The organism is Mesorhizobium sp. M9A.F.Ca.ET.002.03.1.2 (genome assembly GCF_003952365.1).
In the GTDB taxonomy this organism is placed as follows: Bacteria; Pseudomonadota; Alphaproteobacteria; order Rhizobiales; family Rhizobiaceae; genus Mesorhizobium.
The window spans coordinates 3796160-3907689 of sequence record NZ_CP034443.1 but is presented as its reverse complement, the minus strand read 5'-3'; the positions used below and the strand labels follow the sequence as shown (position 1 = coordinate 3907689).

At 62.5% G+C, this 111530-nt stretch carries 107 protein-coding genes, 2 tRNA genes and 1 pseudogene (2 of these 110 running past the window's edge); 57 read left to right on the top strand and 53 right to left on the bottom strand.

Translation table 11 applies throughout. The features are described from left to right. On the top strand, window positions 1-618 hold the 3' portion of the coding sequence (locus tag EJ066_RS18695) for a porin (RefSeq protein WP_126040467.1). It extends 567 nt beyond the left edge of the window; the window shows 618 of its 1185 coding nt (coding positions 568-1185); the start codon falls outside the window, past its left edge; the stop codon is at window positions 616-618. Window positions 619-810: 192 nt separating this feature from the next. On the opposite strand, the gene EJ066_RS18690 is transcribed toward EJ066_RS18695, so the two are convergent. Together EJ066_RS18690 and EJ066_RS18685 are read right to left on the bottom strand one after the other, a co-directional pair. Further along, on the bottom strand, window positions 811-1740 hold the full coding sequence (locus EJ066_RS18690) for a transposase (RefSeq protein WP_126040466.1): 930 nt from the start codon (window positions 1738-1740) through the stop codon (window positions 811-813). A 281-nt stretch (window positions 1741-2021) separates the two neighbouring features. Beyond that, window positions 2022-3695, bottom strand: coding sequence for a tetratricopeptide repeat-containing sulfotransferase family protein (locus EJ066_RS18685; RefSeq protein ID WP_126040464.1), 1674 nt, complete (start codon window positions 3693-3695; stop codon window positions 2022-2024). 120 nt (window positions 3696-3815) lie between these two features. On the opposite strand from EJ066_RS18685, the gene EJ066_RS18680 reads away from it, so the two are divergent. Further along, the gene (locus tag EJ066_RS18680; protein ID WP_126040461.1) at window positions 3816-4928 is read left to right on the top strand and encodes a pyridoxal phosphate-dependent aminotransferase; all 1113 of its coding nucleotides are present in this window, start codon (window positions 3816-3818) and stop codon (window positions 4926-4928) included. Window positions 4929-4978: 50 nt separating this feature from the next. Here the strand turns inward: EJ066_RS18680 and EJ066_RS18675 are convergent, their stop codons facing one another. Further along, complete coding sequence (locus EJ066_RS18675) at window positions 4979-5461, bottom strand: MarR family winged helix-turn-helix transcriptional regulator (protein WP_245454939.1); 483 nt, start codon at window positions 5459-5461, stop codon at window positions 4979-4981. 176 nt (window positions 5462-5637) lie between these two features. On the opposite strand from EJ066_RS18675, the gene EJ066_RS18670 reads away from it, so the two are divergent. The 7 genes from EJ066_RS18670 (at window position 5638) to EJ066_RS18640 (ending at window position 13262) form a co-directional block, all read left to right on the top strand. After that, window positions 5638-6297, top strand: a complete 660-nt coding sequence (locus EJ066_RS18670) for a TetR/AcrR family transcriptional regulator (protein ID WP_126040457.1) — start codon at window positions 5638-5640, stop codon at window positions 6295-6297. 105 nt (window positions 6298-6402) lie between these two features. Continuing rightward, window positions 6403-7566 carry an isovaleryl-CoA dehydrogenase gene (locus EJ066_RS18665; protein WP_126040455.1) on the top strand — a complete coding sequence of 388 codons (1164 nt, stop codon included), beginning with the start codon at window positions 6403-6405 and terminating at the stop codon, window positions 7564-7566. A 175-nt stretch (window positions 7567-7741) separates the two neighbouring features. Beyond that, window positions 7742-8569: a DUF1444 family protein gene (locus EJ066_RS18660; protein WP_189644306.1), complete on the top strand. Its 828-nt coding sequence runs from the start codon at window positions 7742-7744 to the stop codon at window positions 8567-8569. An 8-nt stretch (window positions 8570-8577) separates the two neighbouring features. Further along, the gene (locus EJ066_RS18655) at window positions 8578-10185 is read left to right on the top strand and encodes a carboxyl transferase domain-containing protein (protein ID WP_126040451.1); all 1608 of its coding nucleotides are present in this window, start codon (window positions 8578-8580) and stop codon (window positions 10183-10185) included. A gap of 1 nt (window position 10186) precedes the next feature. Next, window positions 10187-10729, top strand: coding sequence for an O-acetyl-ADP-ribose deacetylase (locus tag EJ066_RS18650; RefSeq protein WP_126040449.1), 543 nt, complete (start codon window positions 10187-10189; stop codon window positions 10727-10729). A 105-nt stretch (window positions 10730-10834) separates the two neighbouring features. After that, on the top strand, window positions 10835-11212 hold the full coding sequence (locus EJ066_RS18645) for a hypothetical protein (RefSeq protein ID WP_126040447.1): 378 nt from the start codon (window positions 10835-10837) through the stop codon (window positions 11210-11212). Between the two features lie 85 nt (window positions 11213-11297). Next, the gene (locus EJ066_RS18640; RefSeq protein WP_126040445.1) at window positions 11298-13262 is read left to right on the top strand and encodes an acetyl/propionyl/methylcrotonyl-CoA carboxylase subunit alpha; all 1965 of its coding nucleotides are present in this window, start codon (window positions 11298-11300) and stop codon (window positions 13260-13262) included. Between the two features lie 112 nt (window positions 13263-13374). On the opposite strand, the gene EJ066_RS18635 is transcribed toward EJ066_RS18640, so the two are convergent. Beyond that, entirely contained in the window at window positions 13375-14496 is a 1122-nt protein-coding gene (locus EJ066_RS18635; protein ID WP_126040443.1) for a branched-chain amino acid ABC transporter substrate-binding protein, read from the bottom strand. A gap of 446 nt (window positions 14497-14942) precedes the next feature. Continuing rightward, entirely contained in the window at window positions 14943-15209 is a 267-nt protein-coding gene (locus EJ066_RS18630) for a sel1 repeat family protein (RefSeq protein ID WP_126040441.1), read from the bottom strand. 483 nt (window positions 15210-15692) lie between these two features. On the opposite strand from EJ066_RS18630, the gene EJ066_RS18625 reads away from it, so the two are divergent. From EJ066_RS18625 to EJ066_RS18610, 5 genes are all read left to right on the top strand, one after another. Beyond that, entirely contained in the window at window positions 15693-16037 is a 345-nt protein-coding gene (locus tag EJ066_RS18625; protein ID WP_126040439.1) for a DUF2147 domain-containing protein, read from the top strand. Between the two features lie 295 nt (window positions 16038-16332). Further along, entirely contained in the window at window positions 16333-16485 is a 153-nt protein-coding gene (locus EJ066_RS31455) for a hypothetical protein (protein ID WP_189644305.1), read from the top strand. Between the two features lie 32 nt (window positions 16486-16517). Beyond that, window positions 16518-16712 (top strand): hypothetical protein, encoded by a 195-nt coding sequence (locus EJ066_RS18620; protein ID WP_126040437.1) that lies wholly within the window; start codon window positions 16518-16520, stop codon window positions 16710-16712. A gap of 150 nt (window positions 16713-16862) precedes the next feature. Beyond that, on the top strand, window positions 16863-18323 hold the full coding sequence (locus EJ066_RS18615; RefSeq protein ID WP_245455219.1) for an AMP nucleosidase: 1461 nt from the start codon (window positions 16863-16865) through the stop codon (window positions 18321-18323). A 94-nt stretch (window positions 18324-18417) separates the two neighbouring features. Beyond that, the gene (locus EJ066_RS18610) at window positions 18418-19446 is read left to right on the top strand and encodes an endonuclease/exonuclease/phosphatase family protein (protein ID WP_126040433.1); all 1029 of its coding nucleotides are present in this window, start codon (window positions 18418-18420) and stop codon (window positions 19444-19446) included. Between the two features lie 5 nt (window positions 19447-19451). On the opposite strand, the gene EJ066_RS18605 is transcribed toward EJ066_RS18610, so the two are convergent. Next, window positions 19452-20057 carry a DUF922 domain-containing protein gene (locus EJ066_RS18605; protein WP_126040431.1) on the bottom strand — a complete coding sequence of 202 codons (606 nt, stop codon included), beginning with the start codon at window positions 20055-20057 and terminating at the stop codon, window positions 19452-19454. Between the two features lie 162 nt (window positions 20058-20219). Continuing rightward, window positions 20220-21899, bottom strand: a complete 1680-nt coding sequence (locus EJ066_RS18600; protein WP_126040428.1) for an electron transfer flavoprotein-ubiquinone oxidoreductase — start codon at window positions 21897-21899, stop codon at window positions 20220-20222. 248 nt (window positions 21900-22147) lie between these two features. On the opposite strand from EJ066_RS18600, the gene EJ066_RS18595 reads away from it, so the two are divergent. The 3 genes from EJ066_RS18595 (at window position 22148) to EJ066_RS18585 (ending at window position 24634) form a co-directional block, all read left to right on the top strand. Beyond that, the gene (locus EJ066_RS18595; RefSeq protein ID WP_126040426.1) at window positions 22148-22792 is read left to right on the top strand and encodes a hypothetical protein; all 645 of its coding nucleotides are present in this window, start codon (window positions 22148-22150) and stop codon (window positions 22790-22792) included. A 37-nt stretch (window positions 22793-22829) separates the two neighbouring features. After that, the gene (locus EJ066_RS18590) at window positions 22830-23714 is read left to right on the top strand and encodes a uracil-DNA glycosylase (protein ID WP_126040424.1); all 885 of its coding nucleotides are present in this window, start codon (window positions 22830-22832) and stop codon (window positions 23712-23714) included. A gap of 104 nt (window positions 23715-23818) precedes the next feature. After that, window positions 23819-24634, top strand: a complete 816-nt coding sequence (locus EJ066_RS18585) for a helix-turn-helix transcriptional regulator (RefSeq protein WP_126040422.1) — start codon at window positions 23819-23821, stop codon at window positions 24632-24634. Window positions 24635-24745: 111 nt separating this feature from the next. On the opposite strand, the gene EJ066_RS18580 is transcribed toward EJ066_RS18585, so the two are convergent. Together EJ066_RS18580 and EJ066_RS18575 are read right to left on the bottom strand one after the other, a co-directional pair. Next, a complete protein-coding gene (locus EJ066_RS18580; protein WP_126043957.1) occupies window positions 24746-25648 on the bottom strand; it encodes a DMT family transporter in 903 nt (300 codons plus the stop codon). Between the two features lie 163 nt (window positions 25649-25811). Further along, window positions 25812-28118, bottom strand: a complete 2307-nt coding sequence (locus EJ066_RS18575; protein ID WP_126040420.1) for a xanthine dehydrogenase family protein molybdopterin-binding subunit — start codon at window positions 28116-28118, stop codon at window positions 25812-25814. Window positions 28119-28273: 155 nt separating this feature from the next. On the opposite strand from EJ066_RS18575, the gene pepN reads away from it, so the two are divergent. Next, on the top strand, window positions 28274-30919 hold the full coding sequence (gene pepN / locus EJ066_RS18570; protein ID WP_126040418.1) for an aminopeptidase N: 2646 nt from the start codon (window positions 28274-28276) through the stop codon (window positions 30917-30919). Window positions 30920-30995: 76 nt separating this feature from the next. Here pepN and EJ066_RS18565 read toward each other — a convergent pair whose 3' ends face one another. Continuing rightward, window positions 30996-32117 (bottom strand): acyltransferase family protein, encoded by a 1122-nt coding sequence (locus EJ066_RS18565; RefSeq protein ID WP_126040416.1) that lies wholly within the window; start codon window positions 32115-32117, stop codon window positions 30996-30998. A gap of 598 nt (window positions 32118-32715) precedes the next feature. Between EJ066_RS18565 and EJ066_RS18560 the strand changes: the two genes are divergently transcribed. After that, window positions 32716-35043, top strand: a complete 2328-nt coding sequence (locus EJ066_RS18560; RefSeq protein ID WP_126040414.1) for a PAS domain-containing sensor histidine kinase — start codon at window positions 32716-32718, stop codon at window positions 35041-35043. A gap of 44 nt (window positions 35044-35087) precedes the next feature. Here EJ066_RS18560 and EJ066_RS18555 read toward each other — a convergent pair whose 3' ends face one another. The 5 genes from EJ066_RS18555 to EJ066_RS18535 form a co-directional block, all read right to left on the bottom strand. Further along, window positions 35088-35318 carry a hypothetical protein gene (locus EJ066_RS18555; protein WP_126040412.1) on the bottom strand — a complete coding sequence of 77 codons (231 nt, stop codon included), beginning with the start codon at window positions 35316-35318 and terminating at the stop codon, window positions 35088-35090. After that, entirely contained in the window at window positions 35315-38281 is a 2967-nt protein-coding gene (locus EJ066_RS18550) for a bifunctional [glutamine synthetase] adenylyltransferase/[glutamine synthetase]-adenylyl-L-tyrosine phosphorylase (protein ID WP_126040410.1), read from the bottom strand. The genes EJ066_RS18555 and EJ066_RS18550 overlap by 4 nt, the downstream gene beginning before the upstream one ends. Further along, window positions 38281-39756 (bottom strand): ATP-binding protein, encoded by a 1476-nt coding sequence (locus EJ066_RS18545; RefSeq protein ID WP_126040408.1) that lies wholly within the window; start codon window positions 39754-39756, stop codon window positions 38281-38283. The genes EJ066_RS18550 and EJ066_RS18545 overlap by 1 nt, the downstream gene beginning before the upstream one ends. A 1-nt stretch (window position 39757) precedes the next feature. After that, window positions 39758-40432 (bottom strand): response regulator transcription factor, encoded by a 675-nt coding sequence (locus tag EJ066_RS18540; RefSeq protein ID WP_126040407.1) that lies wholly within the window; start codon window positions 40430-40432, stop codon window positions 39758-39760. 384 nt (window positions 40433-40816) lie between these two features. After that, window positions 40817-42355 carry a Do family serine endopeptidase gene (locus EJ066_RS18535; RefSeq protein ID WP_126040404.1) on the bottom strand — a complete coding sequence of 513 codons (1539 nt, stop codon included), beginning with the start codon at window positions 42353-42355 and terminating at the stop codon, window positions 40817-40819. Window positions 42356-42551: 196 nt separating this feature from the next. Here EJ066_RS18535 and EJ066_RS18530 point away from each other — a divergent pair, with 196 nt between their 5' ends. Both EJ066_RS18530 and EJ066_RS18525 read left to right on the top strand, forming a co-directional pair. After that, window positions 42552-42821 carry a CopG family ribbon-helix-helix protein gene (locus tag EJ066_RS18530; RefSeq protein ID WP_126043956.1) on the top strand — a complete coding sequence of 90 codons (270 nt, stop codon included), beginning with the start codon at window positions 42552-42554 and terminating at the stop codon, window positions 42819-42821. Then, a complete protein-coding gene (locus EJ066_RS18525; protein WP_126040402.1) occupies window positions 42818-43126 on the top strand; it encodes a type II toxin-antitoxin system RelE/ParE family toxin in 309 nt (102 codons plus the stop codon). Before EJ066_RS18530 ends, EJ066_RS18525 begins: the two co-directional genes overlap by 4 nt. Before the next feature lie 99 nt (window positions 43127-43225). Here EJ066_RS18525 and EJ066_RS18520 read toward each other — a convergent pair whose 3' ends face one another. From EJ066_RS18520 to EJ066_RS18470, 11 genes are all read right to left on the bottom strand, one after another. After that, window positions 43226-43690, bottom strand: coding sequence for a cytochrome c-type biogenesis protein (locus EJ066_RS18520; protein WP_126040400.1), 465 nt, complete (start codon window positions 43688-43690; stop codon window positions 43226-43228). Next, complete coding sequence (locus EJ066_RS18515) at window positions 43687-45678, bottom strand: heme lyase CcmF/NrfE family subunit (RefSeq protein WP_126040398.1); 1992 nt, start codon at window positions 45676-45678, stop codon at window positions 43687-43689. The genes EJ066_RS18520 and EJ066_RS18515 overlap by 4 nt, the downstream gene beginning before the upstream one ends. A 98-nt stretch (window positions 45679-45776) precedes the next feature. Then, entirely contained in the window at window positions 45777-46220 is a 444-nt protein-coding gene (ccmE, locus tag EJ066_RS18510; RefSeq protein ID WP_126040396.1) for a cytochrome c maturation protein CcmE, read from the bottom strand. A gap of 3 nt (window positions 46221-46223) precedes the next feature. After that, on the bottom strand, window positions 46224-47375 hold the full coding sequence (ccmI, locus tag EJ066_RS18505; RefSeq protein ID WP_126040394.1) for a c-type cytochrome biogenesis protein CcmI: 1152 nt from the start codon (window positions 47373-47375) through the stop codon (window positions 46224-46226). A 123-nt stretch (window positions 47376-47498) separates the two neighbouring features. After that, window positions 47499-47939 (bottom strand): hypothetical protein, encoded by a 441-nt coding sequence (locus EJ066_RS18500; RefSeq protein WP_126040392.1) that lies wholly within the window; start codon window positions 47937-47939, stop codon window positions 47499-47501. 171 nt (window positions 47940-48110) lie between these two features. After that, a complete protein-coding gene (locus EJ066_RS18495) occupies window positions 48111-49541 on the bottom strand; it encodes an ATP-binding protein (protein WP_126040390.1) in 1431 nt (476 codons plus the stop codon). Beyond that, window positions 49525-50190, bottom strand: a complete 666-nt coding sequence (locus tag EJ066_RS18490) for a response regulator transcription factor (protein WP_126040388.1) — start codon at window positions 50188-50190, stop codon at window positions 49525-49527. The genes EJ066_RS18495 and EJ066_RS18490 overlap by 17 nt, the downstream gene beginning before the upstream one ends. 107 nt (window positions 50191-50297) lie before the next feature. After that, complete coding sequence (locus EJ066_RS18485) at window positions 50298-50549, bottom strand: hypothetical protein (protein ID WP_126040386.1); 252 nt, start codon at window positions 50547-50549, stop codon at window positions 50298-50300. A 175-nt stretch (window positions 50550-50724) separates the two neighbouring features. Then, the gene (locus EJ066_RS18480; RefSeq protein ID WP_126040384.1) at window positions 50725-51135 is read right to left on the bottom strand and encodes a DUF3168 domain-containing protein; all 411 of its coding nucleotides are present in this window, start codon (window positions 51133-51135) and stop codon (window positions 50725-50727) included. A 136-nt stretch (window positions 51136-51271) separates the two neighbouring features. After that, window positions 51272-51538: a DUF1488 domain-containing protein gene (locus tag EJ066_RS18475; protein WP_126040382.1), complete on the bottom strand. Its 267-nt coding sequence runs from the start codon at window positions 51536-51538 to the stop codon at window positions 51272-51274. Beyond that, entirely contained in the window at window positions 51535-51801 is a 267-nt protein-coding gene (locus tag EJ066_RS18470) for a hypothetical protein (protein WP_126043955.1), read from the bottom strand. The genes EJ066_RS18475 and EJ066_RS18470 overlap by 4 nt, the downstream gene beginning before the upstream one ends. Before the next feature lie 195 nt (window positions 51802-51996). Between EJ066_RS18470 and EJ066_RS18465 the strand changes: the two are divergent. After that, window positions 51997-52088, top strand: a pseudogene (locus EJ066_RS18465) (co-chaperone GroES); the annotation flags it as partial. A gap of 16 nt (window positions 52089-52104) precedes the next feature. Here EJ066_RS18465 and EJ066_RS18460 read toward each other — a convergent pair. Further along, window positions 52105-53658: a trimethylamine methyltransferase family protein gene (locus EJ066_RS18460; protein WP_126040380.1), complete on the bottom strand. Its 1554-nt coding sequence runs from the start codon at window positions 53656-53658 to the stop codon at window positions 52105-52107. A gap of 163 nt (window positions 53659-53821) precedes the next feature. Between EJ066_RS18460 and EJ066_RS18455 the strand changes: the two genes are divergently transcribed. The 5 genes from EJ066_RS18455 (at window position 53822) to EJ066_RS18430 (ending at window position 59589) form a co-directional block, all read left to right on the top strand. Continuing rightward, complete coding sequence (locus EJ066_RS18455; RefSeq protein ID WP_126040378.1) at window positions 53822-54460, top strand: TetR/AcrR family transcriptional regulator; 639 nt, start codon at window positions 53822-53824, stop codon at window positions 54458-54460. Window positions 54461-54644: 184 nt separating this feature from the next. Next, window positions 54645-56801, top strand: a complete 2157-nt coding sequence (locus EJ066_RS18450; protein ID WP_126040376.1) for a penicillin-binding protein 1A — start codon at window positions 54645-54647, stop codon at window positions 56799-56801. Window positions 56802-56914: 113 nt separating this feature from the next. Beyond that, a complete protein-coding gene (locus EJ066_RS18445) occupies window positions 56915-57499 on the top strand; it encodes a DUF1214 domain-containing protein (RefSeq protein ID WP_126040374.1) in 585 nt (194 codons plus the stop codon). Then, window positions 57492-58040 (top strand): DUF1254 domain-containing protein, encoded by a 549-nt coding sequence (locus EJ066_RS18440; protein ID WP_126040372.1) that lies wholly within the window; start codon window positions 57492-57494, stop codon window positions 58038-58040. The genes EJ066_RS18445 and EJ066_RS18440 overlap by 8 nt, the downstream gene beginning before the upstream one ends. 529 nt (window positions 58041-58569) lie before the next feature. After that, complete coding sequence (locus tag EJ066_RS18430; protein ID WP_189644304.1) at window positions 58570-59589, top strand: hypothetical protein; 1020 nt, start codon at window positions 58570-58572, stop codon at window positions 59587-59589. Between the two features lie 45 nt (window positions 59590-59634). Here the strand turns inward: EJ066_RS18430 and EJ066_RS18425 are convergent, their stop codons facing one another. The 3 genes from EJ066_RS18425 to EJ066_RS18415 form a co-directional block, all read right to left on the bottom strand. Beyond that, the gene (locus tag EJ066_RS18425) at window positions 59635-59982 is read right to left on the bottom strand and encodes a DUF1491 family protein (RefSeq protein WP_126040368.1); all 348 of its coding nucleotides are present in this window, start codon (window positions 59980-59982) and stop codon (window positions 59635-59637) included. A 103-nt stretch (window positions 59983-60085) separates the two neighbouring features. Further along, window positions 60086-60853, bottom strand: a complete 768-nt coding sequence (locus EJ066_RS18420) for a peptidoglycan-binding domain-containing protein (RefSeq protein WP_126040366.1) — start codon at window positions 60851-60853, stop codon at window positions 60086-60088. Continuing rightward, window positions 60828-62567 carry a HAMP domain-containing sensor histidine kinase gene (locus tag EJ066_RS18415; protein ID WP_126040364.1) on the bottom strand — a complete coding sequence of 580 codons (1740 nt, stop codon included), beginning with the start codon at window positions 62565-62567 and terminating at the stop codon, window positions 60828-60830. Before EJ066_RS18415 ends, EJ066_RS18420 begins: the two co-directional genes overlap by 26 nt. A gap of 538 nt (window positions 62568-63105) precedes the next feature. On the opposite strand from EJ066_RS18415, the gene EJ066_RS18410 reads away from it, so the two are divergent. Both EJ066_RS18410 and EJ066_RS18405 read left to right on the top strand, forming a co-directional pair. Further along, on the top strand, window positions 63106-63474 hold the full coding sequence (locus EJ066_RS18410) for a DUF5330 domain-containing protein (protein WP_126040362.1): 369 nt from the start codon (window positions 63106-63108) through the stop codon (window positions 63472-63474). Window positions 63475-63587: 113 nt separating this feature from the next. Continuing rightward, on the top strand, window positions 63588-64016 hold the full coding sequence (locus EJ066_RS18405; protein WP_126043953.1) for a SufE family protein: 429 nt from the start codon (window positions 63588-63590) through the stop codon (window positions 64014-64016). A 150-nt stretch (window positions 64017-64166) separates the two neighbouring features. On the opposite strand, the gene EJ066_RS18400 is transcribed toward EJ066_RS18405, so the two are convergent. Both EJ066_RS18400 and EJ066_RS18395 read right to left on the bottom strand, forming a co-directional pair. Further along, window positions 64167-64592 carry a MucR family transcriptional regulator gene (locus tag EJ066_RS18400; protein ID WP_126040360.1) on the bottom strand — a complete coding sequence of 142 codons (426 nt, stop codon included), beginning with the start codon at window positions 64590-64592 and terminating at the stop codon, window positions 64167-64169. A 423-nt stretch (window positions 64593-65015) separates the two neighbouring features. Next, complete coding sequence (locus tag EJ066_RS18395; protein WP_126040357.1) at window positions 65016-65384, bottom strand: SH3 domain-containing protein; 369 nt, start codon at window positions 65382-65384, stop codon at window positions 65016-65018. 117 nt (window positions 65385-65501) lie between these two features. On the opposite strand from EJ066_RS18395, the gene EJ066_RS18390 reads away from it, so the two are divergent. After that, on the top strand, window positions 65502-67640 hold the full coding sequence (locus EJ066_RS18390; protein ID WP_126040355.1) for a S9 family peptidase: 2139 nt from the start codon (window positions 65502-65504) through the stop codon (window positions 67638-67640). A 50-nt stretch (window positions 67641-67690) separates the two neighbouring features. Here the strand turns inward: EJ066_RS18390 and EJ066_RS18385 are convergent, their stop codons facing one another. From EJ066_RS18385 to EJ066_RS31205, 5 genes are all read right to left on the bottom strand, one after another. Further along, entirely contained in the window at window positions 67691-68641 is a 951-nt protein-coding gene (locus EJ066_RS18385; RefSeq protein ID WP_126040353.1) for a cytochrome c, read from the bottom strand. Window positions 68642-68650: 9 nt separating this feature from the next. Next, window positions 68651-69091, bottom strand: a complete 441-nt coding sequence (locus EJ066_RS18380) for a cytochrome c (protein WP_126040351.1) — start codon at window positions 69089-69091, stop codon at window positions 68651-68653. 206 nt (window positions 69092-69297) lie between these two features. Then, window positions 69298-69894 carry a superoxide dismutase gene (locus EJ066_RS18375; protein WP_126040349.1) on the bottom strand — a complete coding sequence of 199 codons (597 nt, stop codon included), beginning with the start codon at window positions 69892-69894 and terminating at the stop codon, window positions 69298-69300. A 196-nt stretch (window positions 69895-70090) separates the two neighbouring features. After that, a complete protein-coding gene (locus tag EJ066_RS18370) occupies window positions 70091-70969 on the bottom strand; it encodes a branched-chain amino acid aminotransferase (RefSeq protein ID WP_126040347.1) in 879 nt (292 codons plus the stop codon). 64 nt (window positions 70970-71033) lie between these two features. Then, complete coding sequence (locus EJ066_RS31205) at window positions 71034-71255, bottom strand: hypothetical protein (protein WP_148669223.1); 222 nt, start codon at window positions 71253-71255, stop codon at window positions 71034-71036. A gap of 193 nt (window positions 71256-71448) precedes the next feature. Here EJ066_RS31205 and EJ066_RS31200 point away from each other — a divergent pair. From EJ066_RS31200 to EJ066_RS18360, 3 genes are all read left to right on the top strand, one after another. After that, window positions 71449-71527: transfer RNA gene (locus EJ066_RS31200), tRNA-OTHER, on the top strand. Next, window positions 71490-71789 carry an HAD-IA family hydrolase gene (locus EJ066_RS31195; RefSeq protein WP_148669222.1) on the top strand — a complete coding sequence of 100 codons (300 nt, stop codon included), beginning with the start codon at window positions 71490-71492 and terminating at the stop codon, window positions 71787-71789. The genes EJ066_RS31200 and EJ066_RS31195 overlap by 38 nt, the downstream gene beginning before the upstream one ends. A 361-nt stretch (window positions 71790-72150) precedes the next feature. Next, complete coding sequence (locus tag EJ066_RS18360) at window positions 72151-72972, top strand: L,D-transpeptidase (RefSeq protein WP_126040343.1); 822 nt, start codon at window positions 72151-72153, stop codon at window positions 72970-72972. A gap of 212 nt (window positions 72973-73184) precedes the next feature. Here EJ066_RS18360 and EJ066_RS18355 read toward each other — a convergent pair whose 3' ends face one another. After that, a complete protein-coding gene (locus EJ066_RS18355; protein ID WP_126040341.1) occupies window positions 73185-73418 on the bottom strand; it encodes a DUF1127 domain-containing protein in 234 nt (77 codons plus the stop codon). Window positions 73419-73726: 308 nt separating this feature from the next. Between EJ066_RS18355 and EJ066_RS32430 the strand changes: the two genes are divergently transcribed. Beyond that, the gene (locus EJ066_RS32430) at window positions 73727-73855 is read left to right on the top strand and encodes a hypothetical protein (protein ID WP_281035433.1); all 129 of its coding nucleotides are present in this window, start codon (window positions 73727-73729) and stop codon (window positions 73853-73855) included. A gap of 5 nt (window positions 73856-73860) precedes the next feature. Further along, entirely contained in the window at window positions 73861-74358 is a 498-nt protein-coding gene (locus EJ066_RS18350; RefSeq protein WP_126040339.1) for a class I SAM-dependent methyltransferase, read from the top strand. On the opposite strand, the gene EJ066_RS18345 is transcribed toward EJ066_RS18350, so the two are convergent. Then, entirely contained in the window at window positions 74273-75817 is a 1545-nt protein-coding gene (locus tag EJ066_RS18345; protein ID WP_126040337.1) for a helicase HerA-like C-terminal domain-containing protein, read from the bottom strand. The two genes, EJ066_RS18350 and EJ066_RS18345, sit on opposite strands and share 86 nt — an antisense overlap. A 365-nt stretch (window positions 75818-76182) precedes the next feature. Here EJ066_RS18345 and EJ066_RS18340 point away from each other — a divergent pair, with 365 nt between their 5' ends. The 4 genes from EJ066_RS18340 to EJ066_RS18325 all read left to right on the top strand — a co-directional run bounded on the left by EJ066_RS18340 (window position 76183) and on the right by EJ066_RS18325 (window position 80760). Further along, the gene (locus EJ066_RS18340; protein WP_126040335.1) at window positions 76183-77625 is read left to right on the top strand and encodes a methylmalonyl-CoA mutase subunit beta; all 1443 of its coding nucleotides are present in this window, start codon (window positions 76183-76185) and stop codon (window positions 77623-77625) included. After that, the gene (gene scpA, locus EJ066_RS18335; RefSeq protein ID WP_126040333.1) at window positions 77622-79742 is read left to right on the top strand and encodes a methylmalonyl-CoA mutase; all 2121 of its coding nucleotides are present in this window, start codon (window positions 77622-77624) and stop codon (window positions 79740-79742) included. The genes EJ066_RS18340 and scpA overlap by 4 nt, the downstream gene beginning before the upstream one ends. A gap of 413 nt (window positions 79743-80155) precedes the next feature. Further along, window positions 80156-80386, top strand: coding sequence for an AbrB/MazE/SpoVT family DNA-binding domain-containing protein (locus EJ066_RS18330; RefSeq protein WP_126040331.1), 231 nt, complete (start codon window positions 80156-80158; stop codon window positions 80384-80386). Further along, window positions 80383-80760, top strand: coding sequence for a type II toxin-antitoxin system death-on-curing family toxin (locus EJ066_RS18325; RefSeq protein WP_126040329.1), 378 nt, complete (start codon window positions 80383-80385; stop codon window positions 80758-80760). Before EJ066_RS18330 ends, EJ066_RS18325 begins: the two co-directional genes overlap by 4 nt. A gap of 71 nt (window positions 80761-80831) precedes the next feature. Here the strand turns inward: EJ066_RS18325 and EJ066_RS18320 are convergent, their stop codons facing one another. Further along, entirely contained in the window at window positions 80832-81305 is a 474-nt protein-coding gene (locus tag EJ066_RS18320) for a GreA/GreB family elongation factor (RefSeq protein WP_126040327.1), read from the bottom strand. A 121-nt stretch (window positions 81306-81426) separates the two neighbouring features. Between EJ066_RS18320 and EJ066_RS18315 the strand changes: the two genes are divergently transcribed. Then, the gene (locus EJ066_RS18315; protein ID WP_126040325.1) at window positions 81427-82803 is read left to right on the top strand and encodes a TIGR03808 family TAT-translocated repetitive protein; all 1377 of its coding nucleotides are present in this window, start codon (window positions 81427-81429) and stop codon (window positions 82801-82803) included. A gap of 10 nt (window positions 82804-82813) precedes the next feature. Here the strand turns inward: EJ066_RS18315 and EJ066_RS18310 are convergent, their stop codons facing one another. The 3 genes from EJ066_RS18310 to EJ066_RS18300 form a co-directional block, all read right to left on the bottom strand. Next, window positions 82814-83818 carry an asparaginase gene (locus EJ066_RS18310; RefSeq protein WP_126040323.1) on the bottom strand — a complete coding sequence of 335 codons (1005 nt, stop codon included), beginning with the start codon at window positions 83816-83818 and terminating at the stop codon, window positions 82814-82816. A 127-nt stretch (window positions 83819-83945) separates the two neighbouring features. Further along, entirely contained in the window at window positions 83946-85112 is a 1167-nt protein-coding gene (locus tag EJ066_RS18305) for an acetyl-CoA acetyltransferase (protein ID WP_126043952.1), read from the bottom strand. Window positions 85113-85243: 131 nt separating this feature from the next. Next, window positions 85244-86344 carry an AraC family transcriptional regulator gene (locus tag EJ066_RS18300; protein ID WP_126040321.1) on the bottom strand — a complete coding sequence of 367 codons (1101 nt, stop codon included), beginning with the start codon at window positions 86342-86344 and terminating at the stop codon, window positions 85244-85246. A gap of 250 nt (window positions 86345-86594) precedes the next feature. On the opposite strand from EJ066_RS18300, the gene EJ066_RS18295 reads away from it, so the two are divergent. The 6 genes from EJ066_RS18295 (at window position 86595) to betB (ending at window position 94227) form a co-directional block, all read left to right on the top strand. Then, window positions 86595-87392: an MBL fold metallo-hydrolase gene (locus EJ066_RS18295; protein WP_189644303.1), complete on the top strand. Its 798-nt coding sequence runs from the start codon at window positions 86595-86597 to the stop codon at window positions 87390-87392. A gap of 556 nt (window positions 87393-87948) precedes the next feature. Beyond that, the gene (gene betI, locus EJ066_RS18290) at window positions 87949-88539 is read left to right on the top strand and encodes a transcriptional regulator BetI (protein ID WP_126040316.1); all 591 of its coding nucleotides are present in this window, start codon (window positions 87949-87951) and stop codon (window positions 88537-88539) included. Continuing rightward, on the top strand, window positions 88536-90065 hold the full coding sequence (betC, locus tag EJ066_RS18285) for a choline-sulfatase (protein ID WP_126040314.1): 1530 nt from the start codon (window positions 88536-88538) through the stop codon (window positions 90063-90065). The genes betI and betC overlap by 4 nt, the downstream gene beginning before the upstream one ends. Next, window positions 90062-91063 carry a threonine/serine dehydratase gene (locus tag EJ066_RS18280; RefSeq protein ID WP_126040312.1) on the top strand — a complete coding sequence of 334 codons (1002 nt, stop codon included), beginning with the start codon at window positions 90062-90064 and terminating at the stop codon, window positions 91061-91063. The genes betC and EJ066_RS18280 overlap by 4 nt, the downstream gene beginning before the upstream one ends. After that, on the top strand, window positions 91056-92708 hold the full coding sequence (betA, locus tag EJ066_RS18275; protein WP_126040310.1) for a choline dehydrogenase: 1653 nt from the start codon (window positions 91056-91058) through the stop codon (window positions 92706-92708). Before EJ066_RS18280 ends, betA begins: the two co-directional genes overlap by 8 nt. A 55-nt stretch (window positions 92709-92763) precedes the next feature. After that, on the top strand, window positions 92764-94227 hold the full coding sequence (gene betB / locus EJ066_RS18270; protein WP_126040308.1) for a betaine-aldehyde dehydrogenase: 1464 nt from the start codon (window positions 92764-92766) through the stop codon (window positions 94225-94227). A 37-nt stretch (window positions 94228-94264) separates the two neighbouring features. Here the strand turns inward: betB and EJ066_RS18265 are convergent, their stop codons facing one another. Then, complete coding sequence (locus EJ066_RS18265; RefSeq protein WP_126040306.1) at window positions 94265-95164, bottom strand: LysR family transcriptional regulator; 900 nt, start codon at window positions 95162-95164, stop codon at window positions 94265-94267. Between the two features lie 99 nt (window positions 95165-95263). On the opposite strand from EJ066_RS18265, the gene EJ066_RS18260 reads away from it, so the two are divergent. Then, a complete protein-coding gene (locus EJ066_RS18260) occupies window positions 95264-96145 on the top strand; it encodes an NmrA/HSCARG family protein (RefSeq protein ID WP_126040304.1) in 882 nt (293 codons plus the stop codon). 103 nt (window positions 96146-96248) lie between these two features. Here EJ066_RS18260 and EJ066_RS18255 read toward each other — a convergent pair whose 3' ends face one another. Then, window positions 96249-97769: a phosphomannomutase/phosphoglucomutase gene (locus EJ066_RS18255; RefSeq protein ID WP_126040302.1), complete on the bottom strand. Its 1521-nt coding sequence runs from the start codon at window positions 97767-97769 to the stop codon at window positions 96249-96251. Window positions 97770-97972: 203 nt separating this feature from the next. Here EJ066_RS18255 and EJ066_RS18250 point away from each other — a divergent pair. From EJ066_RS18250 to EJ066_RS18240, 3 genes are all read left to right on the top strand, one after another. Continuing rightward, window positions 97973-98049: transfer RNA gene (locus EJ066_RS18250), tRNA-Pro, on the top strand. A 191-nt stretch (window positions 98050-98240) separates the two neighbouring features. Continuing rightward, entirely contained in the window at window positions 98241-99347 is a 1107-nt protein-coding gene (nirK, locus tag EJ066_RS18245; protein WP_126040300.1) for a copper-containing nitrite reductase, read from the top strand. 87 nt (window positions 99348-99434) lie between these two features. Continuing rightward, window positions 99435-100277 (top strand): SUMF1/EgtB/PvdO family nonheme iron enzyme, encoded by an 843-nt coding sequence (locus tag EJ066_RS18240; RefSeq protein ID WP_245454937.1) that lies wholly within the window; start codon window positions 99435-99437, stop codon window positions 100275-100277. Between the two features lie 62 nt (window positions 100278-100339). Here EJ066_RS18240 and EJ066_RS18235 read toward each other — a convergent pair whose 3' ends face one another. From EJ066_RS18235 to EJ066_RS18215, 6 genes are all read right to left on the bottom strand, one after another. Further along, window positions 100340-101515 carry an NnrS family protein gene (locus EJ066_RS18235; protein WP_126040296.1) on the bottom strand — a complete coding sequence of 392 codons (1176 nt, stop codon included), beginning with the start codon at window positions 101513-101515 and terminating at the stop codon, window positions 100340-100342. Between the two features lie 106 nt (window positions 101516-101621). Further along, a complete protein-coding gene (locus EJ066_RS18230) occupies window positions 101622-102059 on the bottom strand; it encodes a pseudoazurin (protein ID WP_126040294.1) in 438 nt (145 codons plus the stop codon). Between the two features lie 306 nt (window positions 102060-102365). Next, window positions 102366-102581 (bottom strand): DUF1858 domain-containing protein, encoded by a 216-nt coding sequence (locus EJ066_RS18225; protein WP_126040292.1) that lies wholly within the window; start codon window positions 102579-102581, stop codon window positions 102366-102368. Between the two features lie 86 nt (window positions 102582-102667). Next, entirely contained in the window at window positions 102668-102811 is a 144-nt protein-coding gene (locus EJ066_RS31450) for a hypothetical protein (RefSeq protein WP_189644302.1), read from the bottom strand. Between the two features lie 75 nt (window positions 102812-102886). Further along, the gene (locus EJ066_RS18220; RefSeq protein ID WP_126040290.1) at window positions 102887-103348 is read right to left on the bottom strand and encodes an Rrf2 family transcriptional regulator; all 462 of its coding nucleotides are present in this window, start codon (window positions 103346-103348) and stop codon (window positions 102887-102889) included. Between the two features lie 55 nt (window positions 103349-103403). Then, a complete protein-coding gene (locus tag EJ066_RS18215) occupies window positions 103404-103868 on the bottom strand; it encodes a group III truncated hemoglobin (RefSeq protein WP_126040288.1) in 465 nt (154 codons plus the stop codon). A 234-nt stretch (window positions 103869-104102) separates the two neighbouring features. Between EJ066_RS18215 and EJ066_RS18210 the strand changes: the two genes are divergently transcribed. After that, complete coding sequence (locus EJ066_RS18210) at window positions 104103-104534, top strand: potassium channel family protein (protein WP_126040285.1); 432 nt, start codon at window positions 104103-104105, stop codon at window positions 104532-104534. 13 nt (window positions 104535-104547) lie between these two features. On the opposite strand, the gene hemN is transcribed toward EJ066_RS18210, so the two are convergent. Beyond that, complete coding sequence (hemN, locus tag EJ066_RS18205; RefSeq protein ID WP_126040282.1) at window positions 104548-105897, bottom strand: oxygen-independent coproporphyrinogen III oxidase; 1350 nt, start codon at window positions 105895-105897, stop codon at window positions 104548-104550. Between the two features lie 160 nt (window positions 105898-106057). Between hemN and EJ066_RS18200 the strand changes: the two genes are divergently transcribed. Then, entirely contained in the window at window positions 106058-106786 is a 729-nt protein-coding gene (locus tag EJ066_RS18200; RefSeq protein ID WP_126040280.1) for a Crp/Fnr family transcriptional regulator, read from the top strand. An 85-nt stretch (window positions 106787-106871) separates the two neighbouring features. On the opposite strand, the gene EJ066_RS18195 is transcribed toward EJ066_RS18200, so the two are convergent. Beyond that, complete coding sequence (locus EJ066_RS18195; RefSeq protein WP_126043951.1) at window positions 106872-107288, bottom strand: hemerythrin domain-containing protein; 417 nt, start codon at window positions 107286-107288, stop codon at window positions 106872-106874. A gap of 251 nt (window positions 107289-107539) precedes the next feature. Between EJ066_RS18195 and ccoN the strand changes: the two genes are divergently transcribed. From ccoN to ccoG, 5 genes are all read left to right on the top strand, one after another. Beyond that, complete coding sequence (gene ccoN / locus EJ066_RS18190) at window positions 107540-109150, top strand: cytochrome-c oxidase, cbb3-type subunit I (RefSeq protein WP_126040278.1); 1611 nt, start codon at window positions 107540-107542, stop codon at window positions 109148-109150. An 11-nt stretch (window positions 109151-109161) separates the two neighbouring features. Then, window positions 109162-109893 (top strand): cytochrome-c oxidase, cbb3-type subunit II, encoded by a 732-nt coding sequence (ccoO, locus tag EJ066_RS18185; protein WP_126040276.1) that lies wholly within the window; start codon window positions 109162-109164, stop codon window positions 109891-109893. An 11-nt stretch (window positions 109894-109904) separates the two neighbouring features. Further along, the gene (locus tag EJ066_RS18180) at window positions 109905-110054 is read left to right on the top strand and encodes a cbb3-type cytochrome c oxidase subunit 3 (protein ID WP_126040274.1); all 150 of its coding nucleotides are present in this window, start codon (window positions 109905-109907) and stop codon (window positions 110052-110054) included. 2 nt (window positions 110055-110056) lie between these two features. Continuing rightward, entirely contained in the window at window positions 110057-110920 is an 864-nt protein-coding gene (gene ccoP, locus EJ066_RS18175) for a cytochrome-c oxidase, cbb3-type subunit III (RefSeq protein WP_126040272.1), read from the top strand. A gap of 213 nt (window positions 110921-111133) precedes the next feature. Continuing rightward, a protein-coding gene (gene ccoG / locus EJ066_RS18170) for a cytochrome c oxidase accessory protein CcoG (RefSeq protein WP_189644301.1) crosses the window boundary here: on the top strand, window positions 111134-111530 show its beginning. 1163 nt of this gene lie beyond the right edge of the window; 397 of the gene's 1560 nt are visible here — the first part of the coding sequence; the start codon lies at window positions 111134-111136; its stop codon lies off the right edge, out of view.

Below are 111530 nucleotides of genomic sequence, written 5' to 3'. Positions count from 1 at the left end.
GATACGCTGGTCCCCTACGGTGGCTTCGACACCAACGTCGTCCAGTACTACTTCGACGCCGGCAACGGCTTCTCCGCCGTCGTCTCGCTCGAACAAGGTTATGGCGACTTCACGATCGACAGCTATGTTCCGCATGTCGTCGGCGGCGTGAAGTGGACGCAGGGCTGGGGCGCCATCACCGGCGTCATCGCCTATGACAGCAACTACGAAGAAGTGGCCGGCAAGGTTCGCCTTGACGTCACCCCGATGGAGAACCTGTCGCTGTTCATCATGGCCGGCTACGGCACGGACGACAACTACACGGACGACACCTGGGCATTCCCCGCAGGCGGTCGTGGCATGTACAAGCTGTGGGACGGCAACTGGGCAGTCTGGGGTGGTGGCACCTACACCTTCAACGAGAAGACCTCGTTCAACGTTCAGGCATCGTATGACGAAGGCGAGAACTTTGGCCTTGCGGCGAACGTCGCTTACGATATCGTTCCAGGCCTGACGATCACGGCCGAAGTCGACTACCTCCATGCAGGCAAGTTCGGCGAAGCCGACTTCTCCAACTGGACCGGCGCGGACGACGAAGACAGCATCGGCGGTCTGCTCCGCTTCCAGCGCTCGTTCTAATCAGCAGCTTCTGACGGAACTAAAACCCGGCGGGCAACCGCCGGGTTTTTTCGTATAAAAGGCGACACGATTTATCAAGGTTGAGCGATGCATCGGGCGCCGCCGATACCGACCATGGTCATTCTCTGCCAGCCTGCAGCCGCAATCTCCAATCTGGCCATTGGTCACAGGCCACCACGCCCTTCTTCGTCATCAACTCTGAGGAATGGTAGCGTCTCGGAGCCTTGCGTTTAGGGTGATGACGATCTTTCGCATGACGGCGGCGATAGCGACCATGGGCTTTTTGCCGTTGGCGACGAGGTGTTTGTAGAAGACGGCGAACTCGCCGTGCCCGGCGGCGGCGCGCAGGGCCGGCATGAACAGTGTGCTTCTGACGTCGGGTCGTCCGCCGCGGATTTTGCGATAGCCTCTTTTGAGGCCGCTGTCGTTGGGATGCGGCGCGACGCCGGCAAGGGCCGCCGCCTTTCGGCGTGTCATGGAGCCGAGTTCGGGCAAGATGGCCAGCAGCTTGGCGGCTACGATCGTGCCAAGGCTGTCCATGGCGGTGCAGATGGCTGCCCGCTGTCTGAGGGTGCTGCTGTTGGCGATCAGTTCGCGCATGGCTGCCTCGATGGCCTGGATCTGATGTTCGACGGCCTCGAAGGAGGCGGCGAGATCGCGGCCGGAAGGGGCCTTGGCGCGGTTCTTCTCGGCGCCCCTGATGGCGATGAGCTCCTGGCGCCGTCTGACCAAGGCGCGCAAGCGCACCTCGTCGGGGTCCGGCGCCTGCCAAAGGGACAGTTTTTCCCAACGTTCGCGGCCGTAGGCTCTCAGCATCGTGGCATCGATGGCGTCGCTCTTGCCGTGCGTGCCGTAGGAACGGATGAAGCTCTTGACCTTGAGCGTATCGGCACGGTGGCAGGCGATGCCCGTGCGCAGGCACTCTTCGAGCAGCAGGCGTTCATGGCCTCCTGTCGGTTCGCAAACCACAAGGTCTACTTGTTTATGGCTCTTCAGGAGGGTGCGGATAGCGCGCCGCTGATTGGCGATGGTGCAGGTGGTGATGCCGTCGGAGGCGGTGATAGTGTCCTTGGCGATATCGAGGCCGAGGCACAGCTGCGGTTGTTGGTGCAAGAAGGCCATGCTGATGGTATCCTTGTAAGGCTTCGGATTGTTTGCGGGCGTGGCGCGAGCCAGCGGCCAATCAACTCTCCAAGCGATGGCGGAAAAGACGGCAGGGACCTTGATGACGTCGGGTGCTGCCCGATCCTAGGGACGGTCGCCTGCCGCCGGAACTGCAGGCTGTGTTGGGCCTGCAGTCCCGGCCGCCAGACTACCCGATCCTTCTCAAACAATCCCAGGGCGGAGCGACACGAAGCGGAGCGCAGACCCTGGGATGACGAAGAGAGGACTGTCGACTCGAGTCAAATCTCTGCCAGGTCGCCCAACGATTGTATCAGCGGCTGAATTTCGTTTTCATAATTCTTCCAGCGCTTGACGGACGATTTGTAGATCGGTTGACGGACCTGCCAGCGACTGGGCGTGTTGACCGAACCATCCCTGTCGAAAAAGCGCAGGCAGGCGTCATCCCAAGGCAGCCCAAGATACTCTATGAGGCGGCGTGACTGCGCTTCCTGGTCATCAACCAGCGTTTCGTAGCGGTTTTCGAAGATAAGGCCCGGAAAAACCTCGTTCCAATGCCGCATCAGGCGGTCATATTCGCGATAGTACAGGCCTAGTGTTTTCAGGTCGGTGTTGTAGCTGTGTCCCTCGCTGAAGTTCTGGACAAAGCAAGAGACGCAATTGTCGATGGCGTCGCGACGGCAATGAATGATGCGCGCGTTGGGAAAGAGAAGGCCGATAAGGCCGATCAGCTCGAAATTGTGCGGTGTCTTGTCGACGATGCGGAGTGCGGAGGGCGCTCTTTCACGCAGGTATGACAGGTGCTCTTCGGCCAGCGTTCTCGACAGGTCTGCTGTGATCGACTTGATCGATTGGGCCACGTCTCCCAGCGAGCGGTTCGTCAAGCCAATCGCATTGGCGACTCGCATCAGTTTACTGAGCTCGCCCGCCCCGTGAACGTCCGGATGACTGGCGCAGATCTGCTCGGTCAGGGTCGTCCCTGAGCGGGGCATGCCAACCACGAACACAGGTACTTCGGAAGGATTTCCATGACCGGCCCTAGCAGCTAGAAAGTCCGGCGTGAAGGTTTCAATCATCGAGTCGATCCAGCGACGATACAAGTCGATATCGAACTTGTAGCCGGAGGCCTGTTTCGCCCTGTTGAAATGGTCGAATGCCTCATCATAGCGCTTGAGGTCGTTCAGCACCTTGCCGGCGGCGTGATGGAGCTGCTGCGCGCCTGCCGGATCGAGCTTCGGGCTGGCGAGTTCGCGCTGGATGGATTGGAGTTCCACCGGTTCTTCGGTGAACTTTCGCGTCTGTACGAGGTCGTTGTAGGCGCGCGGCACCTCGATGCGACGTTCGATCGCTTCCTTCAGATAGACGGCGGCTTCATCCATGCGCCCCAGGCCGCTGAGCGCGCTGGCCAGACCCGCTCGAACCTTGGGATGGTCGCGGTTGATTTTCAGCGCCTTCTCGTAAAGCGGCAATGCCATGTCAGGTTTGTCGAACGCAATATAAGCGCGCCCCAATGCACAGAGCGCCTCAACAAGATCGGGCCGCAGCTCCAAGGCGTGCTGCATATGCTTGATTGCCGGCGTATATTCGCTGAGCTTTAGATAGAGCTCACCCAGACTAAGGTGATAGTAAGGATTTGCAGGCTCCTCGCCGACCGCCCGCGCGAAATATCGCAAGGCCTTTTCATCGTCGTAGCCCAAGCCCAAGGTCCCCAAGATGTACAGGGCGAGCGGATGGTTCGGCGTGCGCGCCAGAACTCGAAGGCATAGGTCCTGAGCCTCGTCAAGCCGCTTTGCCTGCTGAAGCATATATGCCTGTTTCAGCAGCGCGTCGTCGGCCTGCGCTCGCGATTGAGCGTCTCCTTGCTTCACGATCGGCTTCACGATCGGCACCTTCGCTTTCGGCGCGGGGCCGGGCTTGAGGTGCTTGGACCAGGCAGGCGGGAGTCGATTGTTCATGATATCTCGCTAGCAAAAAGAGCCGAAGGAATCCAGCATGCTGGTTGCAGCCAAGGCGGGAGCTTGCGCGGCCAATTGTGCCGCGCTAGCAAGAAGGCCCTTTTCGAACGAGCCTTTGCCATGCGCCAGCGCCCTCCCCTCACGCCGATCATCGGTGCGCTTCCCTCGACGGTGCCGTTTGTCGGCCCGGAGGCGCAGGAGCGTGATCGCGGCCGCGCGTTCCGCGCCCGCATCGGCGCCAATGAGAGCAGTTTCGGTCCCTCGCCGCGCGTCATCGCCCGCATGGCCGGCATCGCCCGCGACATGTGGATGTATTGCGACCCCGACAATCACGATCTGAAGGTGGCCGTTGCCGCACATCTCGGCGTCAGCGCCGAAAACGTGGTGGTCGGCGAAGGCATAGACGGGCTGCTCAGCCTGGTGGCGCGCATGTATGTGGCGCCTGGCGACGCGGTGGTCACCTCGCTGGGCGCCTATCCGACCTTCAATTTCCATATTGCCGGCGTCGGCGGCCGGCTGGTCGCGGTCGCTTATGAGAACGACCGGGAAAGCCTGGACGGCCTATTGGCTGCGGTCGCCAAGGAAAATGCGCCGCTGGTCTATCTGTCCAACCCGGACAATCCGATGGGAAGCTGGTGGGAGGCGGCCGAGCTCATCCGCTTCATCGAAGCCTTGCCGGAAACCACCATGCTGGTGCTCGATGAGGCGTATGGTGAGCTAGGCCCAGCCTCGGCGCTGCCGCCGATCGATGTCTCCAGGCCGAACGTCATCCGCATGCGCACCTTCTCGAAGGCCTACGGGCTGGCCGGCATACGCTGCGGCTATGCGGTGGCTGAGGCCCAAGTGATCCGCGATTTCGAGAAGATCCGCAACCATTACGGCGTCAGCCGCATGGCGCAGGTCGCCGGCGTCGAGGCGCTTGCCGATCAGGACTATCTCCAAAGCGTGGTGACGCGGGTCGCCGCCGGCCGCCGGCGCATCGCTGAAATAGCCGAAGCCAACGGGCTGAAGCCGCTGCCCTCGGCAACCAATTTCGTCACTATCGACTGCGGCCGCGACGGCGCCTTCGCGCTGAAGGTGCTGCAGGCGCTTTTGGCGCGCGATGTGTTCATCCGCAAGCCGATGGCGCCACGGCTCGACCGCTGCATCAGGGTCAGCGTCGGCCTCGACCACGAGTTGGATATCTTCGCCGAGGAACTGCCAGGCGCGCTGGCGGCGGCGCGGGGGAACTGAGGATCGCAAAGCCATCATTTCGGCAATGCGACTTATTTCCCCCTTCCACATCATCCCCCACCGAGCAGGCGCACGACTCGTTTCAAGGTGTCCGAAAGCTCGGCGGCTTCGTTGTCGGCCAGGCTGGCCGTCAGCCGGGTGAGATCGCGATCCACCGCCGCCTGAAGCGTGGCCAACTCCGAGTTTCCCCGAGCGGTCAGCGACAGGATGCGTCTTCGCCGGTCGTACGGGTCTGCGCGCAGTTCGGTCAGGCCCATGGCGGCAAATTTTCTGAGGATCCGCGTGAGATAGACGGGATCCAGCCGGAGTTCGCCGGCAATCGAGGACGCCGGTTGTGCGAGGTCGAGATGGAACGCCCGCGCAAGAAATCCTGCCTCCCCGCTCTGGTTGGCCGCGACGGCGCCCGCCCGGTGACCCACCTCGAACAGCACCCGCGCCTCGGTCAGCGTATAGGCGCTCTGCATCAAGGTCTCGTCGAGCAGCCCGATCAAACTGGTGTAAAACCTGTTGAAGTGGCGGATCTCGGTGACCATGGCACTCCGCTCATCCGGCATGTCAGGCTCCGTCCCAAGAGATTTCTACGCCGCAGGATCATCGCTACATTATTTGACTTAGTCAACCATTCGAAAGGGTCATTTATCGGAAGTGCATCTCGCTCTTGAATTAATTGAACGTTCGTTTTATTATCACGTTTCTCGATGAGGTGAGCATGGCGCGCACAACCGGTTCCGACGGGGAAAAGACCGAGGCAGCGGTCCGCGAGGCCGCGGTCGCCCTGATCGCGCGTCTCGGCTACGAGGCGATGTCGATGCGCCAGCTGGCCGCCGAGGTCGGGGTCCAGGCCGCCGCGCTCTACCGCTATTTTCCAACCAAGGAAGACCTCCTGTTCACGCTGATGCGCGAACACATGGAAGGGCTGATCGAGGCGTGGGACGCGGCGCGCCCCACTGGGGCCGATCCGGCGACGCGGCTTGCCGCCTATGTCGAAAACCACATTGCCTTCCACATCGAGCGCCGCCATTCCACCCATGTCTCGAACATGGAGCTGCGCAGCCTGTCGCATGACCGCCTGACGCAGATCCTCAAGCAGCGCACGGCCTATGAGAAGGAACTGCGCGCCATCCTGCGAGACGGTTCGGAAGCCGGCGCTTTCAGTGTCGACGATACCGGCCTCACTGCCATGGCGCTGATCCAGATGATGACCGGCGTCATCGTCTGGTTCCGGCCGGGTGAGCGACTATCGATCTCCGAGGTAACCGCCACATATCTTTCAATGACAATGCGCCTCGTTGGGGCAACCCATGGCGCGACAACGAGCTACAGCGCCGCGCGCCCCTTTGGACGCTCAAAGGACGCTGTAGCACTTTGATTTTGCGCATGATCCTCAGCCGACCGAGGGTCAGCGCAGTAAAGAGCGAGTTGGATATCGCTGACGCGAACCTTCGGTTCGGATCGTGCGGCGGGAGGAAACGGCATGTACACGCACACGCTCAATTTCGGGCTTGATGAAGACATCGAGGCGCTGCGCGACCTTGTGCAGCGCTTCGCCCAGGAAAAGATCGCGCCGATCGCCGCCGAGATCGACCGCTCGAACGAATTTCCGGCGCATCTGTGGGCCGAGCTCGGCGCGCTCGGCCTGCTCGGCATCACCGCCGATCCGGATTTCGGCGGCACCGGCATGGGCTATCTCGCCCATGTCGTCGCGATGGAGGAGATTTCGCGTGCCTCGGCCTCGGTCGGCCTCTCCTACGGCGCTCATTCCAATCTCTGCGTCAACCAGATCAATCGCTGGGCGACCCCGGCGCAGAAGGAAAAATATCTGCCGGCGCTCTGCACCGGCGAAAAGGTCGGCGCGCTGGCGATGTCGGAATCCGGGGCCGGCTCCGACGTCGTGTCGCTTAAACTGCGCGCTGAAAAGCGCAATGACCGCTATGTGCTCAACGGCACCAAGATGTGGATCACCAACGGCCCGGACGCCGAGACGCTGGTCGTCTATGCCAAGACCGATCCGGAGCTCCACTCGCGCGGCATCACCGCCTTCATCGTCGAAAAGGCTTTTGCCGGATTTTCCGTCGCGCAAAAACTCGACAAGCTCGGCATGCGCGGCTCGAACACCGGCGAACTGGTATTCGAGAACGTCGAGGTGCCGTTCGACAATGTGCTGCACGAGGAAGGGCGCGGCGTCGAAGTGCTGATGTCGGGCCTCGACTACGAGCGCGCCGTGCTCGCCGGCGGCCCGATCGGCCTGATGGCGGCATGCCTCGACGTGGCAATCCCCTATGTGCACGAGCGCAAGCAGTTCGGCCAGCCGATCGGCGAGTTCCAGCTGGTGCAGGGCAAGCTCGCCGACATGTATACGGTGATGAGCGCCGCGCGCGCCTATGTCTACGCCGTCGCCGCGGCCTGCGACCGCGGCCAGACGACGCGTAAGGACGCCGCCGGCTGTGTGCTGTTTGCCGCCGAGAAGGCGACGCTGATGGCGCTCGACGCCATCCAGCTGCTGGGCGGCAATGGCTATATCAACGACTATCCGACCGGCCGGCTTTTGCGCGACGCCAAGCTCTACGAGATCGGCGCCGGCACCAGCGAAATCCGCCGCTGGCTGATCGGGCGCGAGATCATGGCGGAGGGGACATGAAGCCTGGCAAGAAGATGCAGGCGCGTGCCAGACGTACCCGAGGACTGCGGATTGCTTGACACGTCAAATACCTATCTCATGGGAGGCTGTAGTTTTGCGAGTATTGAGAGACAAGCAGGGGCGATAGATGGTTCCGTCATCGGCGCATCCAGTCACAAGGCGGGGGATATTTGCGATGGCTTTGTTTTCCTCAATTGCGGGCTTTCTCGGGCACGCCGAGGCACAGAAGCAGCGCTTTCCAGACATTGCAGAATTCAGAGAGCTTGTAATTGCCGCCCTAAAACGGCAACCGGGCGTCGAGCGCGCCATAGCGGATCCATCGGACCCCGCAAAGATCAATACGAGAATTGGCGATACGGACGTAGCCTCGGACATTACAAACGTGTTCGGCTACTTGAACTCATATCCCGACGAAGACGCCGAAGCTGCCATTGACCGGTTTGTTCGAGCCTTGGCAGAAGCGCATCTCGCCAAGGCCGGCGAAAACAATCTTATCGCCGTGGTCCGGACCCATCAGTATGTCGATCAACTCAAATCGACGGGTATGGATTTGTTGTCGGAGCCATTGGTTGGCGAACTTGCAATCGTATATATGGCCGACCTTCCCAATTCACTGTCACCTGTTGCGCCAAAGGACTTCCCAGGCCGGACGCTTTCGGATTTGCGCGGCGTCGCGCTAGACAATGTGAAGAAATGGCTGCCAAAAATTGTCTCTGATGATGAACTCGGTATAGTTCATCTGTATTATGTCGACGGCAACACGATGCTGTCCTCAAGCCTTATTCTTCTCGACGAGTTCTGGCTTTCGATCCGACCTCAATTTCCCGGCGATGTTTTGTTTGCGCTGCCACGCCGGGATCAACTGTTCGTCTTCGATGCGGGCAATTCGCAGGCCCAAAGCGCGGCCAGACGAATGATAGACGTTACATTCGAGGACGGCTTCAATCTGCTGTCCGACAAAATTTTCGAACGTCGCAACGGCAAACTCTTGGCGCAGGTGTAGAGCTGGACATGACCACCCTCACCTCGCAGATCTCGCCCGCCTCCGACACCTTCCGCGCCAATGCCGAGCGCATGCGGGCGCTGGTCGCAGACATTGCGGAAAAGGCGGCAACCGTCGAGCGCGGCGGCTCGGAGGAAGCGCGTGAACGCCACCGGAGCCGCGGCAAGCTTTTGCCGCGCGAGCGCCTCGCCCAATTGCTCGACACCGGCTCGCCGTTCCTCGAAATCGGCCAGTTCGCCGCGTGGTCGATGTATGGCGAGGAGATTTCGGCGGCCGGCATCATCGCCGGGATCGGCCGCGTCGAAGGCACCGAAGTGATGGTCGTCGTCAACGACGCCACGGTGAAGGGCGGCACCTATTATCCGCTGACGGTGAAAAAGCATCTGCGCGCCCAGGAGATCGCGCTGCAGAACAAGCTGCCTTGCGTCTATCTGGTCGACAGCGGCGGCGCCAATTTGCCCAACCAGGACGAGGTGTTTCCCGACCGCGACCATTTCGGCCGCATCTTCTACAACCAGGCCAATATGTCGGCTGCAGGCATTCCGCAGATCGCCTGCGTCATGGGTTCGTGCACGGCGGGCGGCGCTTACGTGCCGGCGATGTCGGATGAGACGATCATGGTGCGCAACCAGGCGACCATCTTCCTTGGCGGCCCGCCGCTGGTGAAGGCCGCCACCGGCGAGGATGTCAGCGCGGAGGAACTGGGCGGCGCCGATGTGCATACGCGGCTTTCCGGCGTTGCCGACCACTATGCGCTGGACGACGAGCATGCGCTGGCGATCGCGCGCCGCATCGTCAAGAACCTGAATCGAAAGAAGCAGATCGGGCTGGCACTTCGCGACCCGATTCCGCCGCTTCATGCGGCGGATGAGCTCTACGGCATCGTGCCGACCGATTTGCGCCAGCCCTATGACGTGCGCGAAGTGATCGCCCGCATCGTCGACGGTTCCGAGTTCGACGAGTTCAAGCAGAATTACGGCACCACGCTGGTCGCCGGCTTTGCCCATCTTCAGGGCATGCCGGTCGGCATCATCGCCAACAACGGCGTGCTGTTCTCCGAAAGCGCACTGAAGGGCGCGCATTTCATCGAGCTGTGCTGCCAGCGCAAGATCCCGCTGGTCTTCCTGCAGAACATCACCGGTTTCATGGTGGGACGAAAATACGAGGCAGGCGGCATCGCCAAGGACGGCGCCAAGCTGGTGATGGCGGTCGCCACGGCTCGTGTGCCGAAGGTAACCATGATCATCGGCGGCTCGTTCGGCGCCGGCAATTACGGCATGTGCGGACGCGCCTATTCGCCCCGCTTCCTGTGGATGTGGCCGAATGCCCGCATTTCGGTGATGGGCGGCGAGCAGGCGGCCACCGTGCTGGCCGTCGTCAAGCGCGAGGGGATCGAGCGCAAAGGCGGAGAATGGAGCGCCGAGGAGGAGGCGAAATTCAAGAAGCCGATCCTGATGAAATACGAGCATGAGGGCCACCCGCTCTATTCCTCAGCGCGACTCTGGGACGACGGCATCATCGACCCGGCCAAAACGCGTGAGGTGCTGGCGCTCAGCTTGTCAGCCGCGCTCAATGCTGAGGTCGAAGAGACGCGATTCGGCGTGTTCAGGATGTGAGATGAGCGAAATCGATCAGAGGATTCGCCTTCACATCGGCGACATCACGAAGCTGGTGGTCGATGCCATCGTCAACGCCGCCAACACCTCGCTGCTCGGCGGCGGTGGTGTCGATGGCGCCATTCACCGGGCGGCCGGCCCCGAACTTGAGTTCGAATGCCGGATGCTGAATGGCTGCAAGGTCGGCGACGCAAAACTCACCAAGGGCTACAGACTGCCGGCACGCCACATCATCCACACAGTCGGCCCCGTCTGGCAAGGCGGTGATAAAGACGAAGCGGAGCTGCTCGCTTCCTGTTATCGCCGGTCGCTCGAACTCGCCGCCGCCAAGGATTGCCGGACAGTGGCATTTCCGGCGATCTCGACCGGTGTATACCGATATCCAAAGGACCAGGCGACGCAGATCGCCGTCGGCACCGTGAGCGCCTTTATCGGCCAGAACGCGGTTCCGGAAACCGTCGTTTTCTGCTGCTTCGACCAGCAGATGGCGGAACTATATCAACAGGCGTTACTGCGCCTGGCGGAGCGTGGTCCGCACCGATGAGAGAGCCCATCCACACCTTTCAGACTCATTTTCAATCATTGAACTGGCCACACGGAAAAATTGCGTCTATTGCTCCTTGTAAATACCAATGGGGATTGGGCGAAGATGAGACTGCAACTTTTTCAGAAAACAACTGTGTCTGTACTTGCGGGACTGCTTATATTAGCTGTCCCAGGCATCGGCGCGGCGGAATCACTGGCGGGGAACAAGGGCGACAGCCGTTTCGCAGTCCATTTTCCGCCGGGTTCGACGGGAGACTGCCCGAAGGCCTACAAAGCCTATGTGGCGGCCAGCGGGCATTCCGCCTATGCAACGACCTTCTATTCGCGCGTGGTCGATTTGTACGTCATTTGCAGCGCGCGGCTGAACGCGCCCTCCAAGAAGGCCGCGGAAGATCTGGCCCTGCAGTCCTGTCAGGCCGGCGTCAAAAAGTACAAGGTCAAGACCGCAAGCGGGGGCTGCGGTATAGCCGCCTCGAAATAGACGGGCGCCTGCCAGTTAGGCGGGACAGCGGGAGCGCGAAGAAACAACCACGTCGTCCGTCGCAAACCCTGGCTGCGGAGGCTGTATGTTCGCCAAGATCCTGATCGCCAATCGCGGTGAGATTGCTTGCCGGGTGATCCGCACGGCACGCAAATTGGGTGTGCGCACGGTCGCCGTCTATTCCGACGCCGACGCCGGGGCCTTGCATGTCGAGATGGCTGACGAGGCGGTGTATATTGGCGCCTCGCCTGTCGGCGAAAGCTATCTGCGCGGCGACAAGATCGTCGCCGCGGCTTTGGCAACAGGCGCGGAAGCCATCCATCCCGGCTACGGTTTTCTGTCGGAAAACCCTGATTTCGTCGACCAGGTGACAGCGGCGGGGCTCGTCTTCATCGGCCCGTCGGCCGCCTCGATCCGCGCCATGGGCCTGAAGGACGCGGCCAAGCGGCTGATGGAGAAGGCCGGCGTGCCGGTCGTGCCGGGCTATCACGGCGAGGCGCAGGAGATCGTGCTGCTCGCCTCCAAGGCACGCGAGATTGGCTATCCCGTACTGATCAAGGCGCGCGCCGGCGGCGGTGGCAAGGGCATGCGGCGCGTCGACCATCCCGACGACTTTTCCGAGGCGCTGTCGGGGGCGCGGCGCGAGGCGAAGGCCGCTTTTGGCGACGACCGCGTGCTGGTCGAGAAATATATCGACAAGCCGCGCCACATCGAGGTTCAGGTGTTCGGCGACAATGTCGGCAATGTCGTGCATCTCTACGAACGCGACTGCTCGGCGCAGCGCCGCCACCAGAAGGTGATCGAGGAAGCCCCCGCCCCCGGCATGACGCCGGCATTACGCAAGGCGATGACGGAGGCGGCGGTGAAGGCCGCCAAGGCGATCCACTATTGCGGCGCCGGCACGATCGAGTTCATCGTCGATGCCTCGCAAGGGCTGAAGGCCGACCGCTTCTGGTTTATGGAAATGAACACCCGCCTGCAGGTCGAGCACCCCGTCACCGAAATGGTCACCGGCATCGACCTGGTCGAATGGCAATTGCGGGTGGCCTCCGGCGAAAAGCTGCCGAAGACGCAGAGCGAAATTGCGCTCTCCGGCCACGCCTTCGAGGCGCGCATCTATGCCGAGGACGCGGCAAAGGGTTTTTTGCCGGCGACGGGCACGCTGCATCACCTGCAGTTTCCGGATAGCGGGCCCGAGGGCGCCAGCATGCGGATCGAGACCGGCGTGCGGGCTGGTGATGCCATCTCGCCCTTCTACGACCCGATGATCGCCAAGCTGGTCGTGCATGGCAAGGACAGGCAGGCGGCGCTCGAGGCGCTGCGCGCAGCCCTTTCGCAGACCGAGATCGCCGGCTCGACCGTTAACACCGCCTTTCTCGCTGCGCTTGCCGCTGACGCGGATTTTTCGGCAGGCGATGTCGATACCGGTCTGATCGGCAGGCATCAGCAAGCGTTGACCGCGGTCCCGCCACCGAGCAACGAGACCGTCGCCGCAGCCGCGCTTGCGGCATCCGGCGCCGGGGTTCGGGCGCCGTCCGACGACCCATGGTCGTCGCTTGCCGGCTATGCGCATTTCCACGCGACCGCGCGGCGCACGCGGCTGCGTTACGGCGAGGAGGACATTCTCGCGCTTGTGTCGGTACGGCCGGATGGCCGCTTCCAAGTGGCGCTGGACGCACCTTATGACGGCGCCAATCCGCATGATCTTCGCGTCGCCCCTCGCCTCGCCCGCTGGCCAGGCCACGTCACCGTGTTCGAAGGCGCCGTCGGTTACAATTTCGCCGTGCCCGATCCGCTGGCGAGAGCCGACGAAATCGCCGCCGGCTCAGATAGCCTGCGCGCGCCAATGCCGGGTCTGGTCAAGCAGGTGCGCGTGGCGAGAGGCGAGGCCGTCATCAAGGGGCAGCCGCTGCTGATCCTGGAAGCGATGAAGATGGAACACACGATTTCCGCCACCCATGACGGGACGATCGCCGAGATCGCGGCCGAAGGCGCGCAGGTCACCGACGGGACGGTGCTGGTGCGTTTTGCCGAGGAAGCCCGCGGCTGAACGCCGTTCCTTCATCGGCAAGGCGATGTCGAAAACACCACAAACGCATGCCAAAACGAAAATGGCCGGGTCCGCCCCGGCCATCTCCTGATGTCGCCTGGCGACCCAGCTATTACGGCTGGATCGGCGCGTATTTGCCGTCGTGCCACTGGTTGATGTCGTAGCTGGCGTTCTTGAGATCACCTTTCTCGTCGAAGGTGACCGAGCCGACGACGGTGCTGATCGGCTCGCCGTTCTTCAAAGCCTCGGCAACCTTGGCCGGATCGTCGGTGCCGGCGCGCTTGATGCCCTCGGCAAAGGTCTGGATCACGGCATAGGAGAACAGCGTGAAGCCCTCGGGCACGAACCCCCCCGCCTTGATCTTTTCGATCGCTTCCTTGGCTTCCGGCTTCGCCTGCGGGTCCGACGGGAAGACGAACATGGTGCCTTCGCCGGCCGGGCCGGCGACCTGCCAGAATTCCGGCGTGGCAATCGAGTCCGGCATGATCAGCTGATACTTCAGGTTCTGTTCCGCCGACTGGCGCAGGATGAGGCCGGCTTCGGGGTGGTAGCCGCCGAAATAGACGACGTCAGCCTTCAGGTCCTTGAGCTTGGTGACAAGTGCTGCGTAGTCCTTTTCACCGGCGTTGATGCCCTCGTAAAGGATCTCGTTGAGACCGTTCTGGTTCATCGTTGCCTTGACGGCGTCGGCGACGCCCTGCCCATAGGCGCTCTTGTCGTGCATGATGACGACGTTCTTGCCGGCATATTTCTTGGCGATCCATGGACCGATGAAAGCGCCCTGCGCATCGTCGCGCGTATAGAGGCGCATGATCGTCGGCCAGCCGGCCTTCGCCGCCGCGTCGGTCAACACCGGGTTGGACGAGGCCGGGCTCATCATCATCGCGCCGGCTTCGGCGTAGACTGCTGAGGCCGGGATGCTCGAACCGGAACAGGCATGGCCATCGATGAACTTGACGCCGTTGGCAATAATGCGGTTGGCGACCGAAACCGCCTGTTTCGGATCGCACTGATCATCCTGGACGTCGAGCTTGATCTGGCGGCCTTCGACACCGCCGGCCGCGTTGATCGCGTCGGCGGCGGCTTGCGCGCCTTGCTTGAACTGGTCGCCGATGGTGGCAAGCTGACCGGTCATCGGTCCGACCACCGAAAAGGTGATGTCGTCGGCGAAGGCGACCGGCGCGCTCATCACAAGGCCAACTATGGCCGCGCTCAAAATACCCAATCTTTTCATGGCGATACAACTCCTCCACTCTCGCGCGGCCGCCCCGGCCGCGCCTCTTCCTGAGTGGGGGAGAATCTCACCCTTCGCCAAGCCTGTCTAGGCGCATCGGCGGCGCTCGATTGGGCCTGCAATGTTTCTGTTTGACCATGATCTCTTCCAAAACCACTTTTTGGGATCATGGTCTGAAAACGCAAAAAAACCGCGCCAGCCTTGTTCCGGCCGGTCGCGGCTTTTGTCGGTCGAACCAGCCCCGAACACTCCCGCGCCCGAAAACCGCTCGCCTTCCCTGTCCGTCGCACAGCTTGGCCGTATCCGGCCAGCCGCGTTCTTGTCATTGTTGTTACGACCGTCTTGCGCGGCCTTGTTCTTGCCGGTCCGGCCGTCTTGCGCGGCCTTGACCTGAAGCGTCCCTGTCGGTGATCTCGGTGCCTGATGAACTCAAAGGCCCCATGAACTCAGTGCATCGTCATCCATTCGCGGGCTTCGCGCAACGCCCTGGCGATCTCGACCTTCGACATGGCGGCCGACAATTCCGAGCGCAGTTCCGCGGCGCGGACAGAGCCCTTGATCGCAGCGATGTTGAACCATTTGTGGGCGGCGACGACATCGGTCTCGCAATCGCGGCCGGTCGCATACATCATGCCCAGTTCGAAAAGAATGTCGGCCTGGGCAATTGCCCCCATGGCGCCGAAGCCGGCTTCAGGCATTTCAAAACGTGCCATTTCAATCCCCTGTTCTAGCCCCTGTCAGGCTCCCGAGAGCCGCCTCCTTCTGTCCCCCGGTATCCGTTGATATCCCTTGGGGTGGCCGCTCTTTCGATGCTTTCGAGAATGACGCGGAGGCTTGAATCTGTCGTTAAATGGCGTGCTTAATTTGAGGAAAACAAAGCTAAAACAAGAGGTAAACGCGGAAATTCGTTAAGGATACAAAGCCAGCAATTTCGCCGGTTCGCGCTCAATTTGACGAAAATTGGCGAAGCGCGGATCAAGACTCCGCTAACCAAGGGAGACAGAGACGGAGTTGCGATCGTTTCATTTCCGGTAGACGGGACCGCTTCAGGCGGTCAAAATCCTGACGTCCAAAAACCTGAAGTCTTCCGCAGCGGCACCGCTTTTGTTTTGCCGGGACGTGGATTAGCTACGTTTGCGTAAAGGGCAGACCGGTGGGGCGGAACATCCGACCGGAAGCCCGCAGGGAGGAAAAACATGGTTCGCAAATTCAGCATGGCCCTTGCGGCCACATTGATCATGGCCGGCGCGGCTTGGGCCGACCCGATCGAAGGCAACTGGAAAACGCAAGCCGGCTCGACAGCCGCTATCGCGGGCGGCGGCGGTGGATTTTCCATCACGCTCAAATCCGGCAAATTTGCCGGCAAGCGCATCGGCTCGTTCAAGGTGTCCGGCGACAACAAATATACGGGCACCATAACCGATCCGGAAACTGACAAGACCTATTCGGGCAAGGCCTCTGTCTCGGGCGCTTCGCTCAAGATGAGCGGCTGCGTGCTTGGCGGGCTGATCTGCAAGAGCCAGACCTGGCATAAGCTCTGATCGTTTTTCCTGCCACAGATTGGAATGAAAACGGGGCCGCGAAGGCCCCTTTTTTCGCCGCCTATCTGGGACAAGATAGGTGTGCGAGCCGGGCGCCTTCTGCGCCCAACAGCAATTTTCTTGCGCGTCTACGTTGCAGCAAGGTTGCAGGTCGTCGGCCAGATCAGGGCGACGCCGGTGGCCGGCGGGCACTCTGCACTCCGTCAATCAATTTGAACCGCAGATGAACGCCGGCATCAGAGCCGGTTCAGTTGTATCAGGGCATTCTCATGCGTGTTGAAGGAGACACCACGCAATGCTTGCCCGCCGCTTCACCATCGTCTGCCTGCTGCTGAGCCTGTTCGGCATGTTGTTCGCCATCCTCGTCGCCGAGGCCGGGCGCCCGGCCCGCGCCCGGGACGTGGCCAGTTCCTGCCAGTTCGATTGCCTGAACCATTTTCGCCCCTGAACCGACAAACACCTAGAAAGAAGAAACACACCATGAACCGCATCGTCGCCAGCGCCCTCAAGACCCTTCGGCTTGTGCCGCGGGCGACGCTCATCCTGATGGTTCTTGCCGCGCCGGTTCTGGCCGTACCCACGATGCGCGCCGATGCGGGTTCGACGATCGAAGCGCCGGCGTTGAGGAAGAACGGCGTCGGCTTTGTGCTGCTGGTCAGCCTGCGGCGCGGTTAGCGTCAATCGATCCGTCATCGAAACCATTCAATAAGAAAAACGACGTTTTGACCGCCTTTGGGCCGGCATGCCCCTCCCAACCGCATGGCCAAGCCTCTATATTGGGTCATGGAAAAGCGAATCTATCCCCAAGCCATCGAATCGGTCGTGATGCCGGGGCCGTTTGGCCGGCAGAGTTTCAATGACGCCGAAAAGGCCGTCGCGGCCTTGCAGGTCCTTTACGATCGCAACACCAAATTCCTGCGCGATTCGTTCACGGCGCTCGCCGCAGGCAGCGACAACAACAAGCGCTACCGGGCCTTCTATCCCGAGATCGGCGTCACCACGAGTTCGTTCACCCAGATCGACTCGCGGCAGGCCTACGGCCATATGCCGACGCCTGGGCATTTCTCCACCACCATCACCCAGCCTGCCCTTTTCGAACGCTATCTCATCGAACAGCTTCGGCTGATCATGCGCAATCACGGCGTTCCGGTCACCGTTTCGGAATCGACGACGCCTATCCCGCTGCATTTCGCGTTCCTGGAAGGCTCCCATGTCGACGGCGCGGCCGCCGAACGCATCAGGCGGCCGATCCGCGACCTGTTCGACGTGCCGGACCTCGACGGCACCGACGACCAGATCGCCAACGGCACGTTCGAAGTGGCGTTAGGCGAAGCCAGGCCGCTGGCGGCGTTCACGGCGCAGCGCATCGACTACTCGCTGCACCGGATGTCGCACTACACGGCCACCAGTCCCCAGCATTTCCAGAACTTCGTGCTGTTCACCAACTATCAGTTCTACATCGATGAATTCGTCGCCCGTGCGCACGAGCTGATGGCGAATGGCGGCGGCGGATACGTCGAATTCGTCGAGCCGGGAAACGTCGTCACCAAGGCTGGACAAAGCGCGCCTGACGATGGCGCGGCGGCGCGGCGCCTGCCGCAGATGCCGGCCTATCATCTGAAGAAGCCGAACCATGGCGGCATCACCATGGTCAATATCGGCGTCGGCCCTTCCAATGCCAAGACGATCACCGACCATATTGCCGTGCTAAGGCCGCATGCGTGGGTGATGCTCGGCCATTGCGCCGGGCTGCGCAACACCCAAGCGCTCGGCGACTATGTGCTGGCGCACGCCTATGTGCGGGAAGACCATGTTCTGGACGACGATCTTCCGGTCTGGGTGCCGATCCCGCCGCTGGCCGAAATCCAGGTGGCGCTGCAGGAGGCTGTCGCCGAAATCACCGGCCTTTCCGGCTACGACCTCAAGCGTATCATGCGCACCGGCACCGTCGCCACGATCGACAACCGCAACTGGGAACTGCGCGACCAGCGCGGGCCGGTGCAGCGGCTGTCGCAGTCACGGGCGATCGCGCTCGATATGGAATCGGCGACGATCGCAGCCAACGGCTTCCGTTTCCGCGTGCCCTATGGCACGCTGCTTTGCGTCTCCGACAAGCCCCTGCATGGCGAATTGAAGTTGCCCGGCATGGCGACCGAGTTCTACAAGCGGCAAGTGGCGCAGCACTTGAAGATCGGCATCAGGGCGATGGAGAAGCTGGCCGAGATGCCGATGGAGCGGCTGCATTCGCGCAAGCTCAGGAGCTTTTCGGAGACGGCGTTCCAGTAGCACCGATCGGCCTTCGTCGATCCGAGTGCGGCAAGAGCGCGGCAGGGCATTTCGTCATCTTGATGGGCCGCATTTCTGCCGATAGGCAAAGCAGATGGCACGCATTCGAAACATGATGGCTTCGGTGGCATTCGTCGCAATGCTTGTCTTCTCGGTCCCGCTGGTGGCCGGGTTTTTCGGAACGCTGCATCCGGCCTTCGATTCCTTCGCCCATTTCCGCGTTCACCTTGCCGTGCTGATGGCGCTTTGCGCGCTGCCGCTGCTCGCGACCTCGTTTCGCTTGCAGGCGGCCACAGCGCTGCTCTTTGCCGTAGCTGCCTTCGCCACCACGTCGAACGCCCTGCCGGTAAACCGCCTGTGGCCGGTCCAGGCAGCCTACCCCGGTGACCAGAAGATCTACCGCCTGCTGCAAATGAACCTGCGGTTTGACAATCCGACGCCTGAAAAGGTGCTGTCGCTGATCGGCCGGACCCAGCCTGACGTGATCACCCTCGACGAGGTGTCCGACATGTGGGAGGCGAAGCTTGGCCTTCTCGCCGGCGCCTATCCCTACCGGATCCTCTGCCCCTACCCCAATGGCGTGTTCGGTGTTGCGCTGCTGTCCAGACGGCCGTTCGCCGCCAGCACGCAACCGCGCTGCGATGGCCGCGGTGCGATGGCCATCGCGACCGTCGATTTCGGCCGATCCAGTGCCGACGTCGCCGCCATCCATCTCACTTGGCCATGGCCGCGCAACCAGTCACGGCAGATCGGCGGATTGTCGCGGGAACTCGCCTCGCTCGGCGAGACAGCGATCATGGCAGGCGACTGCAATGCAGTACCCTGGAGCGCCGCTGTCCGGCGCGTCGCGTATCTTGGCAAGCTAACCGTGGAGCCTTCGCCGGGGCCGACCTGGCTCTACGACAAGCTGCCGGATTTCCTGCGCTTCACCGGACTGCCGATCGACCAGGTTTTCAGCAAGGGGGCGGTTCTCGTCCATTCCGTGTCGAGGCTGGAAGACACAGGCTCCGACCATCTTCCGGTGATGGTGGAATTCTCGCTCATGCCGGAAGAGAAAAAGCCGGTCGACGAACGTGAAACCGCGACCGCATCCGTGACACGGAACGGCAACACTCGAAGCTGAGCGGCCTATTGCTTACGCGACAGGGCATCGACCAGATGCTCGACATGGCCGCCGTCGCGATGCTCGCGCGCGTCGAAGGCGTTCTGTTTCGCCTCGTATTCGGCATAGACGGCCTTGATCCGGCGCCTCGCCTCGCGGTGCGTCTTGCTGCAAAACCAGTTGTCGGCGAACTCCAGCCCCGTGACCGATTTCTCGGTGGCCCGCATCATTGTCCTGGCGATGCGGCCGTGGGTGTGCTCGTGGGTGCGAACGCCCGCGAAAAACCGCTTCCAGCGCTTCTGAAGCGCCGGCGTCGCGGCTGAGGCCATACGGGGTAAGGTGTAGGTGAGATCGAGTGTCCCATTGGCTTGCCACAGGCGGCAGACACCGCGGTCCAGGCTGATATCAAGGTCCCAATTTGCGGTATAGGCGGTCAGCGCGATGGCGTGCGTCATGAAGCCGTGCCTCTTCGGGCCGTTGCGGTCCATGGCCTCGATCAGGGCGGCGCCCGTGGTTCCTGATATGTTGTAGGTCCGCGTCTTGATCAGCACTTTCGTGTCAGCCGATGCCGAGGATGCGAAGCCGCACAAGGCGCCAATCGCCGCAAGGCACGTCAGAACCGCCAGGCGCATGGTCATCTCTCCGGATCAGAGGGAAAGGGAACCACAACCGCCGCGCCGCTTCAACTTTTTTTAGACGCCGCGAATGTAGCGGGCCTTCGCCGGCTTCTCATTTTGGTCGACGGTCGAGATGGCCGGCGCGGCGGTTCTGGCAGACTACCATGTCTTGGCAGACTACATGTTCTGATAAACTGGGCCTTCGCCACCTTGCGGCGGCACCCAGGTGATGTTTCGGTTCGGGTCCTTGATGTCGCAAGTCTTGCAGTGGACGCAGTTCTGCGCGTTGATGACGAAGCGCACATTCTTCGCCGCGGGATCGGCGGCGGCGTTGCCATCCTTGTCGACCCATTCGTAGACGCCGGCCGGGCAGTAGCGTGTCGAGGGCCCGGCATAGACATCGTGTTCGGAACGCTGCTGCAGGTCCATGTCCGCGACCAGCAGGTGGACAGGCTCGTTTTCCTCGTGGTTGGTGTTCGACAGAAACACCGAGGACAGGCGGTCGAAGGTGAGCACGCCATCCGGTTTCGGATAGGCGATCTTCTTGTGCTTGGCGGCAGGGTCCAGCGTCGCATAATCGGCCTTGCCGTGCTTCAGCGTGCCGAATGGCGAGAAGCCGAACAACGTGTTCAGCCACATGTCGAGGCCGCCAATGCCGACGCCGACAACGGTGCCGAAGCGCGACCACAGCGGCTTGACGTTGCGCACCTTCTTCAAATCCTTGCCGATGTCGGTCGCACGCCATGCGGCCTCGTAAGAAGCCAGTTCGTCATTGGCGCGGCCGGCGCCGATCGCCTCGGCGACATGCTCGGCTGCCAGCATTCCGGAAAGCACGGCATTGTGCGAGCCCTTGATGCGCGGCACGTTGACGAAGCCGGCAGCACAGCCCATCAGCGCGCCACCGGGGAAGGACAGTTTCGGCACCGACTGCCAGCCACCCTCTGTGATGGCACGGGCGCCATAACCCAGCCGCTTGGCGCCTTCGAACGTGCCTTTGATCGCCGGGTGGGTCTTGAAGCGCTGGAACTCGTCGAACGGCGACAGATAGGGGTTCTTGTAGTTGAGGTGGACGACGAAGCCGACCGCCACCTGGTTGTCCTCCAGATGGTAAAGGAAGGAGCCGCCGCCGGTCTTCATGTCGAGCGGCCAGCCGAAGGAATGCTGGACCAGGCCTGGCTTGTGGTTTTTCGGCTTGACCTGCCAGAGCTCCTTGAGGCCGATGCCGTATTTGCCGGGCTCGCGGCCGTCGGAAAGATTGTATTTGGCGATCAGTTGCTTGGCCAGCGAGCCGCGCGCGCCCTCGCCGATCAGCACATATTTGCCCATCAGCGCCATGCCCGGCGCGAAGCCCGGGCCGTGCGTGCCGTCCTTCTCGACGCCCATATCGCCGGTGACAACGCCGGTAACCGCGCCAGCCTCGTTGTAGAGCAGGTCGGCCGCGGCAAAGCCCGGATAGATCTCGACGCCCAGCGCCTCGGCCTTGGTCGCCAGCCAGCGGCAGACATTGCCGAGCGAGACGATGTAGTTGCCGTGATTGTTCATCAGCGGCGGCATCAGGATGTTGGGCAGACGGAAGGAACCTGCGGGGCCGAGGACCAGAAAATGGTCCGCCGTGACCGGCGTCTTGAAGGGATGACCCTCTTCGTCACGCCAGCCCGGCAACAGCCGGTCGATGCCGATCGGATCGACGACGGCGCCGGACAGGATGTGGGCGCCGACTTCGCCGCCCTTTTCCAGGACGACGACGGAAAGCTCGGGATTGACCTGCTTGAGACGGATCGCGGCGGCGAGGCCGGCTGGACCGGCGCCGACGATGACCACGTCAAATTCCATGCTTTCGCGTTCGATATCGCTCATCAACCCCTCACTGGCTGCCGCATTTACGCATCTTGCTGGCTTATCCGCTGCATAGCGCATCAATTCGCGACGCGAAACCGGCGCTGACGTGACAATGCCGATTTCGTCAAAAAGTCGCGCATCGTACTACAAGATTGCGTTTTGGAGTCCGCCGGAACATCGATCCAGGCCGGGTCCATTCCAAGGAGAGCCGCCGGCCTCACGTTTTTAATTGTTCGACGGCTTGCTTATCGGCCATACTTCGAGCCATGCGCATATACGGGCCAACCGGCTTTTCATCGACGCGCTTTTTTTCCTCGCCCGGACGGATTTGCCGGGCGCTCCTTTTGGCCTTTTCGCCGCTGGCGCCGGTTGACGCCAGTGCCGATCCACAAAAAGTCTGGGCGGCCGGGGCGTATTCCTTTTCCGATGAGCTCGGCGGCTTCCGCATCACGGGCGCTTCGGGCATCGGAACCAAGGAAAACCCGCTTGTCATCACCGAAGAACTAAATTCGGCGACGCCGGTGACGCTGACCATCCGCACGACAAAGCCGATCCAGCCCTTCGGCAAGGCAGGGGAATTCGCCAACGGCCTCATGTATATGCGCATCGACGTGCTCAACAACAGCGGCCAGGCCTGGGTCGAATTCCAGTTCGAGCTCCAGGAGGTGCTCGACCAGCCGAGCGTGTTCGGCGACGGCCTGTCGTTCGATCAGCGCAACAAGAAGCCTGATAATATCTGGTCGAGCAGCTTTGCCGATTTTGACCGCGATTTCGAACCGTATGACCAGCTGCTGTTCAGGAACGGCAAGATCGACCCGCTGAAGACGGCGAACTTCGTTTTCCTGATCACCGACTACACGCCGCGCTGGACGTTTTATCTGGTTCAGGATCCGCGGATTCCTACGGGGTGAACTTGCAAATTCCTGACGCGCGGCCGAGTGTGAATGCATGACTGCCGTTTCCCGAGACAACCGACCTGATATCGCCGAGCTGCTGGCCTTCTATGCCAGCGCGGGCGTCGACGAGGGGCTCGAAGACGAGCCGGTGAACAGGTTTGCCGAGGTTGCGTCAAAACCGCCTGAGCAGGCGCCAGCGACAGCTACGCCGCCGACGGGTGGAAGCGCCGCACTGCCACGCTCGACAAGCGTGTCACGCGCCGAGATGAGCGAGAGGCCGGTTGCGGTACCGGCGCGCGCGCAGCCTGCCACCGCGACGGTGCCCGACGAGGCCCAAGCGGCATTGGCGCGCCAACTGGCGACGACGGCGACGACCCTGGACGAGCTTCGCCAGCACATGGCGGCATTCGACGGCTGCAACCTCAAATTCACCGCCAAGAACCTGGTGTTCGCCGACGGCAATCCGAATGCCGCTGTCATGCTGGTCGGCGAGGCGCCCGGCCGCGACGAGGACCTCGAGGGATTGCCGTTCGTCGGCCGCTCCGGCCGGCTGCTCGACCGGATACTGGCCGCGATCGGCCTCGACCGGACATCGGCCTACATCGCCAATGTCATCCCCTGGCGACCGCCGGGCAACCGCACACCGACACCGCACGAGACCGAGATCTGCCGGCCGTTCATCGAACGACAGATCGAGCTGGTCAATCCGAAGGTGCTGGTCAACCTGGGTGGCCCCTCGGCAAAGACCCTGCTCAACACCACCGAAGGGATCCTGCGGCTACGCGGCAATTGGCGCGTCCACACGACCGCCTCCGGCGTTGCCATTCCCGCCATGCCGACCCTGCACCCGGCCTATCTCTTGAGAACCCCCGCGCACAAGAAGCTGGCGTGGCGGGATTTCCTCGAAGTGAAGACGAAGTTGCGGGCGCTGGGTTGAGGGCGCGGACGCGGTCGCCCTTCTCCCCCTTGTCGGAGAAGGAAAGTGCCGCATGACTTCGCAGGTAATTGAAATGCTCCCCTGGCCGGCCTAGTCATGCGCCCATGACGACAGCCCAAACCTCCGCCGGCAGCCTTATTCGCGAATGGCGTACACGCCGACGAATGTCCCAGCTCGATCTCGCCATGGAAGCCGAAATCTCACAGCGGCATCTGAGCTTCGTGGAGAGCGGGCGCGCTGCACCGTCGCGCGAGATGGTGCTGCATCTGGCCGAGCAGCTCTCGATCCCGCTGAGGCAGCGCAACCAGCTCCTGCTGGCCGCGGGCTTTGCGCCTAACTTCAGCGAGCGTCCGCTCACCGATGCCTCGCTGGCTCCGGCGATGGCCGCCGTCGAGATCGTGCTCAAGGGGCACGAGCCCTTCCCGGCGCTCGCCGTCGACCGGCACTGGAATCTGGTTGCGCCGAACGCCGCCATCGGCCCGTTCCTGGCCAACGTCGCCGAGCCCTCCTTGCTGAAGCCCCCGGTCAACGTGCTGCGACTCAGCCTGCACCCAGGTGGCGTCGCGCCGCGCATCGTCAACCTCGCCGAATGGCGCGCGCATCTTCTTGACCGGCTGAAACACCAGAACGACGCCTCGGGCGACCCGGTTCTGGTCGAACTGGAACGCGAGCTTCGGGCCTACCCGTCCGGCCTGAAAGGCGGACGGCCAGTGCTGGTCGAGCCGAACGCGATCGTGCACCCGCTGCGGCTTGCTCATGGCGATGCCGTGCTGTCGTTCATCAGCACCATCACCGTGTTCGGCACCCCGCTCGACGTGACGCTGTCGGAACTGGCGATCGAATCCTTTTTCCCCGCCGATGAGCAGACAAGGACTGTGCTGGTCCGATTGGCGAAGGAGCGGGCGGCAAAGGCCCCGTGATCGGAAAGCTCTTATTGCGAACGCTCTGACCCGGCCCTTCGCTATCGCACCGGGCGTTCGTCGTCGGGAAGGCCAAGCAATTGGCTTTCCGTCCGCTGCGCGGACTTCTCCTCACCCTTGCGGCGGGGCCGCCTGGCGGGTGCGGGCACGTTCCAGCCCGAGCTGGCGCTCGCGCCAGATGATGAAGATGCCGGCGGCGACGACGATCAAGCCGCCGATGAGCATATGAACCGTCGGGACGTCGCCGAAGGCGAGGTAGCCGACGACGATGCCGAGCAGCATCGACGTGTATTCGAACGGCGCCACGACCGAGGCCTCGGCATGGCGATAGGCTGCCGTCATCAGAATCTGGGCGAGCCCGCCGCAAAACCCGGCCGCGACCAGAAGACCCGCCTGCACCGGCGTCAGCGCCTGCCAGCCAAACGGCAGCGAAAACAGCGCCAAGACGCTCGCCGTCACCGAAAACCACAGCACGATGGTCGCCGTCGGCTCGCTCTGGACGAGATTGCGCACCAGCAGCATGGCGACGGCCGAGATCGCTGCCGCGACCAGCGCGGCGATGACGCCGAGCACCTCCTGATCGCCGAGCGCCGCGTCCGAGCTCAGCAGCGTCAGTTCCGGCCATGAGATGATCAGCACGCCGACCAGTCCGACCGCAACCGCGCTCCAGCGATAGACGCGGATGACTTCGCCGAGGAAGATCGAACTGAACACCACCACCAGCAGCGGCTGTGCGTAATTCAGCGTGATCGCTTCGGGCAGCGGCAGCCGTGTCAGCGCGAAGAAGCCGAGGCCCATGGCGCAGACGCCGACGACGCCGCGCGCAATGTGGCTGAGCGGCCGCTTGGTCGAAAACGCGGTGCCAAGCTTTCCCTGGAAGGCGAGGAACACGATGACCGGAAAGATGGCGAAGAAGGAACGGAAGAAGACGATCTGGCCCGCCGGCACCGTTCCCGCCGCCTTGATGCAGGACGACATGCCGACAAAGACCGCCACCGACACGATCTTGAGCATGATGCCGGTGAGCGTATTGTGCCCGCCGCGATGGTCTGCTGTTGTCACTTCGAGCCTGATCCATCCCGACAGAATCGAGACAGGGTTCTAACCGCTTGTTTGACCAATATCTTTTTTGAAAACCGGATTCCACTTTTCGCTGACGCGGACCGTCGGTTCGGGATCATGGTCTCGCGGCTTCCTGGATCGCTGCCCAGATGCGTGCCGGCGTCGCCGGCATGTCGATGTGTTTGATGCCGTAGGCGCGATAGAGCGCATCGGTCACCGCATTGAGCGCGGCCGGCGTCGCCCCGATCGTGCCGGCCTCACCGGCGCCCTTGATGCCCAGAGCATTGGTGGTCGATGGCACGTTGCGGGTCTCGAAATGGAAGAACGGGAAATCGTCGGCGCGCGGCATGGCATAGTCCATGAAGCTCGCTGTCAGGAGCTGCCCGTCCTCGCCATAGACCGTGTTTTCGGTCAGCGCCTGGCCGATGCCCTGGACGACGCCGCCATGCACCTGGCCGGCCAGCAGGATCGGATTCACCGTGACGCCGAAATCGTCGACAATCGTGTAGCGGACGATCTCCGTCGTGCCGGTGTCGGGATCGATCTCGACCTCGCAGATGTGGGTGCCGTTCGGATAGGTGCATTCGTCCTGCACGAACTCGCCAAAGCCTTTGAGATCGTCCGGGTCCTTGGCGGCCTTGGCGATGCTGGAAAAATCGATGGTGCGGTCGGTGCCGACGATGCGGGCAACGCCGTTGGACAATTCGATGTCGCCGGCCGAGGCTTCCAGTTCATCCGCGGCGATGCGCTTGATCTTGTTGGCCAGATCCTCGCCCGCGCGAGAAGCTGATACACCGCCAAGGGGAATGGAGCGCGAGCCGCCGGTGCCGCCGCCGGCCTTCAGGTCGTCGGTGTCGCCCTGGCGGACATGGATCTTGTCGATGTCGAGATGAAGCTTTTCCGAAAGGAACTGCGCATAGGCGGTCGCGTGTCCCTGCCCGTTGGTCTGAGTGCCGATCTTCAGCGTCACCGTGCCGTCGCCGTTCAATTCGACAAAGGCCGGTTCAGAGCCCGGAAAGGCACAGGCCTCGATATAGGTCGCCATGCCGATGCCGCGGATCTTTCCTTCAGCCTTCGACCGCGCCAGCCGCTCCGGGAACGCGGTCCATTCCGCCTGTTCGATGGCGCGGTCCATATGGCCTGCGAATTCGCCGGTGTCGTACAGGCGGCCGGTCTGCGTGCGATAGGGAAACTGGTTTGGTCGAATGAAATTGCGCCGGCGGATCTCTTCGACGGGAAGGCCCAGATCGTGGGCGCAGGCATCGACGAGCTTTTCCAGCAGGAATGCCGCTTCCGGCCGGCCGGCGCCGCGATAGGCGTCGACCGGGCAGGTGTTGGTGTAGAGGCCGGTCACCGAAACGTCGAGCGCCTGGATGTCGTAGACGCCGGTCGACATGGTGACGCCGATATAGGGGATGAACGGGCCATATTGCGAGACATAGGCGCCGATATTGGCGAGAAGATCGACCTTCATGCCGAGGAAGCGGCCGTCCTTATCCATCGCCATTTCTGCCGTTACGACATTGTCGCGGCCTTGCGCATCGGTGAGGAAATGCTCGGTGCGGTCGCCGGCCCATTTGACTGGACGGCCTAGGCGCCTGGCGGCCTCGAGCACCAGCGGATGCTCGCGATAGACGAAGCTTTTCGGCCCGAAGCCGCCGCCGACATCCGGCGTGATGATGCGCAACTGGTCCTTCTTGATCTTGAAGACGTCAGCGAGGATCGACTGCATGGAATGCACGCCCTGCGATCCCGTCGTCAGCACGAAGCGGTTCTCTTGCGTGTTCCACTCGCCGATCGCCGAGCGCGGCTCCATGTAGTTGCAGATCAGTCGGTTGTTGATGAATTCGATGCGGGTGACATGCGCAGAGCTGGCGAATGCCGCCGTCGTCTTCGCCTTGTCGCCGATGTGGTAGCTGAAGGCGCGGTTAGAGCCGAGTTCCGGCCAGACCAGCGGCGTGCCTTCGTCAAGCGCCGTGGCGGTGCCGGACGCGGCATCCTCGCCATCGTAATCGACCTCGATCAGCTCGGCCGCGTCCTGTGCCAGGGCGCGGCTGTCGGCGACGACGAATGCGACGGCATCGCCGACATAATTGACCCGGTCGCGGCAAAGGACCGGAATGTCACGGGTCGGCGCCTTGGTGCCGTCGGGCTGCCTCTGCATGACGCCGGATTTCAGATCGCCGAGATGAGCAAGGTCCGCACCGGTCAGTACCAGATGGACGCCGGGTGCTGCCTTGGCCGCCTCGGTCGAACCGACGGTGAAGCTTGCCTTGGCCACCGGCGAGCGCAGGACATAGCCGTGCAGGATGCCGGCCGGCTGGATGTCGTCCGTATAGCGACCGAGACCCTTGATGAAGGCCTGATCCTCGCGACGCAACACAGAGGCACCCATGCCGAATTTCGGTGTGACGATGGTCATGGATACCTCGCGATGATGATGGGGAACGAGTGCCTGAAATAGGCATTGCGCCAGTTTTGTCGAGTGACGGTTTCGTGTAAAGAGCGCGGGCTTCGAATTTTTTTGGACCAGCGGACCCATCTGCCGCTGCGGGAATCGACAGGAAACCCCACGGAATGCGCACTGACACCGGCCAGGTCTTCAAGCTCGAAGACTATCGCCCCAACGACTATCTCATTCCGGAAACCAGCCTGACTTTCCGCCTGTCGCCAGAAGCCACACGCGTCACCGCCGTGCTGACGGTCGAACGCCGCGACGGCATGGCGGCGTCTGTGCCGCTGGTGCTGGACGGCGATGGCCTGACGCTCAACCGCATCGCAATCGACGGCCAGACACTCGCGCCGGCGGATTTTTTTGCCACGCCCGATCAGCTGACGATCACCGCGCCACCCGCGGCAACCCGCTTCCAGCTCCTGATCGAAACCGAGCTGGCGCCGGCACGAAACGAAGCCCTGATGGGCCTCTATCGCTCCAGCAACGTCTATTGCACGCAATGCGAGGCCGAGGGCTTTCGGCGGATCACCTATTTTCTCGACCGCCCCGATATCCTGTCGGTCTATACGGTGCGCATCGAGGCGCGGCACAACGAGGCGCCACTGCTTCTTTCCAACGGCAACCCGGCGGGCAGCGGCGAACTTGCCGACGGCTGGCACTATGCAGTCTGGCACGACCCCTTCCCCAAGCCGTCCTATCTGTTCGCCCTGGTGGCGGGCACTCTCGGCAAAGTCGACGACAGCTTCGTCACGCTATCCGGCCGCAAGGTCGAGCTCGGCATCTATGTCGAGCCGGGCAAGGAAATGCTCGCCGGTTACGCCATGGATGCCCTGAAACGGTCGATGAAATGGGACGAGGAGGCGTTCGGCCGCGAATACGACCTCGACGTCTTCAACATCGTCGCCGTGTCCGATTTCAACATGGGCGCGATGGAGAACAAGGGTCTCAACATCTTCAACGACAAATATGTCCTGGCCGACCAGGAGACTGCGACGGACGCCGATTTCGCCAATATCGAGGCGATCATCGCACATGAGTATTTCCACAATTGGACTGGCAACAGAATCACTTGCCGCGACTGGTTCCAGCTTTGCCTGAAGGAAGGGCTGACGGTTTTCCGCGATCACGAATTCTCCGCCGACCAGCGGTCGCGAGCGGTGAAACGCATTGCCGAAGTGCGCACATTGCGGGCGCATCAGTTTCCCGAGGACCAGGGACCGCTGGCGCATCCGGTGCGGCCGCGCCGCTACCGCGAGATCAATAACTTCTACACGGCGACGGTTTACGAAAAGGGCTCGGAAGTGGTGCGCATGATTCGCACCATTCTCGGCGCCAAGGCGTTCCGCGCCGGCATGGACCTCTATTTCGAGCGCCATGACGGCGAGGCTGCGACGATCGAGGATTTCATCAAGGTGTTCGAGGATGTGTCCGGCCGCGACCTGTCACAATTTTCGCTCTGGTACCATCAGGCGGGCACGCCCAATCTGACGATCAGTTCGACGCACAATGCGGCAGCGCAGGAATTCACGCTTGAGATCGAGCAGTCGGTGCCGCCGACGCCGTCCGAAAGCCGCAAGCGGCTGATGCACATTCCGCTCGCCTTCGGCCTGGTCGGCACCGACGGCAAAGCGATAGCCTATAGCGGCGTCGAGGGCGCCAGCGTCGAGGACGGCGTCATCCATATTCGCAAGCGCCGGCACATGGTGCGCTTTTCGGGCGTCACTGAGCGCCCGGCGATATCGCTCAACCGCGGTTTCTCGGCGCCGGTGACGCTTTCGGTCGAGCAGAAGGCCGATGATCAGTTCTTCCTTGCCGGCCATGACAGCGACGCCTTCGCGCGCTGGCAGGCGTTCAACACGCTTTTGACCGACGCGCTGATATCAGCCTTCCGTCAGGTCCTTGGCGGCAAGCAGCCTGGTTTCGCATCACGGCTGACAGACCTTGCCGGCAAGATAGCCGGCGACGAGACACTCGAACCGGCCTATCGGGCGCTGGCCCTGGCGCTTCCGAGCGAAGCCGATATCGCCCGTGACATCGGCAAGAACATCGACCCCGATGCGATTTTTTCGGGCCGTGAGGCGCTGGCGGCCGCGATCGCCGAGGCCAACCGGGAGATATTCCTCCGCCTCTACGATCGCCTCGGCGATAATGGTCCGTTCAGTCCGGACGCGGCGAGCGCAGGGCGCAGGGCGCTGCGCAACACCTTGCTCGACTATCTCTCGCTGCTGCCGGGAGGTGCCGCGCTTGCGGCCCGGCATTTCCAGTCGGCGACCAACATGACGGACCGCGCCGCCGCGCTAACCGTGCTTGCGCTCCGCCACAGCGGTTCGCCCGAGACGGTCAAGGCGCTGGCCGACTTCGAAGCGAAATATGCCGCAGACCCGCTGGTGATGGACAAATGGTTCCAAATCCAGGCCAGCGTGCCCGGCCTGCAAACTGTCGATGCGGTGCGCGCCCTGACCGGCCACCCGGCCTTCTCAATGGCCAACCCGAACCGGGTGCGCTCGCTTGTCGGCACGTTTTCCAGCGCCAACCAGACCGGCTTCCATCGCGCCGACGGCGTAGGCTACCGGTTTTTCGTCGAGACGGTCCTGCAGGTCGAAAAGCGTAACCCGCAGGTGGCTGCCAGGCTGGCGACGGCTCTCAGATCATGGCGCTCGCTCGAACCCATCCGTCAGGCCAAGGCAAGGGAAGCGCTGCTGTCGATTGCCAATGCCGAGAACCTGTCGGCCGATTTGCGCGATATCGTCGAGCGCACTCTGGCGTGAGTTTTGTTCCAGGCGCTGTTGTATCGACGGGCAAGGTGGGCCGGAACGTCACAGGCTCGAAATTCGGGCGCCGCTTTCAATTCGGTGCGGCAGGCAATTTTGCTTCCAACGGCGCTGCATCTGGCGCCATCCGCAAGGCGCCCTCATCTGCGCGCGGTGAAGATTCCCTGTGTTCAATGCGCGCCCAACGCGGCCGCTCGAAAAGGAACGTTCCGAAGCCCATGCGCTTGACGATGGCGTAGAGAATCGCCGGACTGACCGTCGAGACGATCAGAACCGCAAGGCTCAGTGCGCCAGTGTCAGTCAGAATGCCGCTTGCCAAAGCCGCGGCGCGGAAGATGGACATAGGAATTGTGAAAGCGACGTAGACAGCCAGCGAATGTTCTCCGAGCCAACGCAGCCAGTCCATGAACGCAAACTTCGAAAGAAACCCGCCAAGCACGCACAGTGCCAGTGCGCCCGTGATGCCCAAGGCAAGATGCAGCGGAGGCCATGCGGCGAGACCCATATGGGTGATGGTCGGCTCGACAGAGAAACCTGGAGAAAAAACGAGGAGACCATTCGCGATCGCCCATGCGAGCAGACCAGCGATGGACAGGGCGGTATGGCCTTGTGTCCATTCGACAAGCCGGAACACCAACGGTGCCGCCACAAAGCCCGTATGAAAGAACACGAAATAGGCGGCGAACTGGGTAATTGCATAGCTGTTCGACTGCGGAGCCCACATCTGCAGCAGGGCCGCGAGCGGGATGGTAATCCCGTAGGGCACTCGAAATTGCCACAGCAGTTTCGCGACAAGGCCGAACACCGCCAGCATGTAGATGAACCACAGCACGCCATATGGCTCGATCACCGACCACGCCAAATCGTGCAGCATTGCCTGCGCATCCCGGCCATAGATGCCTATCTTCAAGCCGATCATGATGAGAGCCCACAACGCGTAGAAATAGAGATAGTGGACGACGCGCCGGTCGAGATAGCGCCGCCATGGCCGGCCGATTACCTGCGACAGGAAAAGCCCGGAAATCAGGAAGAATTCCGGCATGCGAAAGGGAGTCGCGAAGCCGATGACATAATGAAGGAACCCGACGCCACCAGTGTATTCGCCGGTGTTGTAGGCCGAATACATCATGACCACGAGGATTATCGAGAGACCTTTCGCCGTGTCGACCCACGGCATGCGCTTCAGGTTGTTCATGCGTGACTCGATTGACGCCAGGGAATCTGCACTCGACGACCTCAGCAGATCCGACCTGTTTGTCGTTCTACCAGGAGAGCGTCATCGTTGGCGGACTTAATGGTATTATGCTTCCAATATCGTAAACGTGTATTCCTTGCGGCCGACTGGAGCCGGATGAATTGGGCATCCTGCCCTATCTATTTGTTTTAGCCGTATTTCTGCGACGCTCGAACCAGGCCGCCAGGCCAAGCGCTGCTTTCGATCGCCGGCATTGAACCTTTCGGACGATCCGCGGAAACATTTGTCGATCCCACACTGGCCCGGGCGCCCTTTTCCCTTGTGGAGGTGTGGGAGGAGCTGGATTGGCGTGGCGCCAAGACGGTTGAGGGGTACCGGACGGAGCGCCGTCGCTGCCAAGGTGGAACGCTCCAAAGGAAGGAAAGAGAGAAGGGAGAACATGCGTGACGGATCGGAAAATCCCGTTATTTCAATCAATTTTTAATCTTTTTTCGCCGCGCCTCTAGACAAGGCGAATCACCTTTGATTCTTTACTGACGATTCGGAAGTGCGGTGTCGCCGGATCATCAAGCAGATTTGAAATCGGGGAGAGCCATTTATGGCGAAGGCGGACGCGTGGGGCGCGCCCGGAGGGACGGCTTTTGAGCGGCGTGAGGCGAGAAGCGACGGTCTCGCCGGCAACACGCGGCTGATCGCCGAACCCGCCTACCGACGGCTCCTGGCAGCCGAGCCGCTGTTGCGCCGATCGATACCGGCCCTCATCATCATTTTCCTGCTCGTCATCGCGGCGCTGCGGTTCCTGGCGCTGATGAACGAGCGCGACGACGTGGAACGCGACGCCAAGGCTATCCTCTCGCTCGCGGCGGGCCAGCTGGCCAGCTCGATTGCCGCCGACGCGAACATGGCCTCAACGCCTGGCGCGACGCAGGACCTTTTGGAGGGTATCAGCCGTCAGGGCGGCATGGGCCGAAGCCACGTGCTTGCGGTCACCGACAGCGCGTTCAAGATCGTTGCCGTGACACCGCAATCGACACGTTGGGAGGGACGATCGCTCGACGCCATCGCCCAGGGCGGTCAACCGCTGTTCATGTTCGGCGACCGCGCCGGCGTCATGGAGGTCAGCATCGGCGGACAGGACTGGTATGCGGCGGTGAGCCTGACAAATGGCAGGACCGGTGCTGCCGCAGCACTCGTCCCGCGGGAAGCTGTCTTCGACACGTGGCGCAAGACCGTTTCGCTCAACGTCACGCTGTTCGTGCTGACAGCCGGCGTGCTGATCATCATCCTTTATGCCTATTTCGGCCAGGCGGCGCGCGCCCAGGCCGCCGACCGCATTTATCTCGAAGCGCACCAGCGCATCGACATGGCGCTGGTGCGCGGCCGCTGCGGCCTGTGGGACTGGGACATGGTGCGCGGCAAGATGTACTGGTCACGCTCGATGTACGACATGCTGGGCTATGAGCCCTGCGACACGATGCTGTCGTTCGGCGAGGTCGACGAGATCATCCATCCCGAGGACGGCGACCTGTTCCAGCTCGCCAACAGGATCGTCGCACGCGAGATCGATCACATCGACCAGGTGTTCCGGATGCGCCATGCCGACGGGCAATGGGTGTGGATGCGCGCAAGGGCGCAGGTGATCGACCCGGAAGCACCGGAGATCCAGCTGATCGGCATCGCTGTCGACGTCACCGAGCAGCGGCATCTGGCGCTGCGTTCCGAGGCCGCGGACCTGCGCCTCAGGACCGCCATTGAGAACATCAACGAATCCTTCGTGCTCTGGGATTCCGCCCAGCGTCTGATCATGTGCAATTCCAAGTACCAGCAGGACAACGGCCTGCTGGATCGCGACGTGATGCCTGGTGCCTCGCGCGCCGTTCTGGAAGAACGCATGCTTGCCTTCGCCTCGGAGCGCCGGCTTGCCAACACCAACGGGCAGCATGGCGGCGTGACCTTCGAGCGGCAGCTTGCCGATGGCCGCTGGCTGCAGGTGAACGAGTTGCGGACCAGGGACGGCGGCACCGTCTCGGTGGGCTCCGATATCACCCAGATCAAGCTGCACCAGGAGAAGCTGGTCGACAGCGAGCGCCGGCTGATGGCGACGATCCACGACCTCAGCCTTGCCCGCCGGGCGGAGGAAGAACGATCGCGCGAACTGGTCGAGCTCAACCGCAAATACATGAAGGAAACCGAGCGCGCCGAGGCCGCGAACCGGGCCAAATCCGAGTTCCTGGCCAACATGTCGCATGAATTGCGCACTCCGCTCAACGCGATCATCGGCTTCTCGGAGCTGATGGAACAGGCTCTGTTCGGGCCTTTGGGTTCGCCGCGCTACGAGGAATATGCCACCGACATCAATGGCAGCGGCAAGTATCTTCTGGGCGTCATCAACGACATCCTCGATATGTCGAAGATCGAGGCCGGCCAGTTCTCGATGGACCAGGAAGAAATCGATCTCTGCCCGCTGATCAGGGAGACAGTGCGCGTGATCTCGCTGCAGGCAGCGGAAAAGTCGATCGCCGTCGAAACCCGCATCCCCGATTCGCTGACGCTTTTCGCCGACCGCCGGGCGATCAAGCAGATCGTCATCAACCTTCTGTCGAATGCGGTGAAATTCACCGGCCAGGGCGGCCGCATTGCGGTAAGGGCCCGCAATACATCCAGCGCTCTCATCCTGACGATCGAAGACAATGGCTGCGGCATCCCGAAGGAGGCGCTGAGCAAGCTCGGGCGGCCGTTCGAACAGGTGCAGAACCAGTTTTCCAAGAGCCATACCGGTTCCGGCCTTGGCCTTGCCATCTCACGCTCGTTGGCCGAGCTTCAGGGCGGCGCCTTGAAAATCCGCTCCACCGAGGGTGTCGGCACGATCGTGTCGGTGCGCATTCCTATCAAGAAGCCGACGCAGCCGGTCAGGGCCGCCGCCTGAAGAATGATCAGCATTTGCTCCAGCGACTCACGCCGACGCGAGCTTTATTGCATGCTGTCGTCGCCACCCCACCGATGGCCAAAACCACGACCCTTCTTCGGCAGTTCACTCTTCTCGATCCTGCCGTCATTGTTGCGATCAAGCATGGCAAAGACCTTCCTCTGACGGCTGGTGATATCGTCGCTCGTCAGCGTGCCGTCTTTCTCATGGTCTTCTCTTGTTGCGTCGTCACCCCCGATGCGGTCTGAAACACCCGTTTGGCATTGCGCCCTCATGGCCGTTCCGCACGAAGCAAAAGGTCGAAATCCTTCCTGACCCTTTGTGACGTCTCCTTGAGGTGCGCTTCCAGCACACCGAAATCCGGCAGGTCGGTGACCGCCAGAAGCAGATCCGAAAGCCCGGGCGGCACGTCGCTCCGCTCGAATACGCCGGTGAGGCAGAGCCTGATCATCTGGGTCAGCGCCAGATAGAGTGCATAGGCGTCGCAAAGCTCCCGCCTGACCTGTGTGTCGGCGAAATCCGGCGACAGCCGCAACAGGATCTCCGCTGTCCCGGTGACCCGGCGGCCGGCTTCGACCTTTCCCGTGATCACCGCCACCTGCGCGATGAATTCGAGATCGATGAGACCGCCCGGGATCAGCTTGATGTCCCAGAGATCGCGCGGTGGCTTCTCCTTCTCGATCATCGTGCGCATCTCGGACGCCTCCGCCATCACCTTGGCGCTGCCGCGCGGCAGGGCAAGCACCGCCGCCACCTCAGTTTCGACCTTGGTGCACAACGCTTGATCGCCGCCGATCGCGCGAGCCCTGGACAGCGCCATGTGCTCCCATGTCCAGGCGTCCTGGCGCTGATACTTCTTGAAGGCGTCGATATGGGTGGCCACCGGCCCCTTGTTGCCGGACGGCCGCAGGCGAAGGTCGAGCTCGTAGAGAACGCCTTCGGCCGTCGGCGCGGACACGGCTGATATCAGCCGCTGCGTCATCCGGCTGTAGTAGTGGGATGGAGCGAGCGGCTTGCCACCGTGGGATTCTTCGGCATCGGTGTCGTGATCATAGAGCAGGATGAGGTCGACGTCGGAGCCGGCCGTCAATTCGCGGCTGCCGAGCTTGCCCATGCCAAGCAGCGCAACCTTGCCGCCGGCGATGCGGCCATGGCGCGCCGAGAACTCGGCGATGACCGCCTGCAGCGCCGCATCGATGGTCAGATCGGCCAGATCGGAAAAGGCACGGCCGGCGCGGGCCGGATCGATCGAGCCGGCAAGCAGCCTGACGCCGATCAGGAATTTTTGCTCGGATGCAAAGATGCGCAAGCGGTCGAGCACGTCCTCATAGGCCCTGTCGCCTTCAAGGAAGGCGGCAAGACGCGCCGACAGATAGGCGCGGTCGGGAAGTTCGGTCAAAAGGGCCGGATCGAGCAGACCATCGAACACGTGCGGCCGGCGCGTGATGATGGCGGCCAGCCGGGGGGCCGCGCCCATGATCGTCGCCAGCAGCTTCAGCAGAGCTGGATTGGACTGGAGCAGCGAGAACAGCTGGATGCCGGCGGGCAGGCCGGCGAGGAACTCGTCGAAGCGTATCAGTGCCTCGTCCGCCCGGCGCGTCTGGCCGAAGGATTGCAGCAATGCCGGCGTCAGTTCGGTCAACCGCTCGCGCGCTTCTGCCGACCGGGTGACGCGATAACGGCCGAAATGCCAGCCGCGGATGACGCGGCAGATGTCGCTCGCTCGCTGGAAGCCGAGTCCCCGCAAGGTCTGCAACGTATCGGGATCATCGACATCGCCGGTAAAGACCAGATTGCCGATGCCCGCCGAAAGCTCGGGCGCGGTTTCGAAAAGCGCCGCGTAATGGCGTTCGACCTGATGGAGCGCGGCGCGGAACGCCTCGGCAAAGCTCGCCGCATCGGCAAAACCCAGCATACGGGCAATGCGTTCGAGCCCTTCATCATCTTCCGGCAGTACATGGATCTGCTCGTCGGCGACCATCTGGACGGCATGCTCGACGCGGCGCAGGAACCAGTATTGCCGGGCGAGCGCATCGCGCGCTTCGGTCGTGATCCAGCCGCGCGCCGCAAGCTGGTCAAGCACCGGCACGGTCTCGCGGCCGCGCAACTCGGGGAAGCGGCCGCCGGCGATGAGCTGCTGCGTCTGGACGAAAAATTCGATCTCGCGAATGCCGCCGCGGCCGAGCTTGACGTTGTGGCCCTTCACCGCGACCTCGCCATGGCCCTTGTGGGCGTGGATCTGGCGCTTGATCGAATGAACGTCGGCAATCGCTGCGTAGTCCATGTATTTGCGCCAGATATAGGGCTGGAGGTCCTTCAGGAACGCAGCACCGGCCACGAGATCGCCGGCCACCGGACGCGCCTTGATCATGGCGGCGCGCTCCCAGTTCTGGCCGCGCGCCTCGTAGTAGGTGAGTGCGGCCTCGACCGGGATCGCCAGCGGCGTCGAACCGGGATCGGGACGAAGCCTGAGGTCGGTGCGGAAGACATAGCCGTGTTCGGTGCGGTCCTGGAGAATGCGGGCCAGCCGGCGCGTCAGGCGCGAAAACAGCTCCGTCGCATCGAGCGGATCGACGACGGCGGGCGCTTGCGGATCGAAGAAAACGACAAGGTCGATGTCAGAGGAAAAGTTCAGCTCATGCGCGCCAAGCTTGCCCATGCCGAGCAGGATCCAGCCCGACTGGCGCGCCGGATCCTCGGGGTGCGGCAGTTTGAGTTTGCCTTGCCCGTGCGCGTCGCGAAGCAGGAAGTCGACGGCAGCACGGGTGCAGGCGTCGGCAAGATCGCTCAGCCGCCGTACCGTGACGGCGGTCTCAGCCTCGCCTGCAAGATCGGCCAGCGCGATCAGGACATGCGCTTCCGCTTTCCATTGCCGCAGTTCCATCATCAGGATGCTTTCAGAGATGGCTTCCGCCCGCGCGGCCTTGTCGATCGCCGCGCCGATCGCAATCAGCCGGGCCTCGACGGTCTCATCGAAAAGCGCATCGAGGATCCACGGGCGGCGGCGCACCGTGTCGCGCAGGAATGGCGACAGGTCGAATATTGCAGCGAGGAAGTCCTGGACAACGCCCTTGCCGGCCAGAAATTTCGCCAACCGGGTAAGCCCCTCTTCCTGCGCGGCGGAAGCAATCTCCGACAATTCCCGCCGGGCTCGGCTCTGATCCAAAGGAAGGAGCTTTGCCTTCGGCTTCAAGAGCCAGTTGGTTTCGGCCCGTTCCGCAGCCGCCTTGACCGCCATCAGTGATCCCCCGGTTCGGGAAAACTCATGACCACGGACAATCCGGGATCGCCGGGCAGAAGATCAAGCCGCCCGTTATGGAACTTCATGATCGCCTTGGCGAGGCTGAGACCCAGGCCGGAACCCGGCTGCGAGCGGCTTTTTTCCAGCCGCACGAAACGTTCGGTCGCCCTGGCGCGGTCGGCATCGTCGGGAATGCCCTGGCCGTTGTCCGAGACGGAAAGCCTCACTTCCCTGCCAACGCGATCGAGCGCCACGCGCACCGTCGGTTTGGCCGTCGAGTCGGTTGAATATTTGATGGCGTTGTCGACGATGTTCGACAGTGCCTGGCCGATCAACTCGCGATTGCCTTCGACGACGAAGGCATCCTGCACCGAGTTCTCGAGTGTCACGTCAGCCTCCTCCGCTACCGGCTCGTAGAGCTCGACGACATCGCGCACCGACGCAGCCAGATCGACGCGGTTGGTGCTTTCGGAAGAATAGCCCGCCTCCAGCCTGGAAATCATCAGGATGGCGTTGAAGGTCTTTATCAACTGGTCGGATTCGGCGATGGTCCCCTCCAACGCCTGCCGGTAGTCGATGGTCTTGTGCTTGCCGGAAAGCGTCGCCTCGGCACGGTTGCGCAGCCTGGTCAGCGGTGTCTTCAAATCGTGGGCGATGTTGTCGGAGACCTGCTTCAGCCCTTCGTTGAGCGTCGCGATCCTGGCCAGCATGGAGTTGAGGTTTTCGGAGAGCCGGTCGAACTCGTCGCCTGCCCCGGTGACCGGCAGCCGGCCGGAAAGGTCACCGCCCATGATGCGGCGGCTGGCCTCCGACACCGAATCGATGCGCTTCAGCGCCGCGCGTCCGACAAAGAACCAGATCAGAAGCCCGCCAAGGCCCATCATGCCCAGCGCCAGCATCAGGGCGCGGCGGATGACGGCGCGGAACCGTTCCGGCTCGCCGAGGTCGCGACCGACCAGCATGATCATCTGGTTCGGCAGGCGCAGCACCAGTGCAATGGCGTTATGGCCCTTCTCGCCTTCCGCCTGCACTTCGCTCTCGCTGGATTGCATTTCGTTCTGATCGGACGCCGGGTTACGTTGCCGCTCGAGCTCGCCCTCGCCGAAACGCCGGTAGGAGAACGGACGAGTGGTCCAGCCCTCCGCCTCGAGAACGCCCGGCTCCAGGCTTTGCACGTTTCCGGTCAGGATCTGGCCGTTGACGTCGGCGATCAGGTAGAGATTGGCTCCCGGCTGGCGGGAGCGCTGTTCGACCACACGTACCAGCACCGGCAGGCCGCCGCGCTGATAGGCCCGGGCGAGACCGAGCACTTCGTCGTTGATGGTCTCCTGCGTCTGCGCGGTCAGCATGCGCGCCGACAGCGAGGTCATGTACAAGACTAGCAGCACCGCGCAGATGGCGAACAGCAGGAGATAGAGCGCCGAAAGCCGCGCTGCCGTCGTCCTCATGATGGCCGGCACGGAAAGAGCCATGCTACCCGCTCTTGAGCATATAGCCGGCGCCGCGAACCGTGTGCAGGATCGGCTTGTCGAAACCCTTCTCGATCTTGCCGCGCAGCCGCGAGACGTGAACGTCGATGACGTTGGTCTGCGGATCGAAATGGTAGTCCCAGACATTTTCCAGCAGCATGGTGCGCGTCACCACCTGGCCGGCATGGCGCATCAGATATTCGAGCAGGCGGAACTCGCGCGGCTGCAGTGTGATCTCGCGCCCCGCGCGCCGCACCGAATGGGAGAGCCTGTCGAGTTCGAGATCGCCGACCCGGTAGACGGTTTCGGCTTCCCTGGCGCTGGCGCGGCGGTTCAGCACCTCGACTCGGGCCAAGAGCTCGGAGAAGGCATAGGGCTTGGTCAGATAATCGTCGCCACCGGCGCGCAAGCCGGTGACCCGATCGTCGACTTCGCCGAGCGCCGAAAGGATCAGCACCGGCGTCGTGTTGCCCCTGGAGCGCAGACCGGCGATGACCGACAGGCCATCGCGGCGCGGCATCATGCGGTCGACGACCATCACGTCATAATCGCCAGCATCGGCGAGTGCGAAGCCGGTTTCGCCGTCGCCGGCGACATGCGCCGTGTGGCCAGCCTCGGTGAAGGCTTTCTGGAGATAGTCGGCCGCTTCGCGATCGTCTTCTATGACGAGAATCTTCATGGAGCCGTTATACGCGATTTCGCTGGAAGATTGAGTGGCCGGCATATGCTTCGTGGCCTTCACCAGGGCGTATCGCGAACAAAGTGATTCAAGGATACGCAGTAAGTCTTTGTTTTGGAATGTCGTTGCCCCAAAGCCACCGGCACCCTCGGATCAAGCCCGGGGGCAAGCTTTTGGGCGACATGCCTCTTTATTTGAGCATGTCGTTCTCCCAAAACCGCTGCACACTTTTGGGCGACATGCTCTGTCGAGCGGCAGCGGGCGATGGGAGCCCGCTGCCGCAGGAGCGGAACAGGATGACTGACTAACCTGTTCCGGCCCGTGCTTTCCCATGCGGCGGCCCCGGGGGTGTTTGAAACCACCGCACCGGAAAAGTCTGGGACGTCAGCCCTTGGCGACAGGCAGCGCGACGAAGCGGTTGCTGTCGTCGCGGCTGATCTGCATCAGCACCGCCTTGCGGCCGGACTTCACGGCGTCGGCCATGGCCCTGGCGACGTCGTCGGTGCCATTGACCTCAGTCGAATTGACCGAGGTGATGATGTCGCCGGGCTGGATGCCGCGATCGGCGGCATCGCTGTCGGGGTCGACATCGGTTACCACCAGCCCCTTGCCATCGTCGGACCTGGTGACGGTGAGGCCGAGATCAGCCAGCGTATCGGCCGCTGGCGGAACGGAAGGCTGTTGCTCGGCCGAGGCCTGCTTGTCGCTCGAGGGCAGCGTGCCGAGATCGACCTTGACGGTTTCACTCTTGCCATCACGCCAGAGCGTGACGTCGACCGGCTTGCCGGGCTGGTAGGCGCCGATCAGACGGGCGAGTTCCTTCGGCGAAGCGACATCCTTGCCGTCCACCTGGGTGATCACGTCACCAGATGATATGCCGGCCTTCTTGCCGGGGCCATCGTCCTGGGCGCTGGAAACGAGCGCACCCTTGTCGGACTTCAGCCCGAGCGATTCGGCGATTTCAGAGGTGACGGGCTGGATCTCGACGCCAAGCCAGCCGCGCTGGACAGTGCCATTCTTCATCAGATCCTGCACAACCTGCTTTGCCGTCGAGGCAGGAATGTCGAAGGCAATGCCGACGTTGCCGCCGGACGGCGAGAAGATCGCGGTGTTGATGCCGACGACCTGGCCGTTGAGATTGAAGGTCGGGCCGCCCGAACTGCCGCGGTTCACCGACGCATCGATCTGGATGAAATCGTCATAGGGGCCGGCGCCGATATCGCGGCCACGGGCCGAGACGATGCCGGCGGTGACCGTGCCGCCGAGGCCGAACGGATTGCCGACGGCCACGACCCAGTCGCCAACGCGAACCTTGGAATCATCGGCGAAGTCGACATAGGTGAACTTGCCGTCGCCTTCGACCTTGAGCACGGCGAGATCGGTGCGCGGATCGGTGCCGACCAGCTTGGCGTCAAGTTCCTTCCCGTCATGCATCACCACGGTGAATGACGAGCCTTCTCCGACGACGTGGTTGTTGGTGACGATGTAGCCATCCTCGGAAATGAAGAAACCGGATCCTTGCGCCACCGGCCGCGGCTGGCGGTTTTGGTGGTCACGGCGTCCGAAACGCCGCATCCCATCCTGGCGATCCTGATCGCCAAAGCCACGGAACTCCCTGAAGAAGCGCCGCAATTGCGGATCGTCGGGAAGATTACCGAAACCGTCGGGCTGGTCGGAGCCGTCGTCGGCGGTCGATTCGATCTTGGCTTTGACACGGACACTGACGACAGCCGGCGAAACGCGCTCGACCACATCGGCGAAGCTCGGGACCTGCGGCGCCTCGACACGCACGGCCTCCGCCAGGACCGGGACTGTCCCGGTGGCAACCGCGCCGAAGCCGATCGCGCCGGCAACGGCCATTGAAGCGGCGGCAGCCATCAGGCGTTTGCGGGTGCGGGGATATGAATTGGGGGCAATGTTCATGGGTCTCGTATCCTCTTTCAAGAGGGATGCGCTTCGGTCGGCATCCTCGGCCATGAGAAATAGAGGGGCGCACATTACGGCGCCATTTCCGGTGCATGAAACTTTGGTAATGTTTGCGGCGGCAAGGGCACACAATCCCTTGGTTGCGCCCGCCTGCTGTCCTATGTTGTACACAGTTCAGCACAAGGCTTTCACCATGACAGCAAGCACGACCATGACAATTCGGGTTTCGTCCGAGACCAAGCTGAAGCTTGAGCGGATCGCCGCCGCCACCCGGCGCAGCAAATCCTTCCTCGCGGCTGAGGCGGTTTCGGCCTATGTCGATCGCGAGCTTGAGATCTTCGAAGGTATCAAACGCGGCGTGGCCGACGCGGCGGCAGGCCGTGTCGTGCCCCACGACGAAGCCATGGCGGAAATCGACGCCATAATCGAAGCGGCAGAAGCCAAGCGCGCAGGCAAGGCGTGAAGCGGTTTGTCACCTGGTCGCGAGAAGCACTGGACGACATCAAACAGCAGGTCACCTTTATCGCGCGGGACAATCCTGCCGCCGCCAGACGTCTCGCCGATCGCATTCGCGAAGCGGGCCAGCGTCTTGGCGACATGGCGACTGGCCGGCCTGGCCGGATAACAGGCACCTATGAGCAGCCCATCAGCCGCCTGCCCTACATCATTGCCTATCAGTTGGGGCCGATCGCCGGCCGTGAGAGCGTCGTTATCTTGCACGTCATTCACACGTCGCGGGACTGGCCGCCGGAGGAATGGCCGAATTAGAGCGACGTGCGTCCATTTGGACGCACAAAGTACGCTCTAACACCTTGAATCTGCGCATCGTGCTTTCCGAAAATCGATTCCGATTTTCGGGCCGATGCGTTAGTCACCCAGCATCTTGTCCAGCGCCGCCTGCTCCTCGGCGGTCAACGCGTTGGTTGCCGTCGCACGGCGCGACCGGGCGGCCAGCACGATGAAAATCCCGCCGGCAACGAGCAGAAGGACCGGCGTGCCCCACAGCAACGCATTGCGCAGGCTGAAGCGCGGCTTCAACAGCACGAACTCGCCATAGCGGGAAACGATGTAGTCGATCACCTGCCGGTCGGTGTCGCCGGCGACGAGGCGCTGCCGCACCAGCACCCGCAGGTCGCGGGCAAGGTCGGCATCGGATTCGTCGATCGACTGGTTCTGGCAAACCATGCAGCGCAGCTCCTCCGAAAGCGTCCGCGCCCGCGCCTCGAGCGCCGGGTCGGCCAGAACCTCATCGGGCTTCACCGCGAGTGCGGCGCCGGCAAACAACAGCGTCAGCAGCAGGATCAGCGAGGCCAGCGAAAATCTTGCGGTCATGGCAGGCTCGCGGAAGGCACAGCGCCCGACGGCTTGCGGCGGCGGGACGGTGCTCCGACGCGCAGGCGCCGGTCCATGAGCGACATCGCGGCACCTGCCATCATAACAAGACCGCCACCCCAGATCAGCGTCACCAGCGGCTTCCACCACAGCCGCACCACGACGGAGCCGTCGGTCCCCTCGTCGCCGAGCGAGAGGTAGAGCTGGCTGAACCCAATCGTCTTGATACCGGACTCGGTCGTCGTCATCTGTCGGGCCGGATAGGAGCGCTTGGCCGAGGTGATTACAGCTGATGTGCTTCCATCGGCGCCGAGCAGGGCGAAGCGGCCGCGATCCTCGCTGTAATTAGGCCCCTGGGCCGGATAGAGCCCTTCGAAACGCAGCGTGTGGCCGGACAGTTGTACGTCCTCGCCCGCATGCATCGACAGTATCTTCTCGGTGCCGAAGCAAAGCGTGCCGACGATGCCCAGCGTCGTCAGCCCGAGGCCGAGATGGGCGAGCGCGGTGCCGAAAACCGAACGCGGCAGGCCGGCGAAGCGCCTGAGCATGGTGCCGGGCGCGACAGTGCCAAAGCCGGACTTGACGGCAATATCGGTGAGCGCGCCGCAGATCAGCCAGACGGCCAGGCCGACGCCAAGTGCGGCGAACACCGACGCGCCGTCGATGAACAAGGCTGTCACCAGCACGGCCAGAAGCGCTACGGCGAAGGCCGTCATCAGGCGCTGGGCGACGGCGAGAATATCGCCGCGCTTCCAGGCCAGCAGCGGCCCGAACGGAACCATGGCCAGAAGCGGCACCATCAGCGGGCCGAATGTCAGGTTGAAGAACGGCGCGCCGACCGAAATCTTGTCGGCTGAAACGGCCTCGACCACCAGCGGATACAGCGTGCCGATCAGCACGGTGGCAGTGGCCGTGGTCAGGAACAGGTTGTTGAGAACCAGCGCCCCTTCGCGCGAAATCGGATGAAACAAGCCGCCGGCCGTCAACCTCGAGGCGCGAACGGCGAACAACGCCAACGATCCGCCGATGAACAGCGTCAGGATGCAGAGAATGAACACACCGCGCGTCGGATCGGTGGCGAAGGCGTGGACGGAGGTCAGCACGCCGGAGCGCACCAGGAAGGTGCCGAGCAGCGACAGCGAGAAGGTCAGGATCGCCAGCAACAGCGTCCAGATCTTCAGGGCCGAGCGCTTTTCCATCACGATCGCCGAATGGAGCAGCGCCGTGCCCGCCAGCCATGGCATGAAGGAGGCGTTCTCGACCGGGTCCCAGAACCAGAAACCACCCCAGCCGAGCTCGTAATAGGCCCAGTAGGAGCCCATGGCGATGCCGCCGGTCAGGAACATCCAGGCGACCAGCGTCCATGGCCGCACCCAGCGCGCCCAGGACGCATCGATGCGGCCTTCGATGAGGGCCGCGACCGAGAAGGAAAAGCAGATCGAAAAGCCGACATAGCCGAGATAGAGCAGCGGCGGATGGATGGCGAGGCCGAGATCCTGCAGGATCGGATTGAGATCGCGGCCTTCGATCGGCGCCGGATTGAGCCTGGCAAACGGGTTGGACGTCGCCAGGATGAACAGGAAGAAGGTGGCGCCGATCGCCCCTTGCACGGCCAGCACATTGGCTCGAAGCGTCGCGGGAAGATTGCTGCCGAAAGCAGCGACGAGCGCGCCGAAGAAGGTCAGGATCAGCACCCAGAGCAGCATCGAGCCCTCGTGATTGCCCCAGGTGCCGGTGATCTTGTAAATCAGCGGCTGCGCCGAATGCGAATTCTCCCAGACGTTGGCCACCGAAAAATCGGACGTCGCATAGGCTATCGTCAGCGCCGCAAAGGACAGAGCGGTCAAGGCAAAGCCGGTCACCGCGACCGGACCGCCGACGGCCATCATCTTGCGGTTGTTCATCCGTGCGCCGAAGAACGGCACCAGCGTCTGCACCAACGCCAGCGCGAACGCCAGGACCAGGGCGAAATGTCCGGTTTCAACCATTGTGGCCATACCCAGGTTTTTGTTTTGCCACAGGTCCTCGCCGCAAAACCGTGGACACCCTCGGGTCAAGCCCGAGGGCAGGCTTTTGTGGAACCTGCTTAGTCACTCTTGCTCTCCTGCCACACGCCCTTGGACTTGAGGCCTTCAGCCACCTCCTTTGGCATGTAGTTCTCGTCGTGCTTGGCCAGCACGCTGTCGGCGACGAAGACGCCGTCCGGGCCAAACGCGCCTTCAGTGATGACGCCCTGCTCCTCACGGAAAAGGTCGGGAAGAATGCCGGTGTAGGTGACCTTGACCTGCTTCTGGTTGTCGGTGACCGAAAAGGCGACAGTGGCCCCCTGGCCGCGCTCGATCGTGCCCTTTTCGACGAGGCCGCCGAGTCTGATGCGCTGCCCGGGCTGCAGGCTGGCGGTGGTCAGATCGGCGGGCATGTAGAAATAGGACGCCTTCTGGCCGAGCGCGTAGAAGGTCAGACCGGTTGCGGCACCGAGAAAGGCCAACCCTCCGGCGATCACCGACAGTCTTTTCTGCTTGCGCGTCATTTCCTACTCCGTCGCCGTCAGGCCAAGCGAGACGGCGAAGGCGGTGAATTTCTTCGCTTCGTCACTATCGGAGCCAAAAACGGCGATACCGCGATTGAGCGCGTCGCGTGCCTGATCGGCCTTGCCCAGCACCACATAGGAACGAATAAGCTGCATCCATCCTTCCGCATCGCGCGGGTTTTGCCGAAGTTTTTCATCAAGTCCCGCAACCATGGTGTTGATCATCGCTTCCCTGTCCTGCGGCGACATCGACGCGGCGGCATCGACATCCCCGGCGGCCGGGCCTTTCGCAGGCTCTCGCGAAGCGACGCTGCGCCTGGCGGCTTCGGCCAGTGCCTGCTCGACGGCGCCGCGCCAGGCTGAGTCCTGCGGCAAGGCGCCAAGCATTTTCTGCCAGGCCGCTGTCGCCTTCTCGATGCGGCCTTCCTGCGCCATGCCCATCGCGAGATAAAAGCTGGCCTTCGGATTTGCCGGATCGAGCTTCAAGGCCGCCTCGAAAGCGGCCTGAGCGTCGGCCGAAACAATGCCGCCCGCGGCGGAGGCGATCGCCTCGCCGAGGCCGGCCTGACGGGCGGCGCTGTCGCCGTCGAGGCGAATGGCGTTGCGATAGGCCGTCACCGCGTCGGAGAACCGCTGCATGCGCAGATAGACCGGGGCCAGAACGTCCCATCCCCTGCCATCGGCCGGATTGGCGGCTAGGTGGGCCTCGGCGCGCGCCACCAGCTCGTCCACCGAACTGTCGGCGGGATTCTTCGCCAGTCGCTCGCTGAGCGGCTGCGACGGCAGGTCAGGCGAGCCGAGCTGGCTGTACAACCCCCAACTGACCAGGGGGACCGCCAGGACCGCAGCCGTCGCAACCAGCCTGGTCGCCATCGACGGCTGCCGCGCCGCTGCCTTGTCGGCCGGATCGACCCCGGCCCTGGCATTGTCCAGGCGAAGGATGCGGCGGGCGATTTCGGCACGCGCCTCTTCGGCCTCCGCCGGCTGGATCAAGCCGCGCGCGACGTCGCGGTCAAGCTCGGACAGCTGGTCGCGATAGACTTCAAGGTCATGGTCGCTGCTCGCCGAGCCACCCTTCGGGCCGCCGGCCAGCGGCAGCAGAACCGCCAGGCTTGCACCCAGCGTGAGAACGGCAGCTATGACCCAGAACAGCATGCTTCTTCCAATAACGGCAGAGCCCTGCCCTGCCAACACAGGCATCCTGCGACGCTTTGACGGCAGGCGCGTCGAATGTCCTTGATCAATATCAAGGGACCGAGGTCGATATCCCGCCGGTTATCAGGTCAGCGGCGTCCAGCTGCCATCGGCGTTGCGGCAAGCGGTACCGCGCGCGGTGGCGCCGGCGGCGCCGGTAAAGACCGTATGGGTGTATTGCCGGCAGTCCTGCGAGCCGACACGATAGGGCTGGGCAGGCACGACTTCACCGTAATGCGCCGACCGATCGCCCTTCCACGTCACCTTCTGGCCGCTCGTCGTGTATTCGAGCGCCTTGTATTCCGCCTCCAGCGCCTTGCGCTTCTCGGGATCGCTCAAGCCGGTACCAATCGATCCGCTGACGAGGCCGCCGCCCATGGCGGAAATGACTGTCGTCGCGATCTTGCCGCCGCTTGGCGGCGTGGCGGCCGGCTGCGGCGCGACTGTGACGCCCGGGCTCTTGCCCAGCGTCGTGCAGCCGGAAACAGCCAGCAGTGCGGAAACGAGCGCGACGCGAATCTTCATGCAAACAACCGATTTTCTTGAGTTAGAGTTGGGAGCCGCGCAATCGGGGAGGTCGACGTGGCCATAGTGTCGATGTTTGTCGGAAATTTGGCCGCGGCCGACGGCTCCGGGACCAATCGACATGCCGCCATATCACGCACCGTCGATCAATTGTCGATTGGGCAAAAAGTGTCACTGGAGGCTCCGCAATCGAACCACCGCCTTCAATCCGCCCATGCCGGACCGTTCCAGAGCCAGAACGCCTCCATACTCGTTGACGAGGTCGGCGACAATGGCAAGTCCAAGTCCGGTCCCCGGTTTAGTCTCGTCGAGGCGCCGTCCACGCTTCAGCGCCTCGCGTGCCTTGTCTTCGGGAATGCCCGGGCCGTCATCCTCGATGCTGATCTCGAACAGATTGACGGCGCCTTCGTTGACGGGGACGGATGCCACCGACACGGCGACCGCGCTCTTTGCCCATTTCACGGCGTTGTCGAGCAAATTCCCAAGCAATTCTTCCAGATCCTCGCGTTCGCCGGCAAAGACGATATCGACTGTCGGCAGCGAAAGCGACAGATTGGTCCGCGGGTTGAGTTTTTGCAGAACCCGCACCATGCGCTGGACCAGCGGCGCCACCGGGGTACGATAGACGACGCTGTCACGTTGCGCCGCGACGCGCGCGCGCTGCAGATAGTGGTCGACCTGCTTCTGCATCGAGGCGGCCTGCTCGGCTATAAGCTTGCCCTTGGCGCCACCAAGCGCCCGCCCCTCGTTGATCAGCACCGCCAGCGGCGTCTTCAGCGAATGGGCGAGGTTGCCGACCTGCGTGCGCGAGCGCTCGACGATACGCCTGTTGTTTTCGATCAGCGCGTTGGTCTCGTTGGCGAGCGGTTCGATCTCGGCCGGGAAACGGCCGTCGAGCCTTTGGGCGGTTCCTTCACGCACCATGGCGAGGGCGTTCCTGACCCGGCGCAATGGCTGCAGGCCCAGCAGGATGGCAATGGCGTTGATGGCGATCATGCCGACGCCGAACAGGGACAGGTAGGTCAGCAGGCGACGCTGGAAGGCGCCGATCTCCTGTTCGAGCTCGGTCTGGTTGCCCATGACACGGAAGCGCGCCGCACGATTTTTCGCGTCGAGAACGAATTCGCTCTCGAACACTTCCAGCTCCTCGCCATTGATACCTTCCGTCGCATAGCTGCGCTGGAAACTGGCATTGAACGGGACCTCGGCGACGCTTGGCGAGGGGATCGCCCTCGTCATCGAGGAAGAGTGCAGATCACCGCGCACGCCCTCCGACGCAGGTTCAACCGACCAGTACCAGCCGGAGTTCGGCTCCGAGAACCGGAGATCGCCAAGGTCGGGAGCGCCGGTCAGCGAACCGCCTTCGGACACGCCGACCGAGCCGATCAGGTTGAACAGATGCGCCGACAACAGGCTGTCGAAACCGCGCTCGTTCGCCTGGCGATACAGCGTGGTGATGAGGGTGAAGATGACGACGAGGGTAAGGATCGCCCAGACCGTGGAAAAGGCGATCACCCGAAACGCCAGCGAACGCGGCCAGAACCGCGAAAGCGGCGTCCCTGCAGTCTGTTTGAGCGGTTCCGCCTTACGCCTCCGGCTCACGCATCCGATAGCCCATGCCGCGAACGGTTTCTATCATGTCGATGCCCATCTTCTTGCGAAGCCGTCCGACAAAGACCTCGATTGTGTTGGAATCGCGGTCGAAATCCTGATCGTAGAGATGCTCGACCAGTTCGGTCCGGGACACCACCTCACCCATATGGTGCATCAGATAGGCAAGCAGGCGGAATTCGTGCGACGTCAGCTTCAGCGGCACGCCGTCGACATCGGCCTTGGAGGCCTTGGTGTCGAGCCGCAGCGGCCCGCAGGTCAGCTCGGACGACGCATGGCCGGCCGCGCGCCGGATGAGCGCCCGGACCCTGGCCAGCACCTCTTCGATGTGAAACGGCTTGGTGACATAATCGTCGGCGCCGGCGTCGATGCCCGATACCTTGTCGCTCCAGCGATCACGCGCCGTCAGGATCAGAACCGGCATCTTGCGGCCGCCGCGCCGCCAGCGCTCGACCACGCTGATGCCGTCCATCTGCGGCAGGCCGATGTCGAGCACCACGGCGTCGTAGGGTTCGGTGTCGCCGAGGAAATGGCCCTCTTCGCCGTCGAAGGCCCGGTCGACGACATAGCCGGCATCGACCAGCGCTTCCGATATCTGCCGGTTGAGATCCTTGTCATCTTCGACAACGAGTACGCGCATGCGGGATCACTACCTGTTGAAGAGCTCGGCCTATTGACGCGTCAAGCCTGTTGTCGGGTCCGGTGTCAGATATAGGCCGATTCCAGCGGCCTGGGAAACGGCCGGGATCAGTTCAGCGGAACGACGATCTCGGAACGGCGCGGACGCTGCCCTTCCTTGCCCGGGACCAGCACGACGATGACGCAGACCGGCTGGCCACCGCGCGTCGACTGCGACGCCTTGGCCAGCGTGCCGCCATTCTGCTGGGCAACCTGCTGACCGATCGCGTAGCAGTCGGCCGCCGTCGCCTGCGACGCGAACAGACCGGCAACGCAGAGCGCCAGTGTCGCGGTTCGGAAATGGGAGCGAAGCGTTTTCATGATCAGCGTTCTAACGCATCGGTGCTGAACGTGAAATGAACAGTGAACGCCTGCAATCCATGCCTATCTCACCCCCTGAAACGCGAGACAACCGACCTTATGATTTCGCCGCCCTAACCCGGCAAAATCATCCCAAACCCAGTCTAGACTGTCTTGCAGCCATATTGAAAGCGCGTCAGTCGTTTTCTTCCGTCACGGCGCGAAAGCGCAGCAGCCCGTGATAGGCTGAAAGGTCTTCGTCGTAACGGGCTTCGGTGAATTCGAGCTTGAGATTGACGTGGTGATGCTCGTCGAGCGAGAGCACCGCATCCCGGAGGCGGGCGCTGACCAGATCCATCACATCGAGCATTTCTTTCCTGGTCACGGACTTCGACCAGAAATGCAGCGTGAAAAGCTGCTCGGCGGCGTTCTCCATGCCTGTTGCCCAGTCGTAGACGCTGGTCCGGCCGAAAGTCACATAGGGAAACGCGACGTTTTCCGGGGCGTGGTCGAACAGTTTTGCGCCGCCCAACGCCGCTGACAGGGAACCGTCGCCGTTCAGCGCTTCGAACAAGGCCTTCTGCAACACGGCAGCCGGCGCGGTCATCGTCCTCTCCCCCGCCCGTCACGGCTGAACAGGCCTTTTGCGCCGTCAGCGATTCCTGCCTGCAGCGTAGCCGCGTTGAAGTTCTTGCGCCAGATCACGGGATCTCCAGTGCCCCAACCGCGCGGACGGTCGGGACTTATCGAAAATCGGCTGCGGTCAGCACATACATGTTCTTGCCGGTTCGGGCATAAGCTTTCCTGGCGACGTCATGTATGGGACCGACGGCCGAATCGAAGGCGGCGAGATATGTGGCATCGGCTGTCACCGCCTCCGGCGGAGCCGTCGAGATGGCGTCTGCATCGACAAAGAAAGAAATCTGGCACATGCCGTCATAGCCGACGAAGCGGATCCGTCTGCTCGCCTCCTCATAGCTTCGGCTTACATTTGGAAATGTCAGGCTCATGACTTGACCGCCGGCAAGCGGCCCCCCGCCTTTTTGATTGCCGCCCGCTTTTTCTTGGGAGCGACGGGATTGAGCACCTCCGCGGCGCGGTCGGCCTCTTCCTTGGCCAGCCGCAACGCCCGCAGTCTTGCCGTCTTGATGTCCCTGGCCCTCGCCTCGGAAACATATTCGGCCATTGCCTGGCTTCGCTCCGCGGTTTTCTTCTTCTTTTCCATGAAGCGCGCTTCAGCTTTTTCCATGATATTCCGACTGATTTCCGCCATCGATAAAATCTCCGCTTTTGCCAGGATGAAGGACCTGAATTTCCTGCCTAAAATAGGAGTTCGGAACGCAAATTTCAATTTTTGACCTATTTTTGATTGATCAAACTCAATAAAATGGATCGGCGAAATAATACTGCCCAATAGTCTCAAATGGCCGATGAATATTTTTTCCCTCTTACCAGTCGAGTGTCACGCGCCAAGGAAAAGCCGCAGGAAGGTGAGTGATCGCCGTCGGGCCGAGCACGCGTGACGACAGCGGCGCGCTGGTCGCGCTCTACCTCAAGGTCGAGCGTGCTGAACTCATCACGAAACCGGTGCCGCGCCGCCCTGCTCGGTGCGCCGGGCTATGAACTCGTCGAGGACATCCGATGTGGCAGCGGCGGAAGCCGGCGGCCGGAAGTCGGCAAGCAGCCGTTTCCAGATGCCGGTGGCGCGCTCAGTCGCGGTTTTCGACCCGGCCTGCGTCCAGTTGCCGAAATTCGACCAGTCGGCCACCAGCGGCTCGTAGAACGCGGTGCGGTAGCGCGCCATGGTATGTCCGGCCGAAAAGAAGTGCCCGCCCGGCTGCACTTCGGCGATGGCCTCGAAGCCGATCGCGCTCTCGTCGCCGGGCGTCGCAGCGCAGAGTTCGGCGATGGTCTGCAGCGCCTCGATATCGGTGATCAGTTTCTCGAAGGAGACGCTCAAGCCGCCTTCGAGCCAGCCCGCGGCATGGATGCAGACCGTGGCGCCAGCAAGCACCGAGCCCCACAGCGCGAACTGCGTTTCGTGGGCTGCCTGCGCGTCCGAAATGTTGGCGGCGCTGCCGCCACCAGACCGCCAGGGCAGACCGGTGAAGCGCGCAAGCTGACCAGCGCCGAGCGTCGCCTTGACGTGCTCCGGCGTGCCGAAGGCCGGCGCCCCGGATTTCATGTCGACATTGGACGAGAAAGAGCCATAGACGACCGGCGCGCCCGGTCGCACGATCTGGGCCAGCGTCAGCCCGGCCAGCGCCTCGGCGTGCTGCAGGGTCAGCGCGCCGGCAACGGTGATCGGCGCCATGGCGCCGGCCAGGCAGAAGGGCGTGATGACCAACACCTGCCCCGCCTTGGCAAAGTCGATGATGCCTTGCGCCATCGGAATGTCGAGCTGGCGTGGCGAGTTCGTGTTAATGACGGTGTAGCAATGAGCGCCCGAATGGAATTCGTCCTCGGACAGGCCGCGCGCCAGCCGCAGCATCTCGAACCCATCCTCGACTTGCGGCGTGCCGCGCGCGAAGACGAACGGCAATTTGTCCGACAGCGTCAGCTGAGCGCGGTTGACGGCATAGTGGCGCAAGCGGTTATCGACGTCCTGCGGTTCGATGCAGGGGCCGAGGATATGCAGCACGTCGAAATGCTGCACCAGCCGGATGAGATCCTCGAAAGCGGCAAGCGTTCCCGGCCGCCGGCCGCGCTCTAGATCGGTGACGTTCGGCGCTCCTGATCCCGCCAGGAACGTCATCGAGCCGAGCTCGAGCGTCAGGTCGCGGGCACGGTCGCCGGCATGCGCCCGGATCGATTTCGGCGCCGAAGCCAGCGCCGCCGCAACGATGTCGCGACCGATGCGCACCATCTGGCTGTCCTCGTCGACCGATGCACCGGCGCGGGCGAAGCGAGCGCGCGCCTCAGGCAGCAGCACCTTGACGCCAAGTTCCTCGAGCACGCGCAGCGCCGTGTCGTGGATCGCGGCGACCTGATCGGCCGAAAAGATCGGCTGCGGCAGAAACGGATTCTTCAGCGAACGATAGTCCGGCCGGCGGCTGGTCTCGCTGCCGGCCTCGCCGCTTCGTCCGCGCCGGCGTTCGCGCCTGAGGTTGTGTGCCGCGTCATCGACCATGGCGGATACTCCTCATTGCCGTATTGCCTTGCCTTGGGGATCGTAAGCGAGGCCGCGATGACGCGCGCCGGCCGCTCGGCCCAGTTCGTTGGCAGGATACTTGCACTGTACATATGTGTCTAGTACGGTTGTATGCACCCCCCGTCATGCCTATTGTGCGGCCATGATCATGATTGCTCCGCAGGACGAGCCGGCGCCCGGCAACATCAAGGTGACGCGCTGGGACTGGATCGATCTTGCACTCAAGACAATGATTTCAGACGGCATCGAAAGCGTGCGCGTGCTGCCGCTCGGCCAGAAGCTCGGCGTTTCGCGCTCAAGCTTCTACTGGTATTTCGAGAGCCGCCAGGATCTGCTCGACCAGTTGCTTGCCCATTGGCGCAACACTAACACCAAAGCGATTGTCGAACGCGCTCAGCGGCCGGCCGAGAGCATCATCATGGGCGTCATGAACGTGTTCGAATGCTGGGCGGACGAGCGCCTGTTCGATCCGCGGCTCGACTTCGCCATCCGGGAATGGGCGCGTCGCTCAGACGACGTGCGCCGGGCCATTGACCAGGCCGACAATGACCGCCTGGGCGCAATACGCGACATGTATCGCCGTCACGGCTATGGTGAAGAGGACGCCTTCATCCGCGCCCGCGTGCTCTACTACATGCAGATCGGCTATTATGTGCTCGACCTCAAGGAGCCAGTCGAGGCAAGAGTCAGTCATCTCGCTGCCTATCTGCGCAGTTTCACCGGCCAGGAACCCAGCGAAGCCGACGTGGCGCATTTTCTGCGCTTTATGGCCGCGCGGTGACATCGGACGCCAAACCGAGCCGCAAGGCGGTGGCGTGGCCTTGGATCGCCCCTCGGATCGACAAACCGCACCCCTCGCCCTTGTGGGCCACGCAAAAATGGACGAATAGTCTTGGCTGGGGCGCTGCCCTGAAATTGCCGCACGCAGTTTCAGTTCACGGCGGCGCCGCAGCCGGATTCCTGGAATGGGCACTCCTTTGGAACCACGCAAGAGAAGAGGTCCGATCGCCGCAAGGTTGCTCGCGGCCGATGCGTGGTTCGATTCCTCGCTCTACGACATCGGCTTCAAGGCGCGCCGGTTCTGGGAAGCGGCCACGATTTTTTTCCGGCGTTTCCGCGTCACCGGCTGGCGCCGCGGCATCATCGAACTTTTGAGCGAGGGCTTCACGCTCGGTGCCGGCGGCATCGTCGTCATGCTGGCGCTCGCCTTGCCGGCCTTCCAGGAAACCGCAGGTGACTGGCGCGCCCAGGGCGACTTCGCCGTCACCTTCCTCGACCGCTACGGCAACGAGATCGGCCAGCGCGGCATCATCCAGCGTGACTCGGTGCCAGTCGACGAGATGCCCGACCAGGTCATCAAAGCGGTACTGGCCACGGAGGATCGCCGTTTCTTCGATCACCACGGCATCGATGCGCTCGGCCTTTCGCGCGCGATCTTCGAGAATGTGCGGGCGAATTCCGTGGTGCAGGGCGGCTCGAGCATCACCCAGCAGTTGGCCAAGAACCTGTTCCTGACCAATGAACGCACATTGGAGCGCAAGATCAAGGAAGCCTTCCTGTCGCTGTGGCTCGAGGCCAATCTGTCGAAGAAGGAGATCCTGCAGCTCTATCTCGATCGCGTCTATATGGGCGGCGGCACCTTCGGCATCGAAGCGGCCGCCGATTTCTATTTCGGCAAAAGCGTCAAGGATCTAAACCTCGCCGAAGCGGCGATGCTGGCCGGCCTGTTCAAGGCGCCGACCAAATACGCGCCGCACATCAACCTGCCTGCTGCCAGGGCGCGGGCCAATGTGGTGCTGTCCAATCTCGTCGACGCCGGCTTCATGAGCGAGGGCCAAGTGCTGCAGGCGCGGCTGCATCCGGCCGAAATCGTCGATCGCGGCGAGCAGAAGAGCCCGGATTACTACCTCGACTGGGCATTCGACGAGGTCAAGAAGATCGCGGCGAAGTCCGGCCAGCATTCGCTGGTCGCTCACACCACTTTCGACGCCAACATCCAGAAGGCGGCGGAAGAATCGATGGAGTTTCATCTCCGTCAGTTCGGCAAGGAATACAACGTCACCGAAGGTGCCATGGTCGTCATCGAAACCAATGGCGCGGTCAGGGCGATCGTCGGCGGCCGCGACTACGGTGCCAGCCAGTTCAACCGCGCCACCAAGGCGCTGCGCCAGAGCGGCTCATCGTTTAAACCCTACGTCTATGCAACGGCGATGGAGCATGGCTTCACACCGGACTCCGTCGTTTCCGGCGGGCCGATCTCCTGGGGCAACTGGTCGCCTCACAATTACAATGGCGGATCGGCCGGCAATGTCACGCTGATCACGGCGGTCGCCAAATCGATCAACACCGTACCCGTCCGGCTGGCCAAGAATTATCTCGGCATCAAGCCGATCAAGGCGATGGCGGAGGCCATGGGCGTCGAATCGCCGCTCGAATCGCACAAGACGATGGTGCTCGGCACATCGGGCATGACCGTAATGGACCAGGCGACAGGTTATAGCGTGTTCGCCCAGAACGGCTTTGTCGGCTCCCGGCATGGCATCACCCAGCTCGTCACCCGTACCGGCGAGGTGGTTTACGATTTCGCCAAGGATGCGCCGCCGCCGCACCGTGTGCTGTCGGAACAGGCGCTGAAATCCATGAACACCGTGCTGGCGGCGGTGCCGGTGATGGGCACGGCACGGCGCGCCGCCCTTCCCAACATCGTTTCGGCCGGCAAGACCGGCACCACGCAGTCTTACCGCGACGCCTGGTATGTCGGCTTCACCGGAAACTACACGGCTGCCGTGTGGCTCGGCAATGACGACTTCACCCCGACCAACAACATGACCGGCGGCTCGCTGCCGGCGATGGTGTGGCAGCGGCTGATGGTCTATGCGCACCAGAATATCGACCTCAAGCCGATCCCCGGTCTCGATCATCCGTTCGTCGACGAGAAGATCGCGGCCAAGGCCGAGGAAGCGGAAAAGAAGAATGCCGAGCAGGCTGCGACCAGCGCCGCCGAGCGCCCGCCGGTGCTGTCCAGCCAAACCACGCGGGCGCTCAGGGACATCACCAAGCAGTTCCAGTCGGCGCCCGTCCTCCAGACACCTGCGACGCCGGAGACCCTGTCGGCGCTTTGATGCCGGCACGACGGGCCAGGCCATCCTCGCACCGGCAATTCCACAGGGTCCGCTTGCCATCGCCCCCTGCCCCGCGATATCCCCGAGCGGCACTCCTCTTTCCGCGGCTCTTCATGCTCAAGAACGCATTCCTGACGCTCCTCGCGCTTGCCATAGCCATCGGCGGCGGCAGCGGCAGCGTCTGGTACGCTCTCAAGACGCAGGATGGCATAGGTGCGATCAGGATCGGCCAATGGACGGCGTTCCCCGATATCGGCACGCAGGCGGCGGACCCTTATTCGAAAGCCCGCGTGGCGCGCGAGGGTGTCCTCGCACTCGGGCAGGCAGAAGGCCTGTCCTTTGTCGCCGAACGCGATTCCGGCGGCGAACTGTTGAAACGCCAATGCGCCTATGAAATCGAAGGCGGATTCCCCACGGCGCGGTTCTGGACCCTCTATGCCGCCGATCAGTCGCTCGGGGTGGTCGAGACCGGCAAGCCAAGGCCTGCGGCACTTCAATCCTACCAGGTGCTGCGCCAGCCGGACAATTCGGTGGTGATTTCCGTCGGCAACCGTCCCGCGCCCGGCAACTGGCTGTTTTCCGACGGCGTCGGCCGGATGTATTTCGTGCTGACATTCTACGACACGCCTATCGCCAGCAGCACGGGTCTTTCGGATGTCACGCTGCCGCAGATCGTGAAGGTCGGCTGCAATGCGTAAGCTGCTGCACGCGATCCTGCTTGGCCTGCTTGGCGCCGGCATCGTGCACGTCATCGTGCTGCTGCTCGTCCCGGAATTTTCCGAACGCGATGCCTGGTCGCGCCTGGCCATGGCCTCGGACCTCTATACGATGACCAGGCTGGACGCGGAGGCCGGCGGGGCGCCGGTGGTGAAGTCCGTCGATCCACTGTTTTATGCGGCGGCTTGCCGGTTCGATCTGTCCGAAGGGATGGTGCGGGTCAAGGCATCGGGAAACGTCCCGTTCTGGTCCGTATCGGTCTATGACCGCAGCGGCCACAACATCTATTCCTTCAACGACCACAGTGCGACCGGAAGGGGTCTCGACACTATCGTACTGACGCCGGCGCAGATGATCGAGATCCGCAAGGATCTTCCCGAGGAATTGCAAGGGGCGATCTTCGTCGAGGCGCCCATCGACGAAGGCATGTTCGTCATCCGCTCTTTCGTGCCCGACGACAGCTGGAAGCCGGTCGTGTCACGGTTTCTCGAGCAAGGCTCCTGCGAGCCGCAGGATTTCTGACGTCAACCGGAATATGCGGCGGCCGTCCTATACCGAATTCAAAGTCATCGCGTCGTTTGCGCACCCAACAGGACGCGCGGCGCTCTAATGATGCGGAACAGGCAGCGTCCCCGACGAGCCCGGCATCGTCGGTGACGAGCCTGGCATCGTCCCGGACGAGCCTGGCTTGTCCGGACCGGCGCTTGGCCGCGCCTCGCCCGTCAGCTGCCGTTGTTCGTAGCGGACGCCGGGGAAAATGATCACCGCCGCCGGCGTTCCGGTGTTTCGTTCTGCTCGATTGGTTGCCGCCGCTCGCGGCACGAAAGACAGTACCATGCCCATGGTTCGCGTATTCCTCTCGGTTGCCCCGGAGCACAACGCAACGCCTCCAATCTGATTAAGGAGGCAGTAGGTTAACGGAACGCTAACGGATCGCCGCTAATTTGATCTTTGTCTGGAGGTCAGGGCGTCCTGACCCGAGGCAAATGCGAAACCGACATAGTCCCGGTCGCGCGTGGTCCAGATTGTGTCGAGTGCAGGCGTATCCTTCGTGTCATCTTCGGATTTCAGGCAAATCGCTATACGGGCTGAACCGGGGAAGGCCGAAAGGCTCTTCCGCGCCGCGGTGTCTGCGTTCTGCTCGCTCACCCGTCCTTCGCGCCGGGAGATCGCGCAACTTGAGGATCTGACGCTTCCGCTTTTCGACAATGTGTCGGTCGAATCGCGCCGCTATGTCGCCGCCGCCCTTTCCGAATGCGAATATGCGCCCGCCGCACTGGTCCGGCGGCTTTGCGAGGAGCCGGTCGACATCGCCGCCCCGCTGCTCATCCGCTCGCGAGCGCTCAGCGATATCGACCTCATCGCGCTGATCGGACGTCACGGCCTACCCCACGCGCGCGCCATCGCGCGCCGCAAGGATCTCAACCCGACCATAGCCCACCTGATCAGGGCGCTTGAAAAGCCGACGCTGGTGAGTGTGCGGCAGCCGAAGGCGATCGCCCAGACGGCGCCCGAAACCGCTGAAGTCGTTGTGTCCGGTCCCGACAGGCAGCAGGCGCCTGGTGCCGCCGTCGAAAATGCGCGGCGCCGGCTACGGTCGATGATGCGTGCCGACGCGGAGAGCGGCGGCGCAACCATCAGTCCGCTCGCCTGTACCGAAACCTATGTCAAACTGCGCGAGACGGCGCTGACCGGCAACGCCGCATTCTTTCAGACAGCACTCGCCGACGCGCTCGAAATCGATTTTTCAACGGCGCGGTCGCTCACCGCGAACCAGAACTACACGTCGCTGCTGGCTGCCCTGCGCGCGCTCGATCTCGGTGAAGACAGGGCATTCCTGATCACCGTCGCCGTCTATCCCACGGAGTTTCCGCATCCGCAGGCCATCCGCATCTTCCTCGACCGGTACCGATTGCTGCATCGCGACGCTGCACTGGACAGGTTACGCGGCTGGAAAGCCGAGACACTGTCGAAGGCCATTCACAATACCTGGCCCGCTGCGGCGAACGCCGACATCCGCAAAGCGGACAGCGACAATGCTGCCGCCAGCGTTAAGGCGCGCCGCTTCTGAAGAGATTCAAGCTGACGTCCTAAGCCTTTGTTTTCCTGCATATCGTCAGAGCGACTTGACGGAAATAAGGTCCTCGACGGGAACAGAGCCGGCCTCGATCTCGACCACCCAGATGTCGGGATCGAATTTCTTCTCCTTTTCCAATCGCGCGTCAAAGACGGCGGCATCGTCGCCGGCGCCAAGCAGGCTGAAGAAACGGTCGCCGGGCTTGGCTGAATCGTAGCTCGTCTGCGGCGCCGGCCCGAACAAGGCAACCTCGCCCAGGCGACCACGCGCCAGCACGAAGACGGCACCAGCTTCGGTCGCGCCGCGCTTGACCACGGCGGCAAAGCCGCCTGCGCCGAAAACCCGGCGCAACAGGGCCGATACCCACAGATCGGTGGTTACGCGCATGGCAGGATTCTGGACGACATCGGACGGTACTTAGAGCAAAGGCCCGAAAACCGAAATCGGTTTTTGCCCGGCCGGTTGGCGCGTGGGCGCCTCAATCATCACATCAGTTGGTCAGGCCGATCTCGCGCATCTTGGCGTAGACGACCTCGTCGGGTTCGCCGGTCTCCGGCAGCCCGAACAGCGACTGGAACTCCTTGATCGCCGCCTTGGTGCGTGCCCCCACCACGCCATCAAGCTGCATGTCGTCATTGCCGAATGCCTTCAACCCGGCCTGGATCTTGACGATGCGGGCGTCTGGTGCCGGCGCTGACGCATTTGCCGGCGCCGAAGCGGAAGCGGGAACGGCGGCCGTGTCGCCGGGGCGAGGTGCCGGATGCGGCACGGCCGTTGAGGCGGTTGGCGTAGCGCCCAGTTGATCGAGCAGAGCGCTGTCGATCTCGCCGGAAGCATCGAGCCCGACCTTCTGCTGATAGGCTTGTATGGCCTTGCGCGTGGCGGGGCCGGGAATCCCGTCGACCGTGCCGGTATAGAGATCGAGGCCCTTCAATATGTTCTGGACCTGCTCGACCACCGGATCGCTCTTGATCGGCGCCGGGCCCGGCCGCACGATGTTGATGGTGGTTTCAGGTTCGATGGCGGCCGCTCGAGGAAAGCCCTCCATGCTCCTGGTCGCGAAAAACGCGCCGGCATGGGGAAAAGGCTGGTACCAGAGAGCGTTCGCCGAAACGTAAAACAACGTCACCAGGAAGGCGGTCGAACCGCCGACCAGAACCGGATTGCGAGAAATCAGGCTGCCGACCGCGACCGCGCCACCCTGGAAGGCGTTGCCGCGGCGCTTCACCGCCTTAGGCCGTTTTGCGGAGCGAGCCATCCCTGTCCCCTTTCGTCTCCCCTTCCGTTCTGGTCGCTGGCATCGGCAGCACGCCAGGCTTGTCCGTCGAACGCCCCCTCGGTCCGTTCACCGGCAAGCTGATCGTTACCGTGGTTCCCTCGCCCGGCATGCTTTCGATCGACATCGTGCCCTCGTGCAGCGCCACCAGGCCCTTCACCAGCGACAGACCGAGCCCGGTTCCCTCGAAGCGGCGTGTATAGTCGTTCTGGATCTGCATGAACGGCTTGCCGAGATTGGCAAAATCTTCCTCGGCGATGCCGATGCCGGTGTCCCTGACCCAGAAATGCAGTCGCGAACCGATCCGCTTGGCGCCGATGACGACATCGCCGCCATCGGGCGTGAACTTGATCGCGTTGGAAACGAGGTTGATCAGTATCTGCTGCACGGCACGACGATCGGCGTTTATCTCGCCTGCATCCGGTGCGATCTGAGCCTGCAGGTCGATGTTCTTTGCCTCAGCCTGCAAGCGCATCATCGACTGGCACATTTCGACCGCTTCCACGAAGCGGAACGGTTCCGGCTCGGTCGCATAGGCGCCGGCTTCGATCCTCGACACGTCGAGTATCGAAGTGACGACGGCAAGCAGATGCTGGCCGGACTCCTTGACCAGGCCGACATATTCCTTCTGGCGCGGATCCTTGAAGGTACCGAACATTTCATGCAGCAGCATGTCGGAAAAACCGATGATGGCGTTCAGCGGCGTACGAAGCTCGTGGCTGACAACCGCCAGAAACCGGCCTTTCGCAACTTCGGCAGACGCGGCCGCCTCTTTCGCAGCGGCAAGCTCTTCGCGCAATCCGGCGACTTCGTCGTTTTCGCGCAGGACGAACGTGAAGACGTCCTCCTGCTGTTCCGCACGCGTCAGCTCAAGGGAAAACGCCCGGTAATTGTCCGCCGTCGGGCCGTTGCCGTTTTGCGGCAGCCGGACGCGAAGATCGAGCCGGCGCGCTGGCGCGCCATCGCGCATGTCGGCCAAGGCGCTGAGATATGCGACGCGATCCGACAGATGGATACGATCGAACAGGCCGGTACCGAACAGCAGTTCCGGCTGCAGCTTCAAGATCGTGCGCGCCTTTGCCGACGCATCCAGAACCTCGCCATGCCTGCCGACCCGCAGGACAACGGCGTCGATGACGGTCTCGAGCCGATCGTCGGTCGCCGGCTGCGCGCCGGCCGGATCGCCAAGCGCCGCGATACGCGGAACGAGGGCGAGCGCCCAGGCCAGCGGCAGCAGCCAATGCCACGCGGCGATTTCCGCCGCGCCGAACGGGAACACAGACCCGGCAAAAGACTGCAGCAGGATAGCGACAGATGCGGATACGGAACCCCACAGTGCAGCGCGACGAGACGCACCGATCCACCAGGCCTCGAACGGCAGCGCCACGACAAGCATGGCGACTGGCGAGGCCAGACCTCCCGCCGCGGCAATGACAGCGGCAAGAGCAAGACTGCCCATCGCCAGGGCGGCCTGGCCGGCGAACGCCATCCTGCCCGATGCCGCCACCAGCAAGGCGGTAAACCAGCAAAGGCCGAAAGTCGCAAAGATCGCGGCCATGGTCACCGCCGCGCCCAGGCCTGAGGTGACCAGCGTGACCGCTGCACCCGCGGCGAAGAACGGAGCGGCCAGCATGACACCGATAAACCGGCGCTGGCGCCGACGGTCGTTCTGTCCGAGGACCGACGGATGAACCATACGTTCGCAACCGGCTGCCATCGCGCCGGGCAATTCAACGTATCTGGCCCTGATCGAACTCAACTCAACGCACTCGCACCCGGTCGTGAACAGCTCTGCTTCGCAGGTCGCTTCTTGTTGGTCTGAAACTCGCATCCAGCGTTTAAGGAATGAATAAGGTGGGGCCGACCGATGCCCGGCCTGAGGCAAAATATTGGAAGGCCGGCACGGCGAAAGCCGGGCAATTGCAGCCATAGTAAATGGAGGGTTATCCGGGCGGACCGTCCCTGCGCCTGCCACAATCGCCATCGGCGCGCCGCGCTTCTGGCAAATAACTATAGAAAACAGTTGGATGGATGGTTAACCTTACGTGAAGAAAATCCACTGGATCTAAAGCAAATTCATTGCAAAATGCTTCGTTTCGAATTTGCCTAAAAATTGAGAAAAATTTTCGCTGTCCAGGCAAGCCGTCCTTTGCGCGGCCATGCCACTATCGTATCCATAAAAGAGGTCATGCCGCACGAATGCATGATCCGGTCACGGATGAGAGGGCATACAGATGGGCTTTCTGATAAGGATGGCTTTCTGGTTCTCGCTGGTGCTTCTGGCGCTGCCGCTGAATGTCGGCTCCGACGAGGCAGGCTACCAAAGCGTCGGGCCGATCCAGGCCTTGTTTGCGGCACGCGAAGCGGTCGGCGATATTGCCGGCATATGCGAGCGTAAGCCCGGCGTCTGCGAGACCGGCAAGTCCGCAATGCACACGATCACCGCCCGGGCCAGGGAGACCGCCAAGATCGCGGCCGCCATGCTGGACGACAAGACCGCCGAACCCGACACGGCGACGACGACCGGCAGCGTGCCCGAGGCCGTCGTCTTGCCCGCGAAAGTCGACTTGCCGGTGAAAGTCGACTTGCCGGTAAAAAACTGAGCTATTTTCAGCTGTATCTGTCGCTGCACCGCAGGTCGCCCGCCCTTTCGGCGCCCATGGTGTTTTTCCTCTTTTTCCGTGACGCGGCGCCGCCGGATGACTATATCCGGGTGATGACCACGACGATCCAAACGATCCGCGACGACTTCTCCCTGCTTGACGAGTGGGAAGACCGCTATCGCTACGTAATCGAACTGGGCGAGGCCCTGCCGCCGTTTCCCGATGAGGAACGCAACCCCACCAACAAGGTGCCCGGCTGCGTCAGCCAGGTCTGGCTGACCACTGACTATGGGCCAGGCGCCGACCCAGTCGTCACCTTCGCCGGTGATTCGGACGCCCATATCGTGCGCGGCCTCGTCGCCATCATGCTGGCGCTGTTTTCGAGACGTCCCGCCAGCGAGATCCAGAAGATCGACGCGGAAGCCACGCTGAAGGCACTCGGCCTCGACGAACACCTGTCGCCGCAACGCGCCAATGGTCTTCGTTCGATGGTCAAGCGCATCAAGCGCGACGCCGAGGTCGCCTTGAGGCAGACCGCCTGACTGGACGGACAACGCGCGATTGTTCCCGCACAGCGGAGAGCCCCGCATCTGGCACGACGCGTATCGATTGCTCCAGCAATGCCCTAAAAAGCAAAACGGCGCCCGGAGGCGCCGTTGATTGTTCGACCCAGGTTGGGAAGAGAGCCTGCTTCAGCGCCCCTTGCGCTTGCGACCGAGTCCCATCTTCTTGGCAAGCTGCGAGCGGGCAGCAGCATAGTTGGGAGCAACCATCGGATAGCTCGCGTCCAGATTCCATTTTTCACGGTACTCGTCGGGCGTCAGGCCGTAGTGGGTCATCAAATGACGCTTCAGCGACTTGAACTTCTTGCCGTCTTCAAGACAGACGATGTAGTCGTCATGGACGGAGCGTTTCGGGTTTACAGCCGGCTTCTGCTTATCGGCAGGAGGTTGTTCACTGGCCCCGCCCACGCGCCCGAGGGCAGCATGGACATCGGCGATAAGGCTCGGCAGCTCGCCGACCGGCACCGGATTGTTGCTGACATAGGCGGCGACGACGTCGGCCGTCAATTCGATCAGCGCATCACTATTTCTGGAAGGTGTTTCGACAATATCCATGGCTTTATGGCCCCAACGAGAGTTGTTTCTATCTGCGCCCTATTTTTGATAGGTCGGGCATTGCGCGAAATTTTTGCAGGAAAGAGCCTCTGCGATTCGCGTCGCGGTATCCTAATGAGGCAGGGAACCAAGTAAGTCAATTCGCTTCTTGTGCTATATTCATCAACGTTAGTCGAATATTCCACGACCAGCTTCAATCTTTCGTGCACTCTGTAACTTTTCGATATTTTCTGGTCAGGCCAGCAACGGCTGACGCCGCGTCACGCTTCCGTTACATCCGTGATGGCCAGTAAAAGGATGTCAATGCTTGGCTATGCTTGGTTGTGATGCAGGCTATCTGGTTGTTTTCACAATCCGCGAAACCACAGGTTGCGATTTGTTTCTGCCGTCTGCGAGCAAGCGCTGCGGACAAGCACCGATCCATCAATGTGGGGTGATGTATTTTCCATAGACCCAGCCGGTGACGAAATTGCCGTTGCGTGCCGGATCATGCCAGACTTCGCACCAGCGATAGCGGATCTTCTGTTTCTGCTTCCAGGCTGGCTGATTGGCTATGTCGAGCAGGTTTGTGCTGCCGGTGCATTTCCCAGTCATCTGCAAAACGGCACCGTTGGGATAGGCGGCCTGCTTCTGTGATGACCCCTCCGGATACTTGCGCACGTTGAGCGTGTCGCCAAACGGCACGTTGGTCACTTGCCAAGCTGCGAACACGGTTGCATGAGACTGGCCGGTAAAGACCAAAACTGTCGAAGCGACGGCGAGAGCCGCGGCAGCATGAAAACGGAATTTCATCTTTCTCTCTCCTCCGGCTCATCTTCTGGAGCCCTGCGAAACATACGTTCCGGCTCTTGAACCCGCGCTGATCGGCGTGTTCATTCGCCGTTCAAATAATTTCCACAGCGAGGCGCAATGACCAGAACCCCAGTATTTCCAGCTGTCAGCCTACCGCAGCCAGAGAAGCGACCGGTTTTCGACATACATCATGGGGTAACCCGGACGGACGACTATGCCTGGCTGCGAGCCGACAATTGGCAAGAGATGTTCAGGGATCCGTCCCTGCTCGACAGCCGGATCCGCGCCCATCTCGAAGCCGAGAACGCCTATCAGGCGGCGCTGATGGCCGACACCGCCCAACTGCGGAAGCAGCTTTTCAAGGAGATGAAGGGCCGCATCAAGGAAGACGATTCTTCCGTGCCGATGAAGGATGGGCCCTATGCCTATGGGTCATCCTTCAAGCTTGGTGGCGAGCAGCCGCGTTATTTCCGCATGCCACGCGATGGCGGCGACCAACAGATCCTGCTCGATGGCGACCTCGAGGCCGAGGGCAAGGCCTATTTCCGCCTCGGTGGCGTCGACCACTCGGCCGATCACGGCAAGCTTCTTTGGGCATTCGACGACAAGGGCTCCGAGTTCTTCACGCTTCGTGTGCGCGATCTTGCCAGCGGTAGCGATCTGGCGGACCGTATTCCGGATACCGGTGGCGGCGGCGTTTGGAATGCCGGCAATGACGGGTTCTTCTACACCCGCCTCGATTCCAATCATCGCCCTTCCAAGGTGCTGTTCCATGCCCTTGGCGACAACCCGCAAAATGACCGGCTGATCTATGAGGAAACCGATCCCGGCTTCTTCATGAATGTCGGCGGCACGCGCTCCAACGAATGGATCATGATCGGCATCAACGATCACGAGACCTCGGAGTACCGACTGATGAGCGCCAGCGGGCCGTTCGCCGAACCGAAGCTGGTTTCGCCCCGCGAGACCGGCCTGCAATACGACCTCGAAGAGGGCGGCGACATCTTCTTCATTCTCACCAATGCCGACGGCGCCAAGGATTTCAAGATCATGACGGCGCCGGCGAGCGACCCGGCGCGCGCCAACTGGCAGGAGCTGGTGCCGCACGAAGCGGGCCGGCTGATCCTCTCGGTGATCGGCTTCAAGGACCATATGGTCAGGCTCGAACGCAAGGAAGGCCTGCCGCGCATCGTCGTGCGCGACCGCAAGAGCGGCGAGGAACATCTTATCTCTTTCGACGAGGAAGCCTTCTCGCTCGGCCTGTCGGGATCGTATGAATACGACACCGAGATCATGCGCTTTTCCTACTCGTCGATGACGACGCCGGCGCAGGTCTTCGACTATAACATGCGCACCCGCGAGCGCGTGCTGCTGAAGACCCAGGAAGTTCCGTCCGGTCACGACCCGGACCACTATGTGACGCGGCGTCTGATGGCGCCCGCCGCCGACGGCGAACTGGTGCCGGTCTCGCTTATCCATCACCGCGAAACGCCACTCGACGGAACAGCGCCTTGCCTGCTCTACGGTTATGGATCCTATGGCATCACGGTGCCGGCCGCGTTCAACACCAACTGTCTTTCATTGGTCGATCGCGGCTTCGTCTACGCCATAGCCCATGTCCGCGGCGGCAAGGACAAGGGTTATGGCTGGTATGACGACGGCAAGCGGGCGCACAAGATGAACACGTTCACCGATTTCATCGCAGTCGCACACCACCTCGTCGCCGAGCGCTACACGGCCCATGACCGCATCGTCGCTCAGGGCGGCTCGGCCGGCGGCATGCTGATGGGCGCGATCGCCAACAAGGCGCCGGAATGCTTCGGCGGCATCGTCGCCGAGGTTCCGTTCGTCGACGTGCTCACCACCATGCTCGACGCGACCTTGCCGCTGACGCCACCGGAATGGCCTGAATGGGGCAATCCGATCGCTTCGGAGGAAGACTACCAGACGATCGCCGCCTACTCGCCTTATGACAATGTCGCAGCGCTCGACTATCCGCCGATCCTGGCGCTTGCCGGCCTTACCGACCCGCGCGTCACCTACTGGGAGCCGGCCAAATGGGTGGCGCGGCTGCGCGACCGCAAGAGCGGCGACAATCCGGTGCTGTTCAAGATCAACATGGACTCTGGCCATGCCGGCGCGTCGGGCCGGTTCTCCAGGCTCGAGGAAATCGCTTTCACCTACGCCTTTGCGCTGAAGGTGGCGGGCAAGGCTGACCTTGCCCCCACAGCGCCAAGCGTCCTTTCGGACGCGTAGAGGACGCTGTAGCACTTTGACTTGGGCGCATGATCGGAGGCGCCCGGCGCTCAGCTCGAAGGCTGCTTGCGCGCCGGATAGCCGTTGGGATGCGGCGGTATGGCCTTCAGATAGGCTGATATCGCCGCCCGGTCCTCAGACGTGAGCTCGGCCATGTTTCTCTGCACATCGACCATGGCGCCGCCCACGGAATCGAAATCCGGCGTGAAGCCGGTTTCGAGATAGTAGGCGATGTCGGCCTCCGACCAGTCACTGAGCCCGCCTTCGCCCGAGGTGATGTTCGGCACGATGCCGCTGCCCTCGGCGGCCGCAGCACCCGCCAGCCACTCGCTCTTCTTGGTCCCGCCGGTGAAGGCACGCGGCGTATGGCATTCGCCGCAATGGCCCGGCCCTTCGACTAGGTAGCGGCCGGCCATCACCGGATCCGGCGTGCCATCGGGGAAGGACACCACCGGCTGGTCATTCAAATAGAGACGTTTCCACAGCCCGATGCCGCGACGGATATTGAACGGGAACCCCAGCGAATTGGCGGGCGCCTTGCCGGCGACGGCGGGGAGCGTCTTCATGAAGGCATGGAGGTCGGCAATGTCGGCCGGCTTCATACGCGCGTAGGATGCATAGGGAAACGCCGGGTAAAAATGCTCGCCGGTCGGCGACACGCCCTTCAGCATGGCGTTGGCAAGGTCCTCGACCGACCAGGCGCCGATGCCGTCAGTGGCATCCTGCGAAATGTTTGGCGGCACGAAGGTGCCGAACGGCGTCTTGAGTTGGAGACCGCCGGCCAGTTGAAGGCGGGCGTCGCCTTGCGAGCCCGGCTTCGCATGACAGGACGTGCAGCCGCCGGCGTAGAAAATGCGCTTGCCCCTGGCCGCATCGCCGGAGCCGAGCTGCGCCAGGGTCTCAGCGTCGAGCTTGACCGGCGCCGACAACAGCCAGCCAGCAACCGCGCCGACGCCGCCCAGAACGAGGGCGGCGCCAACAAGTTTTTTCAGCAGGCGCATCGCCCGCTATCAGTCCTTTTTTATCCGATAGGTCTCATGGCAGGTGCCGCAATCGCCGCCGATGGTGTTGAACTGCACCTTCAAGGCATCGACGTCCGCGGGGGCGGCGGCGACCGCAGCCTTGACGTCGGCGAGATACTTGTCGTGAGTTGCCTTGAAGCCGGCCATGTCTTGCCAGATCTTGGGAGCAGCCGTGGTGTCGTTGCCGGTCTCGCTGCCCGCCGGGAAAAGAGCCTCGGCGTCGAATTTCTCAGCATTAGCCTGAAGCGCCTGCAACGACGTCATCACGGCAGCGGCATCGAAAGGGTTTTCGCCCTTGACCACTTTCGACAATCCGCCGGCGATCTTGCCACGTTCCTTCATCAGGGCCTGCCGATCCAGGATCGGATCGGCAAGTGCCGCTGACCCGGCGAAGGCGAGCATCGAGATGGCGAGGATAAGCTTTCTCATTCAACTGGCTCCATGGCGAAGACGTTTCGGGGTGAAGGCATTTCCGCAACGCATCGATAACGGCAAAGGTGGCTTAAAAATTCCGGAAATTCGCCTCACGCTTGTGTGAATTTTTGCGACAGTCGTTCTGGTGTTGGGAAAAGGGCGGCCGATCTTGAGCCAAAAGAAAAGCCCCGGGGCGGGGCTTTTCTGCAAATCGGACCGGCCTAGGCCTTTTCGTAGAGCTCGAGGACATGGTCCCAGTCGATGAGACTGTCGACGAAGGCTTCGAGATATTTCGGGCGGGCGTTGCGATAGTCGATGTAATAGGAATGCTCCCAGACATCGACGCCCAGGATCGGCGTCGCGCCATGGACCAGCGGGTTCTCGCCGTTCGGCGTCTTCGAGATCGCCAGCTTGCCGTCCTTGACCGAAACCCAGGCCCAGCCCGAACCGAACTGGGTTGTTCCGGCGGCGATGAAATCCGCCTTGAACTTGTCGTAGCCGCCAAGGTCGCTGTCGAATGCCTTTTGCAGCGCGCCCGGCAGTTTGTTGCCGCCGCCGCCCTTCTTCATCCACTTCCAGAAATGGATGTGGTTGTAGTGCTGGGCGGCATTGTTGAAGAGCCCGGCATTCTTGCCGAAGGACTGTTTTACAACGTCCTCGACCGACAAATCACCCAGGCCGGCTTCGGCAGCCAGCTTGTTGCCGTTGTCGACATAGGCCTTGTGGTGCTTGTCGTGATGGTACTCCAGCGTCTCCTTCGACATGTAAGGCTGCAGGGCCTCATAGTCATAGGGCAAGGCGGGCAATTCAAAAGCCATCGGTCGTACTCCTCGTGGAAAAAATCCGGTGTCGATACCGGACTAACATAGGTCTGGATTGATGTGGAACAACTCCGGAATGAAGCGCCGGTTCCCTTCTAAGCAGGTTCCGGAAAAGTGTCACACGGTTTTCCGACAAGAACCTGCATCGAACGAGAAACCAGGCGGCGTTGGCGCGCCAACGCCGCCTGGCCAGTCAGCCGGCCGAAGTCGAATGCGCCCAATCCCAATAGAGTTCGCGCGCCTTCTTGGCCACGGGGCCTGGCTGGAGATTGCGATCCTCGATGCGGGTCACCGGCACGACTTTCGAATGGTTTCCCGTCGAGAAGATCTCGTCCGCTTCGAGGAAGTCGCGCACCGACAGCGTCTTCTCGGTGGTCTTGAACCCATACTCGCCAAGCAGCGTCATCGTCCGCGAGCGGGTGATGCCGGACAGGAACGTGCCGTTCGGCGCCGGCGTCAGGACATGACCGTCCTTGACCAGGAAAATGTTCGAGGTTCCGGTCTCGGCGACATTGCCCAGCATGTCCAGCACCAGGGCGTTGTCGAAGCCGCGCATCTTGGCTTCGAGGATGGCACGGCCGTTGTTGGGATAGAGGCAGCCGGCCTTGGCGTTGGTCGGCATGGTTTCGATGGTCGGGCGCCTGAACGGCGAGACGGTGACCGAAAAGCCCGCCGGCGAGATCATCGGCGATTCGTAGAGGCAAAGGCAGAAACGGGTCGAGGCCGGATCTGCCGGCACGCCCATGTAGCCGCCATGCTCGGCCCAGTACATCGGCCTTATGTAAACCGCCGTCTTGCCGTCGAACTTCTTCAACCCGTCCCAGGTCAGCCCGACGATCTTTTCGGTGCTCATGGACGGCTTGAGACCAAGCGCGATCGCCGAAGCGTTGACCCTTGCGGCATGGCGGTCGAGGTCGGGGGCGACGCCCTCGAACCAGCGGGCGCCGTCGAACACGCTGGTGCCGAGCCACATGGCGTGGCTGCGCGGCCCCAGAATGGCGACGTTGCCTTCATACCAGTCGCCATCCACGAAGGTCCATGTCGCGGATTGCGCCGCAGTCGCCAGTGTCATCGCTTGGTTCCGCGTTTTTAGAACTGTCCCGTGTCGCCATTGGAAGATGCTTTGGCGTCTGCCGTCAACCGGCATGGCCGAGATTTGTTGAGGCCAGCGGCATGTGCATTGCAATCTGTGCTTGCGCCTTGCCCTGCCGCGCCGCAAAACTGTCACCATGCATCATGCGGCTTACGTTTTCGACGCCTACGGCACGCTGTTCGACGTGCATGCCGCCGTACGCCGTCATGCCGACCAGATCGGACCGGACGGCCAGCTCCTGTCGGAGATCTGGCGCGCCAAGCAATTGGAATACTCCTGGGTGAGGACGCTGATGGGCGCCTATGCCGATTTCTGGCAACTCACCGAACAGGCGCTCGATTTCGCCCTGCGCAAGGTTCCCTCCGCGGACAAGGGGCTCAGAGCCAAGCTGCTCGACGCCTATTGGCGGCTGGACTGCTATCCGGAGGTGCCGGCCGTGCTCAAGGCGCTCAAGGCGTCGGGCGCGAAACTGGCGATCCTCTCCAACGGCTCGCCTGAAATGCTGGAAGCGGCGGTCAAGTCCGCCGCGCTCGACCAGGTTCTGGACGACATCTATTCCGTCGATGCCGTCAAGCGCTTCAAGACCGACCCGTCGGTCTACGACATGGTCACCACAGGCTGGCGCCTCTATCCGGATGCTGTGTCCTTTCAGTCATCCAACCGATGGGACGTCGCCGGCGCCACCAAGTTCGGCTTCCGGACAGTCTGGATCAACCGCTCCAACCAGCCCGAGGAATATCGGGACTTTCCGCCGGCCCTGATCCTACCCTCGCTCGAAGGCCTGCTGGCCGCAGGCTAAGCAGACTTCGCTTGCTTCGTCTGCTTAGGTCTTTGCTTATCGCAGGTTCTTGTCGCAAAACCGCGGGACACTTTTGCGGAACCTGCTTAGCGCATGACCCCAAAAATCGGAATCGATTCTTGGAAAGGATCATGCGCAAAGTAAAAGTGCTAAAGCGTCCTTACGCGTCCAAATGGACGCGCGGCGCTTTAGGCCTGTTGCCCCGGCGCAACAGCGATGGTGCCGTCACAGCTTTGCCTTTGTTTGTCCACCCTCAGGCCAGAATCGGAACCGCCTATCGCGCCGGGCATTGATAGGGCTGGCGCCGTACCGGTCAGCGTATTCATGTTTTGTTTCGACTTGAGACTTAAAAAAGGCAACCATGTTCACAACCGAAATCGAATCCCGTCGCCTGAGCCGCCGCGGCTTTCTCAACGCCGCAGCGCTCGGCGCCGCCTCGATTGCGGTTTCGGCCTGCACCACGACGGCACGGCGGCCGGTCGAGCCGCCGTTTCCAGCCAATGTCGAGCCGCCGCTCCTGGACTATGCAACGATGTACGCCCCGGTCAGCGACGGCGGGTTCGACCTCCCGGGCATACCCTTCGAGAAAATTGACCCGCAATTCCTGCGCCAGATCGTTCCCGATCCGACCGGCGAGAAGCCTGGCACCATCGTCGTCGATACGGCCGGCCACCACCTCTATCTCGTGCGTCCCGGCGGACAAGCCATCCGTTATGGTGTTGGGCTGGGTCGCGCCGGCTTCGAATGGTCGGGAGACGCCGTCGTCCAGTGGAAGCAGAAATGGCCGAAATGGACCCCGCCGGGCGAAATGATCGCCCGCCAGCCCGAGCTCGCAAAATACAGCGCCGACAATGGCGGCCAGCCCGGCGGGCTCACCAATCCGCTCGGCGCGCGAGCGCTGTATCTGTTCCAGGGCAACCAGGACACGCTTTACCGACTGCACGGCTCGCCGGAGTGGAACTCGATAGGCAAATCGGTATCATCCGGCTGTGTTCGCCTGATAAATCAGGACATCATCGATCTCTACGACCGTGTGCCCAACAAAACACCAGTAATCGTTACCGCCGGTGTCGGCCAACCAGTGCCGGCAACGAACCGGAGGGCCATTCCGATCGATGACGGCGTGCCGGAAGGATCGATTCTGCTCGGCGCGGCAAGAACGATCTCGGACTCGATCTTCTGAGCTGGTCGAAAGCGCTGGAGCAGCGGATTTTCACTGCTCCGGCTGGTTTTTGTGTGAGCACTCCCAAAATTGGTGCCCATTTTTGAGTCCGACTATGCGGCAAACGCCACCAGCGACAGCCCGTGGCCCGCACGGAAACAGCCTAGTGTCGCGGTTGTTTGGGTCGATCACTGGCCGGGCAACTGACACTTTGCGCAGTTGGTGCGCTGATCTTACCTCATCGACATCAAGTTCGTGATCAGAGCTGCCTTAACGACGTCCTGGGCCTCCGGATGACCGATGTCCTTCAGCTGATGGGGCGTCAGATCTGCTAGTGCCCTGCGTCTTGCAACGTTCCGCCGCCACCCCCTGAAGGTAACGATCAGTATTGCTACGCTTTTCAGCCTGGACTCAAACAAGCGGCGTCTGGATGCGTCGCGGACGGTGCGAGTTTCCGTGTGAGCCATTTTGGTCTCCCATTTCGAGTTTGCGGGTTGGGAGCGTGCCGCGCGGATGTCTTCGGGCTGTTCGGCCGTGCGTGAACAAAAGGGGAGAGTTCCTTCGCGCTCCGTTACTCTCATGTCGAGAACGTCGTTGTCTCGGAATCTCGCTACGGAATGATTTCATCGACACGCAATTTGGTTACGCCTGTAACAATGGGGAGCATCGTTGTTGATCGCCGGCTGCGCCTTATGGCACGCTGCTGTGGAAGGAGGCGGGCGGCTTGGCACCGATGCTGGCGGAACGGCAGCGTCAATGGTAATTGGGAAGCCCCATGGCCAAGGCTGAGGAACTCCGGACGTACATCATCAAGGGTGGCGAGGAAGGGCGGTCGCGGCTCGCCCTCATTTCGCGCGTGCTGGCGCCGGCAACCCAGCACTTCTCGACCGCTTCGAACCGCTGAACGGAATGTTGGCGCTGGACGCCGGTTGCGGCGGTGGTGACGTCAGCTTCGAGCTAGCGGCTCGGGTCGGTTCAAACGGCCGCGTCGTCGGATTCGATCTCGACGAAGAGAAGCTGGCGGCGGCTCGCGACGAGATGGCGAACCGCGGCCTCGCCAATGTCGAGTTGCACAAGGCCAGCGTGCTCGATCCGTGGTCCGTCTCGGGCGCCGCGTTGGTCTATATCCGGTTCGTTCTTACGCATCTCGCGAGGCCGGAGGAAATGCTATCGAGAGCGAGGGCGGCGCTGGCGCCCGGCGGCGTACTGATCGTTGAGGACATCGACTCTACCGGCCAGTTCTGCGATCCGCCCTGCCCGGCCGTCGATCGTTATCGTGAGCTCTTTGTCGCGGCGCTCCAGGCGCGCGGCGGCGACCCGTTCATCGTCCCCTGGCCAGGCTGCCGAGAATGCCGCGGACGATCGCCCGTCCCACGGACGAGCCGACCGAGCGAACCACCGATTTGATCGCCGCCTCCGCCACCGTCTGTCGATTGGACGGTCGCGGCGCCGGTGCTCGCCTGCCGCCGGCAGTCTGGGGAACCGGATCGTCATTGCCGAAGCCTGGAATGGTCCAGCGGGAGCGGCCGCTCTCCTGCTGCTGCGCCTCCGCGTCCTGAGCGGCCTTGGCCTTCTTCTGCAGTATCTCGAATGCCGATTCACGATCGATGGTCTGGTCGTACTGTCCCGCAACCGGGCTCTCGGCGATCAGCTTGCGGCGCTCGTCGGGTGAGATCGGACCAAGGCGCGAAGACGGCGGACGAATCAGCGTCCGCTGGACCATGGACGGAGCACCTTTGGCTTCCAGCGTCGAGACCAGCGCTTCGCCGGTGCCGAGTTGCGTGATCACCGTTGCACAGTCGAAGTCGGGATTGGGCCTGAACGTCTCGGCAGCCGTTCTCACGGCCTTCTGCTCTCGCGGCGTGTAGGCGCGAAGTGCATGCTGCACCCGATTGCCGAGCTGGGCCAGGACCGTTTCAGGGATATCCAGCGGATTCTGGGTGACGAAGTAGACGCCGACGCCCTTAGAACGGATCAGCCGGACCACCTGCTCGACCCGGTCAATCAGCACCTTCGGCGCATCGTCGAACAGAAGGTGCGCCTCGTCGAAGAAGAAGACCAGCTTTGGCTTATCGGGGTCGCCGACTTCGGGCAATTCCTCGAACAATTCCGACATCAGCCACAAGAGGAATGTCGCATAGAGCCGGGGATTCATCATCAGCTTGTCGGCGGCCAGCACGCTGATCGCGCCGCGTCCGTCGCGGGTGGTGCGCATCATGTCGGCGATCCGCAACGCCGGCTCTCCGAAGAAATTCGTCGCTCCCTGCTGCTCCAGAACCAGCAGCGTGCGTTGGATCGCGCCGACCGAAGGCTTCGTCACATTGCCGTAGCGAGCGCCGATTTCTTCGGCGCGTTCGGCTATGTTGGCAAGAAGCGCCTGCAGGTCCTTCAGGTCCAGCAGCAACAAGCCTTCCTCGTCGGCGATGCGGAAGGCGATGTTCATGATGCCTTCCTGCGCCTCGGAGAGGTTCATCAGGCGCGACAGAAGCAGCGGCCCCATTTCCGAGACGGTGGCGCGGATCGGATGGCCCTGCTCGCCGAACAGATCCCAGAAGATGACCGGGAATTCCTGGAACTGGTAGGGGTCGAGCTTGACCTGCTCGGCTCGCTTGACCAGGAAATCCTGTGCCGTGCCCATCATCGCGATACCTGACAGATCGCCCTTGATGTCGGCGCAAAAGACCGGCACGCCCGCATTGGAGAAGCCTTCCGCCAAAATCTGCAAGCTCACGGTTTTGCCGGTGCCGGTCGCGCCGGTGACCAGACCATGACGATTGCCGTACTGAAGCAGCAGGTTTTCAGCGCGCTGGTAGCTATCATCGGGCTTGCGGCTGGCTCCTAAGAAAATACTGGTGTCGTCAGCCATGTGTCGGGTTCTCCGCAAACCTGAAGTGTCGAAAGCCCTGACGTATTGAAAGTTGCGGGGCTCGCCGCAGGTATAAAGACGTCATTGCGCAGCGACAATGGCTATGGCCGAAAATGGGTTTTTGAAGCTTGCGGATTTTGCGCGTCTTTGGCAATCGGTTGGCGGTCCATCGTCGCGGGACGCGTGTTGCATTGTGATATGGGACGGGGAACCGTAGACTGACGTTCCAGGCCTATGCGGCCGACAAGCGCATGACCCCGGAAATCGGAATCGATTTCCGCTGGGGATAATGCGCAAGATCAAAAGTGCTGCAGTGTCCTTTGCGCGTCCAAAGGACGCGAGGCGCTATAGACGAGGAAAAGCGGATGGGCGTCGGTGCCTTGATCCAGGATGCTGAAGTTCCGAACCCTGACCGGCAGCGGTGGCTGGCCCTTGTGGAAAAAGCCTTGGCCGGCGGATCCTTCGAGGAAAAGCTCGTATCCCATACCGACGACGCCATCCGCATCGAACCGCTCTATGATCGTTCGGTCACCGCGGAGCCTCTCGCGCGGGCAAATCCCAAATCGCCGTGGATCGTCAGCCAGCGTATCGACGATCCGGATATCGGCCGGGCCAAAGCCCAGGCCCTGGAAGACGTCGCACAGGGGGCCACCGGATTGTCGCTTGTCTTCGAAGGCGCGCCGAATGCGTTCGGCTACGGCCTGCCGAGGACTGCCGAGGCGCTGGAGACCGTGCTGGACGGCGTGCCGCTCAACCGCATCCAGGTCCGCATCGACGCGCATCCCTGGAGCCGCGCCGTGGCCGACTGGCTGGTTGCGTTCTTGAGCAAGCGCCGGTCAGATCCGGCAAAGCTCAACCTTTCCTTCGGCATCGATCCGGCGGCGATCTTTGCCGGAACCGGCCGGTTGCGCATGTCGATCGAAGCCCTGCAGGCGTCGATGCCGCAGTCCCTGGCGCATTTCTTCTCGATGGGCGTGCCCGGGGTTCTGCTGGAGGCAGACGGACGCGTCTTCCACAATGCCGGCGCCACCGAAGCGCAGGAGCTGGGCACCATGATGGCTTCGGCGGTCTCCTATCTCCGGATGTTCGAGGAGGCGCGCCAACCGCTTGTCTATGCAGCGCCCCATATCGGCTTCGCACTGAGCGTCGACCAGGACCAGTTCGTGTCGATGGCCAAGATCAGGGCCTTGCGCAGGCTGTGGGCGCGTGTTCAGGAGGCCTGCTCGATCCCCGCCGTCACCGCCAACATCCATGCCGAGACATCCTTCCGCATGATGACTTTAGCGGATCCGGAGACGAACATCCTGCGCACCGCGATCGCCGGGTTTGCCGCAGCGGCCGGCGGAGCGGATTCGATCTCGATCCTGCCGCACACGATCGCGCATGGCCTGCCGGCGGGTTTTGCCCGTCGTGTCGCCCGCAATACGCAACTGATCATGGCCAACGAAAGCCATATCGATCATGTCGCCGACCCTGCCTGCGGTTCGGGTGCCGTTGAAGCGCTGACTTTGGGCCTCTGCGAAGCGGCCTGGGCGGAATTCCAGCGGATCGAGGCGGAAGGCGGCGTGCTGTCCAGCCTGCAGCGAGGACACATCCAGAAACGGGTCCAGGCGGCCTCCGCCCGCCGCCATGCCGCCTACCAGGCAGGCGAACGGACCATCATCGGCACGACGCTTCACCCGCCGAAAACCGAGCGTCCGGTCGAAACGCTGGTGGCGGAGCGGCGGCCCGCCGTCACCGAGAGCGTGGCGGTGTGCGAGCCGCTGTTTCCGATCCGTATCGATCAATCGATCGGAGCAGCACCATGATCCCGGATTTCAGCCAAATCGGCTGGTCGGTGCCGCGCCGGGCGCCGGTCGAGGTCAAGGGCCAGCGGATGACGCCGGAAGGCCTGGCCGTCAGGCATCTGTACAACCAGGGCGACCTCAAGGGATTGCCGCATCTCGACACCTATCCGGGCCTGCCGCCGTTCGTGCGCGGCCCCTACCCGACCATGTATGTCCAGCAGCCCTGGACGATCCGGCAATATGCCGGCTTCTCGACGGCGGAAGAGTCGAACGCCTTCTACCGGCGCAACCTTGCCGCCGGCCAGAAGGGGCTGTCAGTCGCTTTCGACCTCGCCACGCATCGCGGCTACGACAGCGACCATCCGCGTGTTGCCGGCGATGTCGGCATGGCGGGTGTGGCCATCGATTCCATCCTCGACATGCGCCAGCTGTTCGACGGCATCCCGCTCGGCGAGATGACGGTGTCAATGACCATGAATGGTGCTGTGCTGCCGATCATGGCGCTCTATATCGTGGCTGCGGAAGAACAGGGCGTTGCGCAGAAGGATCTCGCCGGGACCATTCAGAACGACATCCTGAAAGAGTTCATGGTGCGCAACACCTACATCTATCCGCCAAAGCCTTCGATGCGGATCGTGTCGGATATTTTTTCCTATACGTCGCGTTACATGCCGAAGTTCAATTCGATCTCGATCTCCGGCTACCACATGCAGGAGGCTGGCGCGACCGCAGACCTCGAGCTTGCCTACACGATCGCCGACGGCATCGAATATGCCCGCGCCGGCGTCGCGGCGGGTCTCGATATCGACCGTTTCGCGCCGCGCCTTTCGTTCTTCTGGGCGATCGGCATGAACTTCTTCATGGAAGTGGCCAAGCTGAGGGCGGCGCGCCTGTTGTGGACCAGCCTGATGCGGAAGAATTTTTCGCCGAAGGACGAGCGCTCTCTGTCGCTGCGCACCCATTGCCAGACCTCCGGCTGGTCGCTGACGGCGCAGGACCCTTACAACAACATCATCCGCACCATGATCGAGGCGATGGCGGCGACGCAGGGTCATACGCAATCGCTGCACACCAACTCCTTCGACGAGGCGATGGCGCTGCCGACCGATCATTCGGCCCGCATCGCCCGCAATACACAGCTCATCCTGCAGAAGGAATCCGGCACCACCCGCATTATCGACCCGTGGGGCGGCTCGGCCTATCTCGAACGGCTGACGCATGATCTGGCGGCGCGCGCGCTCGCCCATATCGAGGAGGTCGAGAGCCTCGGCGGCATGGCCGCGGCTATCGAAAAAGGCATACCCAAACTGCGCATAGAGGAAGCCGCCGCGCGCACGCAGGCGCGCATCGATTCCGGCGAGCAGATCCTGGTCGGCGTCAACGCTCATCGGCCCGGCACGGATATCGAAGTCGACGTGCTGAAGATCGACAATGCCGAAGTCAGGGCCCGACAATTGTCGAAGCTGCAAAGGCTGAAAGGCACGCGCGATGTCGCCGCGGTCGAAAGCGCGCTCGATGCGCTGAGCCGCGCCGCGAAAAGCGGCGAGAACCTGCTGGAATTCGCCATCCGCGCCGCGCGTGCCAATGCCACCGTCGGTGAGATTTCGCTGGCTCTGGAAAAGGTCTTCGGCCGCCATGTCGCCTCGGTGCAGACGATCTCCGGCGTCTATCGCAAGGCGCTTGGCGACAATCCGGTGGTCGACCGACTGCAGGACAAGATCGTGGCGTTCGAGGAGAAGTCCGGCGGCAAGCCGCGCATTCTGGTCGCCAAGATGGGGCAGGACGGCCATGACCGCGGCCAGAAGGTCATCGCCACCGCCTTTGCCGATCTCGGCTTCGACGTCACCGTCGGGGCGATGTTCCAGACGCCGGAAGAGATCGCCAGGCTCGCGGTCGAGCACGATGTGCATATCGTCGGCGCTTCATCGCTCGCAGCGGGGCATTTGACGCTCATTCCCGAACTCAAGGATGCGCTGAAGAAGCTCGGACGCGACGGCATGCTGATCGTCGCCGGCGGCGTCATCCCGCCGCAGGATTACGAGGCGGTGCGGCAGGCGGGTGCCGCGGAGATCTTCCCGCCGGGCACCGTCATCCCGGAAGCGGCGGAACGGCTGATCGATCGGCTGCTGGCACGCTGAGTTATTCTAATGAAGCGCGGCCATGTCCACGATTGGCCGCCCCTTCCCTTCGTCATCCACGGGCGAAGCAAGGAGCGGGGCGACGCAGCGGAGACCCGAGGATCCATTCCGTAACGTCGCCGAGGACGCGACGCATCAGGATGGTCGCCTGATCGTCTGCCCGCTTCGAGCTTCGCGACACCGGGCGGTAGCGCCTGGTTCTGCGCCGCTTTGATCCGCCACATGCGTCACGGAATGGATCCTCGGGTCTGCGCAGTTCGCTTCGCTCCTGCTCCGCCCGTGGATGACGAAAGGAGGGATGCTACGGCTAATCGCGGACATTGGCTGCTTCGTGGATTGTTGCTAGTTATAATATCTGTTGCAACAACGCTCGGCTGGCGTTATAATCCCCGTTGCAACAAGGTGCAGCATCCATGAACACGACCATCCGCAAGATCGGAAATTCCGAAGGCGTCATTCTGCCCAAGGAGTTGCTCGATCGTCTGAACCTGCGAGCCGGCGACAGCATTGTCATCGTGCAGGAGGGCGAGGAGCTTCGCCTGCGCCGCACCGAGGACACCGCCGAAGAGTTCGAGCGCAAGATGAAGATCGCGCGCGAGCGGATGAAGAAATATGAGGTTGCCTACCGTGCGCTCGCGAAATGACCGAGTATCATTCGCGAGAATTCGTGGAGGCGCTTCACGCCGAGCAGTTGCGCCTTCACGGCGGTGCGCCGGGGATCCGTGACGAAGGGATGCTGGAGTCGGCGCTCTACCGGCCTCAGCAGCGCGAGATTTATGGCGTACCCGACCTCTGCGAACTCGCATCCGCCTATCTTTTCGGCATCGCCAAGAACCATCCATTCATTGACGGCAACAAGCGCACCGCTTTTGCCGCAACCGATCTTTTTCTTTATTTCAACGGGCTGAGTGTCGAAGCCGAGCAAGCGGACATCATTCAACTGGTGCTGATGGTCGCCGCCGGCGACGTCGACGAGGTGGGAGCGGCGGCGTTCTTCCGCGACCATGTCGAGCGTTAGTTACCGCCAGGCTTTTGATATGCCGGCGGGCCAGGGTAACGGAACGTTGCCTAACGATATCGGGACAGAGCCTAACTATCCGAGAGCTTGACGATTTCCCATTCCTTGCCGTTCACCACGGCAATTTCGCCGACCTTCTTACCATACAAGGCTACGGCCATCGGCGACACGTGGGAAATGGTCCCCTTGGCCGGATCGGCCTCATCCTCGCCGACGATCTTCCAATGGACCTTCCTGCCGTTGTCGCCTTCCAGCGTGACACCCATGCCGAAGCGAACCAGGTCGCTGCCCGATTCCGGCACGGAAAGCTCGGCGCTTTCACGCCGCGCGGTCCAGTAGCGCAGGTCGCGCGAGATGAGCGCAATGCGCTCGCGGTCGGCCCTCTTCTCCGCCCTGCCCAGGTCATCGCGCAGAGCAGCCAGTTCGGCGTCGATCAGTGCCAGGCCGCGTTCCGTCACCAGATTGCGGTGCTGGCTGATCGGCCGCTCGCCGATGCCGGCGATGGCGTTTTCGCTATCCTCTTCGCGCGTGAAGGCTCTGCTCATTCGTCGAACTTAGGCCTCGCGCGGCGACTTCACAAGCCATTGCCGGCAAACCGAACCCGGGGCCGATATGGTCTGGCACGATTCCTGCGGCGTGACGGCCGAACGCTGGGAATCTGTACCGATGTTGAACAGACGAAATTTGCTTACGCAAACCGCCGGCTTTGCCGTCATGGGCCTCTCGCTCGGCAAGGCAGCGGCGGCCAGCCTGCCCGGCGTCGAGAATGCCTCGATGCGCGGCTCGATCAACGCTGCCGACCTCGGCGTGCAGCCCGGTGCGCTTGACGACCAAAGCAAAGCCTTCGCCAGGCTGCTGCGCGACGCAAACGACCGCGACATGCCGGTGTTCCTGCCGCCGGGAACCTATATCGTATCCAACCTGTCGCTGCCCAAACGTATCAGACTTTCCGGCGTGCCGGGCGCATCGCGGATCGTCTATGGCGGCAACGGCCATCTGCTCATGGCAGAACAGGCCGAGCATATCGAATTCACCGGACTGGTGTTCGACGGCACCAACCGCTGGATGGGCGACTACGCGCAAGGCCTGCTCGACCTCCGCCGCGTCAACCATCTCGTCATCGACAATTGCCAGATCACCGGCAGCGGCAAGAGTGGGTTGGCGCTCGAGCACGCTTCAGGCCGCATCGAACGCTCGGAAATATCCGGCGCGGCCGACGCCGGCATCTATTCGGTCGAAGCCGCCGGCCTGGAGATATCGGGCAACACGGTGTCCGACTGCGCCAATGGCGGTATCCTCGTGCATCGCTGGCAAGCGGCCGAGGACGGCACCATCGTCAGCGGCAACCGCGTCGAACGCATCCAGGCGCGCAACGGCGGGACCGGCCAGAACGGCAGCGGCATCAATGCGTTCCGCGCCGGCAACGTCATCATCTCGGGCAATATCGTCGCGGACTGCGCGTTTTCGGCGATCCGCGCCAACAGCGCCAGCAATCTGCATGTCACCGGCAACACCTGCTCGCGGTCGGGTGAAACGGCGCTCTATTGCGAATTCTCCTTCGAAGGAGCGGTCGTCGGCAACAACATCGTCGATGGCGCCGCCAATGGCATCTCGATCGTCAATTTCAACGAGGGCGGCCGCATGGGCGTGTGTTCCGGAAACATCGTCCGCAACCTCTCGACGTCAGGCCCCTACCCTGCCGATGCGCCTGGTTTCGGCGTCGGCATCAGCGTCGAGGCGGATACCGCCGTTTCCGGTAACGTCATCGAGAATGCGCCGCTCTACGGCATGCACATCGGCTGGGGGCCGTTCATGCGCAACGTGGTCGCCACCGCAAACATCATCCACAAGGCCGGAACCGGCATCGCCGTCACCGTGGTCGAGGGCGCCGGGACGGCGGTCATCTCCGACAATGTCATCGACGGCGCCCAAAACGGCGCGATCGTCGGCCACCGCTGGGCCGAGCCGGTGACCGGCGACCTCGCCTCGTCAGGCAGTGCCGGCTATGCGCATCTGACCGTCGAGCGCAATCATGTGAGCTGAAAGCTCGTTCTCAACCCAGTGCGGCAGTGGGCCTGACAGCGCCGACCTTGGTGCCGATCCGGCTTTCGATGGGCGCGTTTGCCAGTTCGAGCAGCTTCGCGGCCAGGACCTCGTCCGCATGCAGCAGCTTGGCAATGACCGCGGCAACCATGGATTCGGCCGCGCGGCCGGCGCCGTCATCGCATTTCAGCGCAATGCCGAGGCCAAGCTCCGGAAGTGCGGCGCAATAGACGCCTTCAGCTCCCCCCTTGACAAAAATCCGGCCGGGCGCGGCCTCCATCAGCGCGACATCGGTTCGGCCAGTGCCGGCGACAAAAAAGGGCTCGGCCATGCAGGCGGAAAGCAGCCGCTTCGCGGCCTTGGCGCGCACGGGCTCAAAACCGACGCCGGTCGCCATGCGGGCAAAGCCGAGCGCGAAGCTGCGCAGCGGCACGGCATAGGTTGGGATCGAGCAGCCGTCGGTGCCGCAATGACCGGCGTCATGGACGGCACCCGTCACCGCTTGCATCGCGTCGCGCACCATCTCTTGCGAGGCATGGCCTGATTTGACATAGCCGCGATGGGCGATGCCGGCGTGGACGCAGGTGCAGAGGAAGCCCGCATGCTTGCCCGAACAATTGTTGTGCAGCGCGTTCGGCAAGCCTCCGGCGCGGGCGAGCGCAACCGTCGCGTCGTGGCTCGACGGCCAATGCGCGCCGCACTCCAACGCGGTCCGGTCGAGGCCGGCTTTCGCCAGCATCGCGCGCGCCAGTTCGACATGCGCGGGTTCGCCGGAATGCGAGGCGCAGGCAAGCGCCAATTCCCGATCGCCGAAGCCATAGGCATCGGCGGCGCCGCTCTCGACCAGCGGCAGCGCCTGGATCGCTTTGACCGCCGAGCGCGGGAACACGGGGCGTGCCGTATCGCCGATCTCCAGCAACGGCTTGCCGTCGGCGTCGAAAACCGCAACGGCGCCACGATGGGCGCTCTCGACCACCGCGCCGCGCAAGACTTCGACCAGAACCGGATTTGCCATGAATTCCCCACTCGCGCATGACCTCGAAAATCGGAAATCGGACTTTCGAGGTCATGCGCAAAATCAAAATGTTCCAGCGTCCTTTGCGCGCCGGAAAGGTGCGCGGCGCTGTAATGCGGGCCGGTTTCTATCTGATCCGATCGAGAATGGAAACGTAGTTGGCGACCGCGGCACCCCCCATGTTGAAGATGCCGCCAAGCTTTGCTCCCGGCACCTGGATGCCGCCGGCCTCGCCGACAAGCTGCATGGCGCTCAGCACGTGCATTGACACGCCGGTAGCGCCGATCGGGTGGCCCTTGGCCTTCAGCCCGCCGGACGGATTGACCGGCAGCCGGCCGTCCTTCGCCGTCTCGCCGTCCAGCGCCAGTTTTGCGCCCTCGCCCGGTTTCGCCAGGCCCATCGCCTCATATTCGATCAGCTCGGCGATAGTGAAGCAGTCATGCGTCTCGACGAAGGACAGATCGTCGAGCGTCACACCGGCCTTCTTCAGAGCCTGGTTCCAGGCATGCTCGCAGCCTTCGAACGCCAAGATGTCGCGCTTCGACATCGGCAGGAAATCCTGCACATGCTCGTTGGCGCGGAAGGCGACCGCGCGGCGCATCTTCAGCGCCGTCGCCGTGTCGGCAAGGACAAGGGCGGCGGCGCCGTCCGACACCAGCGAACAGTCGGTGCGCTTCAAAGGGCCGGCGACGAAGGGGTTCTTCTCGCTTTCGTGCCGGCAGAACTCGTAGCCGAAATCCTTGCGCATCTGAGCGTAGGGATTGTCGACGCCGTTCTTGTGGTTCTTGGCGGCGATCATCGCCAGCGCGTCGGACTGGTCGCCGTAGCGCTGGAAATAGGCCTGCGCGATCTTGCCGAAGACGCCGGCGAAGCCGGCCGGCGTGTCGCCTTCTTCCGGCAGATACGAGGCCTTGAGAAGGTTCTTGCCGATTTCGGGACCAGGCGTCGTCGTCATCTGCTCGGCACCGACCACCAGCACGATGCGCGCCGCATTGGCGTCGATGGCGCGGATGCCTTGCCTGACTGCGGCCGAGCCGGTGGCGCAGGCGTTTTCGACGCGCGTCGCCGGCTTGAAACGCAGCCGGTCGTCGGCCTGCAGGACCAGGCTTGCGGTGAAATCCTGCGCGGAAAAGCCGGCATTGAAGTGGCCGAGCACGATCTCGTCGACCTCGTCCGGACCGATGCCGGCGTGGTCGAGCGCGTCGGTCGCAACCTTGGTGATCAGGCACTCCAGTGTCTCGCCTTCGAGCTTGCCGAAGCGCGAATGCGCCCAGCCGACGATGCATGCTGTCATGGTCATCTCCGTTCTCCGCGAAGACTAGCACGTCCGTCGCGGTACGATCCCTGTTATATTGTTCATGTATGAACCGTTTTCCAGGCTTCGTGAAGTGCCTGGCGCACACAATCCATGCCCGGTTGCATGCGTTAACGACCGGCAGCATGACTTCGCAGCGCGCTCGGGCTTTGGCCGTGCCAGCGTTTGAACGCCCGACTGAAGGCGCTGAGCTCCGAATAGCCGAGCATGAGCGCGATGGTCGTCAAATCGTAATCGGAGTTCTCCACGTAGCGTCTCGCCGCGGTCTGCCGCACGGTCAGGACGAGCTCGTCATAGGCCACGCCGCAGTCCTTCAGTTGCCTGCGAAGACCATGCACCGTGAGGCCAACGCGCTTGGCCACAGCACCGATGGATGCATCGCCAACCTTGTACTGGCTTTCGATCATATGTGCGAGCAGACTCAGCCGGCTGTCCCGGTTGCTGCGCAGGTCGACTTCACGGTCCATAGAAGCGAGCTGGTGGCGGATTAAGGCGCGAAACTCGGCGAAGGCGCGCGCATTTTGTTGGGGCATTGGCCGGTCGAGCAACGCCGAATCGATCAGAATTGCATTTGTATTCTGATCGAAGACGGTCTCTCCAAAAACTCTTTGGTAGTCCCTTCGCAAGCCGCCCCGCCCATGTTCGAAATGCGTTTCAGATGGCTGCCATGCGGAACCGAGAAAGTGCCGAATGAGGCCGCAGAGGGCAGCGATGGTCAACTCGGCGTCCTGATGCTTGTGCAAGATGCGGGCGTCACAGATCTGATATTCCAGCGAAGCGAAACCCCGATGGACAGTGAATTGCAGCCTCGAGTTTTCCTGGATCCAGCGGTAATTCTCCGCAAGCGCCGCAAGAGCATCGCAAACCGTCGAGGCACTGACCACCAGCTTGCTAACCGCGTTGAAGTGCTGCGGCGTCATCAACGCCTGTCCAAAACGTGCGCCGAAAAAATCGTCACCGGTCTCGCGGGCTGCGACGTCGAACAACCGGCAAAAATCCCCGAGCTCGAGACGCAGCAAGGGATCGGCGATCCTGGCCGGATCGACGCCTGCAAGTTCGAGGACACGATGCGAATTGACGCCGGCTGCGGTGATCGCACGTTGAACACCGCGCGCCGCAGCGGCCAGGATCAGCGGGTCTGCTACCGGCGAAACCGTCATTTGGTTCGACAGCGGAAATCTCCTTGTCACCGGCCGACCCCAGAGCTTCACGGTGCCAAGCCTCTTTGGATTTTCTCGGCAGCCCTTGAGAGATGTCAAGCGGCGGTGCACGTGTGTCGGTCTTATGGTCGTGCCTAGCGCGGACCAGTTTCAGGGAAATGCCATGCGTGTGAAGAGCGGTATGTCCCGACGCGACCTCTTTGGCGCAGTGGCCTTGTCTATGGTTAGCGGCACAGTTGCAGGTTCACCCGCAACTGCGAAGGCAGCGAAGGCAGAAAATACACTTCCGGGAGGTAGCCCAGTGATCGTGACATCCCACAGCGACAACGTTCTCAGCGGTACGTCTGGAGCATGGCGCATCTGGTCGCTCTCGGACGGCTACATCGAGATGCCGGCGGACCTTTTGCGGGACTCGCAGAATAACCCCGTTCCACAAGCTGCGGAGGCAGGGCCGCTTCGCCTGTCAGTCAATTGCTTCGCCCTTGCAGGTCCTGGCGTTGACGGCGTTCTGATCGACAGCGGAGGAGGAGGCTGGGCCTCCACAGTGGGGCGTCTTGAGCAAACCATGGCGGAGGCCAGTATCGACCCGGCTTCGATCAAGACCCTGGCGCTCACCCACACCCATCAGGATCATGTGTACGGGCTTTTGACCCCCGATGGCCGCGTGCTGTTTCCGAACTTGAGGACGATCGTGATTCCCGAGGCAGCTGTGGAGAGCTTCTTCGCCAAGGCGCACCTCGCGCAGTTCCGGCCGCTGCTTAGGCCTGTCCGGAATGGTGACCAGGTGGCCGAGCGATTGAAGGCCGTCGCCTTGCCGGGTCATGCTCCCGGTCATACCGGCTACACGTTTGACACCGGCGAGGACAGTTTCCTGTTCTTCGGGGACGTCGTTCATGTGCCGGCTTTGCAGTTCGGCAATCCCACGTTCAGTTGGGGCTATGACGACGATCAGGCGACGGCACGCGCAACCCGCTTAAAGGTTTTTCGTGACGCGGCCGAGGCGGGAACGTGGATCGCCGGCGCGCACCTTGGCTGGCCGGGAATCGGTCGCGTGGTGCGCCGGGGTGAAGCGTACGGCTATGAGCCGGCAGCGGGATGAGCGACCAGACGGCCGGCCCGGTACCTATCAGCTTCCCTGCCCCGTAACATGGTAGCATGGCGGCGAAAGGCCCAGGCTATGACGATTTCCCCGTTTCTCATTGCTCGGGTCCGAAGGTTTATGGCCGTGTGGCTTGAAGGACTGAATTGCTTGGGTGTTGCGCAGAATCGTGGCGACGTGGATCTCGGAGGGATCTGGCTGCAAAGATTTACGGCGGGGTCGACATCGCGATGAAAGTGCCTCCGGTCCTTGAGAACGCCGGGTACAAGACGGCAATCGTCTGGATGATAAAGCGATAGCTGCCTGCTCGTCCACGTAGCGAACGGCAGCTTTGTCCGCCAAAAGGCCGTTCAGCAGAGCCATGCCGAACGGCAATCTCCCACGCGTTGCCTCCCTTTAAAAGACTCTAATGTCCGCTGCGCCCAGCTCGCTGAGGGTCACTTGATGTTGGAACGCTTGATGTTGACCGAATGGTCTCGGCACCAAAATCGAGCCGGATTTTTGTTGATTGATCCGTCAATAAAAAATAAGCTCGTTGCAAAAGGCCGGAGCAAGAATGCCGAAAGTCGGAATGGAGCCATTGCGCCGCAGGGCGCTCATCGACGCGACGATCTCGGCGATCGGCGAGCGCGGTTCGCTTGACGTGACGATGTCGGAAATCGCCGGGCGCGCCGGCGTGTCCTCGGCGCTTGCCCATCACTATTTCGGCGCCAAGGACGAGCTTTTGCTGGCGACGATGCGGCACATCCTGGCCGAGCTGACCGCCGACATGCGGCGGGCGCTTCGATCGACCAGCACGGCACGCCAGCGCGTTTCGGCCGTGGTCGCCGTCAATTTCTCCGACGTCCAGTTCCAGGCCGAAACCATCGCCGCCTGGCTCGCCTTCTATGTCGAGGCGCAGAAATCGCCGGCGCTGCGCCGGCTGCTCAAGGTCTATGCGAGGCGCCTGCATTCCAATCTGTTGAGCGGACTGACCGGTATCCTGCCGAGAAGCGAAGCCGACCGCGTCGCCGAGGCGACGGCTGCGCTGATCGACGGGCTCTATATTAGGCGCGCGCTGAAGGACGGCGTGCCCAATGCCGCGACCGCGATCGCACTGATCGAGGATTATCTCGAAACCAAACTGAGCCGGCGGAACGCACAGTGACGACCAAGCGACCCAATATCCTGATCATCATGGTCGATCAGCTCAACGGAACGTTGTTTCCGGATGGACCGGCTGACTTCCTGCATGCGCCGCATCTGAAGGCGCTCGCCGCCCGCTCGGCGCGCTTTTGCAACAACTACACCGCCTCGCCGCTCTGCGCGCCGGGCCGCGCCTCGTTCATGAGCGGCCAGTTGCCGTCGCGCACCGAGGTCTATGACAATGCCGCCGAATTCGCCTCGTCGATCCCGACCTACGCGCATCATCTGCGCGCCGCCGGCTACCACACCTGTCTCTCCGGCAAGATGCATTTCGTCGGGCCGGACCAGTTGCACGGCTTCGAGGAACGGCTGACCACCGACATCTATCCCGCCGATTTCGGCTGGACGCCGGATTATCGCAAGCCCGGCGAGCGGATCGACTGGTGGTATCACAATCTCGGTTCCGTGGCTGGCGCCGGCGTCGCCGAGATCACCAACCAGATGGAGTATGACGACGAGGTCGCCTTCCACGCGGCGCAGAAGCTCTATGATTTCGCCCGCGTTTCCGACGATGCGGCGCGCCGGCCCTGGTGCCTGACCGTTTCCTTCACCCATCCGCACGATCCCTATGTCGCCCGGCGGCGCTATTGGGATCTTTACGAGAACTGCCCGGCGCTCGAGCCTGAAGTGGGCTTCATCCCTTATGACGAACAGGACCCGCATTCGCAGCGGCTCTACCGGGCCAGCGACTACGACAGTTTCGATATCACCCCGGAGCAGACTCGCCGCGCAAGGCGCGGCTATTTCGCCAACATCTCCTATCTCGACGACAAGGTCGGCGAATTGCTGTCGGTGCTCGAGCGCACGCGAATGCTCGACGACACGATCATCCTGTTCTGCTCGGATCACGGCGACATGCTCGGCGAGCGCGGTCTGTGGTTCAAGATGTGCTTTTTCGAAGGCTCGGCGCGGGTGCCGCTGATGATCGCCGGAAAGGACGTCCCAGCCGCCCTGATCGACGCGCCGGTCTCCAATCTCGACGTGACGCCGACGCTTTGCGACCTCGCCGGCATCGATATGAGCGCGATTGCGCCGTGGACCGACGGCCAGTCTCTGCTGCCGCTGCTCGACGGGAAGACCCGCACCGCACCGGTGCTGATGGAATATGCGGCGGAAGGCTCCAACGCGCCGATGGTGGCGATCCGCGAGGGCCGCTACAAATTCATCCATTGCGAGATCGATCCGCCGCAACTGTTTGATCTTGAATCGGATCCGCGGGAGCTGACCAATCTCGCCGCCGATCCGGCGCATGCCTCGCTGCTGGCAGCGTTCAGCGACAAGGTCCGGGCGCGCTGGGACATGGCCGCCTTCGACGCCGCCGTGCGCGTCAGCCAGGCGCGCCGCTGGGTGGTCTATCCGGCGCTGCGTAACGGCACCCACTACCCCTGGGAATTCCAGCCGCTGCAGAAGGCTTCGGAACGCTACATGCGCAACCACATGAACCTTGACAATCTCGAAGAGAGCAAGCGGTATCCGCGAGGCGAATGATGACAACCTTCGTCCCCTCCCTCGACCACCTCAGGCAGGCCTATGCCGTCACCGGCAAGGCGACGCAGATCACGCCGCTGCTGGAATCGGCGGCACTCGCCGCGGAGACGGGCGCCGCCCGCGTCTTCGTCAAGCCGGAGTCGCTGCAATGGGCCGGCTCCTTCAAGGTGCGCGGCGCCTATTGGCGATTGAAGCGGCTGTCGCCCGAAGAGGCGAGGACAGGCGTCGTCGCCTATTCCTCCGGCAATTTCGCGCAAGGGCTGGCCGCGGCCGGCCAGGCGCTCGGCATCCCCGTCACCATCGTCATGCCGATCGATGCACCTGCCGCCAAACGCGACGCCACAGCAGGCTATGGCGCGCGTGTCGTGCTGACCGACCATGGCGAGCGTGCGCGTGAGGAAGTCGCGGCCGTACGAGCGCGTGAGATCGCCGAGACCGAGAAACTCACCCTGCTGCATCCTTTCGACGATCCGGAGATCGTCGCCGGCCAGGCCGGCGCTGGGCTTGAGGCGCTCGACCAGTTGGCAGCCAAGGGCGCGCAAGCCGACCTGCTGTTCTGCGCGGTCGGCGGCGGCGGCCTGATCGGCGGCGTCTCGCTTGCCTTCCACTATCTCTCGCCGGCGACTGAAATCATCGGCGTCGAGCCGGAAGGGTTCGATGGCATGGGTTCTTCGCTCAGGCACGGCGCCATCGAGACGATGCCGATCGGGCCGAAATCGATCTGCGACGGCCTGATGGCACGCAAGCCGGGTGAAGCGCCGTTCGCGGCGGTCAAGACAGCTGGTGTTCGCGGCGTCACCGTCGATGACGCTTCGGTGCGGCGGGCAATGCGGATCGCCTTCGAACGGATGAAGCTGGTGCTTGAGCCTTCGGGCGCGGCGTCGCTGGCAGCGCTGCTCGGCGGCAAGGTGGACTTGGCCGGCAAGACCGTCCTTGTTGTGGCTACCGGCGGCAACGTCTCGCTCGCCGACTTTATGGCGCATATGAACCATGCTTGAAGCGGATTTCGTCATCATCGGCTCCGGCTCGGCCGGCTCGGCCATGGCCTACCGGCTTTCGGAGGACGGCAAGCATTCGGTGATCGTCATCGAATTTGGCGGCAGCGACATCGGGCCGCTGATCCAGATGCCGTCGGCGCTGTCGATCCCGCTCAACATGAGCCTCTACGACTGGGGATTTGCCAGCGCGCCGGAGCCGCATCTCGGCGGCCGCGTACTGGCGACGCCGCGCGGCAAGGTCATCGGCGGCTCGTCCTCGATCAACGGCATGGTCTATGTACGCGGCCACGCCCGCGATTTCGACCATTGGGCCGAACAGGGCGCGGCCGGCTGGAGCTTCGCCGACGTGCTGCCCTACTTCAAGCGCATGGAGGACGCCAACGGCGGCGAGAATGGCTGGCGCGGCCACGGCGGCCCGCTGACCGTGCAGCGTGGCTCGCGGACCAATCCGCTCTACGGCGCCTTCGTCGAGGCAGGCCGTCAGGCCGGTTTCGAGCTGACCGACGACTACAACGGCGCGAAGCAGGAAGGTTTCGGGCCGATGGAGCAGACCATTCGCGGCGGCCGCCGCTGGTCGGCGGCAAGCGCCTATCTCCGGCCGGCGCTCAGGCGGAAAAATGTGAGCCTGGTCAAGGGTTTCGCCCGGCGGGTGATCATCGAGAATCAACGCGCCACCGGTGTCGAGATCGAAGCGCGCAAACGGATTCAGGTGGTCAAGGCGCGACGTGAAGTGATCGTTGCCGCATCCTCGATCAATTCGCCCAAGATCCTGATGCTGTCCGGCATCGGCCCGGCCGAACATCTCAGGGAACACGGCATCCAGGTGATCGCCGACCGGCTCGGCGTCGGCCGCAACCTGCAGGACCATTTGGAGCTTTATATCCAGCAGGAATCAACGCAGCCGATCACGCTGAATTCGGTGCTGAATCCCTTCTCCAAGGCAATGATCGGCGCGCAGTGGCTGTTCTTCAAGTCGGGTCTCGGCGCGACCAACCATTTCGAGGCGGCGGCCTTCGTGCGCTCGCGCGCCGGTGTCGACTATCCCGACATCCAGTATCACTTCATCCCGGCGGCGGTCCGCTATGACGGCAAGGCGGCGGCGAAGGCGCACGGTTTCCAGGCGCATGTCGGGCCGATGCGATCGAAGTCGCGGGGTTCCGTCACGCTGCGCTCGCCCGATCCCAAGTTGAAGCCGGTGATCCGCTTCAACTACATGTCGCATCCGGACGACTGGACCGAGTTCCGCCACTGCATCCGGCTGACGCGCGAGATCTTCGGCCAGTCGGCATTCGACCCTTATCGCGGCAAGGAGATCTCGCCGGGCTCGCACGTGCAGTCGGACGACGATCTCGATGCCTTCATCCGCGATCACGCCGAAAGTGCCTACCACCCTTGCGGCACCTGCAGGATAGGCCGCACCGATGATCCGATGAGCGTCGTCGACCCGGAATGCCGTGTCATCGGCGTCGAGGGATTGCGGGTCGCCGATTCCTCGATCTTCCCGCGCGTCACCAACGGCAATCTCAACGCGCCGTCGATCATGACCGGCGAAAAGGCCGCCGACCACATTCTCGGCCGCACGCCGCTGGCGCCGTCCAACCAGGAGCCATGGATCAATCCGCGCTGGCAGGCGTCGGACAGATAGGCCATGTTGGCCGGATAAAACGTCCGCATGCCGCGAAAGAAAATTGGAGACAACCATGCGCGCCCAGCCAACGGCATCGCACTATGTCAACGGACGCTACATCGACGACGAGCAGGGTGCGCCGCTGCCGGTCATCTATCCGGCAACCGGCGAGACCATCGCCATGCTGCGTTCGGCGACGCCGAACGTGCTGGAACTCGCGATCGAGGCCGCGCGCACCGCGCAGCCAGCCTGGGCGCGGCTGAAGCCGGTGGAGCGCGGACGCATCCTGCGCCGCGCCGCCGACATATTGCGCGCGCGCAACGCCGACCTGGCGCGAATCGAGACGCTGGATACCGGCAAGGCGATCCAGGAGACGCTGGTGGCGGATGCGCCGTCGGCCGCGGATTGCCTGGAATATTTCGGTGGCGCGGTCGCTGCCTACAATGGCGAGGCCGTCGACCTCGGCGGACCCTTTGCCTACACGCGGCGCGAGGCACTCGGCGTCTGCGTCGGCATCGGCGCCTGGAACTACCCGATCCAGATCGCCGGCTGGAAATCGGCACCAGCGCTCGCCATGGGCAACGCCATGGTGTTCAAGCCGTCGGAGAACACGCCGCTGTCGGCGCTGGCGCTGGCCGAAATCTACACCGAGGCCGGCCTGCCCGACGGCCTGTTCAACGTGGTGCAAGGCTATGGTGATGTCGGCGCCGGCCTCGTCGGGCACGATGTCGTCGCCAAAGTCTCGGTGACCGGCTCGGTGCCGACCGGCCGCAAGGTGCTGTCGCTCGCCGGCTCGAAGATGAAGCACGCCACCATGGAGCTCGGCGGCAAGTCGCCGCTGATCGTCTTCGACGATGCCGATCTGGAAAACGCCATTGGCGGCGCCATGCTCGGCAACTTTTACTCCACCGGCCAGATCTGCTCCAACGGCACGCGGGTGTTCGTACAGAAAGGCATCCATGACCGCTTCGTCGAACGGCTCGTCGAGCGGACGAAGAAGATCCGCATCGGCGATCCGCTCGACCCGGAAACGCAGATGGGGCCGCTGGTCAACAAGGCGCAGCATGAAAAGGTCATTGGCTATATCGAGGCCGGCAAGCAGGATGGTGCCGTGCTCGCCTGCGGCGGCAACGTGCCTTCGTTGCAGGGTTTCCAAGGCGGCTTCTTTGTCGAGCCGACGGTCTTCACCGGTGTCACTGACACCATGCGCATCGCGCGCGAGGAGATTTTCGGGCCGGTGATGAGCGTGCTGAAATTCCACGGCGAGGACGAGGTGATCGACCGCGCCAACGACACGGAATTCGGCCTTGCCGCGGGCGTCTTCACGCGCGATTTGCCGCGCGCGCACCGCGTCATCGCCGAGTTGCAGGCCGGCACCTGCTGGATCAACGCCTACAATCTGACGCCGGTCGAGATCCCGTTCGGCGGCTTCAAGCAGTCGGGCATCGGGCGGGAGAACTCGCTTGCCGCGCTGGCGCTCTATTCGCAGTTGAAGTCGGTGTATGTCGAGACCGGCGACGTGGCGAGCCCGTACTGAGGCCCAGACGTGGGTGGATTGGGTACCACGCATGCCTTCAAGCGGTGTTTACCCGATTGGAAATCCGCTCGGCCGCCAGCTCGATGAAGGCCTTGACGATGGGCGAAAGATGCCGGCTGCTCGGATAGAGGACATGCAGCCCGCCCGCCGGTGTCGTGTAGTCCGGAAGAACGCGGCGCAGCCGCCCCTCGTTGATGAGCGCTTCGGCGATGCTGTGGGGCAATTGGGCGACGCCGAAACCAGTGACCGCCGCCGCAACGACCGCCTGCATTTCATTGGCGGCAAAACGCCCAGCCACCGTGGCCGTTTCCTGGCCGTGCGGCCCGTCCAGCACCCAATGAGCGCCCGAGGTCGAAGGGCCGGCGATGACGCACTGGTGGTGCGTGAGATCCGCCAGGCTTTCCGGCATCCCGTGCCTTGCGAGATAGTCCGGGCTGGCGCAGAGCAGCCTGTGCGTAGGGCCAAGTTTGCGGGCAATCAGCGTGGAATCCTGAAGGACCCCGGTGCGGAAAGCGAGGTCTATGCCGTCCTCGACCAGATTGAGCTGGTCGTCGGTCAGGCGTAGCTCGACCTTGGTTTTCGGATACATCGCAAGAAAGTCGACCACGGCCTGGGTAAGGAAATAGCCGCCGAACCCGACGGGAGCCGAAATGCGGATCGTGCCCGATGGCTCCGCTCTTGCTTCGGCGAGGCGCAGATTTGCGTCCTCGAGCGTCCGCAGCGCCTGGCTGCTCTGCTCGTAATAGAGGCGCCCAGCGTCCGTCATGTTGAGGCTGCGTGTCGTGCGCTGCAGGAGGCGAACCCCGACCTCGCGTTCGAGTGCGGCAACGCGCCGACTGACCGTTGTCTTCGGCATGGCGAGCAGGCGCGCGGCAGCGGTGAAGCTGCCGGCCTCGACGACGCGAGCGAACACGACGATATCGTTGAGATCGAGCATTGTATCCAAATATGGGACAAAGTTTTCCAATTATAGGCAATTACGCATCAATGTGACAGACCCTAATTTTGCTCCACCTGAAAAAGAAGGAGCAAACATATGACAACCAAACAAAGCGTTCTGGTTACCGGTGCCACCGGCCAGCAAGGCGGCGCGGTTGCGCGCGCCCTGCTGTCGAAGGGACATCGCGTCAAGGCACTGACCCGCAAGCCGGACAGCGATGGCGCACGGCAGCTGGTGTCGGCGGGTGCTGAAATCGTAGCCGGCGATCTCGGTGACTCGGCTTCCGTCGTGGAGGCGGCAAGTGACGTCGATACCATGTTCCTGATGGGCAATAGCTACGAGGCTGGCATGGCAGAGGAAACCCGCCAGGGGATCCTTGCCGCCGATGCGGCGAAGACTGCCGGGGTCGGGCATCTGATCTATTCATCCGTTGCCGATGCCGACAAGAAGACCGGCATCCCGCATTTCGAAAGCAAATATCTCGTCGAGCAGCATGTCGAGCGGCTCGGCATCCCCTACACGATCAGCGCACCGGTTGCCTTCATGGAGAATGTCGTCGCGCCGTGGTCGATCGGCACGCTCAGCCAAGGCACGCATGCCTTTGCGATGCCTGCCAAACGTGTCCTCCAGCTGGTCGCCCTGGCCGACATCGGAGCCTTCGTTGCCGCCCTGGCCGAGCGGCGCGAGCGCGTGTTCGGCAAGCGTTTCGATTTCGCCGGGGACGAATTGTCCGGCGAAGACCAGGCGAAGATCCTGTCGCAAGCCATTGGCCGCCCGATCGGCTACCACGAAATCCCGATCGCCGCGGCCCGCCAGCAGAGCGAGGATGCAGCACTCATGTTCGAGTGGTTCGACCGCGTCGGCTACGACGTCGATATCGCTGCCTTGCACAGGGATTTCCAGGAGGTCCGCTGGCACAGTTTTGCCGACTGGGCACGGGCGTTCGACTGGAACGTGCTTGTGCAGTCAGCCACCTGAGTTCACTTGGGTGTATGGGTCGATGGAATCCGGAGGCGGAACACGGCAGATGCTGGGGTCCGCCTCTCTTATGCCTTTCGTCGCGATGCGACGAAAGGCGAATCTAGAAAGTCTGGTTGTAGGCGCCGACCTCCGGGCTGCGGCGCAGCACCGCATCGACGGCTTCGAACATTTGCCGGCGCCGCTCGGACGACACTGGGCTTTCCACCACCACGACAAGCTCCGGCTTGTTCGATGACGCCCGCACCAGACCCCAGGTGCCGTCCTCTGCAACGACGCGAACGCCGTTGACGGTGATCAGCTCGGCGATCTTCTGGCCGGCGAAGATGGCGCCGTCCTGCTTCATCGCCTGGAAGTCGGACACGACACGCTCGACGACGCCATATTTCAGCTCGTCGGCGCAGTGCGGTGACATGGTCGGCGTGCCGAAGGTCAGCGGCAGGTCGCGATAGAGATCGGCCATGCTGCTCGTCGGGCTGCGATCGAGCATCTGGCAGATAGCGATGGCTGTGATGAGACCATCGTCATAGCCGCGCCCGATCGGCGGGTTGAAGAAGAAATGACCGGATTTCTCGAAACCGGCGATGGCGCCGAGTTCGGCCACGCGCCGCTTTATATAGGAGTGGCCGGTCTTCCAGTAGTCGGTGACGGCGCCATCGGCGCGCAACGCGGCATCGGTGTTGAACAATCCGGTCGACTTGACGTCGACGACGAAGGTCGAACCCGGATAAAGGCGCACGATGTCGCGCGCGAGCATGACGCCGACCTTGTCGGCGAAGATCTCGTTGCCTTCATTGTCGACTACGCCGCAGCGGTCGCCGTCGCCGTCGAAGCCAAGTCCGACATCGGCCCCTGTTTCCAGCACCTTGTCGCGAATCGCGTGCAGCATCTTCATGTCTTCGGGGTTGGGATTGTAGTTCGGAAACGTATGATCGAGCTCGACATCCAGCGGGATCACCTCGCAACCGATCCGTTCCAGCGCCTCAGGCGCAAAGGCCCCGGCGGTGCCGTTGCCACAAGCGGCGACCACCTTGAGCTTCCTCGATATGCGCTTGTCCCGGGTCAGGTCGTCCAGGTAGGTTTTGCGGAAATCCGGAACGAAGTCATACGAGCCGCCGCCGACAAGATCGAAGTCGCCCGCAAGCACGATCGTCTTCAATGCGCTCATTTCCTCCGGACCGAAGGTCAGGGGACGCGCAGCCCCCATCTTGACGCCGCTCCAGCCGTTCTCGTTGTGCGAAGCGGTGACCATGGCGACGGACGGCGCGTCGAGCGCGAACTGGGCGAAATAGGCCATCGGCGACAGCGCCAGCCCGATATCTCTAACCCGCGCGCCGGCGGCCATCAGTCCGGAAACCAGCGCCAGCTTGATCGCCAGTGAATAGGAACGGAAATCATGTCCGGTCACGATATCCGGCCCGGCGCCCAGGCGCCGGATCAGCGTGCCGAGCCCCATGCCGAGCGCCTGGACACCGATCAGGTTGAGCTCCGGCGGCTCCGCCGAGGCCGGGTGGCCGAACCACCAGCGCGCATCATACTCACGAAAGCCGGACGGCTTGATCAGCGCCGAGGTTTCGAACTCGAAGGTGTTGGGACGGGCTTCGCTAACGATCTTCAGGGGCAAGACAGCAACTCCAAGTGACTGGAACCAGAGTGTTTCAAGGCAGGTGGCCGACGCGTATTACACGAGCCTTTAAGCCGTGTTTATCCCTCGGGAAACTGAAACCTGTATGACCTTAAGGCGAAAGCGCAAGAAATGCGACAATAGCACCGCCATTGACGCTTGCAGGAACGAAGTGCGGCGGCTATAAGCCCGCGGTCTGGTCACGGAGTGTAGCGCAGCCTGGTAGCGCACATCGTTCGGGACGATGGGGTCGCAGGTTCAAATCCTGCCACTCCGACCAGAAAAAACAAATACTTAGTGGTTCCCGAAACTCGCTACGCGCCTGGAACCCCACAAAAGCGCGGCGCAAGTTCGAACGGCGCCCGCCGTCCTGCGACACGCCTTCATCCAATTTGCGCCAGCGCAAAGAAAAGGCGCCTCACGTCCGGTAGTTTCCTCTCATCAGCAACGATTGAGAGATAGGAGACTAAAATGCTCACGCGACGCGAAGCCCTCTTCGGCGCAGCGATTGGCGCGGCCGCCGTGGCGGCGATGCCCGCATTTTCCGCAACGGCCGCCCAGGCGGACATCGGCACGCTTGCCCGCGAGAGGATCAAGCTCGTGGCGCCGCCGTTCGTCCATCCGCACGATCAGGTTGCCAAGGGAGGCCCGAAGATCGTCGAATTCACCATGACGATCGAAGAGAAGCCTGTTGTCATCGACGCCGACGGCACGACGCTCAATGCGATGACCTACAACGGCTCGGTTCCCGGCCCGCTGATGGTTGTGCACCAGGACGATTACGTCGAACTGACGCTCATCAATCCGGATACCAACACGCTCGCCCACAACATCGATTTCCATGCCGCAACCGGAGCGCTGGGCGGCGGCGAACTCACGCTGGTCAATCCCGGCGAACAGGTGACCCTGCGCTTCAAGGCAACCCGAACGGGAACGTTCGTCTATCACTGCGCGCCCGGCGGCTCGATGATCCCCTGGCATGTCGTATCCGGCATGAGCGGCGCGATCATGGTCCTGCCGCGAGATGGCCTGAAGAACGACGAGGGCAAGCCGGTCAAATACGACAATATCTTCTATATCGGCGAGAACGACTTCTACATCCCGCGTGATGAGAAGGGCAACTTCAAGAGCTATGAAACGGCCGGCGACGGTTACGACGACGTGATAAGAGTGATGCGCGGACTGATTCCGACGCATGTGGTGTTCAACGGCAAGGCCGGGTCGTTGACCGGCGACAACGCGATGAAGGCGAAAGTCGGCGAAACGGTGTTGATCGTCCATTCGCAGGCCAATCGCGATACGCGCCCGCACCTGATCGGAGGACACGGCGACTACGTCTGGGAACAGGGCAAATTCGCCAACCCGCCGGCCAAGGATCTGGAAACCTGGTTCATTCGCGGCGGATCGGCGGGCGCGGCGCTCTACACCTTCCTGCAGCCGGGCGTCTACGCCTACGTCAACCACAATCTGATCGAGGCCGTGGAACTCGGAGCGACGGCTCATTTCATGGTCGAGGGCGAGTGGAATGACGACCTGATGACGCAGGTCGAGGCCCCGAAACCCGTCGCCACGAACTGACGATGTCGCAATCGCCCGGACAGCGTCGCTGTCCGGGCATGGACAAATGCCATGCCGCTCCACGTCCCAAGGTTTGCATCCGTCGCCATGGCGGCCGCAGCGGTTCCGGTGGGCTTGTCGATACAAGCCGTCGGCGATTGGGGTGGACATCGACAGTCCTACCCCGCGGCCATGACCGTTTCCCTGCTTCCCGGTTCGATCGTCTATCCCGTGCCGGGCGAGTTCCTGAAGGACGGGCGACCGCAACGCAATCCCCACCTTAAGCGGGAGTTCAACAAGCCTCTAGAGATCATGACCTATCAGGTCAGCGCGGCCGACTACGCGGACTGCGTGGCGGCCGGCGGATGCCAACCGCCACAGGAGGCACGCGCGATCCCGGACGATGCTCCCGTAACCGGAGTGAGCTATTTCGATGCCGACGCCTACGCGCGGTGGTATTCGGAGGCGACCGGCGATCACTGGCGGCTGCCATCCGACGAGGAGTGGGCGTTTGCCGCGGCGGAGCGCTTCACGGGCGAATTCGAGGGGGTGGAAGACGACGCCAACAACCCCGCCAGGCGTTGGCTTACCAGCTACAAGGCCGAGGTCGCACTCAATCGCAGGCCGGACCCCTTGCCGAGGAGCCGAGGCTCCTTCGGCGTGAATTCCCGGGGCCTCGCCGATCTTTCCGGCAACGTCTGGGAGTGGACATCGACATGCTATGTCCGCGCGACGTTCGCGGCAGATGGAATTGGTGTTGCGCATTCCATCGACAATTGCGGCGTCCATGTCGTCGAGGGATTTCACCGAACCTACATGTCGAACTTCGTCAGTGACGGCAAAAGCGGAGGCTGCGCCGTTGGGACGCCTCCCGACAATCTGGGGTTCAGGTTGGTGCGGGACCGACCGGGGTGGGCGAAAAGGATCCTCAGCCGCCTGGGGATCATCTGACAAATAGGTAGCGGCCCCCCGCGCCTTTCGATCGTGGCCGCACCGGTCTGCACCCACCCGCCTCACCGCGCCCTTGGCGTCATCAACGCGGTTCCATAGACCAGGATGAACCCGGCAAATGCCGCCACCCATGCAGCGCCGGCCAGATGGATCACCGCGTCATAAGGGACGAAGGCGCCCAGGGTTCTCGACGATCCCGCGAGAAGGATGGCCGCGAAGACAAACAACGTTCCTCTTCTTGCCTTGAGCTCGCGCCCCGTGTGTCCGAGCGTTGCGCGAGCCATTACGGCGAGCGTCATCGAGCCGATCGCGCCGGCGCCAAGGGCGTGGAATCCCGCCGCCGCGGGCACCGCGTCGGGAAAGAATATCGACGCCGAGACCAAGGCAAGACCGACCGGCACAAAGGCGTATGCGACATGGAGCACGAGCACGAGCGGATCCCGCGTGGTGCGCTCTCCCGCCCAGCGCGACAAACGCCATGCCTGGCAGATTGCGGCGATCGCCATGAGCAATCCGGAGATATTGCTGTCCGGGATGACCGTCCATGCTCCCAGCGCGGCGATGGAGACGGCGATCGACGCCATGTCAAAACGATCGAAGGGCGCCGGAAGCCTGCCCGGGTTTTCGCGGACGAGCCAGTTGCGCGTGAAGCTTGGAATGATGCGCCCGCCGATGAGCGAGATGAGGATGATCGCCGCGGCAATGCCGAGCCTGCGGCTGATGTCCGATATGCCCTGCAGATGCGCCTCCACGTGGAACGCACCGTTGGCGCAGGCCAGAACGGCGAGCGGCAGCAACACTTTGAGATTGCGCCAGTTCCTTCCCGCGACGATTTCGCGGGCCGCCGCAGCCGTGACCGCAAGCAGAAACGCCACGTCGATCACAGCGGCTGCTGCCCAGCCGATATCCGCCGAGAAGAAGGCGGCGGCGCGTCCGGCAATCCAGAGAACAACCAGTGCCAGCAATGGTGGACCTTGCACGGGCAGCCGGCCGGTCCAGTTCGGGATCGCGGTCAGCAGGAACCCGGTAACGATCGCCGGCAGATAGCCGAACAGCATCTCGTGCACATGCCAATCGACCGGAACAAGCGCACTGTGAGCATCGAGTTCACCCGCATAAATTGGCAGCCAAAGCACGACGGAGAGCCCGGCCTGAAGCGCCCCGAGGAAAAAGAACGGCCTGAATCCGTAAGAAAGAAACGCAGGCCCGGAGTAGGCCCGAAGACGTGGAATTCCCATGATTTGTGTCTCCAAATGAAAAAGGGCCGGATGAACCGCCGCCCCTCGGTCCGTCCGACCCCAACCTGCCCGTACATCTGGCAGGCATGGCTATATCGGTGACTGATCAGTTGGCCGGAACCTGGCTGAGCAGATCCGCGAACACCTTCTTTGCTTTCCCGGTATGCTTGACCGCCGTGGCCGCATCGAGGTTGACCGGCTTGCCGACAGCGATCAGCGCGACCATGCCCATGCCGTAGTGAGGCGCGCATTTGACGCCGTAGACACCCTCCTGGGTCAGCGTGACGGTGATTTCCTCGTTCGTTTTTCCCTTGAACGGTTCTGCGCCATCCGGGATCATGCCCTTGATCGACTGGGCGTCGTGGGTCTTGTCGGTCGGTACGAACTTGACGGTGTCACCGGGCGCAGCCTGGACGAAGGCCGGCTGGAAGACCATCGCGCCTTTTTCGCCCTTGTTGAGCATCTGCACCACATGCTCCTCAGCGCTTGCGCCGCCGGCGAGCGCGAGGATGGAGATTGCGGCAGCCAGGATAGAGAGCTTCATCGATTTGTCCTTTGTTTCGTCTTCGCGGCATTTGGCCGTTCCATGCCATTTAGCCTGATCTGCCCCGGGAGAATTTGCGCTGGCGCAAACTTGGGTAAGAAGGCCTTCCGCACGACAGATGCGGAACCGTAAGCCGTCAGGACATCCGCTTGGCTATGCCAAGGACTCCGCGATCTTCGAGCAGGAAACCGAGGCCCATTCGTTCTTCGTGCATACCGGACGATCGGCAACAGCCGCTTGCTCAGTCACGGTCAAGGACGCGCATCGGCTTGGGTGCTCTCGGAGAGCCGAACCAAGGGCTGACCGTCACCTGCCCGCTCGAACAGCCGTTTCCAGATCCAACAGGAAATCCGTCTCGTTGATCAGATGTTCGCGGCACGCCTCAGCCACGGTATGGAAGGTACCGATCGGGCAACCGACACAATGCATCCTGTATCTCAGCACCACAACCACCGTTGCCGGCCATTTCCGCATGATCTCGTCGACGACCATGTCGGGATCGATCGAACCGCGCTCGTTCACGATCGAGCCTCCTCGATTGCAAGCGTCATCATAGCTCCCCAACGCCGCCCTCGTTGCGAACCCGAAGCATTGCGGCTGATCGCGGGCTAGACAAACGTCATGACCGCTATCGCCCCGACGACAATCAGAACGAGCCCGCCGATCAGCATCGGGAGCAAGGTATTGTCCAGATCGATGCCCGACTCGAAATGGTTGGTTATCGGCGTATCGTCCTTCTTCGGCTCAGTCATGGCTCGTCTCCATTCGAGGAAAGCGGATTGGCAGCGGGTGGATCACGTGGCATTGAAGTTGCAGGTCGAGCCCCCTTAGCTACGGTTTAGCGCCACGCCGGAGCCGCGGGGCGCAGGCGGCCCGCCGAGAAAGTCGTGGGGCATCAGGATGATATCGGCCAGAGTATAACCGTCGAGGACGCTCTGGAAGGCGATCATCGCTTCGCCAAACATGCCTGAAAGCTTGCAGGAGCCGGTGACCACGCATTGGTTTCCAGTGGCGAAGCACTCCACAAGCGCGAAATCCGGCTCGGTTAGGCGCACGATATCGCCTATGCGGATCATCTCGGGCCGACGCCCGAGGGTAAGCCCACCCGAACGGCCGCGGACCGCTTTCAGGTAGCCACCGCGCGTCAGGGTATTGGCGACCTTGTTGAGGTGCGTCTTGGACACGTTGAAAGTGCGTGCGACCTCCTCGATCGTGATCAGGCGGTCGTCGGCAGAGGCGGCGTACATCAGCATCCTCAAGGCGTAGTCCGAGAAGTTGGTCAGCCGCACGAATGGTTCCTCCGATGAATCACGGCGCCTTTACAGAGGCCAGCCTATTCCCGCATCACAGGTCTTTCTCGACGATTGGTTCTATGCCCATCGTGGTCTCGCCGTGGTTGAAGGCGACCGCGAGGCGGAAACTGTGAGCGATGCGCAGCGCGCGATCCATGAACAGCGCTGCAATCTCGGGCGGGCAGATGCGGCGCACCGTTGCGCGAAACAGCTTCAGCCAACGCCGGAAATGCGCCTCGCCAAGGCCGGGAATCACCAGGTGTGGCGGCAATGGCCGACCTTCATATCGGGACGTCCGCAGCAGTGTCGCGGACCAGAAGTCGCACATCTTCGCCAGATGGCGCGGCCAGTCGCTAGGCTCGATCCTGTCGTGGAAAATTGGGCCGAGAAGTTCGTCGCGGCGAATTTCGTCATAGAAGCCGTGAACCACAGAGCGGACCATGGTCTCGTCAAGCACGTCCGGCAACGGGGCCCCGTCGATGACGATCGTTCTCCTGCTCCGATCATTCACGGCCATGTGCGTGCTCCTGTTGTGCTTGCAGTCAACCTGCGACAGCAACCGATGAACTTGCTTTCGAAGAAAGTCCTGGTCGGCAGATCAGCCGGCATCCCACGTAAAAGATATATTGTCAATGTATGTTTATCCCGATCGTCGGGCTGTTGTCTGCCAAAGCCGCGTGGCTGCCCAGCGTTCACCGGTCGGATTGATTTTGCGCAAGGAAAGGCGCGTTGCGATCGATACTTTCCGCGCATGGTTCTCAATCTGCTCATCGGCACCGTGGTCATAAGCCTGACGGTCCTGGTCCACACCTTTGGCCTGATCGCCGTCACCCATGTGATGGGCCATCTTGTTGCGCGGTTTCGCATGCATGGACGGCGCAGCCGAGCGGTCGCGATGATCAGCGTGGTGATGGGCCTCTTCGCCATCATGACGACGGAGGTCTGGCTCTGGGCGGGGCTTTACCTGTTGCTCGATATCTTTGCCGACTTCGAAACCGCCCTGTACTTCTCGACCATTACCTTTTCGACAGTCGGCTATGGCGACATCGTACCCGCTCATGCATGGCGCGTGCTGGCGGCCCTCGAGGGCGTGAACGGCTTCCTGCTCATAGGCTGGTCGACCGCCTATCTGGTCGCGGCCGGAACCCGGATCGGCCCGTTCAAGGCCGGGGAGCATTTCTGAATCGGAGAAGCGCTCAAACAGCCGCCGAATGCCTGGCTTGGCCGGCCGCGAGATAATGATCGAACCTGGCCGCGATCGACCTGACAAACGGACGGCCGCTGTCGGTCACCAGGAAAACATCACCGGAACGCTCAAACAGCCCATCCTGATCGGTTTGGGCAATGGCGACCGCGTCACCAATCACGGACACTGCCGCATCGCCAAAACGGGCGATCGCCTCGCGGCCGGAAAAGGCGAAATCGCACATCAGCCGCTCGATGACCCAGCCGCGAACGCGATCGTCGTCGGAGAACGCGATGCCGCGGACAGCGGCCAGCCCGCCATCTGCGACCATGCGTCCGTATTCGGCGGTCGAAGGCATGTTCTGTACATAGCCCTGGCGAAAACGGCCGATAGATGAAGGGCCAAGTCCGATCAATGTCTCGCAGCGATCCTCGGTGTAGCCCTGAAAGTTGCGATGCAGGGCGCCACCGCGGGATGCAACTGCCAGCACGTCGTCCGGCTTGGCGAAATGGTCGAAGCCAACGGCTTCGTATCCCGCGTTCAACATCAGACAGGCGGCGATTTGCGATTGCGCGAACCGTTCGGCCGGACCCGGCAACCATGCCTCGTCGATCATCGTCTGATGCTTCTTGAACCAGGGCACATGCGCGTAGCCGAAAAGCGCCATCCGGTCCGGTTCCAGAGTCAGCGCCTGCGCCACGGTGGAACAGACGCTCTCCCTGGTCTGATGCGGCAGGCCGTAAAGCAGATCGAGGTTCACGGACCCTACGCCGCGTGAGCGAACGCCGTCGACAACCGCCTTGGTCTGCAAAAAGCTCTGCTCGCGGTTGATCGCCTTCTGCACCTTCGGATCGAAATCCTGCACGCCGAGGCTCGCCCGCGTCATGCCGATTTCGGCGAGTGCGTCGAGGCGTGCCTCATCCATGTCATTGGGGTCGATTTCGACGCTGACCTTGGCGTCCGCAAGAAAATCGAAGCTGTCCCGCAGGACAGTTCCCAGCGCCATCATATCCTCGGGCTTCAGCATGGTCGGCGAGCCGCCACCGAAATGGACTGCGCGGACACGGCCCTTGCCGCTCACGAAGCGGGCAACCGTCGCGATTTCAGCATGCAGCGAGCGGAGATATGCGGTTACCGGGCCATACTGACGCGTCTGCTTGGTATGGCATGCACAGAACCAGCAGAGCCTGTCGCAGTAAGGGATGTGCAGGTACAGCGAAATCTCGTCACCGTTTTCGAGCGCCTCCAACCAGCCTCGGTAAACGGCGGCGTCGACGCCCGAATGGAAATGCGGTGCAGTCGGGTAGCTGGTGTAGCGCGGGACATTCTCGCCAAGCCTTGCAGCTAATTGCGGTCGCATGTCGCCATCCACTGTGTTTGCATGGTTGGAACTTTGATCGCGTTAGCGAGCCAAAGCCTTGATTTCGGTCAAAGCGCAGAGCTGCGGACAAACTGCCGCAACGATTTTTCAGCAGCCGATGCTATCTTGCCGGCACTTTGGCTCCGTCGGGACAATGATGATGACAGTGCGGCAGGATGTTCATAGCGCCGGCATTCCTGTGCTTTGCCAGTCTTGCGAAGCACGTCATCGCGGCGTCTGCGGTGCGCTCGATCCCGACCAACTGGTCGGACTCTCCAAGACCTCGTCGAGGCACAAGATCGAGCCGGGGATGGAGCTGATAGGCGACGCAGAGGCCGTCGACAGCTATTCGAACGTACTTTCAGGTGTGGTGAAGCTGACAAAGAGCCTTTCGGATGGCCGCCAGCAGATCGTCGGGCTACAGTTCGCGCCGGATTTTCTTGGACGGCCGTTCAAGGTGGAAAGCGCGATCAATGCGGAGGCCGCGACCGCCGTTTCCCTGTGCACGTTTCCGAAAGCGACCATAGACCGGATGATGAAGGAATCACCGGAGCTCGAGCATCGTCTGCTCAAGCAAACGCTGAACGAACTCGACGAAGCGCGCGAGTGGATGGTGACGCTGGGACGCAAGACGGCTTCGGAAAAGGTGGCGAGCTTTCTCCTGATGATCGCCAGGAATATCGACCCCACGGTTGACCCCACCGCCAAGTCGGCGACCTTCGATTTGCCGCTGACACGCGCCGACATTGCCGATTTCCTGGGCCTGACGATCGAGACGGTGAGCCGCCAGATGACCAGGCTGAGAACGGACGGCGTGATCCGGATCGAGAACAACCGGCATGTGACGGTCGACAGCCTGAGCCGGCTGGAGCGACGCTCCGGCGCCTAGGGCATCGGATCCAAAAGTGGGTACCGGATTTGGAAAATCCGATGCTCAAACAAAAAGATAGAGCGCGGTTTGAAAGTCCGCCGCCCTAGACCTGATCGATGATCCCGATCGCCGGCAAGACGTGCTCACGTTCGAACGCGATGTGCCGACGCATGCTTTCGAAAAAACCGCGCAGCATGAAGCCGACGGCTTCGGCATTCCCGACTGTCTCGCCATGGCCGATCGCCAGCAGGATTTCAGTCACCTCGCCGGCAAAGCATTCATCTTCGACATGTTCGGCGCGCAATCGCCTTATCGAGGCAAGGTTGGCATTGCTGCTGCCTGCAGCGGCCTCATAGGCGGGGAAGATGATCGTCTCCTCATACTGATGACTATTGCGCAACAACGGGATGATTGCGTTGGCTGTGCCCAGGCACATCAGGCGGTCGACGTTCGGCAAGGCGTCGGCGATTTCCTCCAGAGCATCACAGAGCTGCAGTTTTTCCCTGTGTGCGCGCTTCATCACCGCGCTTGGGGCCGCCTCTCTGCCGGATCGGCCAGCTTGCACCGAATCCTCGCGGCCTGCCTCGAACAGCGACGACCCCGGCTCTTTCTCGTCCTTGATGGCAACCTCCCATTCGTTCTCGAGATCGACGCTGCCCAATCCAAAACCGTGCAGCTTTGATTTGGATCAAGGCGGCGGCGATCTAGTCGCGGAATTGGTGTCGCTGCGGATTGGCGTCCGCGCATCGGAATCCGAGTCGGGGATATGTCATGAGATTTGGCACGGAAATCGTCGTAATGTGCGTCTTCACCTTCCTGGCGCTCGTGGCGGCCGGCTTTGGTGTGGACGAGCCGTTTCGCCAGCACATGTGGGTGCTTTTCCTCGTGCTGCTTGGCTTCGTCGTCGTCCTTCTGCGCAACACCAGCTTTGCGCCGGCAGCGCCGGTCGATCCTTCCGCCTACATGGATGGGCCAGTCCGCTACGGCGCCATCGCCACCATGTTCTGGGGTGTTGTCGGCATGCTTGTCGGCGTGGTCATCGCGCTGCAGCTTGCCTACCCGGATCTCAACATCGAGCCCTGGTTCAACCTCGGCCGCCTGCGGCCATTGCATACGTCTGGCGTCGTTTTTGCCTTCGGCGGCAATGCGCTCATCTGCACGTCCATGTACGTCGTGCAGCGCACCAGCCGCGCCCGGCTGTTCGGCGGCAATCTCGCCTGGTTCGTGTTCTGGGGCTATCAGCTATTCATCGTCATGGCTGCGACCGGCTACCTGCTCGGCATCACCGAGAGCCGCGAATACGCCGAGCCCGAATGGTATGTGGACCTGTGGCTGACCATCGTCTGGGTCGCCTATCTCGCCCTGTTCCTCGGCACCATCCTGAAGCGCAAGGAACCGCATATCTACGTCGCCAACTGGTTCTATCTGTCCTTCATCGTCACCATCGCGATGCTGCATGTCGTCAACAACCTGTCGATGCCCGTCTCGCTCCTGGGCTCGAAGAGCTACTCCGCTTTCTCCGGCGTACAGGACGCGTTGACGCAATGGTGGTACGGCCACAATGCGGTCGGCTTCTTCCTCACAGCTGGCTTCCTCGGCATGATGTATTACTTCGTGCCCAAGCAGGCGAACCGGCCGGTCTATTCCTACCGCCTCTCCATCATCCATTTCTGGGCGCTGATCTTCCTCTACATCTGGGCAGGTCCGCACCACCTCCATTACACCGCCCTGCCCGACTGGGCGCAGACTCTCGGCATGGTGTTTTCGATCATGCTTTGGATGCCCTCGTGGGGCGGCATGATCAACGGCCTGATGACGCTGTCCGGCGCTTGGGACAAGCTGCGCACCGATCCGATCATTCGCATGATGGTGATGGCAGTCGCCTTCTACGGCATGTCGACCTTCGAAGGTCCGATGATGTCGATCAAGGCGGTCAATTCGCTGTCGCACTACACGGACTGGACCATCGGGCATGTCCATTCCGGCGCGCTCGGCTGGGTAGGCATGATCTCATTCGGCGCGATCTATTACATGGTGCCGAAGCTCTGGAACCGTGATCGCCTCTATTCGCTGCGGCTCGTCACCTGGCACTTCTGGCTGGCGACCCTCGGGATCGTCGTCTACGCCGCGGTGATGTGGGTTTCCGGTATCATGCAGGGCCTGATGTGGCGCGAGTACGACGAGCAGGGCTTCCTGGTCTACTCGTTCGCCGAGACTGTGGCCGCCATGCATCCCTACTACGTCATGCGCGCGGTGGGTGGCGCGATGTATCTCGCCGGCGCCGTGATCATGGCCTGGAACATCACCATGACGATCCTCGGCTACCAGCGCGAGGAGGAACCGATAGCGGGCTCCGCCCCCGCCCTTCAGCCTGCACAATAAGGAGCCAGAGAATGGGCTTGATGGACAAACACGCGATCATCGAGAAGAACGCCACGCTTCTTCTCGTTGGTTCCCTCCTGGTGGTGACGGTCGGCGGCATCGTCGAAATCGCACCGCTCTTCTATCTCGACAACACGATCGAGAAAGTCGAAGGCATGCGGCCCTATTCGCCGCTCGAACTCGCTGGACGCAACATCTATGTGCGTGAGGGCTGCTATCTCTGCCACAGCCAGATGATCAGGCCGTTCCGCGACGAGGTCGAGCGCTATGGTCACTACAGCCTGGCGGCCGAGTCGATGTACGATCACCCGTTCCAGTGGGGATCGAAGCGCACGGGGCCGGACCTCGCCAGGGTCGGTGATCGCTACTCGAATGAGTGGCACGTTCAGCACCTTGCCGAGCCGCGCTCGGTGGTGCCGGAATCGATCATGCCGAGCTATGCCTTCCTGAAGGATACGGCGATCGACGTGAAGGACTTCTCGACGCACCTTATCGCAAACCGGCGCGTCGGCGTCCCCTACTCCGATGACATGATCGCTCACGCCGGAGATGATCTGACGGCGCAGGCCAATCCCAATGCCGACACATCCGACCTGGAGGGCCGCTACCCGAAGGCCAAGCTCGGCGACTTCGACGGCAACCTGCAACAGGTCACCGAGATGGACGCCCTGGTCGCTTACCTGCAGATGCTCGGCACGCTGGTCGATTTCAAGACCTACGACGAAGCCGCCGGCTACCGCTGAGGAGAAAGACGATGGATTACAATTTGATGCGGGAGTTCGCCGACAGTTGGGGCCTGCTTGCCATGGCACTTTTCTTCGTCGGCACGGTCGCCTTCGCGTTCCGCCCCGGGAGCCGCAAGCAGGCCGATGAAGCCGCCCGGATCCCTCTCAAGGACGACTGATCATGAGCAACGAGCATATCGACGAAGTGTCGGGCGTCGCCACCACCGGCCACGAGTGGGACGGCATCAAGGAACTCAACAACCCACTTCCGCGCTGGTGGGTCATAACGTTCTACATCACCATTGTGTGGGCGATCGCCTACACCATCGCCTATCCGGCATGGCCGATGCTGACCTCGGCGACCAAGGGCGTGCTCGGCTATTCGAGCCGCAACGACGTCAAGATCGAGCTTGCCGCTGCCGAACTCGCCAAGGCCAAATATGCCGCGGCGGTACAATCGAAAACCGTCTCGGAGATTGCCGGCGACGATGCGTTGCGCGAATTCGCTGTTGCCGCCGGCAGCGCTGCGTACAAGGTCAATTGCGTGCAGTGCCACGCCTCCGGAGCCCAGGGGTCCAAGGGCTTTCCCAACCTCAATGACGACGACTGGCTGTGGGGCGGCACGGTCGAGCAGATCCAGCAAACGATCACGCACGGCATCCGCTTCGCGTCCGCTGCGGAGACACGCCTGTCGGAAATGCCGGCTTTTGGCGAAATTATCACCGGCGACCAGATCGCACAGGTCAGCGCCTATGTCGCCAGCCTGTCCGGCCCGGTTCAAAATGCAAGTCTGGTTGAGCCCGGCGCCCAGGTTTTCGCGGAAAACTGCGTGGCCTGCCATGGCGATAATGCAAAAGGCAACAAGGAGCTCGGTGCGCCCGATCTGACCAATGCGATCTGGCTCTACGGATCCGGCGAAGCAGCCATCGCCGCGCAGGTCCGCGCTCCCAAACACGGCGTGATGCCGGCCTGGGCGGACCGCCTCGGCGAGACCAAGGTCAAGGAGCTCACGGTCTACATTCATTCGCTAGGTGGTGGAGAATAGAAAAAGGGGGGCCTATTCTCGGCCCTTCACCACCAAGGCGACGAGGCCCGGCTTGCCCGGGCCTCGACTGCGTTCCGGCGTCCAGCAATTGACTTGCATCAACGCGCGGTAGCCTGCCCTGCGGCAAGGATTGTCCAACGCAGCATTTCGCGCACCGGCCAGGATTCGACTGCGCGCGCCCCGAATTCGTAAGCTGCGCGACTGGAGATGCTCGTGCTGGATAACACGCAGGTAGAACGGCTCGAAGCCGAGGCGGTCAACTCCGCAAAGGTCCGCCAGCCGCTGTATGCACCGCGCAAGAAGATCTTCCCCAAGCGGGCTTCGGGCAGTTTTCGCCGCTTCAAGTGGCTGGTGATGGCGATCACGCTGGGCATCTATTATCTGACGCCCTGGCTGCGCTGGGATCGAGGTCCGTTTGCTCCCGATCAGGCCGTGCTGATCGATCTTGCCAACCGCCGCTTCTATTTCTTCTTCATCGAGATTTGGCCGCAGGAATTCTACTATGTGGCCGGCCTTCTGGTCATGGCCGGCATCGGCCTTTTCCTGATCACATCCACGGTTGGCAGAGCTTGGTGCGGCTATACCTGCCCGCAAACCGTATGGGTCGATC

Excerpts from the sequence above, each read along its gene's own strand:
- EJ066_RS18690 (WP_126040466.1), bottom strand. The coding sequence starts at position 1,740 with ATGGCCTTCTTGCACCAACAACCGCAGCTGTGCCTCGGCCTCGATATC.
- EJ066_RS18685 (WP_126040464.1), bottom strand. The coding sequence starts at position 3,695 with ATGAACAATCGACTCCCGCCTGCCTGGTCCAAGCACCTCAAGCCCGGC.
- EJ066_RS18680 (WP_126040461.1), top strand. The coding sequence starts at position 3,816 with ATGCGCCAGCGCCCTCCCCTCACGCCGATCATCGGTGCGCTTCCCTCG.
- EJ066_RS18675 (WP_245454939.1), bottom strand. The coding sequence starts at position 5,461 with ATGGTCACCGAGATCCGCCACTTCAACAGGTTTTACACCAGTTTGATC.
- EJ066_RS18670 (WP_126040457.1), top strand. The coding sequence starts at position 5,638 with ATGGCGCGCACAACCGGTTCCGACGGGGAAAAGACCGAGGCAGCGGTC.
- EJ066_RS18665 (WP_126040455.1), top strand. The coding sequence starts at position 6,403 with ATGTACACGCACACGCTCAATTTCGGGCTTGATGAAGACATCGAGGCG.
- EJ066_RS18660 (WP_189644306.1), top strand. The coding sequence starts at position 7,742 with ATGGCTTTGTTTTCCTCAATTGCGGGCTTTCTCGGGCACGCCGAGGCA.
- EJ066_RS18655 (WP_126040451.1), top strand. The coding sequence starts at position 8,578 with ATGACCACCCTCACCTCGCAGATCTCGCCCGCCTCCGACACCTTCCGC.
- EJ066_RS18650 (WP_126040449.1), top strand. The coding sequence starts at position 10,187 with ATGAGCGAAATCGATCAGAGGATTCGCCTTCACATCGGCGACATCACG.
- EJ066_RS18645 (WP_126040447.1), top strand. The coding sequence starts at position 10,835 with ATGAGACTGCAACTTTTTCAGAAAACAACTGTGTCTGTACTTGCGGGA.
- EJ066_RS18640 (WP_126040445.1), top strand. The coding sequence starts at position 11,298 with ATGTTCGCCAAGATCCTGATCGCCAATCGCGGTGAGATTGCTTGCCGG.
- EJ066_RS18635 (WP_126040443.1), bottom strand. The coding sequence starts at position 14,496 with ATGAAAAGATTGGGTATTTTGAGCGCGGCCATAGTTGGCCTTGTGATG.
- EJ066_RS18630 (WP_126040441.1), bottom strand. The coding sequence starts at position 15,209 with ATGGCACGTTTTGAAATGCCTGAAGCCGGCTTCGGCGCCATGGGGGCA.
- EJ066_RS18625 (WP_126040439.1), top strand. The coding sequence starts at position 15,693 with ATGGTTCGCAAATTCAGCATGGCCCTTGCGGCCACATTGATCATGGCC.
- EJ066_RS31455 (WP_189644305.1), top strand. The coding sequence starts at position 16,333 with ATGCTTGCCCGCCGCTTCACCATCGTCTGCCTGCTGCTGAGCCTGTTC.
- EJ066_RS18620 (WP_126040437.1), top strand. The coding sequence starts at position 16,518 with ATGAACCGCATCGTCGCCAGCGCCCTCAAGACCCTTCGGCTTGTGCCG.
- EJ066_RS18615 (WP_245455219.1), top strand. The coding sequence starts at position 16,863 with ATGCCGGGGCCGTTTGGCCGGCAGAGTTTCAATGACGCCGAAAAGGCC.
- EJ066_RS18610 (WP_126040433.1), top strand. The coding sequence starts at position 18,418 with ATGGCACGCATTCGAAACATGATGGCTTCGGTGGCATTCGTCGCAATG.
- EJ066_RS18605 (WP_126040431.1), bottom strand. The coding sequence starts at position 20,057 with ATGCGCCTGGCGGTTCTGACGTGCCTTGCGGCGATTGGCGCCTTGTGC.
- EJ066_RS18600 (WP_126040428.1), bottom strand. The coding sequence starts at position 21,899 with ATGAGCGATATCGAACGCGAAAGCATGGAATTTGACGTGGTCATCGTC.
- EJ066_RS18595 (WP_126040426.1), top strand. The coding sequence starts at position 22,148 with ATGCGCATATACGGGCCAACCGGCTTTTCATCGACGCGCTTTTTTTCC.
- EJ066_RS18590 (WP_126040424.1), top strand. The coding sequence starts at position 22,830 with ATGACTGCCGTTTCCCGAGACAACCGACCTGATATCGCCGAGCTGCTG.
- EJ066_RS18585 (WP_126040422.1), top strand. The coding sequence starts at position 23,819 with ATGACGACAGCCCAAACCTCCGCCGGCAGCCTTATTCGCGAATGGCGT.
- EJ066_RS18580 (WP_126043957.1), bottom strand. The coding sequence starts at position 25,648 with ATGCTCAAGATCGTGTCGGTGGCGGTCTTTGTCGGCATGTCGTCCTGC.
- EJ066_RS18575 (WP_126040420.1), bottom strand. The coding sequence starts at position 28,118 with ATGACCATCGTCACACCGAAATTCGGCATGGGTGCCTCTGTGTTGCGT.
- pepN (WP_126040418.1), top strand. The coding sequence starts at position 28,274 with ATGCGCACTGACACCGGCCAGGTCTTCAAGCTCGAAGACTATCGCCCC.
- EJ066_RS18565 (WP_126040416.1), bottom strand. The coding sequence starts at position 32,117 with ATGAACAACCTGAAGCGCATGCCGTGGGTCGACACGGCGAAAGGTCTC.
- EJ066_RS18560 (WP_126040414.1), top strand. The coding sequence starts at position 32,716 with ATGGCGAAGGCGGACGCGTGGGGCGCGCCCGGAGGGACGGCTTTTGAG.
- EJ066_RS18555 (WP_126040412.1), bottom strand. The coding sequence starts at position 35,318 with ATGAGGGCGCAATGCCAAACGGGTGTTTCAGACCGCATCGGGGGTGAC.
- EJ066_RS18550 (WP_126040410.1), bottom strand. The coding sequence starts at position 38,281 with ATGGCGGTCAAGGCGGCTGCGGAACGGGCCGAAACCAACTGGCTCTTG.
- EJ066_RS18545 (WP_126040408.1), bottom strand. The coding sequence starts at position 39,756 with ATGGCTCTTTCCGTGCCGGCCATCATGAGGACGACGGCAGCGCGGCTT.
- EJ066_RS18540 (WP_126040407.1), bottom strand. The coding sequence starts at position 40,432 with ATGAAGATTCTCGTCATAGAAGACGATCGCGAAGCGGCCGACTATCTC.
- EJ066_RS18535 (WP_126040404.1), bottom strand. The coding sequence starts at position 42,355 with ATGAACATTGCCCCCAATTCATATCCCCGCACCCGCAAACGCCTGATG.
- EJ066_RS18530 (WP_126043956.1), top strand. The coding sequence starts at position 42,552 with ATGACAGCAAGCACGACCATGACAATTCGGGTTTCGTCCGAGACCAAG.
- EJ066_RS18520 (WP_126040400.1), bottom strand. The coding sequence starts at position 43,690 with ATGACCGCAAGATTTTCGCTGGCCTCGCTGATCCTGCTGCTGACGCTG.
- EJ066_RS18515 (WP_126040398.1), bottom strand. The coding sequence starts at position 45,678 with ATGGTTGAAACCGGACATTTCGCCCTGGTCCTGGCGTTCGCGCTGGCG.
- ccmE (WP_126040396.1), bottom strand. The coding sequence starts at position 46,220 with ATGACGCGCAAGCAGAAAAGACTGTCGGTGATCGCCGGAGGGTTGGCC.
- ccmI (WP_126040394.1), bottom strand. The coding sequence starts at position 47,375 with ATGCTGTTCTGGGTCATAGCTGCCGTTCTCACGCTGGGTGCAAGCCTG.
- EJ066_RS18500 (WP_126040392.1), bottom strand. The coding sequence starts at position 47,939 with ATGAAGATTCGCGTCGCGCTCGTTTCCGCACTGCTGGCTGTTTCCGGC.
- EJ066_RS18490 (WP_126040388.1), bottom strand. The coding sequence starts at position 50,190 with ATGCGCGTACTCGTTGTCGAAGATGACAAGGATCTCAACCGGCAGATA.
- EJ066_RS18485 (WP_126040386.1), bottom strand. The coding sequence starts at position 50,549 with ATGAAAACGCTTCGCTCCCATTTCCGAACCGCGACACTGGCGCTCTGC.
- EJ066_RS18480 (WP_126040384.1), bottom strand. The coding sequence starts at position 51,135 with ATGACCGCGCCGGCTGCCGTGTTGCAGAAGGCCTTGTTCGAAGCGCTG.
- EJ066_RS18475 (WP_126040382.1), bottom strand. The coding sequence starts at position 51,538 with ATGAGCCTGACATTTCCAAATGTAAGCCGAAGCTATGAGGAGGCGAGC.
- EJ066_RS18470 (WP_126043955.1), bottom strand. The coding sequence starts at position 51,801 with ATGGCGGAAATCAGTCGGAATATCATGGAAAAAGCTGAAGCGCGCTTC.
- EJ066_RS18460 (WP_126040380.1), bottom strand. The coding sequence starts at position 53,658 with ATGGTCGATGACGCGGCACACAACCTCAGGCGCGAACGCCGGCGCGGA.
- EJ066_RS18455 (WP_126040378.1), top strand. The coding sequence starts at position 53,822 with ATGATCATGATTGCTCCGCAGGACGAGCCGGCGCCCGGCAACATCAAG.
- EJ066_RS18450 (WP_126040376.1), top strand. The coding sequence starts at position 54,645 with ATGGGCACTCCTTTGGAACCACGCAAGAGAAGAGGTCCGATCGCCGCA.
- EJ066_RS18445 (WP_126040374.1), top strand. The coding sequence starts at position 56,915 with ATGCTCAAGAACGCATTCCTGACGCTCCTCGCGCTTGCCATAGCCATC.
- EJ066_RS18440 (WP_126040372.1), top strand. The coding sequence starts at position 57,492 with ATGCGTAAGCTGCTGCACGCGATCCTGCTTGGCCTGCTTGGCGCCGGC.
- EJ066_RS18425 (WP_126040368.1), bottom strand. The coding sequence starts at position 59,982 with ATGCGCGTAACCACCGATCTGTGGGTATCGGCCCTGTTGCGCCGGGTT.
- EJ066_RS18420 (WP_126040366.1), bottom strand. The coding sequence starts at position 60,853 with ATGGCTCGCTCCGCAAAACGGCCTAAGGCGGTGAAGCGCCGCGGCAAC.
- EJ066_RS18415 (WP_126040364.1), bottom strand. The coding sequence starts at position 62,567 with ATGGTTCATCCGTCGGTCCTCGGACAGAACGACCGTCGGCGCCAGCGC.
- EJ066_RS18410 (WP_126040362.1), top strand. The coding sequence starts at position 63,106 with ATGGGCTTTCTGATAAGGATGGCTTTCTGGTTCTCGCTGGTGCTTCTG.
- EJ066_RS18405 (WP_126043953.1), top strand. The coding sequence starts at position 63,588 with ATGACCACGACGATCCAAACGATCCGCGACGACTTCTCCCTGCTTGAC.
- EJ066_RS18400 (WP_126040360.1), bottom strand. The coding sequence starts at position 64,592 with ATGGATATTGTCGAAACACCTTCCAGAAATAGTGATGCGCTGATCGAA.
- EJ066_RS18395 (WP_126040357.1), bottom strand. The coding sequence starts at position 65,384 with ATGAAATTCCGTTTTCATGCTGCCGCGGCTCTCGCCGTCGCTTCGACA.
- EJ066_RS18390 (WP_126040355.1), top strand. The coding sequence starts at position 65,502 with ATGACCAGAACCCCAGTATTTCCAGCTGTCAGCCTACCGCAGCCAGAG.
- EJ066_RS18385 (WP_126040353.1), bottom strand. The coding sequence starts at position 68,641 with ATGCGCCTGCTGAAAAAACTTGTTGGCGCCGCCCTCGTTCTGGGCGGC.
- EJ066_RS18380 (WP_126040351.1), bottom strand. The coding sequence starts at position 69,091 with ATGAGAAAGCTTATCCTCGCCATCTCGATGCTCGCCTTCGCCGGGTCA.
- EJ066_RS18375 (WP_126040349.1), bottom strand. The coding sequence starts at position 69,894 with ATGGCTTTTGAATTGCCCGCCTTGCCCTATGACTATGAGGCCCTGCAG.
- EJ066_RS18370 (WP_126040347.1), bottom strand. The coding sequence starts at position 70,969 with ATGACACTGGCGACTGCGGCGCAATCCGCGACATGGACCTTCGTGGAT.
- EJ066_RS31195 (WP_148669222.1), top strand. The coding sequence starts at position 71,490 with ATGCTGGAAGCGGCGGTCAAGTCCGCCGCGCTCGACCAGGTTCTGGAC.
- EJ066_RS18360 (WP_126040343.1), top strand. The coding sequence starts at position 72,151 with ATGTTCACAACCGAAATCGAATCCCGTCGCCTGAGCCGCCGCGGCTTT.
- EJ066_RS18355 (WP_126040341.1), bottom strand. The coding sequence starts at position 73,418 with ATGGCTCACACGGAAACTCGCACCGTCCGCGACGCATCCAGACGCCGC.
- EJ066_RS32430 (WP_281035433.1), top strand. The coding sequence starts at position 73,727 with ATGGCCAAGGCTGAGGAACTCCGGACGTACATCATCAAGGGTGGCGAG.
- EJ066_RS18350 (WP_126040339.1), top strand. The coding sequence starts at position 73,861 with ATGTTGGCGCTGGACGCCGGTTGCGGCGGTGGTGACGTCAGCTTCGAG.
- EJ066_RS18345 (WP_126040337.1), bottom strand. The coding sequence starts at position 75,817 with ATGGCTGACGACACCAGTATTTTCTTAGGAGCCAGCCGCAAGCCCGAT.
- EJ066_RS18340 (WP_126040335.1), top strand. The coding sequence starts at position 76,183 with ATGGGCGTCGGTGCCTTGATCCAGGATGCTGAAGTTCCGAACCCTGAC.
- scpA (WP_126040333.1), top strand. The coding sequence starts at position 77,622 with ATGATCCCGGATTTCAGCCAAATCGGCTGGTCGGTGCCGCGCCGGGCG.
- EJ066_RS18330 (WP_126040331.1), top strand. The coding sequence starts at position 80,156 with ATGAACACGACCATCCGCAAGATCGGAAATTCCGAAGGCGTCATTCTG.
- EJ066_RS18325 (WP_126040329.1), top strand. The coding sequence starts at position 80,383 with ATGACCGAGTATCATTCGCGAGAATTCGTGGAGGCGCTTCACGCCGAG.
- EJ066_RS18320 (WP_126040327.1), bottom strand. The coding sequence starts at position 81,305 with ATGAGCAGAGCCTTCACGCGCGAAGAGGATAGCGAAAACGCCATCGCC.
- EJ066_RS18315 (WP_126040325.1), top strand. The coding sequence starts at position 81,427 with ATGTTGAACAGACGAAATTTGCTTACGCAAACCGCCGGCTTTGCCGTC.
- EJ066_RS18310 (WP_126040323.1), bottom strand. The coding sequence starts at position 83,818 with ATGGCAAATCCGGTTCTGGTCGAAGTCTTGCGCGGCGCGGTGGTCGAG.
- EJ066_RS18305 (WP_126043952.1), bottom strand. The coding sequence starts at position 85,112 with ATGACAGCATGCATCGTCGGCTGGGCGCATTCGCGCTTCGGCAAGCTC.
- betI (WP_126040316.1), top strand. The coding sequence starts at position 87,949 with ATGCCGAAAGTCGGAATGGAGCCATTGCGCCGCAGGGCGCTCATCGAC.
- EJ066_RS18280 (WP_126040312.1), top strand. The coding sequence starts at position 90,062 with ATGATGACAACCTTCGTCCCCTCCCTCGACCACCTCAGGCAGGCCTAT.
- betA (WP_126040310.1), top strand. The coding sequence starts at position 91,056 with ATGCTTGAAGCGGATTTCGTCATCATCGGCTCCGGCTCGGCCGGCTCG.
- betB (WP_126040308.1), top strand. The coding sequence starts at position 92,764 with ATGCGCGCCCAGCCAACGGCATCGCACTATGTCAACGGACGCTACATC.
- EJ066_RS18265 (WP_126040306.1), bottom strand. The coding sequence starts at position 95,164 with ATGCTCGATCTCAACGATATCGTCGTGTTCGCTCGCGTCGTCGAGGCC.
- EJ066_RS18260 (WP_126040304.1), top strand. The coding sequence starts at position 95,264 with ATGACAACCAAACAAAGCGTTCTGGTTACCGGTGCCACCGGCCAGCAA.
- nirK (WP_126040300.1), top strand. The coding sequence starts at position 98,241 with ATGCTCACGCGACGCGAAGCCCTCTTCGGCGCAGCGATTGGCGCGGCC.
- EJ066_RS18240 (WP_245454937.1), top strand. The coding sequence starts at position 99,435 with ATGGCGGCCGCAGCGGTTCCGGTGGGCTTGTCGATACAAGCCGTCGGC.
- EJ066_RS18235 (WP_126040296.1), bottom strand. The coding sequence starts at position 101,515 with ATGGGAATTCCACGTCTTCGGGCCTACTCCGGGCCTGCGTTTCTTTCT.
- EJ066_RS18230 (WP_126040294.1), bottom strand. The coding sequence starts at position 102,059 with ATGAAGCTCTCTATCCTGGCTGCCGCAATCTCCATCCTCGCGCTCGCC.
- EJ066_RS31450 (WP_189644302.1), bottom strand. The coding sequence starts at position 102,811 with ATGACTGAGCCGAAGAAGGACGATACGCCGATAACCAACCATTTCGAG.
- EJ066_RS18215 (WP_126040288.1), bottom strand. The coding sequence starts at position 103,868 with ATGGCCGTGAATGATCGGAGCAGGAGAACGATCGTCATCGACGGGGCC.
- EJ066_RS18210 (WP_126040285.1), top strand. The coding sequence starts at position 104,103 with ATGGTTCTCAATCTGCTCATCGGCACCGTGGTCATAAGCCTGACGGTC.
- hemN (WP_126040282.1), bottom strand. The coding sequence starts at position 105,897 with ATGCGACCGCAATTAGCTGCAAGGCTTGGCGAGAATGTCCCGCGCTAC.
- EJ066_RS18200 (WP_126040280.1), top strand. The coding sequence starts at position 106,058 with ATGACAGTGCGGCAGGATGTTCATAGCGCCGGCATTCCTGTGCTTTGC.
- EJ066_RS18195 (WP_126043951.1), bottom strand. The coding sequence starts at position 107,288 with ATGAAGCGCGCACACAGGGAAAAACTGCAGCTCTGTGATGCTCTGGAG.
- ccoN (WP_126040278.1), top strand. The coding sequence starts at position 107,540 with ATGAGATTTGGCACGGAAATCGTCGTAATGTGCGTCTTCACCTTCCTG.
- ccoO (WP_126040276.1), top strand. The coding sequence starts at position 109,162 with ATGGGCTTGATGGACAAACACGCGATCATCGAGAAGAACGCCACGCTT.
- EJ066_RS18180 (WP_126040274.1), top strand. The coding sequence starts at position 109,905 with ATGGATTACAATTTGATGCGGGAGTTCGCCGACAGTTGGGGCCTGCTT.
- ccoP (WP_126040272.1), top strand. The coding sequence starts at position 110,057 with ATGAGCAACGAGCATATCGACGAAGTGTCGGGCGTCGCCACCACCGGC.